The following is a 95,223-nucleotide window of genomic DNA, read 5'->3' on the forward strand; positions in this document are numbered from 1 at the left end:
AGTCATCATCCCAGGTGCACCAGTCTTTCAGCATAGCTTCTCGCACAGTCTGTGTTGTCGTCAGCGGGCCAGGAGTAAGCAGTAGATATTGATTGTCGGAGTTTGCCATTTGTTGATCTCTTTGGACTATACCAGATTACGAAATCACTATAGCGATGGTGAACCGATGCTGTAAATGCGCCAGAGCCAGTCTTCATAAAAGTTTAATAATGGCAATGTTCGCCGATTTTCAACACAAATTTGCGCTGAATCACGATCACACAGTCCTCATGAAACTGACATCTGGCAATCATCGAACTGTCATAAATGGCACCTAGCATCTTCCGTGTCGAACCAATCTGGTACATACCACATTTACTTTTTTAGGAAGGACATATGAAAAAGACATGGCTTGTTGCACCACTGACGGCAATGATGGCACTGAGCAGCACCCACGCTTTCGCTTCACAGGAACTGACGGTATACACAGCGTTCGAAACGGACATGCTGGCGAAATTCAAAACCGGATTTGAAAAAGCAAACCCGGACATCAAGATCAAATGGGTACGGGATTCCACCGGCATCATGACGGCCAAGCTGCTGGCCGAAAAAGGTAACCCACGTGCAGATGTTGTATGGGGTCTGGCCGGTTCTTCTATGGCACTGCTGAAAGAAGAAGGTGTACTGAAACCTTATCAGCCAAAGGAGCTGAGCAAAATCCACAGCAATCTTATCGACCCGCAAGCCAACCCGGCCTGGTTTGGTAACGATGCTTTCTTTAATGCGGTCTGTTTCAATGAAAAAGTGGCCGAGCAACTGGGACTGAGCAAGCCGGCAACCTGGGATGACCTGCTCAAACCTGAGTACAAAGGCCATATTGCCATGCCAAACCCAGCCTCATCCGGCACAGGTTATATGCAGGTCTCTGCCTGGCTGCAAACCATGGGTGAGCAAAAAGGCTGGGATTATATGACCAGCCTGGATCAGAACATTGCTCATTACACTCACTCAGGTTCCAAGCCTTGCGTTCAGGCCGGTATGGGTGAAGTCGCGATTGGTATTTCGATGGCAATTCGTGGTGCCAAACTGAAATCTCAGGGGGCCCCTATCGACATCATCCTGCCTGAAGGTGGCGTAGGCTGGGAAGCGGAAGCCGTTGGCCTGGTCAACACCCAGTCTGATGCCGCAAAGCGTCTGGTTGACTGGTCTTTATCTAAAGATGCCAACCAGCTGTATAACGAGTTCTACCCGGTTGTCGGTCATAAAGACGTGAACAAACCCGTGAAAAACTACCCGAATGTTCAGCAGGCGATGGTGAAAATGGACTTTTCTAAAATGGCGGTCAGCCGTGAAGATGTGCTGAAAACCTGGTCGGATAAATTCGACGCGAAATCTGAACCACGCTCTTAACCGCACCCAATTCTATATCAAGGCAACCGCACGGGTTGCCTTTTTCATTTATCGGGCAGAACCGACTCGGCTGTCTTCTTATCGTCAAGCTTCTGTCATCGAAGTGTCACTCATTAGGTCTAAATTTGGTATATACCAAATAGAGAAATGACTTTGCTATGGAAACTTACCTGAAAATCTCACAAGTCGGTAAACAGTTTGGTCAGTTTACTGCGCTGAACAACATTTCACTGGATATCAACAAAGGCGAATTTATCTGTTTTCTTGGCCCTTCAGGCTGCGGAAAAACCACCTTGCTGCGTGCCATAGCCGGACTGGATCTGGCCAGCTCAGGCACGATTGAACAGGCAGGACGTGACATCACCTATCTGCCGCCGGAAAAACGGGACTTTGGTATTGTTTTTCAGTCTTACGCTCTGTTTCCGAATCTGACTGTCTATGAAAACCTGAGCCTCGGATTACGCAATCAGGGGAAATCTGTGGCAGAAACAGACAGTATCGTCAGCCAGTGGCTGGAAACCATTGCCCTGCCGACCGCCGGTAATAAATACCCAAGCCAGTTATCCGGCGGACAACAGCAACGGGTAGCACTGGCCCGTGCCTTATCATTATCACCAGGATTGTTACTGCTTGATGAACCGCTTTCGGCCCTTGATGCAAAAGTGCGTTCTCATTTACGCGAAGAGATCCGCCGCTTACAACGCAAGCTGGGTATTACGACCATTATGGTGACGCACGATCAGGAAGAAGCGCTCGCGATGGCCGACCGTATCGTGGTCATGAATCACGGCTGTATCGAACAGGTCGGCACCCCACAGGAAATCTATCAGAACCCGAGTTCCCGTTTTGTCGCTGAGTTTGTCGGTCAGATGAATTTCTTACCGGCCTCTGTGGTGAGCGAGCAGCAAATGCGAATCGGTGAAAGCCTGCTGCCGCTTCCGGCCGCTCAATTCCAGCGCGGCGAGCAGGTCGAGTTAGGTCTCAGACCGGAAGATCTGCATTTTCTGCCCGCCGGTGAGAAGAGTGACAGCAGCGTGCTGGTACGGATAGACGAACTGGAATTTCAGGGCACTTTCATGCGTGCCGACTGCCAGCTCCAGGGCGCGCATCAGCTGCCGACGATCAAGGTGGATGTCCCTATCCGGGAGACACGTAACCTTGGCCTGAGCCGTGGCCATTATCTGCAGTTGCACATTGCCGATAAGCATACCCATATCTACCGCCAAAGCCGATAAGCAGGACGTCACCATGACTCAACTGACCCGACCGCTTCCTACGTCAAAATCCGGTCTTTTACAATCCATCACTCGTCTGCGCCATCACTTTAGTCGTGACAACGTCACTCTGGCCGTGCTCTTAGTGATATTTAGCGCACTGATGGCGGCTTTTATCGTCGCGCCACTGCTTGCTATGCTGCAAAAAAGTGTACAGAACGCTGAGGGCGACTTTGTCGGCCTGGCCAATTTTGCCACCTATTTTGCTTCACCTGCCCTGTGGCAGTCATTGCAAAATACCGTGGTAATCGGTGTGGTTGTCACTGTCATTGTTGGCCTGCTGGCTTTTGGTTTTGCCTTTGCCTTAACCCGCAGCTGTATGCCATTCAAAGGCGTCTTTACCGTCATCGGTTCTGCCCCCATTCTGGCGCCATCACTGTTACCTGCCATCAGTCTGATCTATCTGTTCGGTAATCAGGGCATCGCCAAAGAGATGCTGTTCGGCCACAGTATTTACGGCCCCATTGGCATTGCGATTGGCCTGGTGTTATGGACCTTCCCTCATGCTTTGATGATCATCAGTACATCGCTGAAGACATCCGATGCCAGGCTCTACGAAGCTGCTAAAGCGCTCAATACATCCAGTGTGCGCACTTTCTTTCTGGTTACTTTGCCGGGGGCGAAATACGGCCTGATCAGCGCCTTGATCGTAGTATTTACCCTGGTTGTCTGCGACTTTGGTGTCCCTAAAGTCATTGGCGGTCAATACAATGTGTTGGCAACAGACATTTTCAAACAAGTGGTCGGGCAGCAAAACTTCGCCATGGGTGCAGTAACGTCTGTCATGCTGTTACTGCCCGCTTTGCTGGCCTTTGCCGGCGATCGCTGGGTACAGAAAAAACAGCAGAACCTGTTCGATGCCCGTTCAGTAGCTTACCAGCCAGAGCCTAACCGCCTCCGTGACGGCGCATGTTTGCTGTTCTGCTCGCTGATCTCACTGGCGATTCTGAGTGTCATTGCCATGGCGGTGTACGGCTCTCTGGTCACATTCTGGCCATGGAACACGGCATTGAGTCTGAACAACTATAACTTTACTGAATTCAGTACCTACGGCTGGGCACCGTATTTCAGTTCACTGAAACTGGCTGGAATGGTCGCACTGGCAGGGACACTGGTGATTTTTACCTGCGCCTACTGCATTGAAAAAGGGCAAAGTTTCGCCCCACTGCGTAACCTGCTGCAAATGCTGGCGATTCTGCCGATGGCTGTACCGGGTATGGTATTAGGGCTGGGCTACATCTTTTTCTTCAACCACAGCGACAATCCGCTGTCCTGGATTTACGGCACACTGACCATACTGGTGGTCAATACCATTACTCACTACTACACAGTCGGCCATATGACCGCAGTGACAGCGCTGAAACAGTTGCCGGGCGAAATCGAAGCGATCTCTGCATCGCTCAACATTCCTCAGTTCAAGACGTTCCTGAAAGTCACTATCCCTGTGTGTACCCCAGCCATTTTAGAGATTGCGACCTACCTGTTTGTGAATGCGATGACCACCACATCGGCCATTGTTTTTCTGTATGCCTCAGACACCATGCCTGCATCCGTGTCTGTCCTGAATATGGACGATGCCGGTCAAACCGGTCCTGCCGCCGCGATGGCGGTTATGATCCTGCTGACTGCGGCTGCAGTGAAACTCATGCATCTTGGTGCAAACTGTCTGAGTGATAAATACACCCAAGCCTGGCGTAACCGCTGATGACTCTGTGAAAACAGACTTTATAATAGCTAACCAATTGAACCCTGGTCGGCAACGGGAAGGATTAACGTGCAATATTTAAGAATCATGGAAGCCATCAACGAACAGATTGATGCCGGGCTTCTGGCAGGCGGGCACAAACTGCCTGCTGAACGTAAGCTGGCGGAGTCTTTCAACACCACACGCGTCACTCTGCGTGAGTCGCTGGCCTTGCTCGAAGCCGAAGGTAAGCTGTATCGGGAAGATCGCCGCGGCTGGTTTGTCTCACCGGTACCGCTTTTGTACGATCCGACGTACACCACGGATTTTCCGGCCATGGCCAAAGCACAAGGTCGCGAAGCGCGTTCTGAGCTGCTCTCCGCCAAGCGTGTGCCTGCCAGCCGGCGCGCCGCCTCGCTGCTGAATGTCAAACCACTGACCGAAGTGTACCGCATCGACCGACTGCGATTTCTTGATAATCGTCCGGTCGTGGTGGTCACAAATTTTATCTCACCCTCCCATTTCCCTGATTTGTTCGAGCACAATATTATCGACTCGCTCACGACTACGTACCGTGAGCAATACGGCGTGATTTATTCCAAAACCCGGTTCCGGGTTCGCTCTACATCCCTGATGGCGGAAACCGCCCATCATCTCAGGGCAACATCCGGCACACCCGCCATGTTTGTCGAACGGGTAAACTACGACCAGAGCGGCAACCTGATTGACTGCGATTTAGAATACTGGCGCCACGACGCAATTTTGATTGAGTCGACGGCGACGATTTAACGGGTTATCCGCCAGTGCGCTACGCCCTCTTTAGCTGACAAAAAATGGCGCCTGAAAAGGCGCCATGACAATCGTTCTTTCCGTCACCTAAAAGCCGCTTCAGGGATGGAAAATCAGTGAATAATCTGCTGCAGGAAGTTTTGCGTGCGGTCAAACTGCGGGTTACTGAAGAACGCCTCCGGGGCATTCTGCTCAATAATTTCACCTGCATCCATGAAGATCACACGATCCGCCACTTCGCGGGCAAAACCCATTTCATGCGTCACACAGAGCATGGTCATGCCGTCTTCTGCCAGCTCAACCATCACATCCAATACCTCGCGAACCATTTCCGGATCAAGGGCTGACGTCGGCTCATCGAACAGCATGATTTGCGGCTCCATACACAATGAGCGGGCAATCGCCACACGCTGCTGCTGACCACCGGACAGCTGGCCCGGAAACTTATGTGCCTGCTCGGCAATCCGTACCCGCTCCAGGTACTTCATTGCCAGGGCTTCAGCTTCTTGCTGCGACTTTTTCTTCACCCACGTCTGCGCCAGCGTACAGTTTTCCAGCACACTCAGATGGGGAAACAAGTTAAAGTGCTGAAAACACATACCGACTTCGCGACGTACCAGCTCGATATTTTTCAGATCGTCCTTCAGCTCTGTCCCGGCGACAACGATGTCGCCGCGCTGGTGTTCTTCCAAATGGTTGATACAGCGAATCATGGTCGATTTACCCGAGCCGGAAGGCCCGCAGATCACAATTTTTTCGCCCTGTTCCACTTCCAGGTTAATGTTTTTCAACACATGGAACTCACCATACCACTTGTTGACATCTTTCAGACGGATGACAGGTTCTTTGTCCGAACTCTGGTTCACTTTTTCAATCATAGACATCCTAACTTCCTTGTAATTGATCAATGCCCGGTATGGAGTTTGTTTTCCAGATAAAGGCTATAACGTGACATTCCAAAGCACATCACCCAGAAAATGAAGGCCGCAAATAAATAACTTTCTGTTGAGAAGCCGAGCCAGGCCGGATCACTGTTCGCCGACTGAGCGATGCCCAGTACATCAAACATACCGATAATCAGCACCAGGCTGGTATCTTTGAGCAAGGCAATAAAGGTATTGACGATCGACGGAATACTGACTTTCAGCGCCTGGGGCAGAATAACTAAACGCATCATTTTCCAGTAGCCCAAACCCAGCGCTTCCGCCGCTTCGTACTGCCCTTTAGAAATAGACTGTAAACCGCCCCTTATCGCTTCGGCCATGTAGGCCGAGTTAAAGAGCACCACACCAATCAGCGCACGCAGTAATTTGTCGATTTCCGTGCCGCCAGAGAGGAACAAGGGCAGCATGACAGACGCCATGAAAAGGACGGTAATTAATGGCACGCCACGCCAGAACTCGATATACACAGTACTTATGCTGCGGATAACCGGCATGTCTGAGCGTCGCCCGAGCGCCAGCAATACACCAAAAGGCAGAGAAGCGAGTATGCCTGTCAGCGCGATAATCAGAGTGACCATCAGCCCGCCCCACTGGTGCGTCTCGACAGTTTCCAGGCCGAATGTACCGCCGTGTAACAGCATGGCTGACAAAACAGGAAACGGGATCAGGGTGATCAGTAACGCCCATTTTTTATAGGGGATACGATCCACCAGCAACCACAGGATTAACCCTGCTGTGGCTGCAAAAAACACCACAGGTCGCCAGATCTCCGATTCCGGATAAAAACCAAACATGAACTGTTCGAACCGTGCCTGAATAAATACCCAGCACGCGCCTTCCCGGGTACAGGCATCACGGGTTGAGCCAATAAAATCCGCATCCAGTACGGCCCACTGGAGAACCTGTTCAGCCCAGGTAACAACCAGCCAGAGCAGCCCCAGTGTGACCACTGTATTGACCGGACCGGCAAACAGGTTTTTGCGTAACCAGCCGCCCACACCCGTTAACTTTGCCGGCGGTGCTTCTGAAGGCGTAAAATCAAATGTTTTCATCATGCTACCTCTTACTACCTTTCCACCAACGCAATCTTGCGGTTATACATATTCATCAAAAGTGACGTCAGTAAACTCAGCGCAAGATACACTGCCATTGTCATCGCAATAATTTCAATGGCCTGCCCTGTCTGATTCAGGGTCGTACCGGCAAACACAGACACCAGATCCGGGTAGCCTATCGCCATGGCAAGCGAAGAGTTTTTAACCAGATTCAGGTACTGGCTGGTCAGAGGCGGCACAATGACACGCAATGCCTGCGGGATAACAATCAACCTGAGCGTATGCGAACTTTTCAGCCCCAGCGAATGCGCGGCTTCCGTCTGTCCATGACTGACAGCCATAATCCCCGAACGAACAATTTCAGCAATAAAAGAAGCGGTATAAATACTCAATGCAACCAGTAAAGCAAACAGCTCAGGCATAACAGAAATACCGCCACGAAAGTTAAAACCTTTCAGCTCGGGATATTCCAGTGACACAGGCTGACCCGACACAAAATACGTCAGCACAGGCAAGACCAGCAGCATGCCAAGGGAATAGCGCCAGGTCGGACGCTGCTCCCCCGTGGCCTTCTGATGCCGGCTGGCCCGGATATGAACAGCGACACCCGCAATCACACTGATTACGACAACAGCGAGTACCATCCAGGCGCCTTGCTCATAAACAGGTGCTGGCACATACAGGCCACGCACATTCAGGAACGCGGCTTCACCCAATGACAATGATTGTCTTGGCGAAGGTAAGGCACGCAGAACAACGAAATACCAGAAAAGAATTTGCAGCAATAGCGGCACATTTCGGAACACTTCGATATACACAGCAGCCAGGCGGCTTAACAACCAGTTTTTTGATAAGCGGGCAATGCCAATAACGAAACCCAGCGTTGTTGCCAGCACTATGCCAAGAATACCGACCAATGCTGTATTCAGTAATCCAACAATAAAAGTCCGGCCGTAGCTATAGGTCTCGTCATATTCAATGAGCGACATGCCAATACCGAAACCAGCGGTTTGATCCAAAAAATTAAAACCGGTTGCGATTCCCCTTTGCGCTAAATTATCCAGTGCATTGCTGACAACGGTATATAAGAACACACCGATGGCCAGAATAAGCAATGACTGAAAAAAAACGGCACGAGCACCCGGATGATAAATTAAAGAACGGAGGTTCAAGGAAGGTGTTTCAGAAACGGCGGCGTTTTTTTCGCCCGTCGTTCCATTCTTTTTGTCTTTTTCGGTGACAGCATCGAATTCAACTTCACTCAGTGCCATACAACTACCCTGTTAAGCAAATGGATTCTCATCTTTTCATCGTTAATGAAAAGCTGTTCCAATCAGGCGGGGAAATATCCCCGCCACGTATTGAATAATAACCGGTAATTAACGGACAGGTGGCGCGTACATGATCCCGCCGTCTTTCCAAAGGGCATTAAGACCACGGGCAATTTTCAGTGGTGAGCCGGCACCAACATTTCGCTCAAAGCTGTCGCCATAGTTACCCACTTGCTTGATAACCTGATAAGACCAATCGTCAGCAAGACTCAGGCCGGCACCTTTAGGGCCATCCAGACCTAAAATACGGCGTACGTTTGGATCGGTCGATTTCAGTTTGGCATCAACATTGCTCTGATTAATACCGTACTCTTCGGCATTCACCATCACGCTCAGTGTCCACTTCACGATGTTGAACCACTTGTCATCACCCTGACGTACAACCGGACCTAACGGTTCCTTTGAAATGACTTCAGGCAACACAACCGCTGACGATGGGTTGGCCAGTTTGATACGCAGTGAATACAGCTGAGACTGATCTGAGGTCAGCACATCACAACGCCCTGCTTCGAATCCTTTTACCGTCTGATCGGACGTATCAAAAACGACGGGCTTAAAGCTCATGTCGTTAGTGCGGAAGTAATCGGCCAGATTCAGCTCTGTTGTGGTACCAGACTGAATACAGACTGACGCACCATCCAGCTCTTTCGCAGACTTCACTCCTAACTCTTTACTGACCATAAAGCCTTGGCCGTCGTAATAGTTCACGCCGACAAAATTCAGCCCCAGGGCCGTGTCACGTTGCAGTGTCCATGTTGTATTACGGGACAGCACATCCACTTCGCCAGATTGCAGCGCGGTAAAACGCTCTTTGGCCGTCAACGGGATATATTGCACTTTACTGGCATCTTTCAGAACTGCAGATGCAACGGCACGACAGAATTCAACATCAATACCTTCCCAGTTCCCTTTGGCGTCGGTATTTGAAAAACCTGGCAGCCCAGTGCTGACACCGCACTTAAGCACACCGGCTTGTTTTACTTTATCTAATGTTTCAGATCCTGAAGCCATTTCGGCATGAGCGCTTGCAGAAATACCTGCCAGCATCAGAGATGAAGCAATTAAAGAAGCTGAAAAAAGGTTTCTTTTGTTTTTCATAAAGACTTCCTGTCTGTTGTGTTGACTAACCTGAATGGTTATTTGTGCTGTTTTAATATTTGTAAATCGCACTCACATGTTTCAGTTGCATATGACTACGATCCCATTCTTTATGCTGTGTTATGCATAAATAACCGCACTAACTCAGCATTTTCATACGATAGGTAATCTATCGCATCCTTATTTAACATTCTTATAGCATTTGACATGCCAAAACACCGACAAGATCTCATTCAACTTCATTTGGGTTTATTATCTGAACATTGATTAAAAAGGCAGGATAAAAAGCCGCAAAAGCAACAAAAGTAAAGATGATAAAAATATTAATAATTTTGATATTTTCAAAGCGCACTTTAATTGTGCATGGACTGCACATTTTGCGTATAAACAATGATTTTGACTTGCACAATAACAGGGCATCCACTACTGATATTTCACCAATTATGCTCATGAATTAACATTATTCCCTTTTTCATTTCTTCATTGCAGCGATCATTGAGCATAGTGTGACAGGTGAAACTGAACTGGTCGGGTTCTTTACATAGTCAAACACAGGCATAATTCATTGTGTTTTTATTTTGACGGATACCTGATCAATGCGTTCATCGCCGGTTAATTCTCACTCAGATTATTTAAAATCAGGCAGCTTAATTTTATTCTTTAGCCTGGGTCTTGGCTTCATCGCAGACTACCTGTTTAACCTGACACTCAGTCAGGCACTTTCCAGTCATGAATACGGCGATTACAAAGTCGCTTATGCCTTTGCTACTTTAACCAGTATGATCATCTTATTAGGCGGTGATCGGGTTGCTCCACGAGTGCTGTCCGGCGCCATCGAGAATAAAGACCGCCACTATATCGTCTCTTTTCTTCTTTTCTATGGCGGCATCGCCATGCTGTTTTCAGCCTTCGTCATACTGGCCACTTACTTAGGTGGGGTACTGCATCTGGGAAAAACGGATGTGCTGGGCCATCACCCGCTGATGATAATCACATTTGTCATCCCCCTGATTGCCATTGGCGCTCTGTTTAGCCGTGTACTGCAATCGGCAAAATTGCTGGCAGCTTCTAACCTGCCCTGGCGGATTGCACTGCCTGCGATTAAAACCTGTCTCTTGTTACTGCTAATGTCGGCGATTAGCGAGGTGGAGTATTGGCATGTCATTGTGACCGGAGGCTTCACCGTTGCCGCTATCGTGATCTGGCAATGGCATAAAATCCGTCAATTGGACTTGATAAGTGCTGACCACTATCGCGCAAATGTCCTTGAAAAACGCAGGCTGTTAAGTCTGTCCGTTCCTATGATGCTCGCCATGTTGGTGACCATGGCTTTAAATCAAATTGACCTTTTTATGCTGGAAATTCTGGCCGATGAACAAGATGTCGGACACTTTGCAGCAGCGGCCACCACAGCCCACTTATTGCCTGTGGCCCAGGTCACGATTGCTGGTTTATTTCTTCCGCTTATTGGCCCGGCGCTCGATGACTGCCCTGACAGCGCCAAAGCCCTGTTCCTGCAGGCACAACGCCTCATTGTTATTGTGACTGTTATACTGACTGCCGCTGTGCTGGCTGTTGGGCCATGGTTATTAACCTTCTTTGGCGATGATTTCGCGCAGGCGGCGCTCTCGCTCAATGTGCTGACAGCCGCATACAGTGTCTGGGCCATGAGTGCTTTCGCCTCAACCTGGCTGCAATACAACGGTAAAGGCCGGCAAGTCATGATTATCGGCGTGCTTACCCTGCTGACAGACACGCTGGCGAATCTGTGGCTCATCCCTGAATTGGGCATGACAGGGGCAGCCATGGCAACATGTCTGGCAATGTTTGTTGCCTCTGCTCTGACCTGGCATCAATTGATCGCGATGCATACAGGAAAATCTCCGCTTCAGATCCCGCGTTAAATCAGGATCAAAAAAAGAGCGCAACCAGACTGGCTGCGCTCAAAACTGCAGGAGCTAAACAGAACTTTCGTTACAGATTAACCGTTATCGCTTTTGACGTAATGCCACCATCATTATCGATAATTTTGATTGTGACTTCATGCTGACCATAGCTCGGGAAAATCGAAGTAAACACACGACCTCGTTTCACCTTGCCATTCGGCAACGTCCACTCGGTATCCACGATACGGCCATCACTGTCTGTGCTGGTTGACCACATAGTGACCCAGCGACCCAGATGAATATATTTCGCGCTTGCTTCAGGCAAGGCATTCGGTGTCTCGACAGTGACTGTGTAACTAAAGGTATCGGTCGCCCCTTTGTCATCGGTTACCGTTAAGCTGACCGGATAACTGCCAGCTTGCTGATATTGCCAGACTGGCGCTTCTTCACTGCTGGTTTGGCCGTTGCCGAAATCCCATTGGTAGGCTGTAATCTGACCATCAGGATCTACACTCAGGTTATTCGCTGATACCGTCAGGCCATCAACATTCAGCTCAAAACTCGCGGTTGGCAACTCATTGTGCGACGCAGCTTTAGATAAGCGCACCACGCCAAACTCGTTGTTCGGGCCTTGCTCGACAACATCAATCATCAGGCCAAATTCAGTCAGCTTGCGACCTGAATCCGGGGCCATCGGAGAGCTGTAATCTTCCGCATCAGAGAAGTAGGCATTACCAATCAGGCTGCTGTCTTCCAGCACATCCCCGCTGCTGTTTACCAAACGCAACGGCGCCTGATCCTGCAATGAGAATGCTGCGTCGCGTACCTGGAACCGCGTCTGTGCCGCCTGGCCAGAGCCAGTCCAAACCAGCGCATTCTGATCCGCATCAACAACGCCTAACCAGCCTTCACCGGGGTGTTTGCCTACCCAGTTGTCCGTCATCGACTCATCGACATACCAAACAATCAAACCAGGCTCAAAGGTCATGATCTGGCCCATGCGTTTGATATTTGCCAGGCCTTCATCGACACCTGTATGGCTACGCCATTGCAGCAGGTAATAATGCGCGGCATCGTGGTAGCCATCAGACAACTTGTAGCCTGCAAAGGCAAAGCTTGAGCCGGATTCGCCATTGTCAATCGCGGTAACAGCGCCATCTACATCCAGAACCATATTGTCCAGATACAGACCATCCATCGCCAGACCGCCGTCTGTCACATAATCAAAGCTCAGCGAAATTTCCTGACCGGCATAGGCCGCCAAATCAAATTCAGCATCAATCCAGCCATTTGAATCACCGCCAATCGCTGGTGCCAGACCTGTGTTATACGGATCATCCATGGAAGTGACATTGCCGCTGATTGGCTTGCCATTAACCAGAACACGGGCAAAATCGTAGTCTTTTTCTATCTGATACCAGGCTTTGAATTTCAGTGTCGCTTTTGCGCCCGCAGGAACAGTCAGTTTGCGAGTCATGCTGTTACGCAGATCATCGCCTTTACCCGAATGGAACGAGTACTGGCCTTCGAACGGTTTCAGTGTCTCTATGCGTTTATTTGGCAGTGAGACTTTCACCATGTTAGGTTTTTTGGTGTCTGTCGTCTGGAACAGGGTAAAGTCACGCGGGGCATTTTCCAGCTCGCTGATAGCAACCTGCTGATCATTAACCCACTGTCCGCCAATAGACTGCTGCAAGAATTGCTTCGCCCAGGAGCTGAACGCAGTAGGCTGCGTACCGCCTATCTTACCGGCCCAGCTGCCCGAGGACATGATGGACCAATAAGAAACAGGTTCGCCCTGCCCGGTATATTGGGTGTCGTACTCGTCCGGCAGTCCAAGATCGTGGCCGTATTCGTGGGCACACACACCTGCTGCTGCATCAATAGGCTGAACCGTGTAATCGTAGGCAGCATACTGGCCGTTAAAGCGTCCCGGCACTGTACTCTTGGTGCCTGCCAGCACGTGATACTGGCCAAGGTTGAAGCGGTGCGACCAGATTGCGTTTGCGCCCAGCACACCGCCGCCAGCTTCTTCGCCGACAGAAGAGTGGAATATCATCAGGTGATCGATCACGCCATCAGGTTCACGATAATTACCGTCACCATCGTAATCGTAGCGGTCTTCTACATCGTAGTCGGCCAGGTTAATCGTCGGATCCTGCGCCAATTGGTTCAGGGCTTCACGCACCAGTTCCTGTGCATTCAGATCGTTATCCGTTGTGGGTGAATTACCACCATAAAAAGCCGCATTTTTCGATGCGCGATACCAACCGGCAGCCTGTCCCATTACCGAGTAGGAATCCCCGGACTCCGCCTCGTAAAACTGACGCATTGAAATCAGGTTTTCACCGTTTGGTCCGGTATATCCGGCCCCTGAAAACAGCAGATCCTGATAATGGCCCGGTTCATAGCTGTCATACAGCATCTCTGTATGGTCTTTCGTCAGGCGATTGTCATTCCATGGCAGATCAGGGAAATCAATTAACAATGCCAGCACTTTATCTGTTCGCTTCTGGCCAACATCCAGTGCAAAAATATTGGCACGCTGGTTGCCTTTATTTTTCTGAATCGCCTTTAGCACTTTGGCTCTTTTTTCTAAGGCCTGTTTACCAAATTGCGCATCCCCTTTAAAACCTGAACGTATTTTATTATCCAGATATTTATCCAGTGCGTGACGCTTCTGCTCCTCTGAAGCATCCGCTTCAACAACACCATTTCTTACCAGCATTTCAATGAGTTTATCTTCATTAACAACGCCCATATCAGCGGGTGTATGCGCATAGCCACTACCACTAAATAAAGTGAACATTGCTGAAGCCAGCAATGTTTTCTTCATATGTTTCATTTACTGTCCTTATTTATTATTTCCATCGTGAAGCTGTCAAAACCCCGGCTGAGCACATTGTGCTCAGCGGTTAACAACATTATTTAATGCGTTATTATTCTGGTGAAATACACGTTTTTTTGGTGTCGTCCAAAGTGTCTGGTTGTCCGGTTGTGTCATTGGCTTTTTGCTTTTTATCTTTCATCGTAGCTTTACGATGTAAGTAAATTCGCAATGCTTCCTGTTTTTCCGTGTATGAGAGCCCTTTGCAAATAATGCCCTGCTCTTCTAATGCACGAAGTAATCGCTCATCGTCCGGCTGAACCTGAGCAAGGGATATCTGTGGACAAACCCACAAAATGATGAATAACCATGCACGTTTCACGACTGACCTCAACACATGTAAACAATGTGTAACAAACTATATGCAACGATATTGCCCATCAATATGCCAAAACGGTCTGTTTGGCTGAGCATCACAACTTAAACATAAACAGTAAACTATCTATAATGAACCAATCATTGAAATATCAACTATTTAGTCAAAACAGGAGCATAAATAGCTAACATATCTATCACTAAGTAAAGATCACTTTGAACAAAAGTTCCTTTCGTTCGAGCAACAATCACCTTCATTCTTATATCGTTATAATAAAAACCACCAATACAGGTCGGATCAGTATGCATTTATATTCTGAAATATTGTGTAACTATTTTGTGTGATTTATTTGACGCGCGTCGAGAAAATGCTTCTATTACTATCAATAAGCGAAAAATGAATGAATACCAGTGAATTACGCTGCCATTTTAATAGAGTGCTTAGCTAACAAAGAATATTTAAGGTATGTACTAAGCCGCGACTCAACATGAATAAAAAACGGCGGCGATAAAGTGTACATCGCGGTAAAAGAAAATATTAGAGAACGTTTATGTTTCGAACAAAAAGGAATCAGCCTCACCCTGAACAGATAAGGGCTGATTAACAGAAGAGATTAACGATCGACAATTAGCCGATCGGCAGGACAAATTTAAACGACTCATGGTGAAAGCCGGCATTCACATAAAAAGCATGAGTGTCCTCTCGTGTCACTGAACTGGTGACTTCAATACAAACACAGTCACGCTCCACCGCGTTGATTCTGGCATATTCAAGCAACTCTGAGCCTATCCCCTTATTTCGGTGTTGAGCATCAACCACCAAAGCAGTGATACGGGCATACCGCGCAGCCGAAGGAAAATAGTCAAAAAAGATCAGCGACATCACCGCCACTAACTGATCGTTTATTTCAGCTACCGTTATCAGTTCAGAATCGGAATCCGCAAGATAAATCATCTTCTCGAGGCGCGCCGGCTCGGCGTCATAACCTAGCTGGGCCAACAGCAGTGACAGCTGATGTGCATCGCCCGATCTGGCTGGTCTGAAATTGACTTGAGCATCTTGCATATCACCGCCCTTACTGCAAAGTGAGAAATAAAAGTAAGCTATCGAGTAACTTACCTTATTTCTCACTTCATCGTCATGACCCGACTCATGAAATCACGGCTTCCAGCGTGTGTAAACGAAAACACGGTTTGAGAGACTGGTTCAGGTGATCACTGCCATTTGTCGTATAAGGCATTCGCTAACACTTTGTTTTGTGTCATGAGTACAGATTGCGAAAGGCCTTCTACAAAGAGTAAAGTTACCCCACCCTTCGATTCTTCAGTGCCCAGAATCATTGCATTCTCATTTCCGAAATGAACCGTAAGGGTCTGGTTGCCTTCCGGGTTGGCTGTAAAGCTCCAGTCCGCTTCATAGGCTGCTGAATTCATCGGATTGATCATCACTCGTGTTTCTGAAATAAAGGTCAGCTCATTGAGCTCAGGTACATGGGGTTCATTAGGTTTCGCACCCGGCCCGGCCGCGTCTTGCAGAAAATACCAAGTTTGACCGACAAAATCGTCTAGCGTTAAATCTGTTGTCTGATCAAAAAAGTCTGTCTCGTTATACCAGAAAATCAGATACTTTCTTGACTCATAGACATACAGATAAGCGAGAGCAATATCAGGCGTCACATAAAGAAATTCTATTTCGTTATCAAGATCAGCAGCAATTTTCATTGAGGTACCTGAAACCTCATAAGGCGCATCCGGGCGGATAAAGTTCAGCGAGCTTTCAGTTACCTTTCCATCACGAAACACCAAGCGATGAGGAATGGCTTCTGATACGTTCAGGAAATCAAGGAAAATTGCGCTCTGCCCTTCCAGGAAGGGCTGGATACCTTTCACACGGTCGGAGCGACTGAACTGCCCGCTTTTTTTATCCAGCGTTAAAGTGACGGCATCAAAATCAGCGTGATTGTTTTCCAGCTCCTGAACTTTGTTTTTCAGGTTCTGAATCCAGATTTTCTGCCCTTCCAGATCATTTTCAGACAGGGTTGCACCGAGCATCGCATTCATCGTCCGCGCATACAAATGGACTTTCTTGGCATCAGGATTCGACGATTTTAAAGCCACATAATCCTGATTGAGCAGACTGGCATCCAGATTCAGACTGGCCGCATAATCGGCAAGACTTAGATCGTTTAAATAAGCCAGGGTCGAAAAAGGGGTCAGGATTGTCTGACCGGCAGGCGCATAGAGTTCCGCATCCTGCCAGACAAAACCTGGATGATCGCTGTCTGAAGATTCACCGGCAATTACTCTGGCAATCAACGGGTACTGGCTGTCACTTGCAGAAATGGTGATTTGACCGTTGCCATTGGTTTTTGCGGTTAACAGTTCGCCTGTATTACAGTGCGCATTGCGATTTCGGTCGACACACAGTTGTGCATTCGACAAATAACCGTCGATCACCTGAACAGTGACCTTGCCGTCGATATCCTTACCATTGTCATCGTTATTGCCAGAGTCCGAACCACCACACCCCGATAAAATAGCTGTTGTCACCGCAACAGCAAAAAGCGATTTCCTCATGCGCGCCCCTCAAAAATAAAAACTGAACAAATATAAAACAATATTCACATAGGTTATGAATTTTCAACGCAATATGTCCACATGCGCACAACCACAATGTGCGTGTAATCGAATACACAAATTGAGAAGTGAATCGCAATATCAGGAAAAACAGAAGGGAAATTCAGATATAAAAACGGGAGCCTGCTGGCTCCCGCAATATTATTCTCTTTGGATCTTTACATTAAGCTTGTGCCGGTTTTGCGTTGGCTGGCACGTCGGTAGTGTCTGCCACCACTTGACCTTCAGCACCATGCATCCAACGAATCAGCTGATTTGAGAAAACAACCAGAATCAAACCGGACGCTGCTGCTGTCACAGCAATACCACCGAAGATGGCTAGTGGGCCCGCTTCACCTACATGTGCGCCAATCATACCGGCAACATAGTTAGCAACCGCATTAAAGCCAAACCATACACCCATCATCAGGGAAGCCAGACGTAACGGTGCCAGCTTAGTCATCATAGACAGACCAATTGGCGACAGGCACAGCTCACCCATGGTGTGGAAGAAATAAGCTGCGACAATCCACAACATAGAGGTCTTGGCCGTCATATCGCCACCCTGCTGCATTACGGCACCAACCATGCACACAAAGCCAATCGCCAGCAGGAAGAGTGCAATGGCAAACTTGATTGGAGAGCTTGGCTCTTTAGGCCCCATTTTTACCCACAATGCAGCCAGCAGCGGTGCCATTGTGATGATAAAGAATGGGTTCAGAGACTGGAACCAGGCTGTGGGTACTTCAAAGCTGCCAATCATACGGTCGGCATATTCCTGAGTGTAAATACTCATCAGACCGCCCGCCTGCTCGAAACCGGCCCAGAATACAACCACGAACAGCCCCATGATCATAATCACTTTCAGGCGATCAATTTCCTTTTTCGTCAAAGGTTGTTTCTTACCGTTGTCAGACATGGCAGCAGCTCGCTTCGCAGCGGGTATTTTACCTATGTTACCCAACAGCTTTTCAGCAAACAGCATTTGGGTGACAAGGCTGAATAGCATACCAATACCTGCAGCCAGGAAACCAGCTTTCCAACCAAAAGCCGTGGACGCTGAACCCGCGACAATACCTGCCAGTAAGGCCCCCAGGTTAATGCCCATGTAGAAAATGGTGAAGGCACCGTCACGGCGGTGATCGCCTTCAGAATACAAATCACCCACCATAGTCGAAATGTTTGGCTTAAACAGACCGTTACCAATAATCAACAGTGCCAGGCCGAGATAAAAAGCTGTTGTGGCGTTCGGGTCAACCAGAGAATGTGGCAGTGCAAGAGTGAACTGCCCTAAAGCCATCAGAACACCACCAATGATAATAGAGCGGCGTTGCCCTAAGAAATTGTCGGCGATCCAACCACCGATCAACGGTGTGATATAAATCAGACCGGTATAGATACCATAGAGACTGAGTGCGTCCTCCGTTGACCAGCCAAGACCACCGCTCACTGTTTTATCGGTAAGATACAGCACCAGAATGGCGCGCATTGCATAGTACGAAAAACGTTCCCAAAGCTCGGTACCAAACAGCAGGAACAAGCCTTTAGGGTGTCCCATCAGGGTCCCATTTCCTTTGTTGCTCATAATTATTCTCTTCGTTGAGGTAGCTATGTATCCATAAATGCGGTTCAATTTATAAATTACAAACTAAAACACTGCAAATTTTAACAATATCAGAACAAAACACGAACAACGCAAGTCGTTGATTTTTATAACAACCAAATATCCAGTCGAAAATGGAAATTTACTTTTCACTGACACGACAAATAAACTGTCCAGAAAAACACAACAACAAAGAATTAAATGCCAACAAAGCATAAAAATGCAGAATTTAACGTTAAATTACAGGGATATTAATGATTATTACATTTGGGGCTGACCGAGTGGTCAAAAACCAGCCACGTTAATACCCAAGGTGTGAATACATTTTTGCAACAGGGTGAATAAAAAAAGCAGGCTTATCCACCTGCTTGGTGTTGCATTCTGAACGGGTGACGTACTTTAGCTCTTATCAGCTTTACCGGCTGATTGAGCAAACCTTGAGAGTTGTGTATCCAGCCAGTTCGGCGTTTGGTTCTCATCTTCCGCGCTTTCTTTTCGTCGTATCGCGTTTCTGACCAGAATGGCCCCCAGCCAGCGAATCGGCTCAGGTGGGAAAGCGCCTTTAGGTCCCGACACTAAGCCAGACTGTGCCCAGTCATTGTCTTCTTCAAGTACCAGAGAGGAGAGGATCTGTCCCCCCATCCAGCTCTGTACTACCCCATTGCCGGAATAGCCCAAACCATACACAACAGAAGGGTTGTCCGCTAAACGTCCAAAAAACGGCATGCCAGTGGCAGAGCGATCAGAGGCACCTGTCCAGGTCATCGCCAGTGGAACAGACTGCATTGCAGGGAAAAATCGCCGAAACGCGGCGCGAAGAATCGCTTGGTAACGACTTGGCAGATCAAAAACCGCACTCACTTTATTACCAAAAGAAAAATAGTTGCCGCCTTTGCCGAGCATCAACCGGCCATCCGGCGTTGTACGGTAATAGTGAACAAAGGTTCGGCCATCAATCACGGACTTACCGTCGCGTAAACCCAGATTTTTCAGGTGTTCAGGGGCAGGCTCAGTGATCAACATATCAGAAGAGACCAGCACCACACTGTGTTTAAATTCAGGGAATAAAGATGGCATCCAAGCATTTAACGCCAGTACCACTTTATCTGCCCGAATATTCCCGCCGGGAGTTGCGATCCGAACCGGAGTTTGCTGCCGATCGATCGCCGTCATAGGCGTGTGTTCAAAAATGGTCACGCCCATTTCCTCTGCAACACGCTTGAGACCTCTGACAAGCAATCCGGGCTGAACTGTCCCTGCCGCTGATGAAAAATGGCCTTCGAGATGAACATCGGATCCCGATTCTGATTGTACCTTTTCCTTCGTCCATGGCTGCCAGGCATTGATCGACTGTTTGTCCAACGCCGCCAAAACCGGATCCATTGCCCCTATTTGTGCTCTGTTTGATGCCGTATATAAGGTGCCATCTAACCGGATCTGTGCCTCAATGCCATGCGCTTTACAAAACGCCTCTATGTCATAGACCGCCGCTTCAGAGGCCTTCACCAATCGAATTGCTTCTGCTTCACCGTACAGTTTTTTTAAGGTCAGATACTTGGTTGACCAGGTCAGCATACAACCCCCATTGCGACCCGATGCCCCGCTGCCGCAGAGATCTTTTTCAATCACCAGGATATCCAGAGACGGCTGTTTCATTTTCAGCTGAATTGCCGTCCACAGCCCGGTGAACCCGCCACCCACTATGCAGACATCGGTTGTTGTGTCTTTCTCTAATTTCCTGGGGCGAAGATCAGGTTCGTTTTCCAGTGCTTCTTTAAACCAAAATGAGCTGTACTGTGTCGATTGCATTGCGTCACCAAGTGGTATAGACCAAAATTGCGTATACTCTACGCAAGCTGCCTGCCCAGGCTCAATAGCCAGCAACAGAAAATTCATCTTAGGCGGGAGCTACGCTATGGCATAGCGTCTGCACAGAATGTGCAGTAAGCCAATGGCTATGATTTGATTGTGTTCGTTGTCGGGGAAAACACGAAAGACTTCATGCCTTCCCCGCTCTGCGCTGATATTGCTGCTAAAACATCATCTCCAGAAAATGTGGTTAAGGTTTTGTCTGGTCAACGGATTAGCGCAGTCGTTATCAGCGATAGTTCATCATGGCGATGTAGTCATGTTCTTGCGGTACTGTGGAATCATCATCATAGCCATAAATATCGTCACGAACCTGCAGTTTACCTTGCTCATCAAGCCAGGCGGTGCGGTAAATAAAATCCACCGCCAGTGTTTTTCGCAGATTGATCGTCGCTGGGTTGCGTTTTCGCAATAAATTATCATAGGTTGCACTTTGTCCTGCCCGCTGCCTTTCCAGCAGGAAGTAGGCTAAGTCGTGCGCCTTCTCCACCCTGACACAACCCGAGCTGAAGTTCCTTTTACTTTTGTTAAACAAACGCTTAACCGGCGTATCGTGCAAATAAATCGAAAAATCATTCGGCATCATGAATTTCACCTGCCCAAGTGCATTACCAGGGCCGGGTCTTTGCTGAAATTCGTAAGGAAAATTACGGGCCGACACCGTACTCCAGTCAATTTGTGCGGGGTCAATCGACTGCGCATCACTCCATCCCGACACCATCCGCATGTTATGACGTGCCAGATAGTCAGGAGATCGTTTCATGCTGGGTATGACATCTTCTTCCTTGATAGTTTCAGGGACATTCCAGGTTGGATTCACCACCATGTGATTGATAGCAGAAGAGAATAAATAGGTTGGCCGGCTGCTTCTGCCCACAATGACTTTCGATTCAAATACCACATTTTCATCATTCAGAACCCGCAACATGAATTCCGGAATATTCACCTGAAGCACCTCACCCTGACCCTGTCGCTGCAGAACACGGTTACGCTGTAGATTCAGGGCCAGAAGCTGGGCAACCTGTTCGTACGAACGCGCCATATTCTGCGCGGTTTCAGGGCCAATAACGCCATCATCTGTCAGGCCATGACGCTGCTGGAACTGCCGGATGGCCTGATGAAGTACACCGGTATTGGTGAGTCGGTTTACTGCTGACTCACCGGTTGCCTGCTCCATCTTCATGACATTGGCATAATCCTGATCCGACAAGTCACCATAAGTATTGAGCATACGTGCAAGCTTGTCACCGTTAGGTATTTCAGCGCCAAATTTAATGGCCGGGCGTCCCGACAGATACACACCATGCGGCTCAGCCTGTTCAAGCACGCGCATTTCGGCAACCAGCGCGTCAAAGTGCTTGTCTGTCGGACGCAGTCGTTGCAGTGAGGTTAGAGTCAGTGGCACAGTGATCATAGGGGCTGACGCAAGGTGTTGAGCATCCAGGGTAAAGTTGGCAGGCCGATAGAGCGCACTCGGATCATTGAGCATCTGGTTAACGGTGGACTGGTAGACCATCAGGGTATCTGTCGCCAGAAGATCCAGACCGCGTTGATCATCGCGCTGCGATAGCTGTTGCAGTTCCTGAACTCGCTGCAATAAACCCGGCACCCTATGGGTTTCAGCCAGTGCTGTTAACTGCAGCAGTAATTCATCCACCAAAACCGGATCACGCCAGAGGGGCATAAAATCATGACTGGCGTAAAGGTTTTGCAACGCTGTTGGGAAACACAACGGGTCAGTCTGGCCCGGACAAAGCTGGCGAGTGCTCAGAACGGAAACCGATTCCAACCCGTGCCTGCCGAGCTGAGGGACAGTCAGCGAGGCAGAAATAATCGAACTCTGAGCAGGAACCAGCCTTATCACGCCTTCTTCTGCCGCCAGCGAATACGCGGACATCAGCACTGCCGCAGCCAGTCCGGCTGTTCCTTTCACGAAACCAGAGACCGCAACATCCATTGCCTGTCGTGTCACTTTGCCGCTGTTGAAATTGAGCATAGCCTGACAACCCCACTTTACGTTCTTTGTTATTCGCACTAAAAGTCAGTAGTGGTTAACTCACTTTTATCCGGCTTTTCTTAGCCTAAGTTTATCCAAGCCACCAGCTGTAAAGTGTTCAACATTTAATAATCGCTAATATTAACGTTAGCTATACAGTAAAGTACCTGTGCAGTAATGATTGACGTTATATTCACTATTTTTAATATCAATTACGTAATTTTGTCTTGCAGATATGTAATCGGTGCCATAAAAAAAGCCAATACAGACAGTTAGCTGTATTGGCTTTTTTTTACGACGGCAGGCTGGGTAGCGAAAAGCGGTTAACGCAGTCCGTGAAGGAACTCTGCACGAGTCGCAGGTATGCGTTTAAAAATACCGCCGAGTGCGGTTGTTGTTGTCTCGCTGGTTTGATCCATCACACCGCGGGCTTTTACACAGTAGTGCGTGGCATCAATTCTCACTGCGACATCATCGCTTTCCAACAAAGTTTGTAGCGCAACTAAGATTTGCTGCGTCATACGTTCCTGCACCTGCGGACGCTGAGCAAAGAAACGCACAATGCGATTAATCTTCGACAGGCCGATAATTTTTCCGCGCGGAATATAAGCCACCGTTGCTTTACCATCTATGGTTACAAGGTGATGCTCACAAGTGCTGGTCAGGGTGATCTCTTTTACCCGCACCATTTCATCACAGTTCATTTTGTTATCAATGACAGTGATTTTCGGAAAGTTGCCGTAATCCAGACCGGAGAAAATTTCGTCTACATACATTTTCGCGATACGTTTTGGGGTATCCATCAAGCTATCATCGGTGAGATCCAGAGATAATAATCCCAGAATTTCGCGCATGTGGAATTCAATACGTTCTTTCTTCTCGGCATTGCCAACCAATTCGGTTGTCATCGGGGTTTCCAGTCCACGCACTTCTAACGCCTGACGGACTTTCAATGCTGATTCGCTTAATGTTGTCATTTTCTCCTCCAACTGACTGAGGCTGATGATCGAACAACACTGCCTTGCCAGTAAAACTGAGCCCGAAGGATACCCCCATTTAGCAACAATTACACCTCGTATTTGCTGGGGGAATTAGTTCCGGCGAGTTTTTTTTGTCATAATAGTCAGCAATTAAGCATAACGAATGAAGGATTAGCAAATGGACTCGTGTGATGCGCCGGGCTTGATGCCGGTAGAAACAGCCATTGAGAAAATGCTGTCAGTGGTCAAACCTATCAGCAAAACCAATAGATTACCTTTGGCAGAAACACTGGGGCTGGTACTGGCAGAGGATGTGACCTCCCCGATTAACGTCCCGCCCTTTGCCAATTCCGCCATGGATGGCTACGCCCTTCAGCGTGCTGATTTAGACAAAACAGACACCCTGACTCTGGCCGGTCAGTCGTTTGCAGGTAGCCCTTTCGACGGTTCATGCCAATCAGGCCAGTGCATCCGTATTATGACAGGCGCAGAGCTACCGGCAGGGACAGATACCGTGATCATGCAGGAAGAGACAGAAGTTCTCGGCGATCAAATCCGCTTTCTGGCTACACCTCAGGCAGGAGACAATGTCCGCCCGATTGGCGATGACATTCAACTCGGCGAAGTTGTTGTTGCCAAAGGCCACAGGCTTTCAGCGCGAGAACTCCCGCTGATCGCTTCACTGGGCATTGCCAGCCTGCCTGTTTTCGAACGACCGAAAATCGCTTTCTTTTCCACCGGTGACGAGCTGCGCCCGCTCGGCGAACCGCTGGCCGCCGGCCAGATTTACGACAGCAACCGTTACGGGATTCGGGCGCTGCTGGATAAATTCGGCTGCGAGGTGCTGGATCTGGGGATTATTCCTGACGATCCCGCCCAGTTAGCGGCGGCTTTTGCGAAAGCCACCAGCACAGCGGATGTGTTAATCACCTCAGGTGGCGTCAGCGTTGGTGAAGCGGATTACACAAAAGATATCCTCACCCAGCAAGGTGAAGTTGGTTTTTGGAAGATAGCCATGAAACCAGGCAAGCCTTTTGCTTTCGGCAAGGTCAACGACTGCTGGTTTTGCGGTCTGCCGGGGAACCCGGTGTCAGCCATGCTCACCCTGTATCAGATGGTTCAGCCTGTCCTTGCCCAGTTGGCGGGCCAGAGTCAGTATCAGGCTCCCCAGCGCTTACCGGCCATTGCCAGTACCGTGTTTAAAAAACGCCCTGGCCGTACCGACTTCCAGCGCGGCATTTATCAGGTGAACGACAAAGGGCAAATAGAAGTGGCCACAACAGGCAATCAGAGGTCAGGCGCATTCAGCTCCATGCATCAGGCCAACTGCCTGGTCATTCTGGAACAAGAGCGCGGCAAAGTGCAGCCGGGTGAAACTGTCACGATTGAACCGTTTAACGCCAGTATGTATTAAATGATGACCGAGCAGGAGCCAGTGATGGAAGAGTTATCTGATCAAGAAATGCTGCGTTACAACCGGCAGATCATTTTGCGTCAGTTCGACTTTGAGGGCCAGGAAGCCTTAAAAGCGGCGCACATACTGATCCTTGGTGCCGGAGGGTTAGGTTGTGCCGCGAGCCAGTATCTGGCTGCGGCCGGCGCCGGCGTGCTGACCCTGATTGATGACGATAAGGTTGAGCTCTCCAATCTGCAACGGCAGGTGCTCCACCACGACGTGACTGTGGGTATGCTGAAAGTCGACTCCGCCAAACAGGCACTTGAGCGGATGAATCCGCACTGTTCTATTCGCACCATTGGCGAGCGGCTGGATGATGCGGCCCTGCTCACCCTGATAAAACAGCACACGCTGGTTGTCGACTGCAGCGATAACCTGCCGACGCGAAACCAGTTGAACCGTTTATGCTACCAGACTCAAACCCCTCTGGTTTCCGGCGCGGCAATACGCATGGAAGGCCAGGTCAGTGTCTTCACCTATCAGAACGATCAGCCTTGCTATGCCTGCCTCAGCAGCCTGTTCGGCGAACAAAACCTGACCTGTGTTGAAGCCGGTGTGATGTCACCTCTGGTCGGTATCATCGGTGCGGTGCAGGCGATGGAAGCCATCAAAGTGATAGCGGCTATGGGCAAACCGCTCACAGGTAAAATTCTGCTGCTGGACGCCATGACTATGCACTGGCAGGAAATGAAGCTGATGAAGCAGGCGAACTGCCCGGTTTGCGGGAGTAACGAATAACACGAGTAAAAAGAGCCTGACTGAGATCAGGCTCTTTGCTTAAGGCTCTTTAGTCAATCTTACAGAACGTTTCGTCGCATCACTTCATGATGTACAAATCACGGGTGTAGCGGTTTGCCGATGCATTGGTCGTTGAATACCCGCCGACTTTTGGCGACTTGATAACTGTCTTGGTATAAAAATACACAGGGATTGCCGGCATATCTTCAGCAAAAATACGTTCCGCTTCCTGATAGAAGTGATTACGCTCTTTATCTGATTTCGCCGCTAAAGCGTCTGCCATTGCTTTGTCGTAGGCTTGATTGGCCCAGCGAGAATAGTTCATGCCCTTGCTTTCAAAGTACGACAAAAAGGTTGATGCTTCATTATAGTCACCTACCCAGGCATAACGCGCCAGACTAAAGTCTTTCTGAGCCAGTTTCTGCAGGAAGGTTTTCCATTCCTGGTTCGCCAGATCCACTTCTACCGGCAGGCTTTGCTTCCACATCGACAGCATCGCCAGCGCCAGTTTTTTGTGCGATTCATTAGTGTTATATACCAGCTCAAATTTCAGCGGGTTATCTTTCGAATAGCCTGCTTCTTTCAACAATTCCTGCGCTTTTTGGTTACGTTCCTTCTGAGACAGCGAAGCCCAGGGCAATTCCGGCGCATCAAAACCCGCCACGGCAGGCGGTGTCACACCGTAGGCTGGGATCTGCCCCTGCCCCAGAATAAACTGAGTCACCACATCACGATCGATCGCATAAGCCAGTGCTTTACGGACGCGGACATCATCAAATGGCTTCTTATCTAAGTTGAACAGATAGTAATAGGTCGCCAGCGATGGCATGGTCAGCAGCTCATCAGGACGCTCTTGCTTGATGTGCTTATACTGTTCGAGCGGAAATGTCGCCGTGATGTCAATTTCACCGGTACGGTAACGGTTATACTCTGCCGTCTGATTTTCAATCGCCAGATAGGCGGCTTTGTTAATCACCGTTTTAGCATCATTCCAGTATGCCGGGTTACGTACCAGATCAATGCGCTCGTTCACTACCCAGTTGGTCAGAGTGTACGCACCTGAGCTGACGATATGATCCGGATTGGTCCAGTTATCACCATACTTTTCAACCGCTTTACGGTAGACAGGAAACGTTGATGGATGTGAGAGCATTTTGACAAAATAAGGGGTTGGCTGAGTCAGACTAAACTGAACGGTGTTGTCGTCCAGAGCCTTGACACCCAGAGTCTCTTTGTCTTTTTTGCCATCAGTGATGTCTACAGCATTCACAATATTCGCTGTACCCAGATACCACGAATAAGGCGCTGCGGATGCCGGATCGGCATTGCGCTTAAAGCTGTATTCCACATCGTGCGCCGTTAATGGTTCACCGTTAGACCACTGAAGCCCGTCACGAAGATGGAAAGTCACGGTTTTGCCATCAGCAGAGATGTCCCAGTGCGAGGCCAGGGCAGGAATAATATTGCCTTCCTTATCTTCAGACACTAAACCGTCGAACAAATCGCTGATCACCTTGCTGCTTGAGTCATCTGTGGTCATGGTGGGATCTAAGGTTGGCACCTCACCGCCCAGACTCCAGACAATTTCCTGTTTCTCTGCCAGCGTCACACCCGCAGGCACATCGGCTGCGTAAGCCGCGCCAGACATCAGCAGCGAAATACCTGCAGCCAATGCTTTCACTTTCATTCCTTGCATGTTTATTCCTTGTCAATTGTAGTGTGTTGTCAGGTTGGATAAGCCTTGGATGGGACCTAACAGTTTTTTACTCACAATCAATGACTATAAATGGCTCAATGCTGTAACCATTCAGGTATATAAACATACGCTCATATTGAGCAAGAGAGAATAACAGCGGTCACAAAAAAGCCGGTGAGTTTCACCGGCTTATGTCAGAATTGCAGCACTTTCAGTTATCGTTGAGACGGATACCATCCCTTTCGATGATGATCAGGCCTTTCTTGTATAAGCTGCCAATGGTTTTTTTGAACGTTGCTTTACTGGTTCTGAACGCTTTGAAGATATCATCGGGTGCTGACTTATCGCTCAAAGGCAGAAAGCCCCCCTGCCGCTCCAGCGTTGTCAGGATTTTATCCGCCAGATCGTCCACTTTCGCTTTGCCTGCTTTTTGTAACGACAGGTTGATCTTGCCATCGGGGCGAATTTCTTTGATATAGGCTTTCAGTTTCTTACCGACAAACAACTTACCAAACGCTTCTGTCTTAAAGAAAAGTCCCCAGTGCAAATCTTCGATCACCGCTTTGTAACCCAGCTCAGTCGTTTCCGCGATTAAGACCTTCACTTCATCGCCCACTTGATACGGTGCCGGTGTTTTATCCAGAAAACGGTTCAGTTTAGTCGAGCCAACTATACGGCCGGACGCTTTGTCGGTATAGATTCGCACCAGAATATTCTGACCGACTTCCAGGCGGCGTCGCTGCTCACTGAACGGTACCAGCAGATCTTTATCCAGCCCCCAGTCAACAAAGGCGCCGACACCCGAAATGCCGACTATCTTCAGCAGCGCAAAGTCACCGACTTGCGCCAGCGGTGTTTTCGTCGTCGCAATAATGTCATCTTCAGAATCAAAATAGACGAACACCTCCAGATTATCCCCCAGAGATGTGCCTTCAGGCACAGACGATTTCGGCAGCAAAATATTGCCAAAATCCTCGCCACCATCCAGAAACACGCCAAAATCTACAATTTTTACGACTTCCAACGTGTTGTACTGACCAACTTTAATCATAAATATGTCACTCTCAGGGTAAACTATTCCAGCGGTTATCCGCCTCAATCTCCGGTCAGCAGCGTTTCTGACACAAAACTAACGCTGAACAGGAGAAAGCTCGCTATTTTGAAACGCGCATTATACGTGATGTTGATTCAGGCTGCCTGACCAAAATAGGCGTATCTGACCAAAATTTCTGCTGTCGAGCCATAACTCGTTGTCTGGTAGTGCTATTTCACATGAGTTTACACTAAAATTCTAACAGCAACTGAATCCGGCAAACCCACACCACAGAACCTTCAGAGAGGAACCGACTTAAAGTGATCACCGTTGAAAAGAAAGATGGCCATAACCTGAAAATGTCGCATGTCATCCATGAGGCAAAAAATCGTCAGCTTGATGTATTTCTTTTCATTCCCGGTGAACTTGGCCTGAACGCCAATATCATGTCTGAAGACGAGTTCTACCATAATGTCATTCACGGTAAGCGAACTTACTTCAGTGATGTTCATCATCTTCCACTGGTACACAGTCGCCTCGCCAGTCGTGGTAATTTGCCATCCGGTCAGTATCGCTTGAGCCTGAGTTTGTTTGCTTACCAGTTTGCGGTGGCACTGGAAGAAACCGTCCATCAACTACTTGATGAAAAAACAGAGCGAACCACAGAGGAACTGGAAGAAGTCGCCAGTGTTTCGGCAGGGATTCTCAAGCGTTTGCGCCGGAATGTGCCGAGTGATGAAGAACTGCTCAAGTATTACCAAAACATAGATAACTATTTGTCCTGGTTTACAGAACAGCGTTTCCTTTCGTTGGTCGCCCACCTGCCAAGAGCGGAAAACTACAGCGAAATCAAAGCACTGTATCTGGATTTCTGTCAGACAGAATCCGCTCACCGTTTATCTAATAATTATAACTCTGAGCGCGCAACGGCTGATCCAACGCGCATGTCGAACAAAATGCGGTTGCTGCGACGCCTGATAGAATATCCGGTCACCATGAAAGAGAGCACGACTGTTTTGGGTAATACCACCAAAAAAGTCGTGACAGGGTTTGCGGCCGGTTTTGTGATGATCTTTGTCACCATCATGCTGATTGAGGCCCGCGGTGTACTTGGTGACATTACCGCGTCGTTTATCCTGGTGCTGTCGGTAATTTATGCCGCCCGCGAGGTGTTTAAAGACGACCTTAAGCACGCTCTCTGGCGCTGGGTACGAAAAGGCAAACCCAAGTGGCGTAAACAGTTTTTTGACAGCGACAGCAATAAACTGATTGGCCGCCAGCTGGAATGGCTGGAATACATGCGCTACGACACGCTGGATGACAACATCAAAAAAGCGCGCAAGCACAAGGTGTCGGCTAAAGAAGAAGCCATTCTGCATTACAAAAGTACCACCAGAATGTCGACGACCAAGTTTCTGACCGGGTATGAACAAACCAAAGAATCGATTCTTTTTGATCTGCGCTTCCTGTCCACGCTGATGGAAAAAGGTTCCCAGAAGATTTACGTCATGCGTGACGGCCAGGTGGCGAGAGAATCGGTTGAAAAACGGCACCTGATTAACCTGATCACCCGTGAGAGTGACGAAGATCAGGAACCTAAAATACAGCGCTGGAAGATCATCATGAACCGTTCAAAGATCGTCGATATTGAAGCGATTGACTGATTTCCTTCGCTAACTGACACGATTGTGGGCCTCTTCTATGCTTATGTTATGAGGAGGCCCGCTTTCCTATGCCATTAACCCTACATTTTATGCCTTGTTTACAGGCCGTAACTTGATACGCTACCCCTCACTTTCATCTTCCTGGCGGCCATTATGCGCAAACTGACCGAATTGATTTTCAATAATACTTACAGTGAATTACCCAGTGTGTTCGGCACCCGGGTGATCCCCCAGCCGCTGGAAAATCCTTATCTGGTCAGTGTCAATCCTGCCGTCTGTGAAATGCTGGAACTGGATCCTGCCGAAGCGCAAACCCCTTTCTTTGCAGAACTGTTTACCGGCAATGAAGCACTGCACGGACTTGACCCGCTGGCCATGAAATACACAGGTCATCAGTTCGGTCAGTACAATCCGGATTTAGGCGATGGACGCGGCCTTTTGATGGGAGAAGTGATCACATCACAAGGCAACAAGTGGGACATTCATCTGAAAGGCTCCGGGCAAACCCCATATTCCCGCATGGGAGACGGACGCGCAGTGTTACGCTCCAGCATCCGTGAATATCTGGCCAGTGCGGCCATGAAAGGCCTGGGTATCCGAACCACGCATGCACTGGCCGTGTTAGCCAGCGACACCCCTGTTTACCGGGAAAAAGCAGAACTGGGCGCCACACTGATCCGTGTCGCAGAAAGCCACCTGCGTTTCGGCCACTTTGAATACCTGTTTTATACCCAGCAGCACACGGAGCTGAAGCTGCTGGCGGATTATCTGATCAAGCATCATTTCGCTGATCTACTCACCCATGCCACACCGTATGCGGCCATGTTCCAGCGCATCGTCGATCTGACAGCCACCTTAATCGCTGACTGGCAAGCGGTTGGTTTTGCTCACGGTGTGATGAATACCGACAACATGTCAGTGCTCGGACTGACATTCGACTACGGTCCTTACGGGTTCCTGGACGATTATCAACCGGGTTATATCTGTAACCATTCAGACTATTCAGGCCGCTACGCGTTTAACCAGCAACCGTCCATTGCACTGTGGAATTTATCCGCGCTTGGCTATGCATTAACCCCGCTTCTCGACAAAGAAGAGATTGATGCCGCACTGCACAGCTACCAGTCACGGCTTCAACAGGAATACAGCATCCGGATGCGCAATAAATTGGGCATTATGGAACGCCATGAAGAAGACAGCGCCCTATTCAGTGAGATGTTTGAGCTGCTCGCCAATCAGGCAATAGATTACACCCTGTTCTTCAGAACGCTGACTGACATTCCAGCCGGAAACCTGACTGACAGCAGCCACCTGTTTTCGGATCTGGTTAACGATCCTGCGCCCCTGCAAGCCTGGCTTAACACTTACGCGAAGCGACTGACACTCGAACAGAACAACGATGCCGATCGCTTAGCGTTAATGCGGCTGCATAATCCTAAATACATACTGCGGAACTATTTAGCCCAGCAAGCCATTGAGCAGGCGGAAAGTGGCGACTATGCCATGGTTGAGAATCTGCTGAACGTTCTGGCCAACCCATATGACGATCACCCTGACTATGAGCAGCTGGCGGCGAAACCACCGCAATGGGGAAAAGAGCTGGAAATCAGTTGCTCGTCTTAGCAAGCACACTTTTCCGGCACGATGCCGACACGATACAAAAGAGCGGCAAGTATAAAAAGAGCCTGAATACTCAGGCTCTTCGTAGTTATTGTGGGCTGCAGATAAGACTCGTCACTGCGTGTTCCGATAGCCAGCGCTGAAGTTTTGGCTGAACGGTGACAGAGCGTGACAGCAATTCACAATGCTTATTCACTTCCCGGCTCTTTTTCAGCGTACGTTCAGCCAGAAATAACACTGCGTCATTATAAGGTTCGTCATAATCCAGCGTGTCATTTGCCGGGTCTATCGCCAGCGTCAGTTGTGCCAGATGATCCAGATCGATCACTACACCATCAAAGTAATGCAGAAATTTATCCGCCATCACAGCATTGGCCGGTAAATCACACATCAGATGCACCTGCAAACCTGACTTTCCGCGAAACAAACCTTGTTCTGCCAGCAAATCATGAACGGATGCCGCATCACTGTATGTACGGACAAAAGGAATCACTATGGCTATCGGCAAATCACCGGTCACATGGCGCAGCTGCTTTATAATTTTACACTGCAGTGCAAACATCCTGGCCCACTGCGGGTGCAGGTAGCGAGCCACACCGCGCAGTCCCATCACAGGATTTTCTTCTCTCGGCATTAAATGACCGCCAATCTGCGTACTGTCGCTGGCAATCTCCGCTCCGCTGAGTCTCAGCTTCAGTACCGGTTTGGTATGTCCTGCCGCAATACGTTTCTGAGCAAATTCAGACAAATCATTGACCAGCCTGTCAACCAGAAAGCTCTCAGCATCTTTCCCGCCGGTTATCGCTGACAACGCCGCTTTCTCATCACCATTGAGTACATCCGGCTGACACACAGCGCTGAGATGAATCCCGGTTTCTGCTATTAACGCATCCAACCCTATCAAAACTGTATTGCTGGCTTCATCTGTTGACCTTGATACCAATTGCGAGCGCGTTAATGCGATTACTTTACCCGCGACAACATTGGTCGCCCACTTCTCTGCGGACATCATAGCCATCTCCCTTACACTGCTGTTTATTATCTGTTATTCAACCAAAGTAGCTCAGCATCCGAGTTACTCTGAAAGGCAAGCACTATTTTTATGCTTACAGGAAACATAACAATTCATTTTTATCCGGTGCAACCATTATTCAGGTTTTCTTCAGATCCCAGTAAATTCAGGCCATAAAGGTGATGGATATTAATCGTTTGGTTTATTCCTGCGGCCTTTTAGGCTATCTTTATCCGTCATCAATGTTACACCTGAAAAGCAGGCGCCCAAATGCCCCAAAAAACCGATGAACTTCGTACCGTCAGTCTCGGACGTATGCCTTCTCCAGACGAGGTGGAAGCCGCCCATCCGATGACAGATCCCACCGCCAAGCACATCGCTCATTCCCGCCGTGAGATCGAAAACATTCTGACAGGCAAAGATAACCGCCTTCTGGTCATCGTTGGCCCATGTTCAGTCCATGATACAGAAGCCGCTCTGGACTATGCGCGTCGCCTGCTGACACTGAAAGACAAATACCAGGAAAAACTGTGCATTGTAATGCGCACCTATTTCGAAAAACCACGGACTGTCGTTGGCTGGAAGGGCCTGGTTTCCGATCCCCATCTTGATGGTAGTCTGGATTTAGTTGCCGGTTTGTACAAAGCCAGAAAACTACTGCTCGACATTAATCAGCTGGGCATGCCAACAGCGACCGAGTTCCTTGATATGATCACAGGCCAGTACATTGCGGACTTGATCAGCTGGGGAGCGATTGGCGCACGTACCACTGAATCTCAGATACACCGTGAAATGGCCTCTGCGCTTTCCTGTCCGGTAGGATTTAAAAACGGCACCGATGGTAATGTGAAAATTGCGATAGATGCGATTCGTGCCACCCGTGCACCGCACGTTTTTTGCTCCCCGGCAAAAAATGGCGAGATGACGATTTACAAAACCGCGGGCAATCCCCATGGCCACATTATTTTGCGTGGCGGAAAAATGCCAAATTATCACGCAGAAGACATTCAGGCAGCCTGTGACGCGCTGGAAGAGTTTGCGCTGCCGACTAAGCTGGTAGTCGATTTCAGCCATGGAAACTGTCAGAAGCAACATAAACGCCAGCTTGATGTGGCTGCCGACATCTGTAAACAACTGACAGATGGCAGTCGCTACATTGCCGGCATTATGGCAGAAAGCTTTATTGTTGAAGGTAATCAGTCACTGGAAAGCGGCCAGGAAAAAGGCCTAACCTATGGTCAATCCATCACCGACCCTTGCATAAGCTGGGAAGATACTGAAGAAATGCTTGCCATGCTCGCTGCTGCAGTCCAAAAACAATAAGCCAGGCCAAAAGCCATTAGTTACAATAGTCTGGCGTTTTATGATATAAAAACGCCCATTAACAATGATGAGCAGGAATACACCATGCCTTCTTTTGATATTATTTCTGAAGTCGATACCGTTGAGCTGAAAAATGCGGTAGATAACAGTAACCGCGAGCTGGACACCCGCTTTGATTTCCGCAATGTAGAAGCCACTTTCAGTCTGAATAAAGAAATCGTGAAAATGTCTGCTGAAGCTGAGTTTCAGCTGCTGCAAATGCGCGATATCCTTCGCGGAAACTTAGCCAAACGCGGCGTTGATGCCCGCGCGATGGAAACCAAAGACATGGTTCACACTGGGAAAACCTATTCACAGGAAGCCATGTTTAAGCAAGGGATTGATACCCCTGTGGCTAAGCAAATAGTCAAAATGCTAAAAGATTCCAAGATCAAAGTGCAAGCCTCTATTCAGGGCGACAAAGTCCGGGTAACCGGTAAAAAGCGCGATGACCTGCAAGCTGCAATGGCGCTGGTACGAAGCTCAGAAGAGCTGGATAAACCTTTCCAGTTTGAAAACTTCCGCGACTGATTCACCGCTTTATCCATTGATTTCAGGAAGGCGATACATGCCTTCCTGATCAGCCACAGAGTCAACATCAACACTTTTTACACTACTCCAATTAAGTTGTAGTGCGTTATCACAACTTCTCAGCAAGTCTCTGACTCCTTCACTGATTCCTATTGCTTGCTATCACAGTTTGTCATTTCATCTCACGACAAAACTGTCATAAGCGATACCTTAATTTGCAGTACATTTTTTCGGTCAACTGACCGGCTTTTACTGCACTTAAGGAACCAACAATGAATAACAGACACATACTGCAAAGGACGCTGAAGACAGTCCTGATCAGCAGTGCTTTACTCTCTGCCAGCGTCATGGCCACGGCGAATTACAACCCCGATGGCGTTTATAGCGCGGGTGAACAAGTCATCTATCAGGGAGCCACTTATCAAGCACTGCGCAGCACAGAAAACGAGGCACCCGATACGTATCTGGGCGATGCCTGGCAACAAGTCAACGCGCTGAATGTAACGTCATCAACAACACCGACGTATCCGGCCTACCAAAGCAGTGCTGTGTATGTAGGGGGTGACCACGTTTCTTACAACAGTCAGATTTATAAAGCAAAATGGTGGACACAGGGAGAAGCACCAGACACCACACCCGGCACAGGCGTTTGGGAGTGGGTCAGTGCAGACAACAACCCTGATCCCGGCCCCGGCCCTGATCCGGATCCAACGCCGGAACCGACACCGGCCAACGGTATCATTGGTCAGAACCCGGACGGTAGCTATATCATGAGCAAAACCTATCTGGATGCCCGTGAAGCCGAACTGACCAGCTCGCCGGAATTCGCTGCAGTGCTGGCTTCAATCAGCACACGCGACAACGCAGTTGTAGAAGCCGTTGTTCCTGGCTTGTCTACCAACCCGGATAACGTCAAACGGGTTGAAGCCTTAATCAGCGAGCAAAAATGGGATGCGCTGTTCCCGGAGCGCAACGTCGTCTATACCTACTCTAATTTTCTGAAAGCAGTCGCGAAATTCAAAGGTTTTTGTGCCACCTATACCGATGAGCGTGCAGCGCAATCAGATGCCATCTGTGCCAAATCGCTGGCCGTCATGTTCGCGCATTTCACTCAGGAAACCGGCGCCCATAACCCCCACTCTCCTTACGAAGAATGGCGGCAGGGCCTGTTCTTTGTACGCGAAGCCGGGTGTTCGGAAGAGGCCTCTTCCTGTGGCTACAACAGTGAATGTGCCGCCAGTAACTGGCAGACTGAGCAGTGGCCATGCGGGACTAACCCCGACGGCAGTTATGTGAAGTATTTCGGTCGTGGTGCCAAACAACTGTCTTACCACTACAACTACGGCCCCTTCTCTGACTTTATCTTTAACGACGTTAGCGTACTGCTACAAGATCCGGATCGTGTTGCTGACAGCTGGCTGAACCTGGCGTCTGCCGTGTTCTTCTTTGTGTATCCGCAGCCACCGAAACCTTCCATGCTGCATGTTATTGACGGTACATGGCAGCCAACAGCAGCAGATATTGCTGAGAAGCGCGTACCCGGCTTTGGTGTCACCACTATGATCATCAATGGCGGTATTGAATGCACGCTTGACACTGAGAAACCTCAGTCAGTCAACCGTATTAAATACTACCGTGGTCACGCTGCCGCTCTGGGTGTTGCCATTCCCGCAGACGAACAGCTGGGCTGTGCGGGTATGAAAGCGTTCAAGAAAACAGGTGACAGCACCTTTGGCCTGTACTGGGAAAATGACTGGAGCTATTACCCGGATAACCCGGGCGGCAGCAGCTTTGCCTGCCGGATTGAATCCGGGTATCAAACCGCGCACACCACACTGAAAAAAGGCGATTATGCCAAGTGTATCCAGAAGTATTACGGCGTGACGATTGAGTAACACCACTCATTCCAGCAACATCAGATAAAGATTCCGGGATAATGAACAGCGTCATGCACTTATCCCGGATTTTTTCATGCAATAGCCTGAAAATGTGCAAGCTGTGACACCGATTCCCCTATCCGCTTTCTGTACCCTGATTTCTTTTTGTCTCACACCCGAGTTTGTTAGAGTGCCACTGCCTATCGTCGCAGACGGTGATCAGGCGACACCTTTTTCACAACTAACGGAAACACTGAATGACCCTGCCAGAGCGTCCATCTGACGAACAACCTGAAAACCCGCTTATCTGGCCCATTCTCAGCCTGCTGGAAAAGCAACCCGATGGATGGATGGTGCATACCCTGGCGGAATCGTTGAAACAGCAAGGTTTACTGAACACCTTAGACGAGGTTGCTGAGCAGGATCTGTTCAAGCGAAATTTTCTGCTGATGAATGCGCTATACCAGCTGCAGCAAATGCTGTTGCCCCGGCAGTGGCTGCAGGCTCAGGCAATGAACATCAAACTGATGCAAAATCAGGGTGATCAGCAGGTCGACGAGCAAGACCCGCTCAGGGAATACTATCTGGACTGGCAGAATTATAACTCTGATACCCACTCCATCCGCGATCTGCTGTCAACGTTCTGGCAAAGATATCAGCAACACATTGGCAACCTGAGTGTCACGACAAACGCCTCATGGCAACAAGATCTGGCCGTACTTGAGCTTCCCGCTGATGCCAGTCCGGCACAAATACGCAAACAATGGCGAAGGCTGGCATTGCGCTGGCACCCTGATCGCCCGGAAGGTAATACAGAGAAATTCCGACAGGCCTGTGAAGCCTGGCAGCGCATTCAAAGCCGCCTCCACAACTAATCCCAAACGCCAACTCATTCAATTTTTTCTAATAAGCTGTTCGTCAGCCTGAACTGTTCTGTTGCCTTTGCCCGGCGTACACTTTTTTCAAACTACGCCGGAAGCTGATATTCGGAGGCAATCATGGCAATCAGACACATTCAACATATCCTGCGCTCTCACCCATCGTCAGATGGTGATGGTGTCAAAATTCAACGCGTGCATGGTTTCGACAATGCGGCATTTTCGCCTTTTCTGATGGTTGATGAGCTCAAGTCTGATCAGGCCGCTGACTATATTGGCGGGTTTCCACCTCATCCTCACCGAGGCATAGAAACACTGACTTATATGTTACGCGGTCACTTCCAGCACCAAGACCACTTGGGCAACAAAGGCGAGCTGAAAGACGGTGGTGCGCAATGGATGTCGGCAGGTAAAGGGGTTATTCACAGTGAGATGCCCATCATGGCCGACGGGCAATTACATGGTTTTCAAATTTGGATAAACCTGCCCGCCAACAAAAAAATGCTGCCCGCTCAGTACCATGACTTCCAGTCTGACGTGATTACAGAGAAACAGCTAAATGAGCAGAACCTGATTCGTGTTATTGCCGGCGATCTCACCATTGACGGTGACACTCTGACAGGTCCGCTACAAGAAACGGGTGTACCCACCACTATTGCAGACTGGCGAGCAGCAGCCGGTGAGCAATTGAACAGTTGCCTGAACCCGGATTTCCAGGCCATGCTGTATGTTTACCAGGGAGCAGTCAGCATCGAGGGACGACATGCCAAAGCCGGTGAACTGGTGATGTTAACCGCAGGTGAAGGTCTGGCAATAACGGCCACAGAAGATACCGGGCTGCTATTGCTTTCGGGCACCCCGATTAATGAGCCAGTGGCACATTACGGCCCTTTTGTCATGAATACCATGGAAGAGATCGAGCAAGCGATTCGTGATTATCAGGCCGGCCAGCTGACCGACTAGCTGATAGCCACACGCCCTACGAAAACAGCCCGCAATGCGGGCTGTTTTTTTATCTTTCGCCAATCAGTATAAACTGGCTTCGCCTTCGGGACGGGTCTTAAACCGCCGGTGCAGCCACATATACTGCTCTGGTGCCTGCATGATCATAGGTTCTACCGCGTGTTTGTTGATATAGACTGCTGCCGCATCCGGATCATTATGCGGGAAGTCTTCCAACGGTTTAAACACTCTGAGTGTATACATACCGTCATCGGTGTCGCGGACCAGGGCAATAGGTACAATGGCACAATCAGTGGCATCAACCAGTAAACTGGTTCCTACCGTCGTACACGCCTTATCAACGGCAAACAGGGGCGCAAAGGTTGAACGGCGACGACCATAATCATGATCAGGGGCATACCAGACCCGCTCCCCTTCACGCAAGGCACGGAACATCCCTTTGACATCTTTGCGATCCAGCATATAACGGTTAGAACGCACCCGGCCTTTAAACTGGAAATAATCAAAACAAGGGTTATTGTTCGGACGGTAGACACCCACACCCGGCGCTCTAAGGCCGAATGCGCGAGCTCCGACTTCCAGATTCATGGAATGAACGGCCACCAGCAGTACACCTTTCCCTTGCTTATCCAGCTCATCCAGATACTCAACACCTTCAAACCGGATGTGGCGTTTAACCCGCCATTCAGGCCAGAACCAGGCAATGCCGGTTTCAAACAAAGCCAGTCCGGCATTGTCGATATTTTTCTTAATCAACGCATCACGCTCATCCTTTGGCATATCTGGAAAGCAGAGTTCCAGATTACGCTCAATGGTATAACGACGCTTTTTGAGCAATTTGATTGCCAGCCTGCCGACACCTTTACCCATCAGAAACTGAATACGGTAAGGGAGTAAACTGATGAGTTTCATAGTGCCAATCATCAACAAGGTCGGCCAGTATCGGGGGTGAAGAAGTTCGGCCTTAAATTCCGGTGCCGTCAATTTGCTCATAACAGAGACGATTTTCCTTATTGTTTGAAGCGAAGCCTGCACTGTCATCGTCGTGGGCAGACAGGAAAAGAACAACGTATTGTATACCAGCATGGCAAGCTTGCAAGAACCACAGCACCTGGTCTGTTCACCTGGCTACTATCCCTGCAGTGCCAAACAAAGAAAAAAGAAAAGCCACCCGCAGGTGGCCAGTTGAAAATTATAATTTTAGTCTGTTGTTATTATAATTCTGAATCCCTGCACAGTATCAGCGCTTCCCCTAAGCCCTGAAGCAGTGATCACAGATACTCCCTCTTCTTCACATCACTGCATTAACATTCACGTAATACGCGCTTTGTTTCTGCTGTGTCTGGTTTCATTATTTGATTGCACTTTTCGGGCCAACTTTATCCATTCATTAATTTCAATGTGTTACGGTTTTACAAAGATGACGACTTCAGACAGCTGTAAAACTCTCTGACAATAGCAACGACTGCCGGCTGCATCAAAACGCCGTTCATCCTGGCTGAAATTGGTGATACTCTGGCATCGTCAGTTAAGATGTTTAAACGGAGTTAACACGGCAGTTATGTCCATCAGTAAAACCAAATCCAGCTTTTATCGTCGCTTATATGTCGCGCACCTGATCGACCAGGGCATCGCGACAGTGCCCGCATTGCTTGAATATACGGGTATGCCGAGGCGCACAGCGCAAGACACCATTAAAAGCCTCTCCGACCTCGATATTGTGTGTGAATTCAAACAGGCAGAGGGAGAACGCCACCGAAGCGGACGGTATGAAATTCAGGAATGGGGCGCAATCAACAAACAATGGATTGCCGACAACCTCACTGACATAAAAGCAGTGCTTGATTACCCCTGATGCACTATCTGCTGCGCAAGTTATCGCAGCCTGCAACTCATAATGCGTTGCATTTTGCCTGTCTGATTTTCTGACACTCCTGTAAAGTTAATGCGAATTTCACACAGGCTCAAAAAATAGACTAAAAAGTAATGAAGGGCGGTAAACTCCAGCCTCATTCAGCGATTTGAGCCTTACCACTGCCGCTCTTATCACAAGTGTATGTAACCTGTGACAGAAAAATGTCATATTGACTTGGTTGCAAAGTAACCTAAGAGACAGTTTCTCGCGAAACTAGCGCTAAAAATGGCGTGTTTACTGGCTATATTAGCAATATGTTGTGTTAATATTCGGGCCAAAATTTTTCAGCTTGTCACGGACAAAAGAGAAGATAAATATGGCTTTAGACTTTTCAAAAATGACGGTGGATTTATCCGCAATGCCAACCACTATTGATATGGCACATGGCGTACTGGCCGCTCTGGTTGTTATTCTTTTACTGCTATACGTGACAAAGAAAGGCAAACCGGTAGAAGTTGAGAAAGTCGTCGAGAAAGAAGTCCAGGTTGAAAAAATTGTCGAAGTCGAAAAACCGATCGAAAAGATTGTTGAAGTAGAGAAAATTGTTGAGGTGGAATCTAAACTCAAAACCGCAACGCCTGACGCTGCGCTTCAGCTCCTGTCTCTGCTGCAAAAAGAAGCACGTTTCATCGACTTTATGCAAGAAGATCTGAAAGGCTTTGCCGATGCCGAAATTGGCGCGGCAGCCCGGGTTATTCACGAAGGCGGTAAAAAAGTACTGGATGAATATTTCCGGTTTGCGCCAGTGCGCAGTGAAGAAGAAGAAACCCGCATCACCTTACCAGAAGGCTTTAATGCCTCTGAAGTCCGCCTGACAGGCAATGTGGTGGGTAATGCACCTTTCACTGGCACCCTCATTCACCGCGGATGGAAAGTCACAGAAATTCATTTACCTAAAATGTCAGACGGACACGACCCTCGTATCCTGTCGGCAGCTGAGGTTGAGCTATAATGCAAGCACATCAAGAACATAAATACAGTGTGGGTATTGACCTTGGCACCACCCACTGCGTTCTGTCTTATGTTGATTTACAACAGGACGATGCACCGGTCACTGTGATGCCAATCGCCCAGCTGACCACTCCGGGCAATGTAGAAGACAAATCGCAATTGCCTTCTTTCATGTATCAGGCACACGAATCTGAGCTGGCACCAGGGGATACTACCCTGCCATGGGATGCTCAGCCGAATGCGATTGTGGGTGCGATGGCCCGCCATTTAGGGAGTAAAACCCCTATCCGTTTAATCGCCAGTGCCAAAAGCTGGTTGTGCCATGGCGGCATTAACCGTCGTGATGCCTTTCTGCCGCTGAATGCGCCAGAAGAAGTGACTAAAGTTTCTCCACTGGCTGCGACCCGCGCTTATTTGTCTCACCTGGCCAGAGCCTGGGATCACAAACACCCTGATGCATCACTGTTCGATCAGGATGTTACCATTACCGTACCGGCCTCCTTCGACCCCGCGGCTCGCGATTTAACGGCAGAAGCGGCGCGCGAAGTGGGCTTCAAACACCTGACGCTGTTAGAAGAGCCACAGGCAGCGGTATACAGCTGGATCAAGAATAACGATGACACCTGGCGTGATCAGGTCAGCGTGGGCGATGTCGTCCTGGTTGTTGATATCGGTGGTGGTACTACCGACCTCTCACTGGTCGCCGTGACGGAAGAAGACGGTAACCTGACGCTGAATCGTGTTGCTGTCGGTGATCATATTTTGCTGGGTGGCGATAACATGGATCTAGCGCTGGCTTACCGTCTGAAGGCCAAACTGGCGCAGGAAGGCAAGGCGCTGCAACCCTGGCAGATTCAAGCCATTACCCACGCTTGCCGTGATGCTAAAGAAGCCCTGCTGACAGACGATACTCTGCAGGCTGTTCCCATTGTGGTGCCAAGCCGGGGTTCCAAGCTGCTGGGTGGTACACTGCAAACCGAACTCACCCAAGCGGAAGTTCAGCAAACACTGGTAGAAGGCTTCTTCCCACAAACAGGCATTGAAGAGCATCCGGTTGAAATGCAGCGCGGTGCTCTGACACAAATGGGCCTGCCTTACGCACAAGATGCCGCTATTACCCGTCATATTGCCGGTTTTCTGAGTCGTCAATCCTCCGCCGTGGATGAACTTTTTGACAGCTTTGAGCAAATTCATGACGGCTTTATTCGTCCGACTGCAATTTTGTTCAACGGTGGTGTGCTGAAATCCGATCTGCTTTCTCAACGCCTGACGTCCACCATCAATCAATGGCTGACCCAGGCCGGCAGCCCGGAAGCCAAACGCCTTCAGGGACTGGACTTGGATCTGGCTGTTGCCCACGGGGCTTCCTATTACGGCTCAGTGCGCCAGGGCAAAGGCGTTCGCATTCGCGGTGGTATTGCCAGCAGCTACTATGTGGGCATTGAAAGTGCCATGCCGGCCATTCCGGGTATGGAACCACCTGTAGAAGCACTTTGCGTAGCGCCTTTTGGTATGGAAGAAGGCAGTCATGCAGACGTATCAGGCAGAGAATTCGGCTTGATCATTGGTCAGCCTGTGACTTTCCGATTCTTCGGTTCAACAGTTCGCCGGGAAGATGCACCGGGTGTCCTGCTTGACTGGTGGCAACCAGAAGAGCTGGAAGAACTGCCAGCGATTCAAGTGACCCTACCGGTATCCGATGGTCGTTCTGCGGGCCAGATCGTTCCGGTTTCACTGGCGGCACGAGTGACAGAATTGGGCACCCTATGCCTGGAAGCCATTCCAACTGATGGCGGTCAGAAATGGCAAGTAGAGTTTGACGTTCGGGAAAGTTAATGCTTTCTCAGATGATATTTCGACGGCGCATTCATTGCGCCGTTATTTTACCCAGCTTACCCAGTTTCAGCCATATGCTGGTTACACGGTAACATCTGAGTAAAAACAGGCACGGAGTCTTACATGTCTTCTCCCCGATATTTAGTGGGTATAGATTTAGGTACAACACATACCGTTGTCGCCTACTGCCCTGTTACTTCTGATCTTCAACATGAAGCTGTAAAGATTTTCGACATCGACCAGCTCATCGCCCCCGGTGAAGTGGCACGCAAACCCCTTTTACCCTCGTTCAGATACCATCCTACAAGCGGTGAAATAGCACCTGATCTGTGTGTTCTGCCCTGGGATAACAACCCCGTTAATAGCGACTTTCCAGAGGCGATCATAGGTGATTATGCCCGCGAATTAGGGGCCAAAGTTGAAGGCCGGCAAGTCACTAGTGCAAAAAGCTGGTTATCTCATACGGGCGTTGATCGCAATCAACCGATTCTGCCATGGGCAGCCAGCAGCGGTGTGCAAAAAGTATCGCCGGTTATTGCCAGTGCGAGTTACCTGAACCATGTCCGTCAGTGCTGGGACTACCACCATCCACAAGATAAACTTGCCCACCAGGATGTTGTTATCACCATACCCGCTTCTTTCGATGAAGGCGCCAGAGCGCTAACGATAGAAGCGGCCAAACTGGCCGGGCTAAGCCATATGGTATTGCTCGAAGAACCACAGGCCGTATGCTACGACTGGTATTCCCGTCACCACAATGAAGCGGAAACCCTGTTGAAAGATATACCGCTTTTAATGGTGTGCGACATTGGCGGCGGTACCACAGATCTCAGCCTGATTAAAGTCAGCTACCAGAATGAAAGGCTTAAGCTTGATCGCATCGGCGTAGGTGACCACCTGATGCTGGGTGGGGATAACCTGGATTTGGCACTGGCCCATCAGGCCGAGAATATCCTGCACACCGGTGGTAAACGGCTAAGTGCTGCAGGCCTGTCGAAGCTCATTCAGCAAACACGTCGTGCAAAGGAGCAACTGCTGGCAGAAAATGCGCCCGATCAGGTGAGTGTGACGCTGCTTGGCAGTGGCTCAAAACTGATCGGCGGCAGCCGCTCGGCGGAACTCACTCAGGCGCAAGTCAACCACATCGCGCTCGACGGATTTTTCCCTGTCAGTGCGTTTGATGAACATCCTGGCCAACGTCAAAGTGCCGTTGTGGAATTCGGTTTACCCTACGCTTCAGATCCGGCTATATCCAGACATCTGGCACATTTCATCAGTGAACATAGTGCCGCCTGCCATGAGGCTATGGGCTTAGCCGAAGACAACAGCGACGCATCGATTAAGGCTATTCCCCCTGCAATTTTGCTCAATGGCGGCGTATTCAACAGCCCTGTTTTGTCCGAACGTATTCAGGATATTTTTGCCCATTGGAAAGGAGCAAGCGTCACCTGTCTGGACAATCCGCATCCCGACCTTGCTGTCGCATACGGCGCCGTCGCATATGCAAAAGCCAGACACGGCGCACAGTTGAAGATTGGAGGAGGATCTGCGCGCTCATTTTTCCTCGACCTGCATACACAATCCGCTCATTCTGGTATTTGCCTGTTACCGCGAGGCACTGAAGAAGGTGTTGAAGTGGCATTGTCAGACAGAAAATTCGCGCTGACATTAGGCGAACCGGTTCGTTTTGATCTGTATGCCTCTTCAGATGATACGCCGATCTCGGCCGGGGATATCCTTACTCTGGATAAACCCCATATGACCTCGCTGCCCCCTTTTGTTATTACTCTGAACAGCGAGACCGACAGAGAATCACTGGCAGCAAACCAGAAAGACAGAGTTGATGTTACCCTGGCCTGTCAGCTCACTGAAGTGGGCACATTACAATTGGAATGCGTCAGCGCAGACAGGCCAGGCAAACGTTGGCAGGTCGAGTTTTCAGTACGGAAAACAGCCGCTGTCGATAATGCCCCTGATGCAAGTGAAGACATGCCCCATCCAAGCGCTTTGCAATCAGCCCGAATTGCCATTCAGAAAGCGTACGGCGGCAGCAAAAAACACGCCGATGAAAAACCCGTCAAAACACTCAGAAGCGATCTGGAAAAGTACCTCGGTAAGCGTGAAGACTGGGAAATGCCAGCATTACGATCCTTGGCCGACACCTTGCTTGACAGCAAAAAGCGGCGACGCCGTTCCGCTGTGCATGAGCGAAACTGGCTGAAACTGACAGGTTACACGTTAAGGCCCGGTTTTGGTGACCCGGTTGATGACTGGCGGATGAATCAAGTCTGGGCGCTGTATCAGCACAATCTGCAATTTCACCAGTCTGCTCAAAGCTGGAATGACTGGTGGATATTCTGGCGTCGTGTAGCAGGTGGTCTCAATCAGGCGCAGCAAGAAATCATTTACAAAGATATCGCCAAATACATTAATCCGAGCGCAACCCGCAATCCTAAATTAGCAAAAGAGATGCAAGAGCGAGGCTATGAGCAAATGGTGCGTTTAGCAGCTTCTCTTGAGCACATAGCATTTGAAAAGAAACTGCAACTGATCGAATGGTTATTCTCACGATTGCAAAAACCACAATTTGCTCAGGCGCATTGGTGGGCAATTGGCAGGATTGGCAGTCGCTTCCCGCTCTATGGAAGTCGGCATAACCTGTTAACGGCTCAGCATATCAGCTACTGCCTGCCAGAGTTATTAGATTCAGACTGGAAAGATGAACCTGATATTGCCCTTGCCGCCGTAATGATGTGCAGAAAAACAGGCGACAGAACACTGGATATTGATGATGAGTTACGACAAAAGGTAGTAGATAAACTACTGGCAAGCAAAGTGCCAGAGCGCTGGATCGAGATGGTCGCAGAGCATAAAGTGTTGACCCAGGAAGAAAACCAGCGTGTTTACGGCGATTCGCTTCCCACCGGCCTTATACTCCTGGAGTAAATATTCGCTTATTAAGCTTACGTTAGGGTATGACTGCTACTATACCGGGAATCAGAACTGCCGGTCAGTCATACCCAGCAGGCCTATAAAGGAATAACAAGCGAGTAGTTTTGGCTATGACACGTGAACAATTTAAAGTAATCTCAGAGCGAATTTTCAAATCCCAAAATCAACGTACTGCTGTTGAGGCTGTCGTCTTCGAAGGTTTATCAAGCTATGAAGCCGAGAAACGATATGGCGTACCGAAAGGGACTCTCTCACGGAATGTTCGCAAATATAAAAATGAAGTCGACTACATCACAACAGTCACTGAAGCATAATAAAAAAGGAGAGTATGACTCTCCTTTTTTATTATAAGTAGCAATCAGATAGACGTTAGGTTATTCCTCAGTCTGAGAGTCCATCAACTCTTCAGGGTGAACACCGTCTTTTTCCATCAACGCCAGAATCTCAATCATTCTTACCTGACGAGCTTCTTCTTTAAATTCGTTCAATACTGCTATCAAATCATTTATTTTCTGTAGCGGAATTCGCTTAATGACAGCACGCTGTCTGCCCGGTACTTCGTCGGCAAAGTCAATCAGTGCCTGACGATAGTCAGCTCTGGTCTCTTGCAGATGTTTCCCGTTTTCAACATTCTTTAGCATCGCACTTAGTGCTTTTTCCGCATCCGAAAAGTTAGCCATGAATTACCTCTAAACACTATTCTTATAAAGAGCACTTTCTTGCCATCGACTAACAGATTCATGACACTTGTTGTGCTATTTGAAATAGAGCAAAATTAATAAAATTAAACCAAGATCCCAAGATATCTCATAAGACCCGTATTCTGCCGAAAAACTAACGCTATGACTTCTGCTGCGCGTATGTGAGAAGAGTAGTACGCTCACTTAATTATAATAGAGAACTCTAACGAGGGTGTAAGAGTAGCAGCAGTAATTAAATAATACTCTCAGTCTTCGTTATTGTGAACATAATTTTTGTGTCCTTGACAATTCTCTGACCAAAAAATGATTTTAACGATCTCGGACTGGGATTCTCAACTGCCGCTACAGCACGTTTATTTTAGTGAATTTGCCAGATACCTGTGCGCTGTTGCACCAACACAAATACCCTTTCACCCTCAGAATCAGCCAGCAGCTAATCAATCGATGAAATAATAGCCTGTTTCTCAGCAATTTAGCTTTGCCAAAAGCAGTCAGTATTGGTAATATGCTCGTCAGTTAGCAAGCCTTTTGGCGGACATTAGCGCAGTTTGGTAGCGCACTACTCTGGGGGAGTAGGGGTCGCTGGTTCAAATCCAGTATGTCCGACCAAAAGGCTTTTTTGTTTCATTCTTCTCATCTTCTTTATTTGTTTCCCCTCGAATTTTTTTCAAAACTTTTTTTAGCAACAGTTGCTTCAGTCTATCATTGGCTCGATTCCCCAAGGAGCATGATATGGAACAGGCACCATATTGCAAAGAATGCGGACAACACGAAGAGTTCATTGTCATCGATGAACATCTGTTCGTTTGCATATGTGGCTACCAATTCAGCTGTATCTCAATCAGCGTGAAGAAAAGCACTATGACGTCTCCCTCCCCCTCTCCACCTTTCGATTATCAAGTCCATTAAACAGACGGCACCATCAGTGAAAACGACGGCCCTCAATCAGGTAAAAGCACGATCTCAATCGCAACATCACAGTGTTATAATTTGAAGAATAGCGTTAAATTTAGTTTAAAATTCCGTTAACAACAAATTAATCCTACTTTGGTTTTTCGCTTACAGCACAGACAACAAATACTCAATAAGCAACTGTTTTTAGTATATAAAAAATTAATTTCAACGTAATAAATCTCATGTAACGTCGTATAAATCCATTAAAAACGTGATCTATATCCTGAGCCATTTGCGGGATTTTGTGCTACCTTCTCGCACGAAAATTAAGTCACTATTACACATTCGGGAACATCTCTTCATCTCGCTGCATAAGCCAGTGAGCTGAATCATTCCCTTCATTTAGGACAATGCTTGTTGTCCTGCTTCTTAGTCAATATGACATCACAGGATCATTCTATGGATGCAACGATTAACAATTGGCTCGCCATTCTCAACGAAAAATTAATGCTCATCATTGGCGACATTAATGGACTGCTATGGGGCCACCTTCTTGTATATCTGCTGGTTGCTGTAGGTATCTATTTTACTTTTCGCCTCGGGTTCATTCAGATTCGACAGTTTCGTCATGCCATCGGCGTCTTGAAAAAAGGCAAAGATGTAGAATCTGGTATTAGCTCTTATCAGGTATTTTGCACTTCAATGGCAGCACGTGTGGGTACCGGTAATATGGCTGGTGTCGCAGTCGCACTGACAGTCGGCGGACCCGGTGCCATTTTCTGGATGTGGGTGATGGCCCTGCTGGGAATGGCGACCGCTTTTGTGGAATCCACACTTGCTCAAGTCTATAAAGTAAAAGATGTAGACGGGCAATACCGCGGCGGCCCAGCCTATTACATGGAGCAGGGACTTGGTGCCCGCTGGATGGGCACACTGTTCTCAGTCTGTCTGATTATTGCTTTCGGACTAGTCTTCAATGCCGTTCAGGCAAACACCATTACCGCTGCCCTCAACCATTCTTTTGAGATCGACCGTAAGTATGTAGGGCTGGTTATTGTGGCGTGTTCTGCCTTCTTCATCATGGGCGGATTAAAACCTATCGCGCAAGCTTCTGCTCGTATCGTGCCGGTTATGGCGGTCGGATATCTGGCTATCGCCTGTCTGATTGTCATCATGAACATGTCTGAACTGCCTGCCGCAATCTCGCTGATTGTTAAAAGTGCTTTCGGCTGGCAGGAAGCCGCAGCCGGCGGCGTGGCTTATACTATTGCGCAGGCAATGCAAAGTGGTATCGCTCGTGGCCTGTTCTCCAATGAAGCGGGTATGGGCTCAGCGGCCAATGTTGCGGCCAGCGCAACACCTAACCCTAACCACCCTGCATCACAAGGCTTTGTACAGATGCTCGGGGTGTTTGCTGACACCATTGTCATTTGTACTGCCTCAGCCGCGATGATCATGCTGTCAGGTGTGATGGATCAGCCTGATGCTGCTTCTGGTATCGGTCTGCTGCAACAAGCACTGACAAACGAGCTGGGAAGCTGGACAACCTACTTTATGGCAGCCGCTATCATTCTGTTCTGCTTTACTTCCATTATTGCTAATTACAGTTACGCAGAAACAAATATCATGTTCCTGAACGGCAATACGAAGAAAGGCTTATTCACATTCAGAATCATTGTGCTGGCTATGGTGTTGTTTGGCTCCATTGCCTCACTGCCTGTCGTATGGAACATGGCCGATGCTTCTATGGGCATGATGGCGCTGATCAACATTGCTGCACTGGTGCTGTTGTCTAATCTGGCTATCAAGGTGATCAAAGATTACGAAGTACAAGTGAAAAACGGGCAAGTGCCAACATTTGACCGCCGTAAGTTCCCAGAACTTAGCAAGCTAGACGGTGCCTGGCATCCTAAGTCTGATACGGCTAAAGAATCACGCTAAATCAGCAAGATAAAACCAATACAAACAAGCCAGTATCCTTCTGGCTTGTTTACTTTTAACTGGTACATATTTCCTTGTTTAGACGTTCCTGATTAATAAGAGCGTTGCAAGTCCACATGTCACACTGAAACGTTTTCCTCATAAGTTTCTCATAAGCACGTAAACTCCTCAGCCACATCGCCGTTCCTTCTTTATCAAAAAATTCATATCTCATTGATTATTAATGAGTATTGTTTGTATAGCAAACCTCACTCATAACCATCTTATTGCAGTAAACTTATTTTTATACATTTATAAAGTCAGTCGAAACCAAGGGTTTTTTCGTTTACAGATCATTATCACGTGCTAATTGCAGTTAAATACCTACCACAAATGCAAAAAAGATCACATTAATTAACATTTTTATCATTTATTTAATTTTCTTGCTTTGAGAAAAAAAGAAACTGTTCTATTTATTAGCTATGACCGGCATGTCATTTGCTCTTATTGATTATTTCGACTCAAGGAAGAAAGCAATGCTATTAAACAAGTTTAACTTGGTTGCACTCTCCGTTGCCGCTGCGACTATGTCCTGCAGTGTGCTCGCCGCACCGGGTACCCCTCAACTTGCATGGATGGAAACAGACTATGCCATCGTTGAAGTTGATCAGGCTGCAACCGCCTACAAAGATCTTGTCACAGTAAAAAATGCAGCAGATGTGCCAGTAGCCTGGCAACGTTATTCCGGCGAAACGGCTGACCACTGGAAAGTAAAGCTCAATGGCAACGTGGCATTTGAGGAAAGTATTAACCCGGCATCCAGTGGTGCTGGCTCTACGACCTTGTCCATCACTCAGGGTGGTCAATATGCGTTAACCGTCGAATTATGCAGTGGCTCTGGCGCTGAAGAAGCGTGTAGCAGCAGCCCTGCAACCAACATAGTGGTGGCAGATACAGACGGCAGCCATCTCGATCCACTCCCCATGAATGTCGATCCGAACAACGGCACCTACTCTACCCCTGCTGATACTGTTGTTGGTGCCTACTTTGTTGAGTGGGGCGTCTTTGGCCGTAAATTCACCGTCGACAAGATCCCAGCCCAAAACCTGACACACATCCTTTACGGCTTCATCCCTGTCTGTGGTCCGAATGAATCTCTGGGCGAGATCGAGAGCGGCAATAGTTTAGCGGCACTTAATCGCGCTTGTGCCGGCACACCTGATTTTGAAGTCGCGATTCACGATCCCTGGGCTGCTGTCCAAATGCCACAACCACAGTCTGGCCATACCTACAGCACCCCTTACAAAGGAAACTACGGCCAGTTGATGGCACTAAAACAACGCTACCCGGATTTAAAGGTCATCCCTTCGATTGGTGGCTGGACGCTGTCTGATCCTTTCTTCTCGTTTACCGATAAATCCAAACGTGATGTCTTTGTTGCCAGTGTGAAGAAGTTTCTGCAAACCTGGAAATTCTTTGATGGTGTCGACATTGACTGGGAGTTCCCAGGCGGAAAAGGTGCGAATACCACTCTGGGTGATCCGGTTAACGATGGCCCGGCATACGTAGCGCTGATGCGTGAACTGCGCACCATGCTGGATGGGCTGGAAGCCGAGACAGGTCGTCAGTTCGAACTGACTTCTGCAATTGGTGTTGGTTACGACAAGATTGATGTCGTTAACTACGCTGAGGCATCTCAGTACATGGACTACATCTTCAACATGAGTTACGACTTCTACGGCGGTTGGAGCAACGTAACAGGTCACCAGACAGCGCTGAACTGCGGCAGCCATCTGACAGCGGATCAATGTAACGGCACAGGTGTTGATGAAAACGGTGAGCCTCGCCTAGGTCCAGCTTACACCACTGCACATGGCGTCGAGCGTCTTCTTGCTCAGGGTGTACCTGCCAACAAACTGGTTGTGGGTGCAGCCATGTACGGTCGCGGCTGGACGGGTGTGACCCAAGCCAGCATGACAGATCCAAGCAACCCGATGACAGGTGTGGGTAATGGTGCTGTCGCCGGTTCCTGGGAAGCAGGTGTGATCGACTATAAAGATGTCGTTACCCGTTATGAAAATAAAGCTGGCGTCGTACTGGGTTATGACGAACAGGCGGAAGCACCATGGGCTTATGATCCGAGTAACGGCGATTTAGTCACCTACGACAGCCCACGCTCTATTATGGCCAAAGGTCAGTATGTGCGTGATCTGGGACTTGCCGGTCTGTTCGCATGGGAAATTGATGCTGACAATGGTGACATCCTGAATGCGATGCAAGAATCCCTGGCTGGCGCACCGGCAGGAAACCGTGCACCTGTTGCACGTGCAGGTTCTGATCAGCAAGTGAATACTGCAGCCACTGTGACTCTGAACGGTTCTTCATCAACAGACAGCGATGGTCAGATTGCCGGCTATCAGTGGGTACAGACCAGTGGACCGGCATTGACACTGAACGGTGCGAATACGGCTTCCGCAACCATTTCAGTGCCAGATGTCACGGTTGATACTCAATATGTCTTTACTCTGACTGTTACGGATAATGAAGGGGCGACAGCCACCGACAGCATCACAGTGACTGCGAAAGCGCCTGGTGCACAAAACACCGCGCCGGTTGCATCACTGACCGGCCCAGTTACAGCCAATGCAGATGATGTGATCACCCTGGATGCGTCACAGTCCACTGATGCCGATGGCGATACCCTGACGTACGACTGGACTGTACCTGCAGGTGTGAATGCCGTTATTAATGGTTCAAGCCTGAGCTTTACGGCCGGTAGCTACACGACTGATACAGCATTGTCTTTCAGTGTCAGTGTTTCTGACGGAACGGCTAGCGATGCGGCCTCTCTGACAGTGACCATTGCAAAAGACGAAAGCGGAACCGGTGGTGAGGGTGATTTACCAGCCTATGTGGAAGGCACTGCGTACCAGGCCGGTGATCAAGTTTCCAACGGCGGCGTGAACTTTGAATGTAAACCATACCCTTATTCTGGTTGGTGTTCAGGTGCAGCCTGGGCCTATGAACCTGGAGTGGGCGTATACTGGCAGGATGCATGGACTCAGCTTTAATGGTTCATTGCCGTGCTTAAAAAAGCATTAATCATTAAACTGTCCATCTGAAAAAGGCCACTCGTTCTGTTGCGAGTGGCCTTTTCATTTGAGTGACACACTGGGTTTCTTAGCTGACTGTAAGCTAGGAAACAGAGATCAAGCATGTCACAGCCTGCAAATAAATGGCCAGACGAAATACCATTTCATCTTTTACGAATGTTAGCGAACCCACACCTTTACTGCGCTGAGGTGAACAATCGGACAAGTGTATAGATCACCATTGCGATCACCGCCACTGAACTGACAGTCCATATCGTGGCCCGGACATCGTGTAACTGAGCCGTTGCATAGGCTATAAAATGTGCCGCTCGAGCCAGAACATACGCCCATATTAACACTTGAGCAAGCAGCAGCGGCGGATCTATTAACACGAATAGCAATCCGGCGATAAGAAACGCGGGTATACTTTCCAAATCATTCAGGTTCATACGCCGCGAGCGATCAACGTACTCATTCAGCGCCAATTGACCAGTTACCGGGGTCGGATTCAGCGGGCTTTTCTTCGCATCTTCCGGGCTACGAAAACCAGCACGCACTTTCATCATTCGGTAAACCGTCATCCACGGCTGCAGCAAGAGCTTCAGCAACATCAGTGACGCCGCAAGCACATAGGTAAAGAAAACTGGATTCTCCAAACTCAAAATGACACTTTCACTTGCCATACGCTTTTTCCTCCTGCCATAGGCAACAGCGTGATGCACAGCTGAATCATTTAGTTCTTTAGAATCGTAGCTGATGCTGCATCATACTGCCGTTCACCCGCACCGCACCTCAGGTATACCCCCATCGGGTGGGGTACCGGGAGGACAGCTTTTCCCACCGCATAGCCCTCTTTTGTCGCTGTGAGCGATTATGGCGACTTTCCATCCGGTCTACTAGAATCTTACGAAATATGCGCTTTAGGTATGCATTAACCGTATCAACGAGAAGGCTTATTTTATAGAGAATCGGCCTGTGTAGTGGCCTCATAAAATAGCCGCGGAGGCCGTTCTAATGTCTAGCAAGTTAAACATTCTTTTGGTTCATGGAGCCTGGGGGGATGCATCTCATTGGCGTCATGTTATCCCTGCTTTACACAACAAAGGGTATAATGTTCGTGCTGTGCAAAACCCACTCACTTCACTTCCTGATGATATCGAACGTACAAGTCATCTGGCTGCTTCGTTAGAAGGGCCAGTGCTGATGGTTGGCCACTCTTATGGAGGGATGGTTATTACTGGTGCGGGAAATGCGACTAATGTTGTCGGCTTAGTTTACATTGCGGCATTTGCGCCTAATGAAGGAGAAAACCCTGGTGGTTTATTTGGGCTGAGAGAGCCGCCTCCCGGGGCCGCAATCATTCGCCCTGACGAGCAAGGTTTTTTGTGGTTAGATCCGAATCATTTTCATGAGAATTTCTGTCCAGACGTGGATGAAACAGAAGCGCTCGTTATGGCACTAAGTCAAAAACCAATTGCAGCTCGCTGTTTTGAAGATAAATCTGGCTCTCCTGCCTGGAAAGTTAAACCTAGCTGGTACCAGGTTTCAGCGCAGGATCGAATGATCCCACCAGAAACAGAGAAATGGTTTGCAGAACGGATTCAAGCGAAGAAAACGATCACTTTACAAGCTGGGCATGCCCCTATGGCTTCTCATCCAAATGACATAATCGAATTAATTGATGAAGCGGCACGCCAAGTTAGTTAATGTCATTATCATGCGACACCAGGCATAGTGGTCTTTTTAATTACACCGGTAAAAGTTGGTATGCACAAAAACACTGAATACTATGATTTCAGTGTTTTTGTTTTTCAGTACCTGATTAAAACTGATCCATTACATGATCTTAAAGGGGCGATGTTGGCCATTTTTCACTTAAGACGGATCTACCCGACACAGTCGATTTTTGCAAATCTCTGGGTAACTGGAAATTCGGTTTAAACACACACTATCGTTTTGGTCACGAATTGCTGCCTGGTCAATATGGAGCAGGTTTATGATGAACGGCCTTTCATCGAAAAAAGCCTGTAAAAAACAGGCTTTTCTGGTCATTTAGCTACAAAATACAGGTCCTTAGCGTAAATATTGCCCTTCGGATTATTGTCCGGAAACCCTTTCAGATGACTTTTTACCAGCCGTGTGTGGTTGTAATGGTAAATTGGCATGACAGGCGAATATTGATCGAGAATATGTTCTGCCTCGCGGTAAATACCATATCGTTTTGGCTCATCCGTAATATCAGCGGCCTGCTTAAGCAACGCATCAAATTCCTTGTTACAGAACCCGGTTTCGTTACTGACATGCCCGCAAGTGAAGCTGCTGAGAACAGAGGAGGGTTCTGCATAATCACCAAATGCATACGAGCGCGCAACGGCATAATCACCCGCCGCTTTTGCCGCCAGGTAAGCATTCCATTCCATGTTTTCCAGCTTTACGCTCACATCCAGAGACTTCCACATAGAGGCAATCGCCAGTGCCAGCTTTTTATGATTTTCACTGGTGTTGTAGGTCAGAGTGACATTCAACGGATGGCTCTTGCTGTAACCCGCCTTCGCCAGCAGCACTTTCGCTTCACCAATGCGCTCGTCATGAGCCTGCGACTTAAATGCCGGGGTGAAATTCTGATAGTTTGGAATGATATCGGGCACGACAGAGAAAGCCTCTGGCTCGCCCTGCCCCGTGACTTTTTGCACCAACACATCGCGGTCTATCGCCATACTCAGCGCACGGCGTACGTCAGCATTATCAAATGGAGGCTGCTGGGTATTAAAGGCATACACATAAGAGCCCAATAAACGCAGAGATTTAATCTCTTCCGGGCTGTCCTTCAGCAATTTCTGATAATACTCAAGCTGAACACGGTTCGTCATATGCACTTCACCAGCCTGGTAGCGCATCAGCTCTGCGCTTTGTGACGACAACGCCAAATAGGTCACATTGTTAATGACCGTAGATGCATCATCCCTGTAATGCTGGTTACGTGTTACTTCGACCCTTTCGTTCGGCACCCATTCTTTCAGAACATAGGCACCATTTGAGACAAAATGATCGGCACGAGTCCATAAATCACCGTGTTGACTCACCACATGAGCCGGTACAGGAAAGAAGGTTTTGATGCTCATCAGGCTAAGGAAATACGGCGTCGGGCGGCTTAATGTCACCTGAAGCTGATGCAGGTTGAGCGCTTTCACTCCCAGCTCGGATGCCGGTTTTTCACCATTCAGTATTTCCTGGGCATGGGTAATGTTGGCGGTGACCAAATTGAATCCGGTATTGTTGCCTGTCGATTTATCAACCGCCCGACGCCACGCAAACACAAAATCCATGGCGGTCAATGGCTGACCATCAGACCATTTCAGGCCCTTACGCAAATTAAAAGTGTAGGTTTTTCCGTCGTCTGACACAGCCCAGCTTTCAGCTTGCCCAGCAGTGATTTCGCCCTGCAGATTTTCAATCAGCAGCCCTTCGAACAAGTCATTCACGATGACATCGCCCGGGCTGCCTGAACCAACAAACCCAGGATCTAATGTACTCGGCTCTGCGCCATTGGCTCGTACCAAGTGCTGCTCTTTGGCTAGAACAACCCCTTCAGGCACATTGGCGGCAATGGAATGTAGTGAAAATGCGGAAATGGCCAGCCCGATGCTGGCAGTGATAAATTTCTGATTCAATGCGAAATCCTTTTGTGGCATTACTATCTGGAACGAAATCTATACTAACAAGGAAATCAGTAAACGCTATGAGCAGCGTCAAGAAGACAAACTCAGTAACAATTTATGGAAAGACCCGCAGCGTATGCGGGTCTTGAATTAACGATTTGGGCAAATAAAAGAAAATCCGTTACTTGGGAATGTTGAAGTTTTTATCATTCATGCAGGTGAACGTATAAAAATCTGAGCGCTCATTAAAATGGCTGAATCCTCGTCCATGGCAATATGCACCGTTAATCTCATTCATAACTGTCAGCGTCTGCTGATTATTGACAGAAAAATAGCTGTCGTTTTCACACACTACGCGGATTTTTCCGTCATCACTCTGAGAAAACGCTTTCACTTTTGCACCGCATAAGGAATAGCTGACATCGACGAAATCATTGGCACGCTCATCGATTGATGCACTGCATCCTGCTAAAGCCAGACCAGATAATCCCACTACTAATGTTGTTAAGGCTTTCACAATCACCTCCTTACTTAATATTATATTTTGATTGTAGTGCGACCAGCATAAAAACGCATTAAAATCCTGCCACTAAATAAAAAATAAATCACATAGAATCATAAATTTAGTCAATCCTAATGTAGCGCTATCGCACTGGCGTTGCAGAGGTGAACTCTGCGATTACTCCATCGACAACAAGAAAACAGTCCATCCCTGCAGCTAATGCCGCCCGCCGTCCTAAATCGGTATCTTCAAAAACCACACACTGATAAGGTGCCAGCCCGATACGGTTAGCCGCTTCAAGGAAAGTATCGGGGTGAGGTTTATGGTTTAGGACATCGTCGGCAGTGACTAAGGCATCAAGTAAAGGCAAAATGTCGGTTATGGTCAGCAAGTTTTCTGCATTAACTTTGCGGCATCCGGTACCGACGGCCACTTTCTTTTGGTCTCGATACTGCAATAAAAGATTAACAGTGGCCGGAATGGCCTCTCCCTTTTGTTCCAGCGCTTCAAAAAAGCGCCATTTGGTATCAGCCACTTCCTGGATATCATGATCCGTCTGATATTTTTCATTCATCATTTGCGCGGTTTTGATTGTGGGCGATCCACCCAGACTCATAAGCCACTGCGGATCAAAGGGAATGTTGAACTGCTCGCAGGCATAGCGCCAGGCTGTTATATGGGCTGGCATTGAGTCTATCAGCGTGCCGTCCATGTCGAAAATTAATCCCTGATACCGTGACAAATCCATATCCACCTCCAAATCAGTACGTTTCACCATAGTGACGCAAGTGGTCAGTACAAATCCAGAGTGGATAACTTATATTCCGACACGGCTCAGACTGCTTACTCAATATCCATGACGGCCAGTCCCCATTTTTCGGCTATCCGGTCAAAAAATCCCTGCGTTTTCTTTAATTCTATCCATTGGTTAATGAAATTAATCCAGACTTGATCATCTCTTGGCATCAACATCGCTAAAGGTGTCGCCCGTCGCATCCCCTGAACGTTGGGAATGGTCAACTGTGGAAATCGGCTGATTAGCATTGCAGCCTCTATATTGGACGTCACAATGACATTGGCACGGTTTGCCAGTAACTCCTGATAAGATTTTCCGCTCTCTATGACCTGCTGCCTGGCCCTGGGAAAGAATTCTTTTACCATGGTTTCCTCAACAGCCCCCCGACGGGAAGCCACCGTTACCGATGAAGAGTTAAAATCGGCCCAATAGCGAAAGCGATTCTGGCTCGTTTTCTGCGTCACCGGCACAAACGCAAGGTAATAATAAGGCTGGCTGTAGCCGACTACCTTTGCCCTACTGATATTGAGCGCCGCACTGCCGGTCAGATCGTATTTTTCCGTAACAATTCCGCTGACCAAGGCTTTCCAGTCCGTGGCCACGTATTCAACAGTCACACCGAGATCCTTGGCCAGCTCAGTCGTTATATCAATGTCGTATCCCTTGTAGAAATTTGTCGCAGGATCCCTCATGGTCATTGGCCCCCAGTCGCCGGTAGTTCCAACCCGGAGCACTCCCCTGTCCATGACTTTCTGTAATCGGCTCGATGCCGCATGAACCTGGCTGACACACACCAGAAACAGTGCTAAAGACAGCAGCAGCAACCTAAAAGATAAGGTGAATCGCATCGGACACCTCCGGAAACAACAGAACACGCTTACTCAGCATTGAAATAAAGATAGCAGTGTCTGTGTGATCATTTTCATCTGAGGACAGAATAATTGTGTGTCAAAATTGAAAGTTTCTGTATTTTTTTGTGATTAACCAACAATGCCAATACGTTGTCTTATTTATGAGAAATTGTACGTAAAAAAACTGCATTGTTTCGCAATGCAGTAAACACAATGAAGGAATTCATACAGAAGTGTTTATATTTTCAGACACACTAATAAACACGCCAATAACAGGTTAATTGTGATTTAAGTTATGCTTCCTCATTCTGAATTCACCCGGTGAGCATCCCATGTGCTTTTTAAAAACACGGGAGAAATAAGACACATCCTTGAAGCCTGAAGAATTAGCGATCTGAGAAATTTTCTCGCGATCAGAGCTTAATAATCCACACGCCAGATCCAGCCGTTTCTTTATGATGTACTGTTTCAGCGTGACGCCCATAATGCTATGGAATAAACGAGAGAAATAGGTCGGTGAGTAATGGCAAGCACTCGCCAGTTCTTCCTCGCGCAGTGGAGAGCTCAGGTTTTCATCAATAATTTTCAGTGCTGGCCGGATTGAAAGCTCACGACTTTCGAAACCAGGCTCAGATTCATTTTCAATATTATGTGTATGCAGTCTGCTAAAACACTCCTCCAGCTCTTGCCTGCTGGCATTGGCAGCCAGCACATCTTCCCCACCGGCTCTTAATACATTAAGTGCCAGACTCCCATCCAGGTTATGGTATACGACAACAACCTTTGCGGCTGGGAAACGATTTTTCACTGCACGCAGCAGCTCAAATCCTTCCGATGTCGAATCAATCACTTCAAGAAAAATCAGCTCTTGCCCCGTCATTGATGACAATAACTCGTAAGGAGAAATCTCAATGACCTTGTGCGAAAGCTTCAAATTTTCTTTCGCTTCAACCTGCTTGTCATGATGACTGCTGCTAACCCAAATCACATATTCACCTTAAACTGCTAGTGTCATATTCCCATGCCCTTATGATCAAGTGCATGGATGGCGGTTGACACTCCTTGTCGATGAATAAAAATGTACTGATAAGAATTCGTATGAATATCAGGGCAAAAATGTATTTACTTATAATAATTAACGATCAATAAACTAAATAAATCCAGCCATCCATGTTTGTTTCAAATATAAGCAACAATGAATAAAAACTCTGCTACCTATAAGACTTCAATAAGTTGAACAAGTTCCAATGGCGATTTTGTGTGGTTTATTATTACTTAGGATTATATAGGTGCATTTTTTATCACAAAGAAATCTAACTTTTTGACATTCAATCTTTGTCGCAAAAAAAGTCTCTATGACAAAAATGTCTGACATAAAGGTGTATAAACATGGCCTTTTGACATCTAAAATACTGTTATTTCAGCCCTATGTTCTTCACTTTTATAGTATGAGCGACATCAATTACTTCACGGTACCCGATAACTGTTTATAGAGCTCAAAGCTGCTATCTTCCAGCCAGCACTCAACGATCAAGCCATTTTCTAGCCGGAACTGGATCATACCTGTCATTTGTATCGTCTGTTTTTTACCCGGTAAATTGAACCACCCGCCATGATATTGAGCCTGGCAGCGATATCTGACCACTGTCAGTGGCGGCTGGCTAATGACATCTGAGATCGAGAAAGCGACAGACTTAAATTTTTGCCGCCATAACAACAGATATGAAAGGTAGCTTTCATGAGACAGTGGGTGCCGGCGACCGCCCGGCAAGTGAAAAACAAAAGGATCAGAGACATACTCAGCGAGTCTGGAGCTACTCGCATTGGCCCAGATATCCAGGAACCAGGCATCAATCCAATCCTCCCTTGCCATGACAGATATCACCTCACTACTTCAGACACAAACAACCCCTGATACAAGAAAACAAGCCCATCTTCATTGCAAAGATGCAGCAACATTAACTTAACGCCAATTTATCCCAGGCCCTCATCAAATCCTATACCGGAATGTGAAACAAACAAATAACTTCGCTCAATGTCAAATTTATCAATTGCCTTGTATCTTATGAGTAATCATGAATATCTGATATGCCATTTCTTGCGTTCTACTTGGTATTAACCAGGCTAGTGTTTGTTGTCGTGGTATCGGCAGCATCAGATACAAATGGTTCGGCCTGCTTGAGATAGAAGCGAGCTTGCTCGTTGTTCCCAACCAGATAATAGTTATGCGCGATTGCGCCCAGCAACTCAATCAGGGCTGTTTTATCATGATATTTACTGGCCTGCCGCAACATAGACTGGAAAATCACTATGCTTGTTTCTGGCGTATTCGACGCCATGATTTGGGATAAATCAGGCCTTATCGTTTGTAGGGGCGTTGCGCAGAACGTATTGCTGCTGACTGCAAGCACAGTGCCGGAACCACATATCATAGACACAATAAACGCAAACTGACGGATGAAAGACATCATAACCACTTGGCTCCCTATGCTGAGTCAAAGCCATCATTACCATGTGTTATCAGGCCATACGAAGACTTACGTCCCGGCATGGTAATAAACTCTCATCATTGCGTAATATCTTCACCTCGTTACCAGGCATTTTGTCTGCCTGGTAACATTCTTCAGTCATCAATTGATGTCGAACTTGGGAAGCACTGCCTGATAAAACGATAAGCTGGGAATATAAGTATGGTGACTTAATTTTTTGCCGACAGCGACAAATTCATAACCCAGTTCCTGAGAAGCTCTTTGATTCCACTCACCTTCCGCAAACACTATCCGTCGTTTAAATGTCATTCCCGTATCCTGCTTCGCTCTGAATGCAGCAAGCGCCATAATTTCCGTTCTGCTGGCAGCGTCTGACGACGAGGCAAAGGTCATTCTACTTGCATCTATTCCCGCCGCTTTCAATTTCAGACGGCTTACCGCCGCCCATCCGCCACTGGTGATCGCAACATGCGTATCGTCCCGGACAGCCATTTGCTCAAGAAACTCTCTGGCGCCTTTACTGAGCACAAACTCTTGAGGGACCGCATGCAGCCTGGCAGTAAGATTTTCCAGATACTTTTGCTCCACCTGACGGTGAACAATTGAGCGACTTGAAAGCACAGGATACTGATAAAGGATCTCATCTAACATTGCCGAATCCGTCACCACTCGCTCTTGATAGCGCGATTTATCCAAAGTGATGTGGAGAACGGCTTCGACGGCTTGCTGAAAACACATCATATCCATTTCCCTTGCATTCACCAAAGCACCATCCACATCCACTAACAACAGATTCATCCCTATACCTTCATTAATTTTTATCATCAGTGATAATGCCGTACAGAATGGAGATGTAAACAAAATGTTTCAATAAATGATTTGTTAAAAATGATCATTTTTTGCGTAATCTCAAACTCTTACCGCTCATTCCTATGCATCAAAATCTTTTGTTGTTCAGAAATTGATAACAAAACGCAACTTACCTCAAAAACTTAACACTGTGATTTCTTAGCGAATTTGCCGATTCTTTCCCACAATTACTCAGTTCGCTGAGTAAATCCGGTGAACAGCATGTGAGCATAAATGACTATAAAAGGAAAATGTGATGAAAACCTCAACTGACCGTCGGCGCTTTCTGCGCCTGACTATGGCAGGCATCATAGGCATCACACTGGGTGATCAGATCCTGCAGCGTAAAGCGCTGGCCAGTGAAGAACTGCCACATCTGGCAGAAGATGATGCTCAGGCAACTGCCTTGCAATACACACATAAGTCGCCTCATGAAGAGAATCATTGCGGTAACTGTATGCTGATACAAGGTAATGAAGGTGATGAATGGAGACCCTGCTCAATCTTCCCCGGTAAAGCGGTGAACGTAAATGGCTGGTGCTCTGCCTGGACGGCCAAACCTGCTTAATGGATGACATAGCCCGTAGTCACTGCGGGCTTTTTACCCTCAGAAAAACACGGAAACACTGCTTGCAGGTGATAAAGTTCGATAAGAATGGAGGCGCGTCCCGGAGTCGAACCGAGGTCCACGGATTTGCAATCCGCTGCATAGCCACTCTGCCAACGCGCCTTAATGAAGCTTGTCTCAGAAGACGAAGCGCATTATCCAAATCCTGATGAGAAGTACAAGCCTTTTCTGACTGAAATCACTTAACTGATTACTTTTCCGGCCAACTGTCATTTTCAGCTAGAAGTCAGCTAAAAAACAGTCCAATTCTTCCGTTATGATTCACACGCTCAACCTGAGTGGCAAACGTCTGCTCAAGCCGTTCATTCGACATCACCTCTTCAGGTTTTCCCTTTGCAACACAACTTCCCCCTTTCAGCAGGATGACACTGTCTGCAAATTGCAGCGCCCGGTTCAGGTCATGGTTCGCCATAACGACAGCAATACCTTGTCCGGCCATAAAATGCAGCAGTCGGTATAAAGAGACTTCCTGCCCGATATCGAGCGCTGTTGCCGGTTCATCAAGCAATAGCAGACAACCATCCGGGTTCAGTCCCGGCCAGACCTGCAAACAGGCAGCCGCTAATCTGACCCGCTGCCATTCGCCTCCGGACAGTTGCTGAATATGGCGATCCAGTTTGTCATCGATTGAAAGCCACTGACTGACAGCCTGAATAGCCTGATTAACCTTCTCGACGTTTGCTTCCGGAATCGCGGATACCGCTAACTGCAAAAAATGATAAACACCAACGGCAAAACCCGGTTTATCCTGTTGCGACAAATAACTGCGGTAACGGGCCATGTCGCGAAGATCCATCTCCGACAGGCACTGCCCTGCCAGTGTTACCTTGCCTGCACCTTGAAACAGCCCGGACAGGCATTGAATAGCTGTACTTTTCCCGCTACCGTTAGGGCCAATCAGATGCACCACTTCACCTCGCTTTACCGAGAAACTGACCGGCAGTAATCGCCGGGCTAGCGCTATATTTTCAGCCTGTAATACACAAGCCAGATCTGAACGGACCACCATCAGCTTACTCCACTTGCGAACGCAACAGCATCCAGATAAACACAGGGGCGCCCAATGTCGTGGTCACAACGCCCACAGGCAATTCTGCAGCAGGCAAGAGTACCCGCGCCAATACATCCGCAACCGCCAGCAGTAACGCCCCGAAACAGGCAGAAAGCGGTAGCAGGTATCTATTCTCCGCCCCCAACGCCAAACGCAATAAGTGGGGAATCACCAGGCCGATAAAGCCAATCACACCTGCCATAGCGACTGATGTTCCCACTAACAGGGCGATAATCAATATCAATCGCCAACGCAGTGCAGCAACATCCAGCCCCAACTGTCGTGCATGGGTTTCACCCAGCATCAGGATATCCAGTTGCCGGCCACGGGAGCATAGCCAGATTAATGCGGGAAGCAGAATGATCAGCACGCTAAGCTGCGCCCAGGAAACACCGGCAACACTTCCCATCAGCCAGTACATCAGCTGTCTGAGATTCAGATCGTCACTGAAATAAAACGCCCAGGTCACAACCGCCCCGGACAAAATACCCAGTGCAACGCCTATGAGCAGCAAACGCGCGGTTGACACCCTTCGGATACGGGCAAGACCAACGAGCAGTAAAGTAAAGAGCAGTGCGCCCGCCATGGCAACCAACATCGTCAGCCAGGGACTCGGCACCGAGGGAAGAAAAAACAGTAAGAGAACAAGTGCCAGGCTAGCACCACCCGAAATACCCAGCACACCGGGCTCCGCCAGCGGATTGCCCAATAACACCTGCAACACAGCACCAGAGGCTGCCAGCGCAGCCCCAATTGCCATGGCGGCCACTAACCTTGGCATTCTGAGCTGCCATAACAATTGCTTCTCAAGCTCGCCAAATGGCTGCCAGGGTTTCAGCCAGATTTCGCCCACCGACAATGAAAACAGACCGCAGCTGATGAGCAAAATCGCAACAAGCCAAAAGCTCACTTTCCATTTATGGCGACGCTGTTGAAGGATACGGTCTAAGTGCATGATGTCGTGTGTTTTCGTCAGTGGGAACCAAAGGGGAAACATACAGGGTCTTTGAAAAAATGAAAAGCAAGCCAGATAAATTGGCTTGCTTTCAAAAGTATTTACACTGCAGCTGCTGATTATCTGACTGTTTTCAGTCCGTCTGAGCTTTAGCGCTTAGAACTTAGCAACGACCTGATCAGTCAGATCAACGTCTGATTGCTTGACCAGCAAACAAGCCCGTTGTCCCAACGCCACATTGGGGTTAGGGAAAACGACAGACTCTCCCCCTTTGGCAGCCACGTATTCTTCACCGTTATCGCTCCCCAGCACCGCACCTTCTTCAAAGTAGGTAAAGTTAGCCTGATTTGCCGGAAAGGTGAAAGCGAACTGATCTGTATGCTTAGTAAGAGTACGGGTTACCCGATACACACACACTTGTTTGTCGCCCTGATAGTCTGGCAGTGATTGTTGTGAAACGAGTGCGAGCATCGCCTGATTAAAGGTTTCTAGCCGCTCTAAGTCGTTCTCACCCAGCCGTGCTACCTTGCCCAGCTCCATCGTCAGTGCCTGCGCGCCATAGTTCTGAGCACTGTACCAGCTGAATGTTGGTGCCGCGGAACCAGAGAGCATCATTGCCTCGATCTCACCGTGATGCAGAAAATTAAACAGCGCTAAACCACGGGTTTTATGTTCACTAAAAGGGCTGACCGCAAAGGTGTAGTGCTGTGAGTCACGGATGGCACTATGCAGATCCAAATGCCAGCGTTCGGCATTCTTTAAAGGCGAGTTCTGGAAGAATGCATCAACTGAGCACTGAAGTAAGTTGGCGCGACTACAATCAACATTCTTTTCATCATTGATACCGCCAAATAGCCGATTCATATTCTCATCAATAAAGCGGGTATGTGCATTAATGGCTTCTGGGTGACCGATGATCAGCAGTAAACGATGTTCAGGCATTAGATCGCCAAGCAGGATTTTTTTCACTAACTGCTGTAGCAGTTCAATCGGGCCGGTTTCATCACCGTGTACCCCAGATGAAATGACGATGTCTTTACTGGCAGCGGATAATCCAGGCGGAATAACGGTTAAAACACCGCGCGCCGTTAACTGACACAATACACCATTTTCTAACTGCCATTCCCCCGCCTCAAACGGCAAAGATAAATCCAGAGTCGCAGAAAGAAACTCCCCGTTTTGCACTGCCTTTAACAAAGCCATTATACCTCCTCGTCCTTGTAACAGGCATGTTCTTACAGGCGAATTCATGATTGCACAAATAACAACCAATAAAGAACACTAAAAGATGAAAGAAAATCAGTGAAATAAACTGCTTTTACTATACATCCTGGCTACATAGTTTCAACACTATATTGATGACTGCAGGCAAGAATGAGACCAGGGTATGCACTTTTTAATGCTGATAATGAAAAACCCAAGTAAACAATTCGCTTACTTGGGTTTCTTGTAGGCTCAAACCACTTATTTTTCGATTTTGATATTCTCAACGCGTGCTTTAAGCTTCTGACCAGGGCGAAAGGTCACCACTCGCCGTGCCGAGATTGGAATATCTTCACCGGTTTTAGGATTTCGTCCAGGTCGCTCGTTTTTGTCGCGCAGATCAAAATTACCAAAACCGGATAATTTAACCTGTTCACCACACTCAAGTGCCTTTCTGATCTCCTCGAAGAAGACTTCCACCGTATCCTTGGCGTCCCGTTTGCTTAGTCCGACATTCTCAAACAGGTTCTCAGCCAACTCGGCTTTTGTGAGCGCCATAGATAACTCCCTCAAGACTATGTTGAACGAATAGTAAACATATCAGTTATGCTTACTGCGAATACTTCATGCGTAGCCAGGCTGCCCACCCATGCACTAAAGTGCATTAGTGCCTTCACATCAGCGGCTGACCTTAACTAGAGACAAGTTTATGCCAACTAGCTGATTTCCGCCAACTTTTTTAGGTAAACTTACCGTAAAATGATTGATTCTTATATTCCAGACAAGCATGCACACATGCACCTGGTTGTGCTTACGCTTGTCGAGCAGCAACAATAAAAACCAAAATTAAAGTCAGTTGCAGTCAATAAAACCACAAAACTGAATCGCACAGAGAATTTTTACTATTTATCAAAATCTTAGCCCTAACTGAAAAAAAATCAAAAAAAAGCAGCCCTATCGGCTGCTTTTTCATCAATTATCAAATAATAACAGTGAGTTAATCGCGAAGCGCTGCACCAAACTGATCGCCCAGAACCGCAACAATCGACTCTACAGCACCATTAATATCCGTTTCTTCCAACGTTCGGTCAGCAGATTGAAGGTATAAAGCAATCGCCAGACTCTTCTGGCCATCCTCAACACCTTTACCTCGGTAAACATCGAACAGGTTCACATCAGTGAGCAACTCGCCACCATGCGCCTGGCAAACCTGCAACACATCACCAGCAGCAACCTCTTCTGAAACCACTACCGCGATGTCACGACGGTTCGCCGGAAACTTAGACACGGCTTTAGCCTGAGGAATCGCACGACTTGCGATAGCATTCCACTCAACTTCAAACACAACGGTACGTCCGTTCAGGTCGAACTTGCGTTCCAGCTCAGGATGAACCGTACCGATAAAGCCAACTTCCTTACCATCTGCGACGATAACCGCTGACTGTCCCGGATGAAGAGCCGGGTGTTTAGCTGGGGTAAATGTCAACTCAGTCTCTTTGGCCGTCAGTTCCAGAACCGCTTCCAAATCACCTTTCAGATCGAAGAAATCAACGGTGTTTGTCGCGATATCCCAATGCTCTTCACTGCGTGCACCGGCAATCACACCAGCCAGCATGGTTTCCTGACGAATACCATTTTCAGCAGCTGCATCAGGAACAAAACGCATACCTGATTCGAACAGACGCACACGAGGCTGCTGACGCTTCTGGTTAAAGGCAACTGTGTTCAGCAGACCCGACCACAGGCTCAGGCGCATTGCCGACATTTCAGCAGAAATCGGGTGCGGCAGAATGATCGCGTCCGTATCCGGCACGATCAGCTTCTGCTGTTCTGGCTCAACAAAGCTATAAGTAATCGCTTCATGATAACCACGGCCAACCAGCAGATCGCGAACACGTTTCAGTGGCAGGTTGGCTTCCTGGTGCAGGTTCATGCTCAACGCAGCAACCGGCGACTGTGCAGGAATATTGTTATAACCGTAAATACGGCCAACTTCTTCTACCAGATCTTCTTCAATGGCCAGGTCAAAACGCCAGCTTGGTGCAACTGCACGCCAGCCAGTGTCAGTAGGTTCGACCATACAGCCAAGGCGGCTCAGAATCTCAACGACGTCTTCATCAGAGACGAAGTGACCCAGCAGGTTGTCTAACTTACTGCGGCGCAGTACGATGCTGTTTTGCTGAGGCAGGTGCTGTTCAGATTCAGCTTCTACGACTGGCGCAACGTCACCACCGCAAATATCAACCAGCAAGGCAGTAGCACGTTCCATTGCTTTGGTTTGCAGGCCAGCATCCACGCCACGCTCAAAGCGATGAGACGAATCGGTATGCAGGCCGTAGCTGCGAGCACGACCACGAATGGCATCCGGCATGAAAAACGCACACTCCAGAAGCACATCTTTGGTGTTTTCGCTGACACCTGAGTGCTCACCACCGAAGATTCCCGCCATAGCCAGTGCTTTTGACTGATCGGCAATCACCAGTGTGTCACTATTCAGTTCCGCTTCAGTGCCGTCCAGCAGGGTCAGTTTCTCACCCTGCTCTGCCATACGAACAATAATGCCGCCGTCGATCTGGCTCAGATCGAACGCATGCATTGGCTGCCCCAGTTCCAGCATCACATAGTTGGTAATATCAACGATTGGGTCGATAGAGCGAACACCGCAACGACGCAGTTTTTCCTGCAGCCACAACGGAGATTCCGCTTTCACGTTCACATTGCGGACGATACGTCCCTGATAGCGCGGACACGCTTCCGGCGCTTTCACTTCGATAGAGATTTTATCGTCAATGGCCGGAGCAACAGCCTCAAAGGATGGCGGGGTCACTTCAGCACGATTTAATACGCCAACTTCGCGCGCCAGGCCCGCAATACTCAGGCAATCAGCACGGTTTGGTGTCAGATCGACATCAATGATGACATCGTTCAGGCTCAGGAATTCGCGGAAATCTGTACCAATCACAGCACTTTCCGGCAGTTCCATAATGCCATCTGAATCCACATCAATGCCTAACTCAGTGAAAGAACACAGCATGCCATGGGAAGGCTGACCACGTAGTTTGGCTTTTTTGATTTTAAAATCGCCAGGCAAAACAGCGCCCACAGTTGCCACAGCAACTTTCAGACCCTGACGACAATTTGGCGCACCACAGACGATGTCCAGCAGCTCTTCTTCACCCACATCAACTTTGGTCACACGCAGTTTGTCAGCATCCGGGTGCTGACCGCATTCAACAACCTGACCGACTTTAACACCGCTAAAGCTGCCTGCGACAGGTTCAATACCGTCAACTTCCAGGCCCGCCATGGTGATCTGGTGAGCTAGTTCTTCGCTGTTGTTAGCAGGATTGACCCACTCGCGTAGCCAAGATTCAGAAAATTTCATAATTTGCTAGCCCCTAATGCTTACTTGAACTGTTTCAGGAAACGAAGATCGTTTTCGAAGAATGCACGCAGGTCATTCACACCGTAACGCAGCATGGTCAGACGCTCGACACCCATACCAAATGCGAAACCTGAATATTTCTCAGGATCGATATTAACGGCACGCAGTACATTAGGGTGAACCATTCCGCAACCCAACACTTCCAGCCATTTCCCGCCTTTACGGCGTACATCCACTTCAGCTGAAGGCTCAGTAAACGGGAAGTATGAAGGACGGAAACGAATCTCCAGATCTTCTTCAAAGAAGTTATGCAAGAATTCGTGCAGGATGCCTTTCAGCTGTGCGAAGTTGACGTTTTCATCAACCAGCATACCTTCAACCTGATGGAACATTGGGGTATGGGTCTGATCGTAATCGTTACGGTACACACGGCCTGGCGCAATAAAACGCAGCGGCGGCTGGCTGGCTTCCATGGTACGAATCTGTACACCAGAAGTGTGCGTACGCAGCATCAGCTCAGGATTAAAGAAGAAAGTATCGTGATCGGTACGAGCCGGGTGATCTTTGGCAATGTTCAAAGCATCAAAGTTATGGAAACCGTCTTCGATCTCTGGGCCGGACTCAACGGTAAAGCCAAGTTCACCAAAGAAGCTTTCGATACGCTCAATAGTACGGGTTACCGGGTGCAGACCACCATTTTCAATACGACGGCCAGGCAAGGTCACGTCGATGGTTTCTGCGGCCAGCTTGGCTTCAAGCTCGGCACGTTGCAGTGCGTCTTTACGAGCGGCAATTGCCTGCTGAACAGCTTGCTTTGCCAGGTTAATCTGCTGCCCGGCTTCGCGACGCTCTTCAGGTGGCAACTTACCCAGGCTTTGCAGTTGAAGGGTCAGTTCACCCTTCTTACCCATATAATGGACACGGACTTCGTCCAGAGCAGCGACTGAGTCAGCCTGCTCAATTGCTGCCGTTGCGTTGGCAATAATCTCTTCTAGATGTTGCATCGTTTCCTCATCCACACACTGGTGGCGTCCTTCAGGGAGATAAATTCGCGTAACGATACATATTAAAGAAAGCTGGTGCTAAATCCAAACTCAATCGCCACTTAGCTGTGTATTTGCTAAAAAAATTGCCGGTGTGATGCAGGTCAGGCTTGAATTGACTGCTTACTGTAAAAGCAAATACAGCTCTGTCCAGAAATCTGTTGTTGAAGTAACGCCCTGTCAGATACACGAAATGAAAAGTGGTCATTCTGAATGAAACAAACCTCAACAGATACTTGCCACATGTACACCAAACGCATCCGCCAGAACGATGCGTAGTCACGTTGCAAAAATCTGGACTGGGTATCCAAAACAGCGATAGTTAAGATCTCAGCCAAAGGTAAGGGATCAATATGGCGGTCTTTTACTCTTGTTAACGGCCTCGCCCGCAACAAACACCACAACGTCGAATCATTCACAGATAGCGATTTGTTACACTGTCATGAATCTTGATACAGAGAAACAAAATTTCATAACGGCGACAAAATCAGAACACAACGCAATAACTTTACAAGTACCACCATTTCCTGTAAGCACTGGACATAGCGACAACGATGATGAGATCCTAAAGACAATACCACCATCTAATAAGCAGTGTTAAAGATCTAAGTCCGTATTTAATATTTTTTCCAGTTTATACAATCAAACTTTCCGCACTAAACAAGACAATAAACTTCGTATGAGTAAGAGCATACAAAAATAATTGCAGCCAACTTTTATGAAGACTTTAAAAACAATAAAACTTGCTACAGACAACACGCGTACCTGCAGTCTTTACATCTGTTTTAATCAAAAATTGAAATCATAATGAATCACCTTCTCCATGTTCCCCCTCAGATCCCACAACACAATCTGCTTATCGAACCCAGCCCCCCCTAAAAAACAGTAATCACCAGTCAATTCACACAAGAAAATATGCAACAAATTGAACATTTAATGGGTTTACACCTCATGATAATGAAATTAATAACTTTAACTTTCAAACAATCATGGAACAAACCAAATAATTAATGACTAAATGATAAAGGTAACATTTTCATAACTACTTGAAGTGAGTCGCACATAAAATCAAATGAAAATTAAACGATTGCAAATTGAACAATATCAAATAGCATCAATTATTGTTAAGTCTGACTAACTGAAATTATAACGAAAAGGTGAATGTATGCTGGAAACAATTAGGGCTTTTATTTACTCAAAAAACCTCGACAACTCTGAATTTGACAATGAATATAATCTTTTCATTCAACAGCTGGAAAGTTTACTGCAGTCGGCATTTCAAGATGTTGATGAGAAGAGCATCTTAACCGTACATCAAGTACTTTATGAAATTAATATAGCACATCTTTCTGTAGCTTGGTTTAATAAAGCACATAACATACATCATCCAAAAATTGTTTTAATAAAATATAAAATTGATCAAGCTTGGAACAAAAGTATTCAATACAATTACAAGGATCAAATTCAAGATCTACCGAGTGTTGATGATTTTCCGGATTGGATAAGAACAACAGTCGCCAATCACAAATCAAATGAACTTCACCCGGTATTTACATTTTTACGTGATGAAGCCAATCTGGAGCAATCCAAAGAGTTCTTCTTCCAGGAAACACCGCTTGAAATGCTATTTGGTGACATCATCGCTTATCTCCTGCCTGGTATCTATGGTGGTATCAAAGTCGAGTTCGTGAAGAATTACTGGGACGAAGTTGGACGTGGAATTGATGAAAAAGTCCATCGTAAACTGCGGGCAAGAATGATGAAAGCCCTGAATATTGATGAAAGTTGCTATCTTGAAAATACAGAGCTTTTCATCTGTGAAGAGTTAGAGCTCATTAATATGTACCTAAGTTTGGCACTTGATCGTACAAAGCATACAGAGCTCGTGGGTGCATTGTTAGCCACAGAATTGATGATCCCAGGGCGTTTCCAGTATCTTATCGATGGATTTAGGCGTTTAGGCTTCAATGACTATGATCTCCACTATCACATTGAGCATACTTCAGTGGATGAAGTCCATGCAGATGATTTGCTCGATCATGTTGCCATGCCAATTTTGAAACACGATGCAAAACAAATGCAAGCCCTTGTACTAGGCGGTTTACGCAGATTAGATACCATTCATAAAGTTCTAGATCGTCTATATGAACGAGTTTTAAGTAATGAATCTTCGTATCATTTAGTAAAAGCTGCATAATCGTCATAGAAAATACCAGGTAAGAGCATGAATATCATTAACCTTTCATCAACTAACACGTGAATGAGATTGTCATATTTGTGCTCTTGCTTCAGTTCAAGGAAATTATGATGCCTATCGTAAACATACAGTATATTGATTCAATAACAGATCACCAAAAACGACAAGTTATCGAACAAGTTACAGAAATTATGGTCAAGGTTTTAAATAAAAAACCAGAAAGTACCTATATTGTACTTCAGAAAATTGAAACAGAAAACTGGGGCGTTAATGGACAAACCGTGTCTGACAGACGAAATAACAACTAATAGACAATAAGATATCTAGAACATGAATATTATAAATTCAACTTTTGACCAAAGTGTTAGTAAAAAGATATCCTTGCGAAACGAGTTGCCATCAGATGTCAAAAGACAAATTTTAGATTTATATAAACCTAACGGCATTCGTAGTGCATTCTTGTATTTACTTATATTTTCTTTAATTGTTACTTACATCTATGTTGCAGTTCATGCTGATTCTGTCTGGATCACTTTATTCGCTATCATCCTTATTGCGTCTCAACAGCATGCACTTTACATATTGAATCATGATGCCAGCCATTTTTCATTATTTAAAGATAAGTCAAAAAACATATATACTGCGACTATTCTTTCGAATTACGTCATGTTTCATCATCCGGAAGCTTGGTCATTTACTCAATGGCGCCGTATTCATATGCTGCATCACAAGCACCTTTTCACTCAGGATGACCCCAATTATGTAGGAAGAGAAATGCGTGGAGATACAGCATCCTCCCCTAGTTTAGTTAAGATTATATTGAAAACACTGGAAGGTGTAAAAGACTGCTTCTTGGATTTATTTTTTAACAAAGTATCTTACATTAATAGTAAAGGGAAAATTTACAAGAATCATCGTAAACACTTTGGTCATTTGTTTTATTCGTTTGAAGATGATCAGGAAATGGAAAACGAAAGAAAACTAAGTCTTATGTTTTATATCCTTTCATTTTCTATAATTACATATCTCTCACTCTGGGAAGTGTTTTTGGTTTACTGGATTTTACCAATGTACACTATTTATCCTCTGATCCTGAGATTCCATGACATTACAGAACATTACTGGGAAGAGAAATCTGCCCAGGTTGAAATAAACACCAGAAGTCGAAAAGATGGATTATTAACTAAATTATTAATTTCCCCACTTCCACGTGGATACCATTGTGAACATCATATCTTCCCAAGCATTCCTGTAACAAAACTGCCGTTAGTGAATCGATATATGAAAGAACATACTTCGCTTCATACGGAAGAGCAAGGTATCTGGGGACTCATGAAAGAAATTAACACAAGGAAGAAAAATGATATTACCATGTAGCATTAAAACTTTCGACTATCATGCAGAAAATTTTTCAGTACACATGGTAACTTCATCTGAAAAAACTTTCTTCACGAATGCTTTCATCGTTGAAACAGAAAACTCAGTTATTCTTATTGACTCAATGATGACAATCAGCGAAGCTGAATTTGTAAAGCAGTCAATTATAAGCATAGGTAAAGAACTCTCTGCCGTTATCATCACACACCCTCATCCGGACCACTATAATGGGCTAAGTACTATCATTGGTGAAGATCATCACATTTCAATTTATGGAACAGAAAAGTCATCCGAAGTTATTATCAATTCATTTGACGACAAAGAGAAGAAATGGCGCCCCTATTTTGGTGACGAGTGGCCAAAAGTGAAAATACCACCTAACCGATTCATTCAAGGAAGTGAAGTATTATATTTCGACAATATAAGATTCTCATTTGAAGAAATTGGTAAAGGTGAATCCAACAGTGACTTATTGATTAAAGTTGGGAATCACGATTCAATTATCTTTGTTGGAGATCTTGTTTTCAACAATATGCACAGTTTTATGAATGATGGACACAGTTCATTATGGATCTCTAAGCTCCAAAAAATTAAAGAAAAAGTACACAAAAGTTGTATTATATTCACTGGGCATGGTGAACCAGACCAAGCTTACTTTTTGATTGAAAAACAAATTAGTTACATAAAATTATATCAAAATGAAATCCAATCAATTTCGCAAGGGCGAAGTCAGTTAACTGATGATGAAAAATCTATTTTTGTTGAAATCATCTCAAGAAGATATCCGCATTATAAACTCTTAGACTTCATTTCAGCAGGTGCAAACTCAGTAGCAACTGAAATGGCTTTTAGTAAGAGTATTTCAATTTAGAAATTCAATGAGGCTAACATGAACAAAAATAAGTATCATCTTGCACAATTCAGTATTTCACTGGCTCGCTATTCTTTTTCTGATGAAAAAATGCAAGGATTTGTTTCACGGCTCACAGAAATAAATGAACTTGCAGATAAAAGCCAAGGGTTCATCTGGCGATTAAAATCAGATGATGGTAACTCTACATCTTTCCGTGGCTACTCAGACCCGAATATTTACCTTAATTTATCTGTCTGGGATTCTATAGAAAATCTGAGAGAGTTTGTATTTAAAAGTAATCATGTTGAGTTATTTCGTAAAGGTAAGACTTGGTTTCATAATCTAAACGGTCCTATTACTGCGCTGTGGTGGATTAAAGAAGGTGAAATACCAACCATTGAGGATGGCATCAGCCGTCTTGAATCGATAAAAAATTTAGGTCCAACAAGATGGGCATTTAACTTTAAAACGAATTATTCACCCGAAGCTATAGAGAGCAATAATATCCTTACTAAATGTAAGAAAGAAGTGGATGACCTGCATGACTTTCTTCAGCAATGGTTCCAAGGGGAAATTAGCAACACATCGGAAAACAAAGAATTATTATCGAGTCGTTTTGATCAGTTCGGTGAACTTTTATCACCTGATGGCCTTATTGAGCCGTTTCACTGCCTTGAAAACAGGTTTAATAGCGCACATGGGAAATTTCTTAATGCCAAAATTTGGATTACTGGTTTCACGCCAGTGTTATTGAATAATAAAGACATACTCGTTAAATATACTGAATGGCGTCAAATTGATGGCGAAACCAATGTGAGATTCACGACAGCTTTGCTTTCTGAGAAAAACAAAGCACCCAATGGAATAGTATGGAAGCATATTCATGAAACCTGGTCTGATGTGAATAATCTTAAATCTCCAGCTCCCTACGCAACACCAGAATCTCCATCACTTGAGGAGGCTTAAGAGTATTTTTTATGAAACAAGAAAATCAGCTTCACGGTTCATCTTTGAATTTGGCACCGGAGCAAATTAAGAAAATTTGCGCCGAAATTGTTGATTACCTATCTAATAAAGAAAACCCACGCTACACACAAAAGGTCCGTCCAAAATTAACCGATCGACAGTACAGTGATCTGTCCGCTTTGGAACGCATGCCCTATCATGGAAGCGAAGCTGTCAGCACCTTTGAAAAATATATTCAATTATTAACCACACAGGCTGTATCCACCTCACATCCCGGTTTCTTAGCGTATATCATGGGTGCAGCTAGTGATGTTTCTGTTTTGGCTGATTTCCTTGCTGCTGCAATCAGCGCACCGCAAACAAGTGCTTCTACGTCTCACCTGACAACCATGATTGAAGCTCAAACAATCAAGTGGATGTGCCAATTACTCGGTTATCCCGAGACAGGGAGCGGACTTTTTGTCAGTGGCGGCTCCATAGCTAATTTAATCGCGCTGCAAGCTGCAATAAAAAAGAAAAGAACTCAAAATATTGTAGATTTAAATCAATATCGCGTCTACGTCAGCAAGTATTCACATAGCAGTATTTCTTCTGCTGTCAGTATTTCAGGGTTATTACCAGATCAATGTATTCAGTATATCGAAACAACTCAGGAACATACTCTCTCCATCAGTGATTTAAAAACAAAAATTAAACATGACCAAGAGTATGGATACATACCACTTATGGTTATTGGTATTGCTGGATGTACTTCACTTGGCGTCATTGACCCATTGCTTGTTTTATCTGATATCTGCATGAAAGAAGATATTTGGTTTCATATTGATGCAGCTTACGGTGGGTTTGCTGTACTATCTCAAGAATATAGTGAGGCACTCAAAGGTATGCAGTTTAGTGATTCACTCACGATTGATCCGCATAAATGGATGTATGCAGCCGCAGATGTTGGATGCATTTTAGTCAAAGACCCAAACATTTTGTTCAACACATTTAATCAATCAGGTGCCTATTATTCATCCGATGATTTGACCTTCTCCAACCATCTCCAGTTTCGTGATTTAGGAATACAGACAACTCGCAGTTTTAGAGCACTCAAAGTTAAATTGAGTTTGGAGATCGCTGGCCGAATTGGTTATCAACAGATGATTGAAAAAGATATCCACCTTGCGAAGTATGCCTATAAGCTTGCACTTGATCATCCGAATATAGAAGCATATAGCTGTCATTTAAGTATTGTAACACTACGATTTAACCCTAACCTTGCGACAGATGAAAAATTTATATCAGAAACTAATCTGAATAAAATCAATCAGGAAATAATCGATGACTTACATCAGCTCGGGGATTTTTTTCCCTCCCACACATGGGTGAATAATAAATATTTAATTCGTCTCTGTATTGTTAACCTCAATACAACTGAAGAAACAATTCATGGTTTGCTAGAAGCAATAGATGAAGTTGGAAAATCGAAAACTTGCAATTATTTAACCCACATGAGTACCCAATAATGACCGTTCAATTCGTTTCATTACTTAATGTTCGTTTTAATGACAAGGAAAAGTTTGAAATACATGTCGGCTGGTTAAGTCGAAAAATTGCATCTGGTTTAGGCTGGGAGCTAGCCATTTGTGGATGGCAATCCCCATCACCATTTCCAAATGACAGCCAAGTCGTGCATGTATGGAAAACAAATTCATCATCTGAACAAGAGGCACGAACATCATTAAACAACTTAATCGCAAGTCTTGACCAGGAAAAAGTCAACTTAGCACTCAGCGTAATGCATGATCCTAAATTCATATTCACTAAAGAAAAAACTTATTAAAATTCAATTGAATAAATAATTAACCAATTAACTTATAGAAACATAGAAAGGTTCATTCATGAAAAGAATTCTTATTATCGTCGGTTCTGTTTATGGCAGTACGATGCAAATGGCGAATTATATTTCCAGAAAGTTAGACAAGTATGGTTATGTGTCAGAAGTCACTGAAAGTTCTTCTTTGGAAAATATTAAAAAATCAAATCTATTACTCATTATGACTGCAACAACCGGTCAGGGAGATATTCCTCAAAATATAACTCCTTTTGTTGATGAGATAAAAGAAAGTCAAGAAGATCTAAATGACATCAACTATGCCATCATCTCATTTGGTGACAGTGGCTATGGACCGACATTCTGCAATTCAGGCAGAACTATCCAGAGCATATTGGAAAATCGCAATGGTAATTGTGTCATTCCACCATTTGAAATTGATACTGTTGAGTATTTAGACCCAGAAGAGCCTATCAACATCTGGTGCGAAAACTATATTGATAAATTATAAGCGCCAATTCGCCAGGCTGACTCCGTTCAGTCTGGTATTTACACAATTAAACCCCTCTTACACCCTCGGCTATCATCACAATCGTTCTCTCAACAATGGCTGATACAGCTCCCTCTGTAATTTTAACTCTGTCACTCATGCTAATGAAAAAGTAAAAATTATCATCACTAGATGCAATAAACATTCAGATTTCATAATAATTCACTCTCATATCATGATAAATACCGACTTACTCTGTCATGCTATTGATTCATATTAAATATTTACTCTTAGGAATCGCCATGAAAAAGGACGTACGCTTTCTCTTCCCTTTACCTTTTTTAATCGCAAGTTCATTCGCTTGGTCCAACATCACGTCATATCCGCCACAACAAGCCAGTCCAATTGAAGCAAAGAACACGCCTATGTTCATCTCGTTGGGCTTCGACGACAATATAGAAGCAGATGGTTTACGCTGGATTTCGAAAGCACTGAGCAGTCATACGAATCCTCAGGGTCTCGACTCATTTGCAGGTTCACCATTAATGTCGAGCTTCTTCATGCACTGCCAGCCTGCCCGACAGCAACCTGAGATCATCGAACTGTGGCGAAAGCTGAACACTGACGGTCATGATATTGCCAACCACACAGAAACCCACCCCGACGATAAGATAAACTACAACCCTTTTGAATCCTGGATGACGGCTGAGCAGTGGCAGCAGGAAGTCGCACTTTGTAATGAGTTTCTGACGCAACCTGTCGAACAAGGCGGTGTCGGTGCTCCGGCGGTTGCCGGATTTCGGTCGCCCTTTTTAACATTCAACGACAACACGCTGGATGCCCTGACCACAAATGCCATCCAGTATGATGTCAGCTTCCCGGCGGGTACTACCACAGAAGAAAATGGCACCAACAACTACTGGCCACATACGCTCGATCAAGGTAGTCCGTCGCAATCAGTTGCACAGCAAGGCGGTTGGAAGCCGGCCGTGAAAAATGTGCCAGGGCTCTGGGAAGTTCCGTTGCAAGCGCTGATAGTTCCAACAGATGAAGAGGCCGCAGAGTACGGACTCACCTATTCGCTCAACGACAAAATTACCAGCCGTATCCCTTACTATGACCCGTTAGCACGCAAGGCCGACAACTTCGATTGGAACCTCTATACCACGCCGGCCTGGGGCGGTTACGGACTGAACGCTGCCGATGTACTCACCTTGTACAAATACAATCTCGACCTGCATTTATCCGGCAATCGTGCGCCACTGGTATTGGGTCTACACTCTGCTTTTTACGGCAAAATAAATGGTGAAGAACATTTCGGGATGCCTGAAACCAGCGTCGCCGACCGGCAGGCGGTGCTGAAGCAATTCATTGAATACGCGTTGTCGAAACAGCAGGTGCGTTTTGTTTCGCATCGTCAGCTTGTCGAGTGGATGCAAAACCCTTCACCAGTTCTGACTTGTGAGCAGGCTATCTGGTCAGCACACACAACATACCAGTCAGGTGATATCGTTCAATTCAATGGGAAGTACTGGAAAGCAAAATGGTGGACCGTTCAAGAGATTCCCGGCAACACAGCCGACGGTCCGTGGCAAGCACAAACTGGCTGTAACGGTTAACTGACTCAAGTGATCCTGGGAAGGCTTGTTTATATTGAAACGAAAAAAAGGAGAGCCTAGGCTCTCCTTTTTTCATCAAACTGAACTGAAATTACAGTGCAGCTTTCGCTTTTTCAACCAGAACGGTGAAAGTCGCTTTGTCGAAAACAGCGATATCAGCCAGGATCTTACGATCGATTTCGATAGATGCTTTCTTCAGACCATTGATGAAGGTGCTGTAGGTCATGTCGTTTTGACGTGCCGCAGCATTGATACGTGCAATCCACAGTTGACGGAAAGTACGTTTCTTGTTGCGACGGTCACGGTAAGCGTATTGACCGGCTTTAGTAACTGCTTGGAAAGCTACACGATATACACGTGAACGTGCACCGTAGTAACCTTTAGCTTGTTTAAGAACTTTTTTGTGACGTGCACGCGCTTGTACACCACGTTTTACGCGAGGCATAGGAAACTCCTAACTAAATAAATACGATAACTAAAAACGATTAAGCGAACGGAAGCATACGTGCTACTGCTGCTACTTCACATGCAGGAAGCAGAGAGTTTGGACGTAGCTGACGCTTGTTCTTAGTAGTACGCTTAGTCAGAATGTGACGCTTGGTCGCACGCTTGTACTTAAAACCACCAGCAGTTTTCTTGAAACGCTTAGCAGCACCTTTGTTGGATTTCATCTTAGGCATGATGAGACTCCGCATTGTTGATAGTTAATAACATAGTAATCAGGCGAACAAAAAGCGCTGCACTGAGCAGCGCTTTTGCTACTTGAAGGCCTGAATTACTTCTTCTTAGGGGCAAGCATCATGGTCATTTGGCGACCTTCGACACGACTAGGGAAGCTCTCGACGACAGCGATGTCGACCAGTTCATCCTTAATACGGTTCAGAAGATCGATACCCAGACCTTGGTGGGCCATTTCACGACCGCGGAAACGCAGTGTGACTTTACCCTTGTTGCCCTCTTCTAAAAAGCGAATCAGGTTGCGCAGTTTTACCTGATAGTCGCCTTCATCTGTACCAGGACGGAATTTAACTTCCTTAACCTGGATTTGTTTTTGCTTTTTCTTTTGCTCTTTAGCAGCCTTGCTCTTTTCGAACAGGTACTTGCCATAGTCCATCACTCGACAGACTGGTGGCTCGGCATTAGGGCTGATTTCAACCAGATCGACACCAGCTTCATTCGCTGCACTAATTGCTTCTTCAATAGAAACAACACCGATAGACTCACCATCGATACCAGTTAAACGAACTTCGCGTACGCCACGGATTTCGCCATTGATACGGTGTGCGTTTTGCTTAACTGGTGCTTGAGTTCTTTTTCCGCCTTTAATACCTTATTCCTCCAAAACATTGAGCTTGCGACTGCTAATCTCTTGTTGCATGTACGCAACAAAGTCATCAATCTTAAATTTACCCAAATCGTTACCCTTGCGAGTACGGACCGCAACCTCACCTGCTTCGACTTCTTTGTCACCGCAGACAAGCATATACGGAACTCGCTTTAAAGTATGTTCGCGGATTTTAAAGCCAATTTTCTCATTTCTCAAGTCCGCGTTGACTCGGATTCCACTTTTTTGCAGTTTTTCTACAACTTCGCGAACATATTCTGACTGGCTGTCAGTAATATTCATGACAACTGCTTGTTGTGGCGCCAACCAGGTCGGGAAATAACCCGCGTATTCTTCGATGAGGATACCGATGAAACGTTCGAGGGAGCCAAGAATGGCGCGGTGAATCATAACTGGCGTGTGACGCTCATTATCTTCACCGACATAAGTCGCACCCAGACGCTCAGGCAGAGCAAAGTCTAGCTGAACTGTACCGCACTGCCAAGCACGATCTAAACAATCATGCAAAGTAAATTCAATTTTAGGGCCGTAGAACGCTCCCTCACCTTCCTGAATATCATAAGGAATGTTCATTGATTCCAGTGCGATTTTCAGGTCAGACTCGGCTTTATCCCACATTTCATCGGAACCCACACGCTTCTCAGGGCGTGTCGACAACTTCACCACAATATTGTTGAAGCCGAAGGTTTCATAGGTGTCGTAAACCATCTTAATACAAGAAGTGACTTCTTCCTGCACTTGGTTTTCCGTACAGAAAATGTGCGCATCATCCTGAGTAAAACCACGAACACGCATCAGACCATGCAGTGCGCCTGACGGTTCGTTTCGATGACAACTGCCGAACTCGGCCATACGTAATGGCAAATCACGGTATGATTTCAGACCCTGATTAAAGATCTGAACGTGCCCCGGACAGTTCATAGGCTTAATCGCATACTCACGCTTTTCAGATTCAGTCGTGAACATGTTTTCTGCGTACTTGTCCCAGTGACCAGAGCGTTCCCACAGAACGCGGTCCATCATCAGCGGACCTTTCACTTCCTGGTAATCATACTCAGTCAGCTTGTCACGGACGAAAACTTCCAGCTCACGGAACACAGTCCAGCCGTTGTGATGCCAGAACACCATACCCGGCGCTTCTTGCTGCATATGATACAGATCAAGCTGCTTACCCAGTTTACGGTGGTCACGCTTCGCCGCTTCTTCCAGACGCGTCAGGTGCGCTTTCAGTGCTTTCTTATCATGGAAGGCTGTGCCGTAAATACGCTGCAACATCTTGTTATCGCTGTTACCACGCCAGTAAGCGCCAGCCACATTCAGCAGTTTGAAATGCTGGCAGAAGCCCATGTTCGGCACGTGCGGGCCACGGCACATGTCGATGTATTCTTCGTGATGGTACAAACCCGGACGATCATCGCGAGAGACATTCTCATCCAGGATTTCCATTTTGTACGGTTCGCCGCGAGACTCAAAGGTATCACGTGCTTCCTGCCAGCTGACTTTCTTCTTGATAACGTCGTACTTGGTTTTCGCCAGCTCGACCATGCGCTTTTCAATCTTTTCCAGATCGTCAGCCGTCAATGGTTGCTCCAGATCGACGTCATAATAGAAACCGGAATCAATCGTCGGACCGATCGCCATTTTCACATCCGGGTACAATTGCTTGATCGCATGACCCAAAAGGTGAGCACAAGAGTGACGAACGATCTCCAGACCGTCTTCATCTTTTGCGGTGATGATTTCCAGTTTTGCGTCGTTTTCAATCACATCACAGGCATCAACGCGAACACCGTCAACACGACCGGCAATACAGGCTTTCGCCAGGCCAGGGCCGATAGACAGCGCCACATCGAGAGTTGAAACCGGGTTATCAAACTGACGCTGACTGCCGTCAGGAAGAGTAATTACAGGCATTCATTGATCCTTTGTTCAGTGGTGCCACATACCAAGTAGCACATGCAATTTCGTATTTTACCGCCTGCCAAGGTGCAGTACGGTGATGAGATAGTGTCTGTTTCGGTGTGAATTTTGGTACAAATCAAAATTGCTGACCCCAGACAGAAGGCGAATTGTAATGGATTGACTCACAAAACTAAAGTTAGAAAAGCCAGTTACCTGTGAGCCACTTGCAAAATAAGGGAAAAGTTGCTTTCATTTGTATAGGCAATTTATAGTCATTAATGACGCAGAGACAACACCATGGCAAGCGCACCGCGTTATCAGCAAATCAAAGAGTATCTCGACCAGAAAATCCAGAGCCGTGAATGGCCACCCGGATATAAGATCCCCACCGAAATTGAGCTGTCAGAGCAGTTTGAAGTCAGTCGGATGACGGCCAATAAAGCTATCAAAGAACTGGTTAATGAAGGATTTCTGGAACGCACACCCCGTTTAGGCACTTTTGTCTGCAATAAAAAAGCCGAGTCTCCTTTGATGGAAATTCGGAACATTGCAACGGAAGTCACGAGCCGGGGCCATCAGTACTCCAGTAAAGTGATTACACAGCAACAGGTCAAAGCCCGTGATGAAATTGCATTACGCTTAGGCGTACGGCATGACACAACTGTGTATTTCACTCAAATCGTCCATTACGAAAATAAAGTGCCGATTCAACTGGAAGAACGCTGGGTGAATCCTCACTTTGCCCCCGATTATATCCAGCAGGATTTCACGACTCAGACACCCAATGAGTATCTGATGCAGACATGCCCGCTCAGTGATATTGAGCATACTGTCGAAGCCATTCTGCCTCCTTCACATATCAGCGAGTTACTTGAAATGGAGATCGAGTCGCCATGCTTATTGCTCAATCGCCGTACCTGGAGTAACACCAATCTCATCAGTACAGCTTTGCTGTACCACCCCGGCGATAAATACAAACTCAGCTCCAGAACCCGCGTCATTTAACCCTGGTTCGTCTTCAGGCACTTTAAGCCTCGTTGTTTTTTTAGCTATCATATTGATTAGCAAGCCTGATCACTCAGTGGTCAGGCTTTTGTATACTGCATCGTCCGCGCTTGGTACTTCCCTCTCCCGCTGCTAAATACGCTACTGTTAATAGAATCCTTCAACATTGATCACATTTTAATTACATCGCATCTTGAGTTTTATCCGAATTCGGACTTTAATTTGTATATACATATTAGGCAACCAGAGAGAAACTGCTCGCTATGGAACGTATTCTGACCAATCTCAAACTCGTCACCATGGAACCGGAACACGGTTATCAGATCATCGATAACGCCATGGTGATTATCCGTCAGGGTAAGATCAGCTACGCCGGTCCGCAGCAGGCAAACTGGCAGGACACAGTCGACAGCCAGGCAGACATTGTGGATTGCAAGCAGGCTATGGTCACGCCGGGTCTGATCGACTGCCATACTCATCTGGTGTTTGCGGGCAATCGTGCTAACGAATTTGAACAGCGTCTGAACGGTGTGCCTTACGAAGATATCGCCAAGGCCGGTGGCGGCATTTTGTCGACAGTCAGAGCCACACGCGCAGCCACCGAAGATGAATTGTTTGCATTGGCTACAGAGCGTCTGGCAGGCCTTAAGCGTGACGGCGTCACGACTGTCGAAATAAAATCCGGCTATGGCCTGACTACCGAAGATGAACTGAAAATGCTGCGGGTTGCCCGCCGTATTGGCGAGCAGGCCGATATCAAAGTTTCTACCACACTGCTGGCCGCACACGCATTGCCTCCTGAATATGCCGGACGCAGCGACGATTACATCACCCTGGTATGTGACGAAATTATCCCTGCAGCTGCAAAAGAGAACCTTGCAGATTCAGTAGACGTTTTCTGTGAAGGCATCGGTTTTTCAACCGCACAAAGTGCACGGGTTTTTGCCGCGGCCAAAGCCCATGGCCTGATGATTAAAGGCCATACAGAGCAGCTTTCAAATTTAGGTGGTAGTGCACTGGCAGCCAGTATGGGTGCAACATCTGTCGACCATATTGAATACCTGGACGAAGCCGGTGTTGAAGCACTGGCCGCCCATAACACAGTCGCTACCCTGTTGCCAGGCGCTTTCTATTTCCTGCGTGAAACCCAGCAGCCACCGATCGCTCAGCTGCGTGAAAAAGGTGTGCCGATGGCAATTTCCACCGACTTTAACCCCGGCACCTCGCCGATTGCTTCGCTGCGTACCATGATGAACATGGCTTGCACCTTCTTCCGCCTGACACCGGAAGAATGCCTGAGAGGTGTTACCGCGCATGCCGCACAGGCGCTGGGCCTGAGTGAGCAATGTGGTCAGATTCGCACAGGTATGGCCGCGGATCTGGCACTGTGGAACCTCGACTCGCCAGCAGAGCTGTCCTATCGCATGGGTGTGCCGGATTTAATCGCCCGGGTTGTGGATGGCAACCTCTTTTATCAATCCAAGAATCAGTAAACAGGAGGCTGTATGCCTATTGATATGAATGTCTGGCAAGGACGCAGTGATCCTGAAGACGGTAACAAAGGCTTGCGCTGGCACCAGAAAGTGCAACCAGCCGACAATGCCAATGAAAGCGGCATCATGCTGCTCGGCTTCGCCTGTGATGAAGGGGTCTCGCGCAACAAAGGCCGCACCGGCGCTTATGATGCTCCGGTCGCGATTCGCCGCGCACTGGCCAATCTGGCCTGGCACCACGAAGAACCCGTTTATGACGGCGGCAACATCAGCTGCGACGACAGCAACCTGGAACTGGCGCAATACCGGCTGGCAGAAGATGTAAGCCGCGCCCTTCGTCAGCGCCACAAAGTGATCGTCTTTGGCGGCGGGCATGAAGTGGCCTGGGGATCGTTTCAGGGCATAGGCAATTACCTGGTGCAAAAGCAGCATGTTGCCGGCAATGAGAATGAAGCACAGCAACCGCCGCGTGTCGGCATCATCAACTTTGATGCCCACTTCGACCTGCGTAATCCACCGGGTGGCAAACAGTCTGAAAAAGGCAGCTCAGGCACCCCGTTCCATCAGGCTGCCCGTTTCTGCGAAATGCATAACTGGCCATTCAAATATGCCTGCCTGGGACTGGCGCGTACCAGTAACACCCAGGCGCTGTATGAAAAAGCCGACCGTTTAGGGGTGCTTTACAAAGATGACCATGAACTGGTTCATCACAAGATGGAACCGACACTGACAGAGCTGCAGCGATTTATTGATCAGTGTGATTACCTCTATCTGACCATTGATCTGGACGTTTTCCCGGCCTCCGTGGCACCGGGGGTCAGTGCCCCGGCTGCGCGCGGTGTGCCATTAGACATCGTTGAAATGCTGCTGGAACCGATTTTAAAAGCCAGAACGCCGAAAGGAGAATCGAAGATCCTGGTCGCGGATCTGGCTGAGTACAACCCACGTTTTGACATTGATAATCAAACTGCACGGTTAGCTGCACGGCTTGCCTGGACAATCGCCCGCGCTATTCGTTAACCAGAGAGCGGCAAGGAGAGCAAAATGACGCAACAACAGAATCCACGTCTGGACACGACACGCACCATAGAAGCACCGACTGGCACCAAACTGAATGCCAAGTCATGGCTGACAGAAGCACCGCTGCGTATGCTGATGAATAACCTGCACCCTGATGTGGCTGAACACCCTCACTCTCTGGTGGTCTATGGTGGTATTGGCCGTGCAGCCCGTAACTGGGAATGTTATGACAAGATTGTTGAAGTTCTGAAGCGTCTGGAAGATGACGAAACCCTGCTGGTGCAGTCAGGTAAACCTGTCGGGGTGTTCAAAACGCACAGCAACGCGCCTCGCGTACTGATTGCCAACTCCAATATCGTGCCACACTGGGCGAACTGGGAGCACTTCAACGAGCTGGATAAAAAAGGCCTGATGATGTACGGCCAGATGACCGCGGGCAGCTGGATCTATATCGGCTCGCAAGGCATCGTTCAGGGCACCTACGAAACCTTTGTTGCTATGGCGCGCAAGCATTTCAATGGCGATGCCTCCGGTCGCTGGGTATTGACCGGCGGCTTGGGCGGCATGGGCGGTGCTCAGCCTCTGGCGGCCACCATGGCTGGTTTCTCTATGATCGCCGTTGAGTGTGATGAATCACGTATCGATTACCGTCTGCGTACCGGTTATGTGGACTGTAAAGCCACCACGCTGGACGAAGCACTGGCTATCATTGAAAAGTCCAAACAAACCGGCAAGCCGGTTTCTGTTGGCCTGCTGGGTAACGCGGCTGATGTCTTCCCTGAGCTGGTGAAGCGCGGCATCGTACCAGACTGCACCACTGACCAGACATCAGCCCACGATCCGCTGAATGGCTACCTGCCTCAGGGCTGGAGCATGGAACATGCGGCAGAAATGCGTCTGCAAGACGAAGCCGCGGTGGTCAAAGCAGCAAAAGCATCAATGGCAATTCAGGTACAGGCGATGCTGGATCTGCAAAAAGCGGGTTCTGCAACCGTCGATTACGGCAACAACATTCGCCAGATGGCGCTGGAAGAAGGCGTTGAAAACGCATTCGACTTCCCGGGATTCGTGCCGGCTTATATTCGCCCGCTGTTCTGTGAAGGCGTGGGTCCGTTCCGCTGGGCTGCCCTGTCCGGCGATCCGGAAGACATCTACAAAACCGATCAGAAGGTCAAAGAGCTGATCCCGGATAACCCGCATCTGCACAACTGGCTGGACATGGCACGCGAGCGTATTCAGTTCCAGGGGCTGCCGGCACGTATCTGCTGGGTGGGCCTGAAAGACCGTGCGCGACTGGGTCTGGCATTCAACCAAATGGTGCGTAACGGCGAACTGAAAGCGCCTGTTGTGATTGGCCGTGACCACCTGGATTCAGGCTCTGTCTCCAGCCCTAACCGCGAAACGGAAGGCATGATGGACGGTTCAGACACTGTGTCCGACTGGCCACTGCTCAATGCCCTGCTGAACACGGCATCCGGTGCAACCTGGGTTTCTCTGCACCACGGTGGTGGCGTAGGTATGGGCTTCTCTCAGCATTCAGGCATGGTGATCGTGTGTGACGGTACCGATGAAGCCGAAGAGCGCATCCGCCGCGTACTGCGTAACGACCCGGGCACTGGTGTGATGCGTCACGCTGATGCCGGCTACGACATTGCGATCAACTGTGCCAAAGAACAGGGCCTTGATCTGCCAATGATCACTGACAAATAATTCGAGCCGGAACAATGACTATGTTTCAACTAGAAATCCTACCGGACAAAATGCGTTTGCCGCTGCTGCTTGAAGCAAGCTATAACGATCTGAAGCCAGAATCTTTACTGCCAAGTCTCTGATTCAAAGCCATCAAATTCAGCGAAACAACCAAGCCGGGTTCTCTCCCGGCTTTTTTTATCTGATTCTGTTATTAAAAACTGCTTTGATATGAATTTTGCTGCCCTGCACTTTTCAATTGACTGTTTTTGTTATTTAAGTCAGCTAATCGGCAAACATATAGTCTATGCTGTGATGAGGTAAAGCGCGGGGCGACTGACAAAAAATCACTATAATAACGTCAGTCAGGGATAGCGGTGAGCATGGCTCGTTCAGGTTCACAGAACCAGAATCTACTTGCACCCACAAAATTGCCCCAACAGATTTGGCGTCACTGTCTTTATATAATCCAGCCCAGGCGCTGTATTATTGTTTATTATGATTTGTACCCAAACTGGTTTGTGCCCGGAGGATGCTATGTGGCAAGCGATTTCCCATCAGCTATCAGACGTACTTGATCAACCCTTTACCATCCGGGAGCGAAATACACTCCCTGGGGGGGACGTCAACGAATGCTATTGCATCAGCGATGGCGATCAAAGGTACTTCATCAAGCTTAATGAGAAAGAGCAGCTTCCCGTTTTTGAAGCAGAAGCGGAAAGTCTGCGCGTCCTGCAGGAAACAAACTCAGTATCAGTGCCTACAAGCCGGCATATGGGCATAAGCCGGGATAAAGCCTTCCTCGTCCTCGATTTCATGCCCATGAAAAGTCTGGACACCGAATCGGCCCACACACTTGGCCAGCAACTGGCGCACCTTCATAAATGGGGCGAACAGCCTGAATACGGCTTCGACATAGACAATTTCATTGGCCTGACTCCTCAGCCCAATCAGTGGCGACGAAAATGGTGTCGCTTTTTCGCAGAACAGCGGATTGCCTGGCAATTGCAAATCTGTGAGGAGAAAGGCATCGATTTTGGCAGTATTGATGTCATCACAGGCAATGTGATTGACATCTTGTCGGCACATCAGCCAAAACCTTCCCTGCTGCATGGCGATTTATGGCATGGAAATACAGCACTCAGTGTAGATGGCCCGGTCATTTATGACCCCGCCTGCTACTGGGGTGACAGGGAATGCGACATTGCTATGACAGAGCTGTTCGGCGGATTTCCCGACAGTTTCTACAATGGCTATCAGTCTGTATTTCCGCTGGATGACGGCTACAAACAACGTCGCGACCTGTACAACCTTTACCACCTGCTGAACCACTGCAATCTCTTTGGTGGCGAATATCTGGATCAGGCTGAACGCTGTATTCGCAGGCTTAATCTGAGTAGCAATTAAAGGATAATCCAGGCTACCGTCTGCAGAGTTGAAGTGATAAAGTTCACATTCTTTATCCTTTCAGCTCAAGACAGGAACAGTATGTTAAAAGCCGCAATCTTTGATATGGATGGCCTTCTGGTCGACTCAGAACCTTTCTGGCAACGTGCTCAGGTCGAGGTATTCTCTTCACTGGGTGTCACGATTTCACAGCAGGAAACGCTGGAAACCATGGGGTTGCGAATCGATCACATTGTTGATCTCTGGTTCGAGCGCCAGCCATGGCAAGGCCCGACTTGCCAGGACGTCAACACCCTGATCACCAAACGTGTGGAAGAACTGGTTCAAGAGCACAAACCTATGCTGCCTGGTGTGCGCGAAGCCATACAGACGTGCCAGGATATGGGCATAACCATTGCTCTGGCCTCGTCTTCTCCTATGAGCCTGATTCATGCCACCTTAGATGCCCTGTCACTGACAGATCATTTCAGTGCCTTGTTCTCTGCCGAGCACCTTCGTTTTGGTAAGCCTCACCCGGAAGTGTACCTGAATGCCGCCGATGAACTGGGTGTTGAACCTCACCACTGTGTGGCCTTTGAAGATTCACTTAACGGCTTGCTGGCTGTCAAAGCTGCCCGCATGAAAAGTATCGTAGTGCCAGAGCAGCAACACCGTTCCGATCTGCGTTGGTCGATCGCAGACAGAAAACTTAACTCGCTGCTCGAAGTAAACAAAGAATTAATAGCCAGCCTTTAATCAGCTTGAAGAATGATTGGTCTGTTTGTCGCGAATCACAAATAGGCTGATCATTCTATTTCACAAAACATTCATCCATTCTGACATCAAAAGCGTCACTATAGACCCATTTTCTGTCAATCAGCTTCACATTACCCTTAGCTTGTCTACTTTGTTCTTATCAACTTTCTAAGCGACAAAGCCCCCTCAGTTAAAACTTCTCAGCAATTCAAAGTTTGCAGTTAATTCACGGCAAAAACTAATCCGTATCGCTAGGATTAACTTAACGGTTAGCAAACCTATACCCATCGTTTTTGGTGCGATTGTCCGGTAAGAAACAACGTCTGATTTCCAACCCGTCAATGGCTTCAAAGGCGAAAGAGTCAAGACTCTCCAGTATGGACACTGGCAGCGGTATGAATGTGCCAATCAGTATCAGGTACATAATGTAAGGAGCAGAAAATGAAGAACTATAGTGAACAGAGTGTGACTTGTCCGCATTGTGGCCACCATATCCGAATTACCCTGGACAGCAGTGCCGGCAGTCAGGAATTTTACGATGATTGCCCCGCGTGTTGCCATGCGATCCACTTGAACATGCAGGTGGATGAATTACACAAAACCATTCACCTGTTTGTAGACGCTGACGACGAGCAGATTTTTTAACGTTCGAATCCACACGCCCCTCTGATGAGAGGGCGTGTGGATTGATGCAAATGATTTCCTTTAGCCTCTCGCTACCATCACCCTTTCCACCGTATCCACCACAGCCTGCGTCTGAGGATCAATCTCTATATTGATCACATCGCCTTTTTGGCGCGCTGACAGGTTTGTCCTGTTCAGGGTTTCCGGGATCAGGTTGACGTTAAATCGCTGGCCTTCCACATCGCCAATAGTCAGGCTGGCCCCGTCGATGCCGATATACCCCTTAGTAAACACATATTTCATCAGGGCGGCAGGCAGAGAAAACCAAATCTGATGATTGTTTTCTGTTTCAATGACCTCATCAACCACCGCTGTGGTCATGATATGTCCCGACATACTATGGCCACCAATCTCATCGCCAAACTTAGCCGCTCGTTCAATGTTCACTGCATCACCGGGACTGAGCAAACCCAGGTTGGTGACACGAAGTGTTTCCTGCATCAGATCGAAAGAAACATGATTTCCATTGATCTGCGTTACCGTCAGACAACAGCCGTTATGGGCTACAGAGGCGCCAATTTCCAATCCTGGCAGCAGATCATCCGGCATTTGAATAACGTGAGTCTGAAAATCTTTTTTCTTTTTAATTTCAATAATTTCAGCCGTACACTGAATAATACCTGTAAACATTTCCCCTCCAGAGAACTGAACCTGAAAGCGATGGTCACTCGCCTAATCGGATTGCAACAACATGCTGCGCTGCACAATGAATCTCTGCCCAGCATCCTAACATTGACCCGTTTTACTTAGCCAGTCCTGCAGTCCCGCTGCATTGTGATAACCTCAAACAGTGCGGCAACACAAAAAAAAGCAGAGAAGTGCTGAATTGTGATACAGATTGAATAAATCATTGTCAGTATCAGTGAAGCCGATATAATCCACTGTGAAGATTATTCCAATAATAGATTACCTGCCCTCTGGAGCATTTCGTGCATCTTTATCGTCTAGAAACTAAGCGACTGTTAAAACTCGCTATTCCTGTTTTGATCGCCTCTGTCGCACAGACGGCAATGAGTTTTATTGATACTGTGATGGCTGGTGGAGTCAGTGCCACCGATATGGCCGCTGTCTCGGTCGCCTCCAGTGTCTGGATGCCTGCCATTCTGTTTGGCATTGGTGTGCTATTTGCGATGGTGCCCATTGTGGCCCAGCTCAACGGTTCTGGCCAGAAAGACAAAATTCCGTTTCAGGTTCAACAAAGCTTTGTATTGTCTTTACTCTTGTCAGTCCCAATCATACTGGTGCTCTATAATGCGGGCATCTTAATTGATTACATGGCCGTCGAACCTGTACTGGCAGAGAAAACCATTGGTTACTTACACGCCGTTCTTTATGCTGTTCCGGCCCTGCTGCTGTTTCAGGCATTGCGCAGCTTTTCTGAAGGCCTGTCGCTGACCGTTCCCGGTATGGTGATTGGTTTCATCGGGTTGTTAGCCAACATTCCGCTTAACTGGATCTTTGTTTACGGTAAATTCGGCGCTCCGGCGCTTGGCGGAATCGGCTGCGGTGTTGCCACTGCCATTGTGTACTGGCTGATGTACTTCTCGATGCTGGTTTATGTACTGATGAACCGAAAACTCAACCGCGTTGGGCTATTCCGCACCTGGTATCGCCCAGAGTTGAAAGCTATTGTGCGTCAGTTCAAGCTTGGGTTTCCGATTGCAGCCGCATTATTTTTTGAAGTTTCAATCTTTGCGGCAATTGCACTGCTGATTGCGCCTCTGGGTTCGATTGTTGTCGCCGCCCACCAGATTGCCATCAACTTCTCTTCGCTGGTCTTCATGTTACCTATGAGTTTAGGTGCTGCAGTCAGCATCCGTGTCGGACACCAGTTAGGTGAGCAAAACTTTGATGGTGCGAAAATTTCCAGCCACTGCGGTATCTGGGTTGGCGTGGCTATTTCGGTTGCGACGGCTATTTTGACGATCATTTTCCGCGAACAGATAGGCTTGTTATATACCGACAACTCCGACGTTATTATGCTGGCAACTCAGCTCTTGTTCCTTGCGGCCGTTTACCAGTGCAGTGATGCCGTTCAAGTGGTTGCTGCAGGGGCACTGCGTGGTTACAAAGATATGCGTGCCATTTTTATCCGCACCTTTATCGCCTATTGGGTTTTTGGTCTGCCAATCGGGTATGTACTCGGTATGACAAACCTGTTCGCCGCACCAATGGGGCCACACGGCTTCTGGATTGGTACGATTGTTGGCTTAACCGCTGCAGCATTAATGCTGACAGTGCGGCTGCTTTGGCTGCAACGTCAAGACCATGATTTCCAACTGGCAATGTCGGTACAATAATCGAACTCCCACCCTTCCTAAGGCAGCAAGCGCTGCCTTTTCTTTATCTGAAAACTCAATCTGTTAGCTTATACTGTTATAAAAATCCCAGAATAACGATCATGCGCCGACGCTTTCTTTTAAATCCGCTTAACATTAACAAGCTGCTGATTCAGCTCGCATTGCTCAGCCTGCTCATTATACTGGCCGGTTGTGGCCGTCAGTCCTCAGATAACCAGTTTGCGGACTATGCTGATCGTCTGGCCTCTGTGCTGGATGTGAGTTCCCCGAAAGAGCCGGATACCCGGCTCCCGCCACTACCCGACGTCAGTGATTTGCTACAGCGCACTGAAGATGTACGAATGGGACTGATTGATGCCTATGAACTCAGAAAATGCGGCTTGTTTCATCTCATCGCAGAGCGCAACTCTGTGCTGGGAAAAGTACAGGACAGAACCCGTCAGCTACGCTACGAACTGCTGTTATTAGACGGTATCGGCCACTGTATCGCGACTTTGCCCGAAGACAATGATCTCAGAGTGCAGTTGATAGAAGTTCAGACCACGAAAAAAGATGACCTGCCTAAATACCTGTGGAACATGCTGCTCACTGGTGAAGAATGGCAAAAACAATTCAAGCCAGCACACTCCGCTTTTTCGCTGAACACAATTCCAGATGCCACCGCTACCCTGCAGGCGATAAGTGGTTTAGCGCACATTGCCAGCCAGATCTCGGCCCAGCATAGCGTATCAGCCCAGTCAGCTGAACGCCTGATCAGCTACGAAGAGAACATCCACAGATCACGTTTTATTGGTCAGCTTTTTTACTCAATGGCCCGTGCCACTGACTGGCTGAACACCACAACCTCCCTGCTGAGCCAAAATGACGCCACAGTCGTGTGCGGGCCCAACCGAAACCAGCAGAAAGCCAACTTTCTGGAGAACGTTTTCTATAAATTTTTCATTACGGATATTCAGCCATACCTTGCCACGCTTGATGCCCGCTACCAGGATATTCAGCCGGATCTGCAAACCTTGTTTGCTATCCCCAACCGCCCTGCTGCGCTCGCCGATTATCACAGCTTCTATATTGACGGTGACATACACCGCCAATTTCGTGACGCTACTCTCAACCACGTCTCATACTGGCAGACCTTGTTCAAGCGTTGTGGGATAAACGTCGGACAGCCATAGGGTAGCTGGTCTTTGCCGTTCATTTTCATCGCCTTGCCGAAACACCGTTAACTGCCTTACAGATGAATGACCATGAGCTCAAAAAATCAACGCCACTACTATGCTTTACATACAGGCCACAATCAGGGAACGAGATCGAATGAAAAAAATCAAAAACGAACAAAAACTGATTAAGAAAGCCATGGAAATAGGCATCGCCTTTGCCAAAAAGCAGGGTTACGAAGACTTCGACAAAGGCATTTCAGATAAAGAAAAAGTGGAATGTATCTACCGGTTACTGGTTGATGTTAAGCAAATCACCCCGCTTTCTCCCGATCAGGAAGACGGCCCCAATATGAAGCATAAACTGGCTATCTGGATCTCCCGTTTACTGCCGCCGGATCATGAACTTTTGCAATAATTTTTACTCTGAAAACAACCACTCAGTGCCTGATTCAGCGTCAGGCAGTACAAGTAACAATCAAACAGTCACGAAAAATAAAAAAAGCCAACTCAAACACTTGCGCCAGTGGGTGTGAATCGCTAATATTCACCCCGTTCTCAAGCAGGACGATTTAGTGATACGACCGTAGCTCAGCTGGTTAGAGCACCACCTTGACATGGTGGGGGTCGGTGGTTCGAGTCCACTCGGTCGTACCAAATCCTGCATTAGAATAACTTAAAATATGCGTCTGTAGCTCAGCTGGTTAGAGTATCGCCTTGACATGGCGGGGGTCGGTGGTTCGAGTCCACTCAGACGCACCAAATTTTTTCAATATGCCAAAGCGTGTTGAAGAAAAAACTGAATAAAGCGTCTGTAGCTCAGCTGGTTAGAGTATCGCCTTGACATGGCGGGGGTCGGTGGTTCGAGTCCACTCAGACGCACCATACAGAGAAGCCCGTTCGAAAGAACGGGCTTTTTGTTTGTCGGCTATCTTTTGTCCCCCCCACATATG

At 47.6% G+C, this 95,223-nt stretch carries 80 protein-coding genes and 5 tRNA genes (1 of these 85 cut by a window edge); 46 read left to right on the top strand and 39 right to left on the bottom strand.

Features of this window, described 5'->3' with window-relative positions:
• Positions 1-109: the 5' portion of a 2-aminoethylphosphonate--pyruvate transaminase gene (phnW, locus tag KCG43_RS14970; RefSeq protein WP_218385895.1), read on the bottom strand. It extends 1,028 nt beyond the left edge of the window; the window shows 109 of its 1,137 coding nt (coding positions 1-109); it begins with the start codon at positions 107-109; its stop codon lies off the left edge, out of view.
• 266 nt (positions 110-375) lie between these two features.
• On the opposite strand from phnW, the gene KCG43_RS14975 reads away from it, so the two are divergent.
• From KCG43_RS14975 to phnR, 4 genes are all read left to right on the top strand, one after another.
• Positions 376-1,389 (top strand): putative 2-aminoethylphosphonate ABC transporter substrate-binding protein, encoded by a 1,014-nt coding sequence (locus tag KCG43_RS14975; protein ID WP_192016666.1) that lies wholly within the window; start codon positions 376-378, stop codon positions 1,387-1,389.
• Between the two features lie 158 nt (positions 1,390-1,547).
• The gene (locus tag KCG43_RS14980) at positions 1,548-2,624 is read left to right on the top strand and encodes a putative 2-aminoethylphosphonate ABC transporter ATP-binding protein (RefSeq protein WP_218385896.1); all 1,077 of its coding nucleotides are present in this window, start codon (positions 1,548-1,550) and stop codon (positions 2,622-2,624) included.
• A 13-nt stretch (positions 2,625-2,637) separates the two neighbouring features.
• Entirely contained in the window at positions 2,638-4,368 is a 1,731-nt protein-coding gene (locus tag KCG43_RS14985; RefSeq protein WP_218385897.1) for a putative 2-aminoethylphosphonate ABC transporter permease subunit, read from the top strand.
• A 69-nt stretch (positions 4,369-4,437) separates the two neighbouring features.
• Entirely contained in the window at positions 4,438-5,136 is a 699-nt protein-coding gene (gene phnR, locus KCG43_RS14990; protein WP_192016669.1) for a phosphonate utilization transcriptional regulator PhnR, read from the top strand.
• A gap of 113 nt (positions 5,137-5,249) precedes the next feature.
• Here phnR and KCG43_RS14995 read toward each other — a convergent pair whose 3' ends face one another.
• The 4 genes from KCG43_RS14995 to KCG43_RS15010 form a co-directional block, all read right to left on the bottom strand.
• On the bottom strand, positions 5,250-6,014 hold the full coding sequence (locus tag KCG43_RS14995; RefSeq protein WP_218386011.1) for an amino acid ABC transporter ATP-binding protein: 765 nt from the start codon (positions 6,012-6,014) through the stop codon (positions 5,250-5,252).
• A gap of 26 nt (positions 6,015-6,040) precedes the next feature.
• Complete coding sequence (locus KCG43_RS15000; RefSeq protein WP_218386013.1) at positions 6,041-7,132, bottom strand: amino acid ABC transporter permease; 1,092 nt, start codon at positions 7,130-7,132, stop codon at positions 6,041-6,043.
• 14 nt (positions 7,133-7,146) lie between these two features.
• Positions 7,147-8,406, bottom strand: a complete 1,260-nt coding sequence (locus KCG43_RS15005; RefSeq protein ID WP_218385899.1) for an amino acid ABC transporter permease — start codon at positions 8,404-8,406, stop codon at positions 7,147-7,149.
• Between the two features lie 108 nt (positions 8,407-8,514).
• Positions 8,515-9,564: an amino acid ABC transporter substrate-binding protein gene (locus KCG43_RS15010; protein ID WP_192016671.1), complete on the bottom strand. Its 1,050-nt coding sequence runs from the start codon at positions 9,562-9,564 to the stop codon at positions 8,515-8,517.
• Positions 9,565-10,160: 596 nt separating this feature from the next.
• On the opposite strand from KCG43_RS15010, the gene KCG43_RS15015 reads away from it, so the two are divergent.
• Positions 10,161-11,468 carry an oligosaccharide flippase family protein gene (locus tag KCG43_RS15015; protein WP_218385902.1) on the top strand — a complete coding sequence of 436 codons (1,308 nt, stop codon included), beginning with the start codon at positions 10,161-10,163 and terminating at the stop codon, positions 11,466-11,468.
• Positions 11,469-11,538: 70 nt separating this feature from the next.
• Here KCG43_RS15015 and KCG43_RS15020 read toward each other — a convergent pair whose 3' ends face one another.
• The 8 genes from KCG43_RS15020 to folE all read right to left on the bottom strand — a co-directional run bounded on the left by KCG43_RS15020 (position 11,539) and on the right by folE (position 23,713).
• Positions 11,539-14,295: an immune inhibitor A domain-containing protein gene (locus tag KCG43_RS15020; protein WP_218385904.1), complete on the bottom strand. Its 2,757-nt coding sequence runs from the start codon at positions 14,293-14,295 to the stop codon at positions 11,539-11,541.
• 94 nt (positions 14,296-14,389) lie between these two features.
• The gene (locus tag KCG43_RS15025; RefSeq protein WP_218385906.1) at positions 14,390-14,659 is read right to left on the bottom strand and encodes a hypothetical protein; all 270 of its coding nucleotides are present in this window, start codon (positions 14,657-14,659) and stop codon (positions 14,390-14,392) included.
• 621 nt (positions 14,660-15,280) lie between these two features.
• On the bottom strand, positions 15,281-15,718 hold the full coding sequence (locus KCG43_RS15030; RefSeq protein ID WP_218385908.1) for a GNAT family N-acetyltransferase: 438 nt from the start codon (positions 15,716-15,718) through the stop codon (positions 15,281-15,283).
• 149 nt (positions 15,719-15,867) lie between these two features.
• Positions 15,868-17,229, bottom strand: coding sequence for a hypothetical protein (locus KCG43_RS15035; protein ID WP_218385910.1), 1,362 nt, complete (start codon positions 17,227-17,229; stop codon positions 15,868-15,870).
• A 223-nt stretch (positions 17,230-17,452) separates the two neighbouring features.
• Entirely contained in the window at positions 17,453-18,853 is a 1,401-nt protein-coding gene (locus KCG43_RS15040) for a peptide MFS transporter (RefSeq protein ID WP_192016677.1), read from the bottom strand.
• 417 nt (positions 18,854-19,270) lie between these two features.
• Positions 19,271-20,680 (bottom strand): FAD-dependent oxidoreductase, encoded by a 1,410-nt coding sequence (locus KCG43_RS15045; RefSeq protein ID WP_218385912.1) that lies wholly within the window; start codon positions 20,678-20,680, stop codon positions 19,271-19,273.
• Between the two features lie 289 nt (positions 20,681-20,969).
• A complete protein-coding gene (locus KCG43_RS15050) occupies positions 20,970-22,736 on the bottom strand; it encodes a murein L,D-transpeptidase (protein WP_218385914.1) in 1,767 nt (588 codons plus the stop codon).
• A 323-nt stretch (positions 22,737-23,059) separates the two neighbouring features.
• Positions 23,060-23,713 carry a GTP cyclohydrolase I FolE gene (gene folE, locus KCG43_RS15055; protein ID WP_218385916.1) on the bottom strand — a complete coding sequence of 218 codons (654 nt, stop codon included), beginning with the start codon at positions 23,711-23,713 and terminating at the stop codon, positions 23,060-23,062.
• A 181-nt stretch (positions 23,714-23,894) separates the two neighbouring features.
• Between folE and moeA the strand changes: the two genes are divergently transcribed.
• Both moeA and moeB read left to right on the top strand, forming a co-directional pair.
• On the top strand, positions 23,895-25,130 hold the full coding sequence (moeA, locus tag KCG43_RS15060) for a molybdopterin molybdotransferase MoeA (protein ID WP_218385918.1): 1,236 nt from the start codon (positions 23,895-23,897) through the stop codon (positions 25,128-25,130).
• Between the two features lie 24 nt (positions 25,131-25,154).
• On the top strand, positions 25,155-25,910 hold the full coding sequence (moeB, locus tag KCG43_RS15065) for a molybdopterin-synthase adenylyltransferase MoeB (RefSeq protein ID WP_218385920.1): 756 nt from the start codon (positions 25,155-25,157) through the stop codon (positions 25,908-25,910).
• Between the two features lie 79 nt (positions 25,911-25,989).
• On the opposite strand, the gene KCG43_RS15070 is transcribed toward moeB, so the two are convergent.
• Positions 25,990-27,606 carry an ABC transporter substrate-binding protein gene (locus KCG43_RS15070; RefSeq protein ID WP_218385922.1) on the bottom strand — a complete coding sequence of 539 codons (1,617 nt, stop codon included), beginning with the start codon at positions 27,604-27,606 and terminating at the stop codon, positions 25,990-25,992.
• Positions 27,607-27,817: 211 nt separating this feature from the next.
• Positions 27,818-28,657 carry a S1 RNA-binding domain-containing protein gene (locus KCG43_RS15075; RefSeq protein ID WP_192016684.1) on the bottom strand — a complete coding sequence of 280 codons (840 nt, stop codon included), beginning with the start codon at positions 28,655-28,657 and terminating at the stop codon, positions 27,818-27,820.
• A 302-nt stretch (positions 28,658-28,959) separates the two neighbouring features.
• Here KCG43_RS15075 and KCG43_RS15080 point away from each other — a divergent pair, with 302 nt between their 5' ends.
• Together KCG43_RS15080 and KCG43_RS15085 are read left to right on the top strand one after the other, a co-directional pair.
• On the top strand, positions 28,960-30,303 hold the full coding sequence (locus tag KCG43_RS15080) for a hypothetical protein (protein ID WP_192016685.1): 1,344 nt from the start codon (positions 28,960-28,962) through the stop codon (positions 30,301-30,303).
• A 153-nt stretch (positions 30,304-30,456) separates the two neighbouring features.
• Positions 30,457-31,926, top strand: a complete 1,470-nt coding sequence (locus KCG43_RS15085; RefSeq protein WP_218385924.1) for a YdiU family protein — start codon at positions 30,457-30,459, stop codon at positions 31,924-31,926.
• Between the two features lie 85 nt (positions 31,927-32,011).
• Here the strand turns inward: KCG43_RS15085 and KCG43_RS15090 are convergent, their stop codons facing one another.
• Positions 32,012-32,935, bottom strand: a complete 924-nt coding sequence (locus KCG43_RS15090; protein WP_218385926.1) for a putative PEP-binding protein — start codon at positions 32,933-32,935, stop codon at positions 32,012-32,014.
• Between the two features lie 270 nt (positions 32,936-33,205).
• On the opposite strand from KCG43_RS15090, the gene KCG43_RS15095 reads away from it, so the two are divergent.
• From KCG43_RS15095 to KCG43_RS15115, 5 genes are all read left to right on the top strand, one after another.
• On the top strand, positions 33,206-34,258 hold the full coding sequence (locus tag KCG43_RS15095; protein WP_218385928.1) for a 3-deoxy-7-phosphoheptulonate synthase: 1,053 nt from the start codon (positions 33,206-33,208) through the stop codon (positions 34,256-34,258).
• Between the two features lie 84 nt (positions 34,259-34,342).
• Positions 34,343-34,828, top strand: a complete 486-nt coding sequence (locus KCG43_RS15100; protein ID WP_027252148.1) for a YajQ family cyclic di-GMP-binding protein — start codon at positions 34,343-34,345, stop codon at positions 34,826-34,828.
• A gap of 272 nt (positions 34,829-35,100) precedes the next feature.
• Positions 35,101-36,723 carry a glycoside hydrolase family 19 protein gene (locus KCG43_RS15105; RefSeq protein ID WP_218385930.1) on the top strand — a complete coding sequence of 541 codons (1,623 nt, stop codon included), beginning with the start codon at positions 35,101-35,103 and terminating at the stop codon, positions 36,721-36,723.
• A 239-nt stretch (positions 36,724-36,962) separates the two neighbouring features.
• On the top strand, positions 36,963-37,580 hold the full coding sequence (locus KCG43_RS15110) for a DNA-J related domain-containing protein (protein WP_218385932.1): 618 nt from the start codon (positions 36,963-36,965) through the stop codon (positions 37,578-37,580).
• 123 nt (positions 37,581-37,703) lie between these two features.
• On the top strand, positions 37,704-38,546 hold the full coding sequence (locus tag KCG43_RS15115) for a pirin family protein (protein WP_218385934.1): 843 nt from the start codon (positions 37,704-37,706) through the stop codon (positions 38,544-38,546).
• Between the two features lie 63 nt (positions 38,547-38,609).
• Here the strand turns inward: KCG43_RS15115 and lpxL are convergent, their stop codons facing one another.
• Positions 38,610-39,539 carry an LpxL/LpxP family Kdo(2)-lipid IV(A) lauroyl/palmitoleoyl acyltransferase gene (gene lpxL / locus KCG43_RS15120; RefSeq protein WP_218385936.1) on the bottom strand — a complete coding sequence of 310 codons (930 nt, stop codon included), beginning with the start codon at positions 39,537-39,539 and terminating at the stop codon, positions 38,610-38,612.
• A gap of 568 nt (positions 39,540-40,107) precedes the next feature.
• Here lpxL and KCG43_RS15125 point away from each other — a divergent pair.
• From KCG43_RS15125 to KCG43_RS15145, 5 genes are all read left to right on the top strand, one after another.
• Positions 40,108-40,401, top strand: coding sequence for a helix-turn-helix domain-containing protein (locus tag KCG43_RS15125; protein ID WP_027252143.1), 294 nt, complete (start codon positions 40,108-40,110; stop codon positions 40,399-40,401).
• Positions 40,402-40,798: 397 nt separating this feature from the next.
• Entirely contained in the window at positions 40,799-41,413 is a 615-nt protein-coding gene (locus tag KCG43_RS15130) for a DUF2760 domain-containing protein (protein ID WP_218386015.1), read from the top strand.
• Positions 41,413-43,248, top strand: a complete 1,836-nt coding sequence (locus KCG43_RS15135) for an Hsp70 family protein (RefSeq protein WP_218385939.1) — start codon at positions 41,413-41,415, stop codon at positions 43,246-43,248. Before KCG43_RS15130 ends, KCG43_RS15135 begins: the two co-directional genes overlap by 1 nt.
• 123 nt (positions 43,249-43,371) lie before the next feature.
• Positions 43,372-46,194: an Hsp70 family protein gene (locus KCG43_RS15140; RefSeq protein ID WP_218385941.1), complete on the top strand. Its 2,823-nt coding sequence runs from the start codon at positions 43,372-43,374 to the stop codon at positions 46,192-46,194.
• 116 nt (positions 46,195-46,310) lie between these two features.
• On the top strand, positions 46,311-46,514 hold the full coding sequence (locus KCG43_RS15145; RefSeq protein WP_027252139.1) for a helix-turn-helix domain-containing protein: 204 nt from the start codon (positions 46,311-46,313) through the stop codon (positions 46,512-46,514).
• Positions 46,515-46,574: 60 nt separating this feature from the next.
• Here the strand turns inward: KCG43_RS15145 and KCG43_RS15150 are convergent, their stop codons facing one another.
• Positions 46,575-46,880, bottom strand: a complete 306-nt coding sequence (locus KCG43_RS15150; RefSeq protein ID WP_192016694.1) for a hypothetical protein — start codon at positions 46,878-46,880, stop codon at positions 46,575-46,577.
• A 553-nt stretch (positions 46,881-47,433) separates the two neighbouring features.
• On the opposite strand from KCG43_RS15150, the gene KCG43_RS15155 reads away from it, so the two are divergent.
• The 3 genes from KCG43_RS15155 (at position 47,434) to KCG43_RS15165 (ending at position 52,786) form a co-directional block, all read left to right on the top strand.
• Positions 47,434-47,510, top strand: a tRNA-Pro gene (locus tag KCG43_RS15155).
• Positions 47,511-48,254: 744 nt separating this feature from the next.
• The gene (locus KCG43_RS15160) at positions 48,255-49,736 is read left to right on the top strand and encodes a sodium:alanine symporter family protein (RefSeq protein ID WP_218385943.1); all 1,482 of its coding nucleotides are present in this window, start codon (positions 48,255-48,257) and stop codon (positions 49,734-49,736) included.
• Between the two features lie 515 nt (positions 49,737-50,251).
• A complete protein-coding gene (locus KCG43_RS15165) occupies positions 50,252-52,786 on the top strand; it encodes a glycosyl hydrolase family 18 protein (RefSeq protein ID WP_370630699.1) in 2,535 nt (844 codons plus the stop codon).
• Positions 52,787-53,004: 218 nt separating this feature from the next.
• Here KCG43_RS15165 and KCG43_RS15170 read toward each other — a convergent pair whose 3' ends face one another.
• A complete protein-coding gene (locus KCG43_RS15170) occupies positions 53,005-53,490 on the bottom strand; it encodes an MAPEG family protein (protein WP_218385946.1) in 486 nt (161 codons plus the stop codon).
• Between the two features lie 331 nt (positions 53,491-53,821).
• On the opposite strand from KCG43_RS15170, the gene KCG43_RS15175 reads away from it, so the two are divergent.
• Positions 53,822-54,514: an alpha/beta hydrolase gene (locus tag KCG43_RS15175; RefSeq protein ID WP_218385948.1), complete on the top strand. Its 693-nt coding sequence runs from the start codon at positions 53,822-53,824 to the stop codon at positions 54,512-54,514.
• Between the two features lie 341 nt (positions 54,515-54,855).
• Here the strand turns inward: KCG43_RS15175 and KCG43_RS15180 are convergent, their stop codons facing one another.
• The 8 genes from KCG43_RS15180 to KCG43_RS15215 all read right to left on the bottom strand — a co-directional run bounded on the left by KCG43_RS15180 (position 54,856) and on the right by KCG43_RS15215 (position 61,902).
• Positions 54,856-56,478, bottom strand: a complete 1,623-nt coding sequence (locus KCG43_RS15180) for a peptide ABC transporter substrate-binding protein (RefSeq protein ID WP_370630700.1) — start codon at positions 56,476-56,478, stop codon at positions 54,856-54,858.
• A gap of 169 nt (positions 56,479-56,647) precedes the next feature.
• A complete protein-coding gene (locus KCG43_RS15185) occupies positions 56,648-56,983 on the bottom strand; it encodes a hypothetical protein (protein ID WP_046221276.1) in 336 nt (111 codons plus the stop codon).
• Between the two features lie 127 nt (positions 56,984-57,110).
• Positions 57,111-57,722: a beta-phosphoglucomutase family hydrolase gene (locus tag KCG43_RS15190; protein WP_218386019.1), complete on the bottom strand. Its 612-nt coding sequence runs from the start codon at positions 57,720-57,722 to the stop codon at positions 57,111-57,113.
• 89 nt (positions 57,723-57,811) lie between these two features.
• Positions 57,812-58,612 carry a transporter substrate-binding domain-containing protein gene (locus KCG43_RS15195; RefSeq protein WP_218385953.1) on the bottom strand — a complete coding sequence of 267 codons (801 nt, stop codon included), beginning with the start codon at positions 58,610-58,612 and terminating at the stop codon, positions 57,812-57,814.
• A 280-nt stretch (positions 58,613-58,892) separates the two neighbouring features.
• A complete protein-coding gene (locus tag KCG43_RS15200) occupies positions 58,893-59,603 on the bottom strand; it encodes a helix-turn-helix transcriptional regulator (RefSeq protein ID WP_192016701.1) in 711 nt (236 codons plus the stop codon).
• A gap of 474 nt (positions 59,604-60,077) precedes the next feature.
• Entirely contained in the window at positions 60,078-60,488 is a 411-nt protein-coding gene (locus KCG43_RS15205; protein ID WP_218385955.1) for an ester cyclase, read from the bottom strand.
• 232 nt (positions 60,489-60,720) lie between these two features.
• Entirely contained in the window at positions 60,721-61,086 is a 366-nt protein-coding gene (locus KCG43_RS15210) for a hypothetical protein (protein WP_192016703.1), read from the bottom strand.
• A gap of 159 nt (positions 61,087-61,245) precedes the next feature.
• Entirely contained in the window at positions 61,246-61,902 is a 657-nt protein-coding gene (locus KCG43_RS15215; RefSeq protein ID WP_192016704.1) for a haloacid dehalogenase-like hydrolase, read from the bottom strand.
• Positions 61,903-62,209: 307 nt separating this feature from the next.
• On the opposite strand from KCG43_RS15215, the gene KCG43_RS15220 reads away from it, so the two are divergent.
• Positions 62,210-62,521, top strand: a complete 312-nt coding sequence (locus KCG43_RS15220) for a high-potential iron-sulfur protein (protein WP_027252121.1) — start codon at positions 62,210-62,212, stop codon at positions 62,519-62,521.
• Between the two features lie 88 nt (positions 62,522-62,609).
• On the opposite strand, the gene KCG43_RS15225 is transcribed toward KCG43_RS15220, so the two are convergent.
• The 7 genes from KCG43_RS15225 to pheS all read right to left on the bottom strand — a co-directional run bounded on the left by KCG43_RS15225 (position 62,610) and on the right by pheS (position 70,179).
• Positions 62,610-62,683: transfer RNA gene (locus KCG43_RS15225), tRNA-Cys, on the bottom strand.
• Between the two features lie 124 nt (positions 62,684-62,807).
• Positions 62,808-63,590 (bottom strand): vitamin B12 ABC transporter ATP-binding protein BtuD, encoded by a 783-nt coding sequence (gene btuD / locus KCG43_RS15230; protein ID WP_218385957.1) that lies wholly within the window; start codon positions 63,588-63,590, stop codon positions 62,808-62,810.
• Between the two features lie 4 nt (positions 63,591-63,594).
• Positions 63,595-64,587 (bottom strand): vitamin B12 ABC transporter permease BtuC, encoded by a 993-nt coding sequence (btuC, locus tag KCG43_RS15235; RefSeq protein ID WP_192016800.1) that lies wholly within the window; start codon positions 64,585-64,587, stop codon positions 63,595-63,597.
• 156 nt (positions 64,588-64,743) lie between these two features.
• Positions 64,744-65,790 (bottom strand): succinylglutamate desuccinylase, encoded by a 1,047-nt coding sequence (locus KCG43_RS15240; RefSeq protein ID WP_218385959.1) that lies wholly within the window; start codon positions 65,788-65,790, stop codon positions 64,744-64,746.
• A gap of 261 nt (positions 65,791-66,051) precedes the next feature.
• Positions 66,052-66,348: an integration host factor subunit alpha gene (gene ihfA, locus KCG43_RS15245; protein WP_027252117.1), complete on the bottom strand. Its 297-nt coding sequence runs from the start codon at positions 66,346-66,348 to the stop codon at positions 66,052-66,054.
• Between the two features lie 439 nt (positions 66,349-66,787).
• Complete coding sequence (gene pheT / locus KCG43_RS15250) at positions 66,788-69,175, bottom strand: phenylalanine--tRNA ligase subunit beta (RefSeq protein WP_218385961.1); 2,388 nt, start codon at positions 69,173-69,175, stop codon at positions 66,788-66,790.
• Between the two features lie 20 nt (positions 69,176-69,195).
• Positions 69,196-70,179 carry a phenylalanine--tRNA ligase subunit alpha gene (pheS, locus tag KCG43_RS15255; RefSeq protein ID WP_120510918.1) on the bottom strand — a complete coding sequence of 328 codons (984 nt, stop codon included), beginning with the start codon at positions 70,177-70,179 and terminating at the stop codon, positions 69,196-69,198.
• Positions 70,180-71,383: 1,204 nt separating this feature from the next.
• Here pheS and KCG43_RS15260 point away from each other — a divergent pair.
• The 9 genes from KCG43_RS15260 to KCG43_RS15300 all read left to right on the top strand — a co-directional run bounded on the left by KCG43_RS15260 (position 71,384) and on the right by KCG43_RS15300 (position 79,536).
• A complete protein-coding gene (locus KCG43_RS15260) occupies positions 71,384-72,415 on the top strand; it encodes an iron-containing redox enzyme family protein (protein WP_192016708.1) in 1,032 nt (343 codons plus the stop codon).
• A 107-nt stretch (positions 72,416-72,522) separates the two neighbouring features.
• Positions 72,523-72,723, top strand: coding sequence for a 4-oxalocrotonate tautomerase family protein (locus tag KCG43_RS15265; RefSeq protein ID WP_218385963.1), 201 nt, complete (start codon positions 72,523-72,525; stop codon positions 72,721-72,723).
• 22 nt (positions 72,724-72,745) lie between these two features.
• Positions 72,746-73,792: a fatty acid desaturase gene (locus tag KCG43_RS15270; protein WP_218385965.1), complete on the top strand. Its 1,047-nt coding sequence runs from the start codon at positions 72,746-72,748 to the stop codon at positions 73,790-73,792.
• Positions 73,776-74,663, top strand: a complete 888-nt coding sequence (locus KCG43_RS15275) for an MBL fold metallo-hydrolase (RefSeq protein ID WP_218385967.1) — start codon at positions 73,776-73,778, stop codon at positions 74,661-74,663. The genes KCG43_RS15270 and KCG43_RS15275 overlap by 17 nt, the downstream gene beginning before the upstream one ends.
• Positions 74,664-74,681: 18 nt before the next feature.
• Positions 74,682-75,611 carry a DUF3291 domain-containing protein gene (locus KCG43_RS15280; RefSeq protein ID WP_218385980.1) on the top strand — a complete coding sequence of 310 codons (930 nt, stop codon included), beginning with the start codon at positions 74,682-74,684 and terminating at the stop codon, positions 75,609-75,611.
• Between the two features lie 11 nt (positions 75,612-75,622).
• Complete coding sequence (locus tag KCG43_RS15285; protein ID WP_218385983.1) at positions 75,623-77,119, top strand: aminotransferase class V-fold PLP-dependent enzyme; 1,497 nt, start codon at positions 75,623-75,625, stop codon at positions 77,117-77,119.
• Entirely contained in the window at positions 77,119-77,436 is a 318-nt protein-coding gene (locus KCG43_RS15290; protein WP_192016713.1) for a hypothetical protein, read from the top strand. The genes KCG43_RS15285 and KCG43_RS15290 overlap by 1 nt, the downstream gene beginning before the upstream one ends.
• Positions 77,437-77,494: 58 nt before the next feature.
• Entirely contained in the window at positions 77,495-77,938 is a 444-nt protein-coding gene (locus KCG43_RS15295; protein WP_218385986.1) for a flavodoxin domain-containing protein, read from the top strand.
• Positions 77,939-78,219: 281 nt separating this feature from the next.
• On the top strand, positions 78,220-79,536 hold the full coding sequence (locus tag KCG43_RS15300) for a carbohydrate-binding protein (RefSeq protein WP_218385990.1): 1,317 nt from the start codon (positions 78,220-78,222) through the stop codon (positions 79,534-79,536).
• Between the two features lie 91 nt (positions 79,537-79,627).
• Here the strand turns inward: KCG43_RS15300 and rplT are convergent, their stop codons facing one another.
• The 4 genes from rplT to thrS all read right to left on the bottom strand — a co-directional run bounded on the left by rplT (position 79,628) and on the right by thrS (position 82,795).
• Positions 79,628-79,981: a 50S ribosomal protein L20 gene (gene rplT / locus KCG43_RS15305; RefSeq protein WP_027252114.1), complete on the bottom strand. Its 354-nt coding sequence runs from the start codon at positions 79,979-79,981 to the stop codon at positions 79,628-79,630.
• A 40-nt stretch (positions 79,982-80,021) separates the two neighbouring features.
• A complete protein-coding gene (gene rpmI, locus KCG43_RS15310; protein WP_027252113.1) occupies positions 80,022-80,216 on the bottom strand; it encodes a 50S ribosomal protein L35 in 195 nt (64 codons plus the stop codon).
• Between the two features lie 95 nt (positions 80,217-80,311).
• The gene (infC, locus tag KCG43_RS15315) at positions 80,312-80,863 is read right to left on the bottom strand and encodes a translation initiation factor IF-3 (RefSeq protein ID WP_192016802.1); all 552 of its coding nucleotides are present in this window, start codon (positions 80,861-80,863) and stop codon (positions 80,312-80,314) included.
• 3 nt (positions 80,864-80,866) lie between these two features.
• A complete protein-coding gene (gene thrS / locus KCG43_RS15320; RefSeq protein ID WP_192016716.1) occupies positions 80,867-82,795 on the bottom strand; it encodes a threonine--tRNA ligase in 1,929 nt (642 codons plus the stop codon).
• Between the two features lie 285 nt (positions 82,796-83,080).
• On the opposite strand from thrS, the gene hutC reads away from it, so the two are divergent.
• The 7 genes from hutC to KCG43_RS15355 all read left to right on the top strand — a co-directional run bounded on the left by hutC (position 83,081) and on the right by KCG43_RS15355 (position 90,777).
• Positions 83,081-83,788 (top strand): histidine utilization repressor, encoded by a 708-nt coding sequence (gene hutC / locus KCG43_RS15325; protein ID WP_192016717.1) that lies wholly within the window; start codon positions 83,081-83,083, stop codon positions 83,786-83,788.
• A 263-nt stretch (positions 83,789-84,051) separates the two neighbouring features.
• On the top strand, positions 84,052-85,281 hold the full coding sequence (hutI, locus tag KCG43_RS15330) for an imidazolonepropionase (RefSeq protein ID WP_218385994.1): 1,230 nt from the start codon (positions 84,052-84,054) through the stop codon (positions 85,279-85,281).
• Between the two features lie 12 nt (positions 85,282-85,293).
• The gene (hutG, locus tag KCG43_RS15335; protein WP_192016719.1) at positions 85,294-86,301 is read left to right on the top strand and encodes a formimidoylglutamase; all 1,008 of its coding nucleotides are present in this window, start codon (positions 85,294-85,296) and stop codon (positions 86,299-86,301) included.
• Positions 86,302-86,325: 24 nt separating this feature from the next.
• Positions 86,326-88,011: a urocanate hydratase gene (gene hutU / locus KCG43_RS15340; RefSeq protein ID WP_218385998.1), complete on the top strand. Its 1,686-nt coding sequence runs from the start codon at positions 86,326-86,328 to the stop codon at positions 88,009-88,011.
• A 516-nt stretch (positions 88,012-88,527) separates the two neighbouring features.
• On the top strand, positions 88,528-89,397 hold the full coding sequence (locus KCG43_RS15345; protein WP_218386000.1) for a fructosamine kinase family protein: 870 nt from the start codon (positions 88,528-88,530) through the stop codon (positions 89,395-89,397).
• A gap of 81 nt (positions 89,398-89,478) precedes the next feature.
• Positions 89,479-90,132: a hexitol phosphatase HxpB gene (gene hxpB, locus KCG43_RS15350; RefSeq protein ID WP_192016722.1), complete on the top strand. Its 654-nt coding sequence runs from the start codon at positions 89,479-89,481 to the stop codon at positions 90,130-90,132.
• A 441-nt stretch (positions 90,133-90,573) separates the two neighbouring features.
• Complete coding sequence (locus tag KCG43_RS15355; RefSeq protein ID WP_027252104.1) at positions 90,574-90,777, top strand: CPXCG motif-containing cysteine-rich protein; 204 nt, start codon at positions 90,574-90,576, stop codon at positions 90,775-90,777.
• A gap of 60 nt (positions 90,778-90,837) precedes the next feature.
• Here the strand turns inward: KCG43_RS15355 and KCG43_RS15360 are convergent, their stop codons facing one another.
• Positions 90,838-91,446, bottom strand: coding sequence for a riboflavin synthase subunit alpha (locus tag KCG43_RS15360; RefSeq protein ID WP_218386003.1), 609 nt, complete (start codon positions 91,444-91,446; stop codon positions 90,838-90,840).
• 299 nt (positions 91,447-91,745) lie between these two features.
• Between KCG43_RS15360 and KCG43_RS15365 the strand changes: the two genes are divergently transcribed.
• The 6 genes from KCG43_RS15365 to KCG43_RS15390 all read left to right on the top strand — a co-directional run bounded on the left by KCG43_RS15365 (position 91,746) and on the right by KCG43_RS15390 (position 95,155).
• Positions 91,746-93,116, top strand: coding sequence for an MATE family efflux transporter (locus KCG43_RS15365; RefSeq protein ID WP_218386005.1), 1,371 nt, complete (start codon positions 91,746-91,748; stop codon positions 93,114-93,116).
• 101 nt (positions 93,117-93,217) lie between these two features.
• Positions 93,218-94,288 (top strand): DUF3080 domain-containing protein, encoded by a 1,071-nt coding sequence (locus KCG43_RS15370; RefSeq protein WP_255558059.1) that lies wholly within the window; start codon positions 93,218-93,220, stop codon positions 94,286-94,288.
• Between the two features lie 139 nt (positions 94,289-94,427).
• Entirely contained in the window at positions 94,428-94,688 is a 261-nt protein-coding gene (locus KCG43_RS15375; protein WP_027252100.1) for a DUF5062 family protein, read from the top strand.
• A gap of 162 nt (positions 94,689-94,850) precedes the next feature.
• Positions 94,851-94,927 (top strand) — tRNA-Val (locus KCG43_RS15380).
• A gap of 28 nt (positions 94,928-94,955) precedes the next feature.
• Positions 94,956-95,032, top strand: a tRNA-Val gene (locus KCG43_RS15385).
• Positions 95,033-95,078: 46 nt separating this feature from the next.
• Positions 95,079-95,155: transfer RNA gene (locus tag KCG43_RS15390), tRNA-Val, on the top strand.
• The last annotated feature ends 68 nt before the right edge of the window (positions 95,156-95,223 follow it).

Origin of the sequence: Photobacterium sp. WH24 (assembly GCF_019204055.1) — a bacterium.
In the GTDB taxonomy this organism is placed as follows: Bacteria; Pseudomonadota; Gammaproteobacteria; order Enterobacterales; family Vibrionaceae; genus Photobacterium; species Photobacterium arenosum.

Excerpts from the sequence above, each read along its gene's own strand:
- KCG43_RS14995 (WP_218386011.1), bottom strand. The coding sequence starts at position 6,014 with ATGATTGAAAAAGTGAACCAGAGTTCGGACAAAGAACCTGTCATCCGT.
- KCG43_RS15050 (WP_218385914.1), bottom strand. The coding sequence starts at position 22,736 with ATGCTCAATTTCAACAGCGGCAAAGTGACACGACAGGCAATGGATGTT.
- rpmI (WP_027252113.1), bottom strand. The coding sequence starts at position 80,216 with ATGCCTAAGATGAAATCCAACAAAGGTGCTGCTAAGCGTTTCAAGAAA.
- KCG43_RS15015 (WP_218385902.1), top strand. The coding sequence starts at position 10,161 with ATGCGTTCATCGCCGGTTAATTCTCACTCAGATTATTTAAAATCAGGC.
- KCG43_RS15210 (WP_192016703.1), bottom strand. The coding sequence starts at position 61,086 with ATGATGTCTTTCATCCGTCAGTTTGCGTTTATTGTGTCTATGATATGT.
- KCG43_RS15010 (WP_192016671.1), bottom strand. The coding sequence starts at position 9,564 with ATGAAAAACAAAAGAAACCTTTTTTCAGCTTCTTTAATTGCTTCATCT.
- hxpB (WP_192016722.1), top strand. The coding sequence starts at position 89,479 with ATGTTAAAAGCCGCAATCTTTGATATGGATGGCCTTCTGGTCGACTCA.
- rplT (WP_027252114.1), bottom strand. The coding sequence starts at position 79,981 with ATGCCTCGCGTAAAACGTGGTGTACAAGCGCGTGCACGTCACAAAAAA.
- KCG43_RS15070 (WP_218385922.1), bottom strand. The coding sequence starts at position 27,606 with ATGCAAGGAATGAAAGTGAAAGCATTGGCTGCAGGTATTTCGCTGCTG.
- KCG43_RS15110 (WP_218385932.1), top strand. The coding sequence starts at position 36,963 with ATGACCCTGCCAGAGCGTCCATCTGACGAACAACCTGAAAACCCGCTT.
- KCG43_RS15105 (WP_218385930.1), top strand. The coding sequence starts at position 35,101 with ATGAATAACAGACACATACTGCAAAGGACGCTGAAGACAGTCCTGATC.
- hutU (WP_218385998.1), top strand. The coding sequence starts at position 86,326 with ATGACGCAACAACAGAATCCACGTCTGGACACGACACGCACCATAGAA.
- btuD (WP_218385957.1), bottom strand. The coding sequence starts at position 63,590 with ATGGTGGTCCGTTCAGATCTGGCTTGTGTATTACAGGCTGAAAATATA.
- KCG43_RS15115 (WP_218385934.1), top strand. The coding sequence starts at position 37,704 with ATGGCAATCAGACACATTCAACATATCCTGCGCTCTCACCCATCGTCA.
- KCG43_RS15085 (WP_218385924.1), top strand. The coding sequence starts at position 30,457 with ATGCGCAAACTGACCGAATTGATTTTCAATAATACTTACAGTGAATTA.
- KCG43_RS15300 (WP_218385990.1), top strand. The coding sequence starts at position 78,220 with ATGAAAAAGGACGTACGCTTTCTCTTCCCTTTACCTTTTTTAATCGCA.
- KCG43_RS15260 (WP_192016708.1), top strand. The coding sequence starts at position 71,384 with ATGCTGGAAACAATTAGGGCTTTTATTTACTCAAAAAACCTCGACAAC.
- KCG43_RS14980 (WP_218385896.1), top strand. The coding sequence starts at position 1,548 with ATGGAAACTTACCTGAAAATCTCACAAGTCGGTAAACAGTTTGGTCAG.
- KCG43_RS15205 (WP_218385955.1), bottom strand. The coding sequence starts at position 60,488 with ATGGCAAGGGAGGATTGGATTGATGCCTGGTTCCTGGATATCTGGGCC.
- KCG43_RS15095 (WP_218385928.1), top strand. The coding sequence starts at position 33,206 with ATGCCCCAAAAAACCGATGAACTTCGTACCGTCAGTCTCGGACGTATG.
- KCG43_RS14975 (WP_192016666.1), top strand. The coding sequence starts at position 376 with ATGAAAAAGACATGGCTTGTTGCACCACTGACGGCAATGATGGCACTG.
- KCG43_RS15275 (WP_218385967.1), top strand. The coding sequence starts at position 73,776 with ATGATATTACCATGTAGCATTAAAACTTTCGACTATCATGCAGAAAAT.
- KCG43_RS15280 (WP_218385980.1), top strand. The coding sequence starts at position 74,682 with ATGAACAAAAATAAGTATCATCTTGCACAATTCAGTATTTCACTGGCT.
- KCG43_RS15160 (WP_218385943.1), top strand. The coding sequence starts at position 48,255 with ATGGATGCAACGATTAACAATTGGCTCGCCATTCTCAACGAAAAATTA.
- KCG43_RS15295 (WP_218385986.1), top strand. The coding sequence starts at position 77,495 with ATGAAAAGAATTCTTATTATCGTCGGTTCTGTTTATGGCAGTACGATG.
- lpxL (WP_218385936.1), bottom strand. The coding sequence starts at position 39,539 with ATGAGCAAATTGACGGCACCGGAATTTAAGGCCGAACTTCTTCACCCC.
- KCG43_RS15170 (WP_218385946.1), bottom strand. The coding sequence starts at position 53,490 with ATGGCAAGTGAAAGTGTCATTTTGAGTTTGGAGAATCCAGTTTTCTTT.
- KCG43_RS15290 (WP_192016713.1), top strand. The coding sequence starts at position 77,119 with ATGACCGTTCAATTCGTTTCATTACTTAATGTTCGTTTTAATGACAAG.
- KCG43_RS15090 (WP_218385926.1), bottom strand. The coding sequence starts at position 32,935 with ATGATGTCCGCAGAGAAGTGGGCGACCAATGTTGTCGCGGGTAAAGTA.
- KCG43_RS15135 (WP_218385939.1), top strand. The coding sequence starts at position 41,413 with ATGCAAGCACATCAAGAACATAAATACAGTGTGGGTATTGACCTTGGC.
- KCG43_RS15345 (WP_218386000.1), top strand. The coding sequence starts at position 88,528 with ATGTGGCAAGCGATTTCCCATCAGCTATCAGACGTACTTGATCAACCC.
- pheT (WP_218385961.1), bottom strand. The coding sequence starts at position 69,175 with ATGAAATTTTCTGAATCTTGGCTACGCGAGTGGGTCAATCCTGCTAAC.
- thrS (WP_192016716.1), bottom strand. The coding sequence starts at position 82,795 with ATGCCTGTAATTACTCTTCCTGACGGCAGTCAGCGTCAGTTTGATAAC.
- KCG43_RS15030 (WP_218385908.1), bottom strand. The coding sequence starts at position 15,718 with ATGCAAGATGCTCAAGTCAATTTCAGACCAGCCAGATCGGGCGATGCA.
- KCG43_RS15100 (WP_027252148.1), top strand. The coding sequence starts at position 34,343 with ATGCCTTCTTTTGATATTATTTCTGAAGTCGATACCGTTGAGCTGAAA.
- KCG43_RS15150 (WP_192016694.1), bottom strand. The coding sequence starts at position 46,880 with ATGGCTAACTTTTCGGATGCGGAAAAAGCACTAAGTGCGATGCTAAAG.
- KCG43_RS15270 (WP_218385965.1), top strand. The coding sequence starts at position 72,746 with ATGAATATTATAAATTCAACTTTTGACCAAAGTGTTAGTAAAAAGATA.
- KCG43_RS15165 (WP_370630699.1), top strand. The coding sequence starts at position 50,252 with ATGCTATTAAACAAGTTTAACTTGGTTGCACTCTCCGTTGCCGCTGCG.
- moeA (WP_218385918.1), top strand. The coding sequence starts at position 23,895 with ATGGACTCGTGTGATGCGCCGGGCTTGATGCCGGTAGAAACAGCCATT.
- KCG43_RS15355 (WP_027252104.1), top strand. The coding sequence starts at position 90,574 with ATGAAGAACTATAGTGAACAGAGTGTGACTTGTCCGCATTGTGGCCAC.
- KCG43_RS15000 (WP_218386013.1), bottom strand. The coding sequence starts at position 7,132 with ATGAAAACATTTGATTTTACGCCTTCAGAAGCACCGCCGGCAAAGTTA.
- ihfA (WP_027252117.1), bottom strand. The coding sequence starts at position 66,348 with ATGGCGCTCACAAAAGCCGAGTTGGCTGAGAACCTGTTTGAGAATGTC.
- KCG43_RS15215 (WP_192016704.1), bottom strand. The coding sequence starts at position 61,902 with ATGAATCTGTTGTTAGTGGATGTGGATGGTGCTTTGGTGAATGCAAGG.
- KCG43_RS15195 (WP_218385953.1), bottom strand. The coding sequence starts at position 58,612 with ATGCGATTCACCTTATCTTTTAGGTTGCTGCTGCTGTCTTTAGCACTG.
- KCG43_RS15240 (WP_218385959.1), bottom strand. The coding sequence starts at position 65,790 with ATGGCTTTGTTAAAGGCAGTGCAAAACGGGGAGTTTCTTTCTGCGACT.
- KCG43_RS15370 (WP_255558059.1), top strand. The coding sequence starts at position 93,218 with ATGCGCCGACGCTTTCTTTTAAATCCGCTTAACATTAACAAGCTGCTG.
- KCG43_RS14985 (WP_218385897.1), top strand. The coding sequence starts at position 2,638 with ATGACTCAACTGACCCGACCGCTTCCTACGTCAAAATCCGGTCTTTTA.
- KCG43_RS15005 (WP_218385899.1), bottom strand. The coding sequence starts at position 8,406 with ATGGCACTGAGTGAAGTTGAATTCGATGCTGTCACCGAAAAAGACAAA.
- KCG43_RS15360 (WP_218386003.1), bottom strand. The coding sequence starts at position 91,446 with ATGTTTACAGGTATTATTCAGTGTACGGCTGAAATTATTGAAATTAAA.
- KCG43_RS15265 (WP_218385963.1), top strand. The coding sequence starts at position 72,523 with ATGATGCCTATCGTAAACATACAGTATATTGATTCAATAACAGATCAC.
- KCG43_RS15175 (WP_218385948.1), top strand. The coding sequence starts at position 53,822 with ATGTCTAGCAAGTTAAACATTCTTTTGGTTCATGGAGCCTGGGGGGAT.
- btuC (WP_192016800.1), bottom strand. The coding sequence starts at position 64,587 with ATGCACTTAGACCGTATCCTTCAACAGCGTCGCCATAAATGGAAAGTG.
- KCG43_RS15020 (WP_218385904.1), bottom strand. The coding sequence starts at position 14,295 with ATGAAACATATGAAGAAAACATTGCTGGCTTCAGCAATGTTCACTTTA.
- KCG43_RS15285 (WP_218385983.1), top strand. The coding sequence starts at position 75,623 with ATGAAACAAGAAAATCAGCTTCACGGTTCATCTTTGAATTTGGCACCG.
- folE (WP_218385916.1), bottom strand. The coding sequence starts at position 23,713 with ATGACAACATTAAGCGAATCAGCATTGAAAGTCCGTCAGGCGTTAGAA.
- KCG43_RS15125 (WP_027252143.1), top strand. The coding sequence starts at position 40,108 with ATGTCCATCAGTAAAACCAAATCCAGCTTTTATCGTCGCTTATATGTC.
- KCG43_RS15140 (WP_218385941.1), top strand. The coding sequence starts at position 43,372 with ATGTCTTCTCCCCGATATTTAGTGGGTATAGATTTAGGTACAACACAT.
- KCG43_RS15075 (WP_192016684.1), bottom strand. The coding sequence starts at position 28,657 with ATGATTAAAGTTGGTCAGTACAACACGTTGGAAGTCGTAAAAATTGTA.
- KCG43_RS15145 (WP_027252139.1), top strand. The coding sequence starts at position 46,311 with ATGACACGTGAACAATTTAAAGTAATCTCAGAGCGAATTTTCAAATCC.
- hutI (WP_218385994.1), top strand. The coding sequence starts at position 84,052 with ATGGAACGTATTCTGACCAATCTCAAACTCGTCACCATGGAACCGGAA.
- KCG43_RS15035 (WP_218385910.1), bottom strand. The coding sequence starts at position 17,229 with ATGAGGAAATCGCTTTTTGCTGTTGCGGTGACAACAGCTATTTTATCG.
- moeB (WP_218385920.1), top strand. The coding sequence starts at position 25,155 with ATGGAAGAGTTATCTGATCAAGAAATGCTGCGTTACAACCGGCAGATC.
- KCG43_RS15045 (WP_218385912.1), bottom strand. The coding sequence starts at position 20,680 with ATGCAATCGACACAGTACAGCTCATTTTGGTTTAAAGAAGCACTGGAA.
- KCG43_RS15040 (WP_192016677.1), bottom strand. The coding sequence starts at position 18,853 with ATGAGCAACAAAGGAAATGGGACCCTGATGGGACACCCTAAAGGCTTG.
- pheS (WP_120510918.1), bottom strand. The coding sequence starts at position 70,179 with ATGCAACATCTAGAAGAGATTATTGCCAACGCAACGGCAGCAATTGAG.
- KCG43_RS15130 (WP_218386015.1), top strand. The coding sequence starts at position 40,799 with ATGACGGTGGATTTATCCGCAATGCCAACCACTATTGATATGGCACAT.
- hutC (WP_192016717.1), top strand. The coding sequence starts at position 83,081 with ATGGCAAGCGCACCGCGTTATCAGCAAATCAAAGAGTATCTCGACCAG.
- KCG43_RS15220 (WP_027252121.1), top strand. The coding sequence starts at position 62,210 with ATGAAAACCTCAACTGACCGTCGGCGCTTTCTGCGCCTGACTATGGCA.
- hutG (WP_192016719.1), top strand. The coding sequence starts at position 85,294 with ATGCCTATTGATATGAATGTCTGGCAAGGACGCAGTGATCCTGAAGAC.
- KCG43_RS15375 (WP_027252100.1), top strand. The coding sequence starts at position 94,428 with ATGAAAAAAATCAAAAACGAACAAAAACTGATTAAGAAAGCCATGGAA.